General features: G+C 74.0%; 113 protein-coding genes and 1 pseudogene (2 of these 114 cut by a window edge). 65 read left to right on the forward strand and 49 right to left on the reverse strand.

What is annotated here, in order from left to right; translation table 11 throughout:
• On the forward strand, positions 1-441 hold the 3' portion of the coding sequence (locus SM452_RS18030) for a ferredoxin reductase (protein WP_262015500.1). It extends 279 nt beyond the left edge of the window; only the last 441 of its 720 coding nucleotides appear in the window; its start codon lies off the left edge, out of view; it ends in the stop codon at positions 439-441.
• A gap of 46 nt (positions 442-487) precedes the next feature.
• Positions 488-658 (forward strand): annotated as a pseudogene (locus SM452_RS18035) (DUF6510 family protein); the annotation flags it as partial.
• Here SM452_RS18035 and SM452_RS18040 read toward each other — a convergent pair.
• Together SM452_RS18040 and SM452_RS18045 are read right to left on the reverse strand one after the other, a co-directional pair.
• Positions 584-2,386 (reverse strand): glycosyltransferase family 2 protein, encoded by a 1,803-nt coding sequence (locus tag SM452_RS18040; protein WP_463840340.1) that lies wholly within the window; start codon positions 2,384-2,386, stop codon positions 584-586. The pseudogene SM452_RS18035 and the gene SM452_RS18040 sit on opposite strands and share 75 nt — an antisense overlap.
• A gap of 209 nt (positions 2,387-2,595) precedes the next feature.
• Positions 2,596-3,249, reverse strand: coding sequence for a C39 family peptidase (locus SM452_RS18045; RefSeq protein WP_463840341.1), 654 nt, complete (start codon positions 3,247-3,249; stop codon positions 2,596-2,598).
• A 731-nt stretch (positions 3,250-3,980) separates the two neighbouring features.
• Here SM452_RS18045 and SM452_RS18050 point away from each other — a divergent pair.
• Entirely contained in the window at positions 3,981-4,526 is a 546-nt protein-coding gene (locus SM452_RS18050; RefSeq protein ID WP_463840342.1) for a GNAT family N-acetyltransferase, read from the forward strand.
• Positions 4,527-4,536: 10 nt separating this feature from the next.
• On the opposite strand, the gene SM452_RS18055 is transcribed toward SM452_RS18050, so the two are convergent.
• Positions 4,537-5,982, reverse strand: a complete 1,446-nt coding sequence (locus tag SM452_RS18055) for a M20/M25/M40 family metallo-hydrolase (protein ID WP_463840343.1) — start codon at positions 5,980-5,982, stop codon at positions 4,537-4,539.
• Positions 5,983-6,081: 99 nt separating this feature from the next.
• Between SM452_RS18055 and SM452_RS18060 the strand changes: the two genes are divergently transcribed.
• Positions 6,082-7,380, forward strand: a complete 1,299-nt coding sequence (locus SM452_RS18060; protein ID WP_135239858.1) for an NAD(P)/FAD-dependent oxidoreductase — start codon at positions 6,082-6,084, stop codon at positions 7,378-7,380.
• Positions 7,381-7,425: 45 nt separating this feature from the next.
• Here the strand turns inward: SM452_RS18060 and SM452_RS18065 are convergent, their stop codons facing one another.
• The 3 genes from SM452_RS18065 to SM452_RS18075 form a co-directional block, all read right to left on the reverse strand.
• Complete coding sequence (locus tag SM452_RS18065) at positions 7,426-8,547, reverse strand: AI-2E family transporter (protein WP_463840344.1); 1,122 nt, start codon at positions 8,545-8,547, stop codon at positions 7,426-7,428.
• A 36-nt stretch (positions 8,548-8,583) separates the two neighbouring features.
• Positions 8,584-9,372: a spermidine synthase gene (locus SM452_RS18070; RefSeq protein WP_463840345.1), complete on the reverse strand. Its 789-nt coding sequence runs from the start codon at positions 9,370-9,372 to the stop codon at positions 8,584-8,586.
• 71 nt (positions 9,373-9,443) lie between these two features.
• Positions 9,444-10,415: a DUF2267 domain-containing protein gene (locus SM452_RS18075; RefSeq protein WP_355510570.1), complete on the reverse strand. Its 972-nt coding sequence runs from the start codon at positions 10,413-10,415 to the stop codon at positions 9,444-9,446.
• 184 nt (positions 10,416-10,599) lie between these two features.
• Between SM452_RS18075 and SM452_RS18080 the strand changes: the two genes are divergently transcribed.
• A complete protein-coding gene (locus SM452_RS18080) occupies positions 10,600-10,911 on the forward strand; it encodes a hypothetical protein (protein ID WP_355510567.1) in 312 nt (103 codons plus the stop codon).
• 94 nt (positions 10,912-11,005) lie between these two features.
• Here SM452_RS18080 and SM452_RS18085 read toward each other — a convergent pair whose 3' ends face one another.
• On the reverse strand, positions 11,006-11,353 hold the full coding sequence (locus SM452_RS18085; protein WP_262015513.1) for an STAS domain-containing protein: 348 nt from the start codon (positions 11,351-11,353) through the stop codon (positions 11,006-11,008).
• A gap of 43 nt (positions 11,354-11,396) precedes the next feature.
• Positions 11,397-11,741, reverse strand: coding sequence for an STAS domain-containing protein (locus SM452_RS18090; protein ID WP_194801685.1), 345 nt, complete (start codon positions 11,739-11,741; stop codon positions 11,397-11,399).
• Positions 11,742-11,996: 255 nt separating this feature from the next.
• Here SM452_RS18090 and SM452_RS18095 point away from each other — a divergent pair, with 255 nt between their 5' ends.
• The 5 genes from SM452_RS18095 (at position 11,997) to SM452_RS18115 (ending at position 16,347) form a co-directional block, all read left to right on the forward strand.
• Positions 11,997-13,757: a PP2C family protein-serine/threonine phosphatase gene (locus SM452_RS18095; protein ID WP_463840346.1), complete on the forward strand. Its 1,761-nt coding sequence runs from the start codon at positions 11,997-11,999 to the stop codon at positions 13,755-13,757.
• Entirely contained in the window at positions 13,754-14,800 is a 1,047-nt protein-coding gene (locus SM452_RS18100) for a cobalamin B12-binding domain-containing protein (protein ID WP_355510562.1), read from the forward strand. The genes SM452_RS18095 and SM452_RS18100 overlap by 4 nt, the downstream gene beginning before the upstream one ends.
• A gap of 76 nt (positions 14,801-14,876) precedes the next feature.
• Positions 14,877-15,224, forward strand: coding sequence for an STAS domain-containing protein (locus SM452_RS18105; protein ID WP_262015516.1), 348 nt, complete (start codon positions 14,877-14,879; stop codon positions 15,222-15,224).
• 72 nt (positions 15,225-15,296) lie between these two features.
• Positions 15,297-15,743 (forward strand): response regulator, encoded by a 447-nt coding sequence (locus SM452_RS18110; protein ID WP_262015517.1) that lies wholly within the window; start codon positions 15,297-15,299, stop codon positions 15,741-15,743.
• A gap of 118 nt (positions 15,744-15,861) precedes the next feature.
• On the forward strand, positions 15,862-16,347 hold the full coding sequence (locus SM452_RS18115; RefSeq protein WP_463840347.1) for an ATPase: 486 nt from the start codon (positions 15,862-15,864) through the stop codon (positions 16,345-16,347).
• 10 nt (positions 16,348-16,357) lie between these two features.
• On the opposite strand, the gene SM452_RS18120 is transcribed toward SM452_RS18115, so the two are convergent.
• Positions 16,358-17,191, reverse strand: coding sequence for a hypothetical protein (locus tag SM452_RS18120; RefSeq protein ID WP_463840348.1), 834 nt, complete (start codon positions 17,189-17,191; stop codon positions 16,358-16,360).
• A 363-nt stretch (positions 17,192-17,554) separates the two neighbouring features.
• Here SM452_RS18120 and SM452_RS18125 point away from each other — a divergent pair, with 363 nt between their 5' ends.
• A complete protein-coding gene (locus SM452_RS18125; RefSeq protein WP_262015519.1) occupies positions 17,555-18,493 on the forward strand; it encodes an endonuclease/exonuclease/phosphatase family protein in 939 nt (312 codons plus the stop codon).
• Between the two features lie 4 nt (positions 18,494-18,497).
• On the opposite strand, the gene SM452_RS18130 is transcribed toward SM452_RS18125, so the two are convergent.
• Together SM452_RS18130 and SM452_RS18135 are read right to left on the reverse strand one after the other, a co-directional pair.
• Complete coding sequence (locus SM452_RS18130; protein WP_013285994.1) at positions 18,498-18,926, reverse strand: OsmC family protein; 429 nt, start codon at positions 18,924-18,926, stop codon at positions 18,498-18,500.
• 80 nt (positions 18,927-19,006) lie between these two features.
• Positions 19,007-19,954 (reverse strand): serine/threonine-protein kinase, encoded by a 948-nt coding sequence (locus tag SM452_RS18135; protein ID WP_355510550.1) that lies wholly within the window; start codon positions 19,952-19,954, stop codon positions 19,007-19,009.
• Between the two features lie 138 nt (positions 19,955-20,092).
• Between SM452_RS18135 and SM452_RS18140 the strand changes: the two genes are divergently transcribed.
• Positions 20,093-20,308 carry a hypothetical protein gene (locus SM452_RS18140; protein ID WP_355510547.1) on the forward strand — a complete coding sequence of 72 codons (216 nt, stop codon included), beginning with the start codon at positions 20,093-20,095 and terminating at the stop codon, positions 20,306-20,308.
• Between the two features lie 27 nt (positions 20,309-20,335).
• Here the strand turns inward: SM452_RS18140 and SM452_RS18145 are convergent, their stop codons facing one another.
• Both SM452_RS18145 and SM452_RS18150 read right to left on the reverse strand, forming a co-directional pair.
• Positions 20,336-21,133: an alpha/beta fold hydrolase gene (locus SM452_RS18145; RefSeq protein WP_463840349.1), complete on the reverse strand. Its 798-nt coding sequence runs from the start codon at positions 21,131-21,133 to the stop codon at positions 20,336-20,338.
• A complete protein-coding gene (locus SM452_RS18150) occupies positions 21,130-22,023 on the reverse strand; it encodes an SDR family oxidoreductase (protein ID WP_463840350.1) in 894 nt (297 codons plus the stop codon). The genes SM452_RS18145 and SM452_RS18150 overlap by 4 nt, the downstream gene beginning before the upstream one ends.
• A gap of 136 nt (positions 22,024-22,159) precedes the next feature.
• Between SM452_RS18150 and SM452_RS18155 the strand changes: the two genes are divergently transcribed.
• From SM452_RS18155 to SM452_RS18175, 5 genes are all read left to right on the forward strand, one after another.
• Positions 22,160-22,906, forward strand: coding sequence for a response regulator transcription factor (locus tag SM452_RS18155; protein WP_402805650.1), 747 nt, complete (start codon positions 22,160-22,162; stop codon positions 22,904-22,906).
• On the forward strand, positions 22,884-24,416 hold the full coding sequence (locus SM452_RS18160) for a sensor histidine kinase (protein WP_463840351.1): 1,533 nt from the start codon (positions 22,884-22,886) through the stop codon (positions 24,414-24,416). Before SM452_RS18155 ends, SM452_RS18160 begins: the two co-directional genes overlap by 23 nt.
• A 45-nt stretch (positions 24,417-24,461) precedes the next feature.
• Complete coding sequence (locus tag SM452_RS18165; RefSeq protein ID WP_463840352.1) at positions 24,462-26,804, forward strand: mannosyltransferase YkcB-related protein; 2,343 nt, start codon at positions 24,462-24,464, stop codon at positions 26,802-26,804.
• A gap of 3 nt (positions 26,805-26,807) precedes the next feature.
• On the forward strand, positions 26,808-28,031 hold the full coding sequence (locus SM452_RS18170) for a dolichyl-phosphate beta-glucosyltransferase (protein WP_355510538.1): 1,224 nt from the start codon (positions 26,808-26,810) through the stop codon (positions 28,029-28,031).
• A gap of 99 nt (positions 28,032-28,130) precedes the next feature.
• Positions 28,131-28,856 (forward strand): helix-turn-helix transcriptional regulator, encoded by a 726-nt coding sequence (locus SM452_RS18175; protein ID WP_463840353.1) that lies wholly within the window; start codon positions 28,131-28,133, stop codon positions 28,854-28,856.
• Between the two features lie 35 nt (positions 28,857-28,891).
• On the opposite strand, the gene SM452_RS18180 is transcribed toward SM452_RS18175, so the two are convergent.
• Positions 28,892-29,293 (reverse strand): VOC family protein, encoded by a 402-nt coding sequence (locus tag SM452_RS18180; protein ID WP_262015527.1) that lies wholly within the window; start codon positions 29,291-29,293, stop codon positions 28,892-28,894.
• A gap of 182 nt (positions 29,294-29,475) precedes the next feature.
• On the opposite strand from SM452_RS18180, the gene SM452_RS18185 reads away from it, so the two are divergent.
• From SM452_RS18185 to SM452_RS18200, 4 genes are all read left to right on the forward strand, one after another.
• Entirely contained in the window at positions 29,476-29,634 is a 159-nt protein-coding gene (locus tag SM452_RS18185; protein WP_013286005.1) for a hypothetical protein, read from the forward strand.
• Positions 29,631-31,046: a methyltransferase domain-containing protein gene (locus SM452_RS18190; RefSeq protein ID WP_262015528.1), complete on the forward strand. Its 1,416-nt coding sequence runs from the start codon at positions 29,631-29,633 to the stop codon at positions 31,044-31,046. The genes SM452_RS18185 and SM452_RS18190 overlap by 4 nt, the downstream gene beginning before the upstream one ends.
• Positions 31,039-33,084 carry a sulfatase-like hydrolase/transferase gene (locus tag SM452_RS18195; protein WP_463840354.1) on the forward strand — a complete coding sequence of 682 codons (2,046 nt, stop codon included), beginning with the start codon at positions 31,039-31,041 and terminating at the stop codon, positions 33,082-33,084. Before SM452_RS18190 ends, SM452_RS18195 begins: the two co-directional genes overlap by 8 nt.
• 176 nt (positions 33,085-33,260) lie before the next feature.
• Positions 33,261-34,544, forward strand: coding sequence for a citrate synthase (locus tag SM452_RS18200; RefSeq protein ID WP_194801668.1), 1,284 nt, complete (start codon positions 33,261-33,263; stop codon positions 34,542-34,544).
• A 177-nt stretch (positions 34,545-34,721) separates the two neighbouring features.
• Here the strand turns inward: SM452_RS18200 and SM452_RS18205 are convergent, their stop codons facing one another.
• Positions 34,722-36,119, reverse strand: coding sequence for a glycosyltransferase family 4 protein (locus SM452_RS18205; RefSeq protein WP_463840355.1), 1,398 nt, complete (start codon positions 36,117-36,119; stop codon positions 34,722-34,724).
• 319 nt (positions 36,120-36,438) lie between these two features.
• On the opposite strand from SM452_RS18205, the gene glgX reads away from it, so the two are divergent.
• The 4 genes from glgX (at position 36,439) to SM452_RS18225 (ending at position 43,411) form a co-directional block, all read left to right on the forward strand.
• A complete protein-coding gene (glgX, locus tag SM452_RS18210) occupies positions 36,439-38,559 on the forward strand; it encodes a glycogen debranching protein GlgX (protein ID WP_355510521.1) in 2,121 nt (706 codons plus the stop codon).
• A 3-nt stretch (positions 38,560-38,562) separates the two neighbouring features.
• A complete protein-coding gene (gene treY / locus SM452_RS18215) occupies positions 38,563-40,863 on the forward strand; it encodes a malto-oligosyltrehalose synthase (RefSeq protein WP_402805672.1) in 2,301 nt (766 codons plus the stop codon).
• Complete coding sequence (gene treZ / locus SM452_RS18220; RefSeq protein WP_355510515.1) at positions 40,860-42,593, forward strand: malto-oligosyltrehalose trehalohydrolase; 1,734 nt, start codon at positions 40,860-40,862, stop codon at positions 42,591-42,593. Before treY ends, treZ begins: the two co-directional genes overlap by 4 nt.
• 170 nt (positions 42,594-42,763) lie before the next feature.
• Positions 42,764-43,411 carry a maleylpyruvate isomerase family mycothiol-dependent enzyme gene (locus SM452_RS18225; protein ID WP_355510512.1) on the forward strand — a complete coding sequence of 216 codons (648 nt, stop codon included), beginning with the start codon at positions 42,764-42,766 and terminating at the stop codon, positions 43,409-43,411.
• A 55-nt stretch (positions 43,412-43,466) separates the two neighbouring features.
• On the opposite strand, the gene map is transcribed toward SM452_RS18225, so the two are convergent.
• Positions 43,467-44,240: a type I methionyl aminopeptidase gene (gene map / locus SM452_RS18230; RefSeq protein ID WP_463840356.1), complete on the reverse strand. Its 774-nt coding sequence runs from the start codon at positions 44,238-44,240 to the stop codon at positions 43,467-43,469.
• A gap of 66 nt (positions 44,241-44,306) precedes the next feature.
• Between map and SM452_RS18235 the strand changes: the two genes are divergently transcribed.
• The 3 genes from SM452_RS18235 to bla all read left to right on the forward strand — a co-directional run bounded on the left by SM452_RS18235 (position 44,307) and on the right by bla (position 46,299).
• Positions 44,307-44,597, forward strand: coding sequence for a helix-turn-helix domain-containing protein (locus tag SM452_RS18235; RefSeq protein ID WP_262015545.1), 291 nt, complete (start codon positions 44,307-44,309; stop codon positions 44,595-44,597).
• 49 nt (positions 44,598-44,646) lie between these two features.
• On the forward strand, positions 44,647-45,255 hold the full coding sequence (locus SM452_RS18240) for a DUF6518 family protein (RefSeq protein WP_355510506.1): 609 nt from the start codon (positions 44,647-44,649) through the stop codon (positions 45,253-45,255).
• 99 nt (positions 45,256-45,354) lie between these two features.
• On the forward strand, positions 45,355-46,299 hold the full coding sequence (gene bla / locus SM452_RS18245; RefSeq protein ID WP_463840357.1) for a class A beta-lactamase: 945 nt from the start codon (positions 45,355-45,357) through the stop codon (positions 46,297-46,299).
• A gap of 13 nt (positions 46,300-46,312) precedes the next feature.
• Here bla and SM452_RS18250 read toward each other — a convergent pair whose 3' ends face one another.
• Entirely contained in the window at positions 46,313-47,791 is a 1,479-nt protein-coding gene (locus SM452_RS18250) for a glutamate--cysteine ligase family protein (protein ID WP_262015548.1), read from the reverse strand.
• Between the two features lie 187 nt (positions 47,792-47,978).
• On the opposite strand from SM452_RS18250, the gene SM452_RS18255 reads away from it, so the two are divergent.
• Positions 47,979-48,320: a DUF3817 domain-containing protein gene (locus tag SM452_RS18255; RefSeq protein ID WP_262015549.1), complete on the forward strand. Its 342-nt coding sequence runs from the start codon at positions 47,979-47,981 to the stop codon at positions 48,318-48,320.
• Here SM452_RS18255 and SM452_RS18260 read toward each other — a convergent pair.
• Together SM452_RS18260 and SM452_RS18265 are read right to left on the reverse strand one after the other, a co-directional pair.
• Positions 48,301-49,191: an alpha/beta fold hydrolase gene (locus SM452_RS18260; protein ID WP_463840391.1), complete on the reverse strand. Its 891-nt coding sequence runs from the start codon at positions 49,189-49,191 to the stop codon at positions 48,301-48,303. The genes SM452_RS18255 and SM452_RS18260 overlap by 20 nt on opposite strands.
• 36 nt (positions 49,192-49,227) lie before the next feature.
• Entirely contained in the window at positions 49,228-49,767 is a 540-nt protein-coding gene (locus SM452_RS18265; protein WP_410054955.1) for a hypothetical protein, read from the reverse strand.
• Between the two features lie 151 nt (positions 49,768-49,918).
• On the opposite strand from SM452_RS18265, the gene SM452_RS18270 reads away from it, so the two are divergent.
• The 3 genes from SM452_RS18270 to SM452_RS18280 are packed head-to-tail and all read left to right on the forward strand — an operon-like array spanning position 49,919 to position 53,883.
• The gene (locus SM452_RS18270) at positions 49,919-51,043 is read left to right on the forward strand and encodes a baeRF2 domain-containing protein (RefSeq protein WP_135239893.1); all 1,125 of its coding nucleotides are present in this window, start codon (positions 49,919-49,921) and stop codon (positions 51,041-51,043) included.
• Complete coding sequence (locus SM452_RS18275; RefSeq protein ID WP_355510493.1) at positions 51,036-52,784, forward strand: thiamine pyrophosphate-binding protein; 1,749 nt, start codon at positions 51,036-51,038, stop codon at positions 52,782-52,784. Before SM452_RS18270 ends, SM452_RS18275 begins: the two co-directional genes overlap by 8 nt.
• A gap of 52 nt (positions 52,785-52,836) precedes the next feature.
• A complete protein-coding gene (locus SM452_RS18280; protein ID WP_463840358.1) occupies positions 52,837-53,883 on the forward strand; it encodes an iron-containing redox enzyme family protein in 1,047 nt (348 codons plus the stop codon).
• Positions 53,884-54,027: 144 nt separating this feature from the next.
• Here the strand turns inward: SM452_RS18280 and SM452_RS18285 are convergent, their stop codons facing one another.
• Positions 54,028-54,252, reverse strand: coding sequence for a CDGSH iron-sulfur domain-containing protein (locus tag SM452_RS18285; RefSeq protein ID WP_357208728.1), 225 nt, complete (start codon positions 54,250-54,252; stop codon positions 54,028-54,030).
• A 170-nt stretch (positions 54,253-54,422) separates the two neighbouring features.
• Here SM452_RS18285 and SM452_RS18290 point away from each other — a divergent pair, with 170 nt between their 5' ends.
• Positions 54,423-55,832: a hypothetical protein gene (locus SM452_RS18290; protein ID WP_355510484.1), complete on the forward strand. Its 1,410-nt coding sequence runs from the start codon at positions 54,423-54,425 to the stop codon at positions 55,830-55,832.
• Positions 55,833-56,077: 245 nt separating this feature from the next.
• A complete protein-coding gene (locus SM452_RS18295; protein ID WP_262015554.1) occupies positions 56,078-57,211 on the forward strand; it encodes a SigB/SigF/SigG family RNA polymerase sigma factor in 1,134 nt (377 codons plus the stop codon).
• A 98-nt stretch (positions 57,212-57,309) separates the two neighbouring features.
• Here the strand turns inward: SM452_RS18295 and ctaD are convergent, their stop codons facing one another.
• From ctaD to SM452_RS18320, 5 genes are all read right to left on the reverse strand, one after another.
• The gene (ctaD, locus tag SM452_RS18300) at positions 57,310-59,313 is read right to left on the reverse strand and encodes an aa3-type cytochrome oxidase subunit I (protein WP_463840359.1); all 2,004 of its coding nucleotides are present in this window, start codon (positions 59,311-59,313) and stop codon (positions 57,310-57,312) included.
• A gap of 87 nt (positions 59,314-59,400) precedes the next feature.
• Positions 59,401-60,132 (reverse strand): ATP-binding protein, encoded by a 732-nt coding sequence (locus tag SM452_RS18305; RefSeq protein WP_262015556.1) that lies wholly within the window; start codon positions 60,130-60,132, stop codon positions 59,401-59,403.
• A 152-nt stretch (positions 60,133-60,284) separates the two neighbouring features.
• Positions 60,285-60,737: a DUF4383 domain-containing protein gene (locus SM452_RS18310; protein WP_355510590.1), complete on the reverse strand. Its 453-nt coding sequence runs from the start codon at positions 60,735-60,737 to the stop codon at positions 60,285-60,287.
• A gap of 120 nt (positions 60,738-60,857) precedes the next feature.
• Complete coding sequence (locus SM452_RS18315; protein ID WP_355510480.1) at positions 60,858-62,012, reverse strand: glycosyltransferase; 1,155 nt, start codon at positions 62,010-62,012, stop codon at positions 60,858-60,860.
• Between the two features lie 28 nt (positions 62,013-62,040).
• Positions 62,041-63,024, reverse strand: coding sequence for a glucosyl-3-phosphoglycerate synthase (locus SM452_RS18320; protein WP_262015590.1), 984 nt, complete (start codon positions 63,022-63,024; stop codon positions 62,041-62,043).
• Between the two features lie 248 nt (positions 63,025-63,272).
• Between SM452_RS18320 and SM452_RS18325 the strand changes: the two genes are divergently transcribed.
• From SM452_RS18325 to SM452_RS18350, 6 genes are all read left to right on the forward strand, one after another.
• The gene (locus SM452_RS18325; protein ID WP_463840360.1) at positions 63,273-64,295 is read left to right on the forward strand and encodes a Gfo/Idh/MocA family protein; all 1,023 of its coding nucleotides are present in this window, start codon (positions 63,273-63,275) and stop codon (positions 64,293-64,295) included.
• Entirely contained in the window at positions 64,288-65,376 is a 1,089-nt protein-coding gene (locus SM452_RS18330; protein ID WP_262015559.1) for a zinc-dependent alcohol dehydrogenase, read from the forward strand. Before SM452_RS18325 ends, SM452_RS18330 begins: the two co-directional genes overlap by 8 nt.
• 156 nt (positions 65,377-65,532) lie before the next feature.
• Positions 65,533-67,827 carry an accessory Sec system translocase SecA2 gene (gene secA2, locus SM452_RS18335; RefSeq protein ID WP_194801640.1) on the forward strand — a complete coding sequence of 765 codons (2,295 nt, stop codon included), beginning with the start codon at positions 65,533-65,535 and terminating at the stop codon, positions 67,825-67,827.
• Between the two features lie 188 nt (positions 67,828-68,015).
• Complete coding sequence (locus SM452_RS18340; protein ID WP_410054956.1) at positions 68,016-68,732, forward strand: GAF and ANTAR domain-containing protein; 717 nt, start codon at positions 68,016-68,018, stop codon at positions 68,730-68,732.
• 76 nt (positions 68,733-68,808) lie between these two features.
• Positions 68,809-69,312 (forward strand): DUF2231 domain-containing protein, encoded by a 504-nt coding sequence (locus tag SM452_RS18345; RefSeq protein WP_315985948.1) that lies wholly within the window; start codon positions 68,809-68,811, stop codon positions 69,310-69,312.
• A 51-nt stretch (positions 69,313-69,363) separates the two neighbouring features.
• Positions 69,364-70,116, forward strand: coding sequence for a class I SAM-dependent methyltransferase (locus SM452_RS18350; RefSeq protein ID WP_463840361.1), 753 nt, complete (start codon positions 69,364-69,366; stop codon positions 70,114-70,116).
• Here SM452_RS18350 and SM452_RS18355 read toward each other — a convergent pair.
• Both SM452_RS18355 and SM452_RS18360 read right to left on the reverse strand, forming a co-directional pair.
• On the reverse strand, positions 70,094-71,074 hold the full coding sequence (locus SM452_RS18355; RefSeq protein WP_463840362.1) for a DUF3500 domain-containing protein: 981 nt from the start codon (positions 71,072-71,074) through the stop codon (positions 70,094-70,096). The two genes, SM452_RS18350 and SM452_RS18355, sit on opposite strands and share 23 nt — an antisense overlap.
• A gap of 23 nt (positions 71,075-71,097) precedes the next feature.
• A complete protein-coding gene (locus tag SM452_RS18360) occupies positions 71,098-71,490 on the reverse strand; it encodes an ankyrin repeat domain-containing protein (RefSeq protein WP_013476997.1) in 393 nt (130 codons plus the stop codon).
• 70 nt (positions 71,491-71,560) lie between these two features.
• Between SM452_RS18360 and SM452_RS18365 the strand changes: the two genes are divergently transcribed.
• The 10 genes from SM452_RS18365 to SM452_RS18410 all read left to right on the forward strand — a co-directional run bounded on the left by SM452_RS18365 (position 71,561) and on the right by SM452_RS18410 (position 77,495).
• A complete protein-coding gene (locus tag SM452_RS18365; protein WP_064446127.1) occupies positions 71,561-71,938 on the forward strand; it encodes a cupin domain-containing protein in 378 nt (125 codons plus the stop codon).
• Between the two features lie 106 nt (positions 71,939-72,044).
• Positions 72,045-72,497 carry a cysteine dioxygenase gene (locus tag SM452_RS18370; protein ID WP_262015565.1) on the forward strand — a complete coding sequence of 151 codons (453 nt, stop codon included), beginning with the start codon at positions 72,045-72,047 and terminating at the stop codon, positions 72,495-72,497.
• 38 nt (positions 72,498-72,535) lie between these two features.
• On the forward strand, positions 72,536-73,027 hold the full coding sequence (locus SM452_RS18375; protein WP_355510587.1) for a rhodanese-like domain-containing protein: 492 nt from the start codon (positions 72,536-72,538) through the stop codon (positions 73,025-73,027).
• A gap of 52 nt (positions 73,028-73,079) precedes the next feature.
• Positions 73,080-73,652 (forward strand): winged helix-turn-helix domain-containing protein, encoded by a 573-nt coding sequence (locus SM452_RS18380; RefSeq protein ID WP_355510463.1) that lies wholly within the window; start codon positions 73,080-73,082, stop codon positions 73,650-73,652.
• 291 nt (positions 73,653-73,943) lie between these two features.
• Complete coding sequence (locus tag SM452_RS18385; RefSeq protein WP_262015568.1) at positions 73,944-74,555, forward strand: winged helix-turn-helix domain-containing protein; 612 nt, start codon at positions 73,944-73,946, stop codon at positions 74,553-74,555.
• Between the two features lie 99 nt (positions 74,556-74,654).
• Entirely contained in the window at positions 74,655-75,284 is a 630-nt protein-coding gene (locus SM452_RS18390) for a nucleoside/nucleotide kinase family protein (RefSeq protein ID WP_262015569.1), read from the forward strand.
• 182 nt (positions 75,285-75,466) lie between these two features.
• A complete protein-coding gene (locus SM452_RS18395) occupies positions 75,467-75,865 on the forward strand; it encodes a TraR/DksA family transcriptional regulator (RefSeq protein ID WP_194801628.1) in 399 nt (132 codons plus the stop codon).
• 48 nt (positions 75,866-75,913) lie between these two features.
• Positions 75,914-76,783: a DUF72 domain-containing protein gene (locus tag SM452_RS18400; RefSeq protein ID WP_463840363.1), complete on the forward strand. Its 870-nt coding sequence runs from the start codon at positions 75,914-75,916 to the stop codon at positions 76,781-76,783.
• Between the two features lie 95 nt (positions 76,784-76,878).
• Positions 76,879-77,061 carry a hypothetical protein gene (locus SM452_RS18405; protein ID WP_262015572.1) on the forward strand — a complete coding sequence of 61 codons (183 nt, stop codon included), beginning with the start codon at positions 76,879-76,881 and terminating at the stop codon, positions 77,059-77,061.
• Between the two features lie 5 nt (positions 77,062-77,066).
• Positions 77,067-77,495: a DUF2267 domain-containing protein gene (locus SM452_RS18410; RefSeq protein WP_194801626.1), complete on the forward strand. Its 429-nt coding sequence runs from the start codon at positions 77,067-77,069 to the stop codon at positions 77,493-77,495.
• Positions 77,496-77,572: 77 nt separating this feature from the next.
• Here SM452_RS18410 and SM452_RS18415 read toward each other — a convergent pair whose 3' ends face one another.
• On the reverse strand, positions 77,573-78,316 hold the full coding sequence (locus SM452_RS18415) for a PIG-L deacetylase family protein (RefSeq protein WP_355510456.1): 744 nt from the start codon (positions 78,314-78,316) through the stop codon (positions 77,573-77,575).
• 185 nt (positions 78,317-78,501) lie between these two features.
• Here SM452_RS18415 and SM452_RS18420 point away from each other — a divergent pair, with 185 nt between their 5' ends.
• Together SM452_RS18420 and SM452_RS18425 are read left to right on the forward strand one after the other, a co-directional pair.
• The gene (locus SM452_RS18420; protein WP_026268594.1) at positions 78,502-78,804 is read left to right on the forward strand and encodes a hypothetical protein; all 303 of its coding nucleotides are present in this window, start codon (positions 78,502-78,504) and stop codon (positions 78,802-78,804) included.
• A gap of 3 nt (positions 78,805-78,807) precedes the next feature.
• Positions 78,808-80,085: a cupin domain-containing protein gene (locus SM452_RS18425; protein ID WP_463840364.1), complete on the forward strand. Its 1,278-nt coding sequence runs from the start codon at positions 78,808-78,810 to the stop codon at positions 80,083-80,085.
• A gap of 95 nt (positions 80,086-80,180) precedes the next feature.
• Here the strand turns inward: SM452_RS18425 and SM452_RS18430 are convergent, their stop codons facing one another.
• The 5 genes from SM452_RS18430 to SM452_RS18450 all read right to left on the reverse strand — a co-directional run bounded on the left by SM452_RS18430 (position 80,181) and on the right by SM452_RS18450 (position 85,215).
• Positions 80,181-80,852, reverse strand: coding sequence for a hypothetical protein (locus SM452_RS18430; RefSeq protein WP_262015576.1), 672 nt, complete (start codon positions 80,850-80,852; stop codon positions 80,181-80,183).
• Positions 80,849-83,521 (reverse strand): FtsK/SpoIIIE domain-containing protein, encoded by a 2,673-nt coding sequence (locus tag SM452_RS18435; RefSeq protein ID WP_463840365.1) that lies wholly within the window; start codon positions 83,519-83,521, stop codon positions 80,849-80,851. Before SM452_RS18435 ends, SM452_RS18430 begins: the two co-directional genes overlap by 4 nt.
• A complete protein-coding gene (locus SM452_RS18440; protein ID WP_463840366.1) occupies positions 83,514-84,392 on the reverse strand; it encodes a hypothetical protein in 879 nt (292 codons plus the stop codon). Before SM452_RS18440 ends, SM452_RS18435 begins: the two co-directional genes overlap by 8 nt.
• 9 nt (positions 84,393-84,401) lie before the next feature.
• On the reverse strand, positions 84,402-84,662 hold the full coding sequence (locus tag SM452_RS18445) for a hypothetical protein (RefSeq protein WP_013286060.1): 261 nt from the start codon (positions 84,660-84,662) through the stop codon (positions 84,402-84,404).
• A 175-nt stretch (positions 84,663-84,837) separates the two neighbouring features.
• Complete coding sequence (locus tag SM452_RS18450) at positions 84,838-85,215, reverse strand: hypothetical protein (protein WP_194801619.1); 378 nt, start codon at positions 85,213-85,215, stop codon at positions 84,838-84,840.
• 111 nt (positions 85,216-85,326) lie between these two features.
• Here SM452_RS18450 and SM452_RS18455 point away from each other — a divergent pair, with 111 nt between their 5' ends.
• From SM452_RS18455 to SM452_RS18465, 3 genes are read left to right on the forward strand one after another with little or no spacing between them, the layout of a single operon-like run.
• On the forward strand, positions 85,327-87,876 hold the full coding sequence (locus SM452_RS18455) for an ATP-dependent Clp protease ATP-binding subunit (protein WP_262015579.1): 2,550 nt from the start codon (positions 85,327-85,329) through the stop codon (positions 87,874-87,876).
• 57 nt (positions 87,877-87,933) lie between these two features.
• Positions 87,934-88,104: a hypothetical protein gene (locus SM452_RS18460; protein WP_355510444.1), complete on the forward strand. Its 171-nt coding sequence runs from the start codon at positions 87,934-87,936 to the stop codon at positions 88,102-88,104.
• On the forward strand, positions 88,104-88,454 hold the full coding sequence (locus SM452_RS18465; RefSeq protein WP_135239924.1) for a DUF3140 domain-containing protein: 351 nt from the start codon (positions 88,104-88,106) through the stop codon (positions 88,452-88,454). The genes SM452_RS18460 and SM452_RS18465 overlap by 1 nt, the downstream gene beginning before the upstream one ends.
• A 49-nt stretch (positions 88,455-88,503) precedes the next feature.
• On the opposite strand, the gene SM452_RS18470 is transcribed toward SM452_RS18465, so the two are convergent.
• Genes SM452_RS18470 through SM452_RS18480 form a run of 3 tightly spaced genes read right to left on the reverse strand, consistent with a single transcriptional unit; the run spans position 88,504 to position 90,412 of the window.
• Positions 88,504-88,740, reverse strand: a complete 237-nt coding sequence (locus tag SM452_RS18470) for a hypothetical protein (protein WP_262015581.1) — start codon at positions 88,738-88,740, stop codon at positions 88,504-88,506.
• Positions 88,741-88,760: 20 nt separating this feature from the next.
• Positions 88,761-89,747: a LysR family transcriptional regulator gene (locus SM452_RS18475; RefSeq protein ID WP_013286066.1), complete on the reverse strand. Its 987-nt coding sequence runs from the start codon at positions 89,745-89,747 to the stop codon at positions 88,761-88,763.
• Positions 89,748-89,794: 47 nt separating this feature from the next.
• A complete protein-coding gene (locus SM452_RS18480; protein WP_262015582.1) occupies positions 89,795-90,412 on the reverse strand; it encodes a hemerythrin domain-containing protein in 618 nt (205 codons plus the stop codon).
• A gap of 128 nt (positions 90,413-90,540) precedes the next feature.
• Here SM452_RS18480 and SM452_RS18485 point away from each other — a divergent pair, with 128 nt between their 5' ends.
• Together SM452_RS18485 and SM452_RS18490 are read left to right on the forward strand one after the other, a co-directional pair.
• On the forward strand, positions 90,541-91,869 hold the full coding sequence (locus SM452_RS18485) for a M20/M25/M40 family metallo-hydrolase (RefSeq protein WP_355510439.1): 1,329 nt from the start codon (positions 90,541-90,543) through the stop codon (positions 91,867-91,869).
• 61 nt (positions 91,870-91,930) lie between these two features.
• Complete coding sequence (locus SM452_RS18490) at positions 91,931-92,584, forward strand: hypothetical protein (protein WP_013286069.1); 654 nt, start codon at positions 91,931-91,933, stop codon at positions 92,582-92,584.
• 52 nt (positions 92,585-92,636) lie between these two features.
• On the opposite strand, the gene SM452_RS18495 is transcribed toward SM452_RS18490, so the two are convergent.
• Together SM452_RS18495 and SM452_RS18500 are read right to left on the reverse strand one after the other, a co-directional pair.
• On the reverse strand, positions 92,637-92,828 hold the full coding sequence (locus SM452_RS18495; protein ID WP_030274256.1) for a DUF5703 family protein: 192 nt from the start codon (positions 92,826-92,828) through the stop codon (positions 92,637-92,639).
• 70 nt (positions 92,829-92,898) lie between these two features.
• Complete coding sequence (locus SM452_RS18500) at positions 92,899-93,867, reverse strand: aldo/keto reductase (protein ID WP_262015584.1); 969 nt, start codon at positions 93,865-93,867, stop codon at positions 92,899-92,901.
• Positions 93,868-94,031: 164 nt separating this feature from the next.
• Here SM452_RS18500 and SM452_RS18505 point away from each other — a divergent pair, with 164 nt between their 5' ends.
• Both SM452_RS18505 and SM452_RS18510 read left to right on the forward strand, forming a co-directional pair.
• The gene (locus SM452_RS18505; RefSeq protein ID WP_194801613.1) at positions 94,032-95,084 is read left to right on the forward strand and encodes an LLM class F420-dependent oxidoreductase; all 1,053 of its coding nucleotides are present in this window, start codon (positions 94,032-94,034) and stop codon (positions 95,082-95,084) included.
• Positions 95,081-95,917: an undecaprenyl-diphosphate phosphatase gene (locus tag SM452_RS18510; protein ID WP_262015585.1), complete on the forward strand. Its 837-nt coding sequence runs from the start codon at positions 95,081-95,083 to the stop codon at positions 95,915-95,917. The genes SM452_RS18505 and SM452_RS18510 overlap by 4 nt, the downstream gene beginning before the upstream one ends.
• A gap of 57 nt (positions 95,918-95,974) precedes the next feature.
• Here the strand turns inward: SM452_RS18510 and SM452_RS18515 are convergent, their stop codons facing one another.
• On the reverse strand, positions 95,975-96,562 hold the full coding sequence (locus SM452_RS18515; RefSeq protein WP_463840367.1) for a hypothetical protein: 588 nt from the start codon (positions 96,560-96,562) through the stop codon (positions 95,975-95,977).
• 842 nt (positions 96,563-97,404) lie between these two features.
• On the opposite strand from SM452_RS18515, the gene SM452_RS18520 reads away from it, so the two are divergent.
• From SM452_RS18520 to mshC, 4 genes are all read left to right on the forward strand, one after another.
• Entirely contained in the window at positions 97,405-98,118 is a 714-nt protein-coding gene (locus tag SM452_RS18520) for a histidine phosphatase family protein (RefSeq protein ID WP_262016185.1), read from the forward strand.
• Positions 98,119-98,205: 87 nt separating this feature from the next.
• Positions 98,206-98,787, forward strand: coding sequence for a DUF3090 domain-containing protein (locus SM452_RS18525; protein WP_355512606.1), 582 nt, complete (start codon positions 98,206-98,208; stop codon positions 98,785-98,787).
• A complete protein-coding gene (locus SM452_RS18530) occupies positions 98,784-99,602 on the forward strand; it encodes an SCO1664 family protein (RefSeq protein WP_463840368.1) in 819 nt (272 codons plus the stop codon). Before SM452_RS18525 ends, SM452_RS18530 begins: the two co-directional genes overlap by 4 nt.
• A 67-nt stretch (positions 99,603-99,669) precedes the next feature.
• Positions 99,670-100,908, forward strand: a complete 1,239-nt coding sequence (gene mshC / locus SM452_RS18535) for a cysteine--1-D-myo-inosityl 2-amino-2-deoxy-alpha-D-glucopyranoside ligase (RefSeq protein ID WP_463840369.1) — start codon at positions 99,670-99,672, stop codon at positions 100,906-100,908.
• A 408-nt stretch (positions 100,909-101,316) separates the two neighbouring features.
• On the opposite strand, the gene SM452_RS18540 is transcribed toward mshC, so the two are convergent.
• Positions 101,317-102,108 (reverse strand): GntR family transcriptional regulator, encoded by a 792-nt coding sequence (locus SM452_RS18540; RefSeq protein WP_463840370.1) that lies wholly within the window; start codon positions 102,106-102,108, stop codon positions 101,317-101,319.
• A 117-nt stretch (positions 102,109-102,225) separates the two neighbouring features.
• Positions 102,226-103,095 (reverse strand): PAC2 family protein, encoded by an 870-nt coding sequence (locus SM452_RS18545; RefSeq protein ID WP_013286081.1) that lies wholly within the window; start codon positions 103,093-103,095, stop codon positions 102,226-102,228.
• Positions 103,096-103,336: 241 nt separating this feature from the next.
• Here SM452_RS18545 and metH point away from each other — a divergent pair, with 241 nt between their 5' ends.
• Both metH and SM452_RS18555 read left to right on the forward strand, forming a co-directional pair.
• Positions 103,337-106,852, forward strand: coding sequence for a methionine synthase (gene metH / locus SM452_RS18550; RefSeq protein WP_463840371.1), 3,516 nt, complete (start codon positions 103,337-103,339; stop codon positions 106,850-106,852).
• 62 nt (positions 106,853-106,914) lie between these two features.
• A complete protein-coding gene (locus tag SM452_RS18555) occupies positions 106,915-107,655 on the forward strand; it encodes a hypothetical protein (RefSeq protein WP_463840372.1) in 741 nt (246 codons plus the stop codon).
• 256 nt (positions 107,656-107,911) lie between these two features.
• On the opposite strand, the gene SM452_RS18560 is transcribed toward SM452_RS18555, so the two are convergent.
• The 8 genes from SM452_RS18560 to SM452_RS18595 form a co-directional block, all read right to left on the reverse strand.
• Positions 107,912-108,313: a hypothetical protein gene (locus tag SM452_RS18560; protein WP_463840373.1), complete on the reverse strand. Its 402-nt coding sequence runs from the start codon at positions 108,311-108,313 to the stop codon at positions 107,912-107,914.
• Between the two features lie 79 nt (positions 108,314-108,392).
• The gene (locus SM452_RS18565) at positions 108,393-108,800 is read right to left on the reverse strand and encodes a hypothetical protein (protein WP_355512594.1); all 408 of its coding nucleotides are present in this window, start codon (positions 108,798-108,800) and stop codon (positions 108,393-108,395) included.
• A gap of 207 nt (positions 108,801-109,007) precedes the next feature.
• The gene (locus SM452_RS18570) at positions 109,008-109,409 is read right to left on the reverse strand and encodes a hypothetical protein (RefSeq protein WP_463840374.1); all 402 of its coding nucleotides are present in this window, start codon (positions 109,407-109,409) and stop codon (positions 109,008-109,010) included.
• Between the two features lie 160 nt (positions 109,410-109,569).
• Positions 109,570-110,271, reverse strand: coding sequence for a DUF6069 family protein (locus tag SM452_RS18575; protein ID WP_463840375.1), 702 nt, complete (start codon positions 110,269-110,271; stop codon positions 109,570-109,572).
• Complete coding sequence (locus SM452_RS18580) at positions 110,271-111,269, reverse strand: RNA polymerase subunit sigma-70 (protein WP_355512588.1); 999 nt, start codon at positions 111,267-111,269, stop codon at positions 110,271-110,273. Before SM452_RS18580 ends, SM452_RS18575 begins: the two co-directional genes overlap by 1 nt.
• A gap of 86 nt (positions 111,270-111,355) precedes the next feature.
• Positions 111,356-111,691, reverse strand: a complete 336-nt coding sequence (locus SM452_RS18585; RefSeq protein WP_116510707.1) for a YnfA family protein — start codon at positions 111,689-111,691, stop codon at positions 111,356-111,358.
• A gap of 3 nt (positions 111,692-111,694) precedes the next feature.
• A complete protein-coding gene (locus SM452_RS18590; protein WP_262016175.1) occupies positions 111,695-111,952 on the reverse strand; it encodes a MerR family DNA-binding transcriptional regulator in 258 nt (85 codons plus the stop codon).
• Positions 111,952-112,240 carry the 3' portion of a hypothetical protein gene (locus SM452_RS18595; protein ID WP_262016174.1) on the reverse strand. 41 nt of this gene lie beyond the right edge of the window, so the window shows 289 of its 330 coding nt (coding positions 42-330); its start codon lies off the right edge, out of view; it ends in the stop codon at positions 111,952-111,954. The genes SM452_RS18590 and SM452_RS18595 overlap by 1 nt, the downstream gene beginning before the upstream one ends.

Here is a 112,240-nt window from a genome sequence, read left to right on the forward strand (position 1 = left end):
CCGGTCGGCGGCTGGTTCGTCTGGCGTAGCGACGACACCGCGCCGGTGCTGCTGGTCGGCGGCGGATCCGGCGTGGTGCCGCTGATGGCGATGATCCGCGCGCGCCGCGCGGCGGGCAGCCGCACACCGTTCCGGCTCGTCTACTCGGTGCGCACCCCGGACGACGTCATCTACGCCGACGAGCTGCGCCGCCGCGCCCGCGACGACCAGGGCCTGGACGTCGCGTACGTCTACACCCGGTCCGCGCCCGAGGGCTGGCGCGGCGAGCCGCACCGGATCGGTCTGGCCGACGTGAACAGCCACGGCTGGCCGCCCGACCTGGAGCCGCTGTGCTACGTGTGCGGCCCCACCGGATTCGTGGAGACCGTGGCCGACCTGCTGGTGGGGCTGGGTCACCCGACCCGGCGCGTGCGGACCGAACGGTTCGGCCCGACCGGCTGAGACCCGAGGAGGGCGTATGACCGACTTGTCCTACGTGGATGGCAACATGCTCGACGGGCCGCTGCGCGAGTTGTTCGCGGTCGACCTGAGCGCCACCACCGGGCGCTGCGACACCTGCGGGACGACCGGCCCGATGGCCGGGCTACACGTCTACTCGCACGCCCCGGGCCTGGTCGGGCGCTGCCCTGCCTGCTCCGGGGTGATGGTGCGGCTGGTCCGCGCGCCGCAGCGGGCCTGGCTGGACCTGCGCGGCACCACCTACCTCCAGGTGCCCATGCCGGCCGAGCAGGGTTTCCGCGCCGCGCCCTGACGTCTGCGCCGTGGCGGGGCCGCGTCCTGACGTCTGCGCCGTTACCGGTCCGCGCCTGCCGCGCCGGCGCAGCCGCCCGACGAGCTGACCCACAGTCACCGGCACCACGGAGAGCACGAGCTGACCGTTGCGCGGGTCGACGGTCGCCGCCACCCCGTACAGCCGGGCGCCGTGCCGTAGCAGCCGGGGCCGCCGGGCGGCGAGCCGAGGCGCGCGCACCGCGGCCCCGCCGCGCCCGTGACCGCCGTCCACCTCGGTGCGTACCGGATGGCGCTGACCGCTGGCGGCGCTGGCGGCCAGGAGCCGGTCCAGCGCGAAGTCCGTGCGCAGGGTGCGGCCGGTCGGATCACCGGCGTCCATCCGGGTGGCGCCCACGACCGGACCGGCCAGCATCCGCACCGGCCCGGCCTCCGTGGCGAACCGGGGGTACGGGCTGCGCGTGGTCACCGTCAGCGTGTGCCCGTCGACCCAGCTCACGTCGACGGTGTCCAGCCGCGCCAGCCAGTGGGCGCGTACGTCGGTGACGTCGGTCCACCGGGCCGGTGCGCCCGGGTAGCCCGCGTGCCAGCGGTCACCGGCGAACACCGTCGCCGGCACGCCCCGGCCGTTGTCCTGCTCGATGACCGCCAGCAGGTCGTCCACCCCGCCCGCGGTCACCGCGCCCAGGCGCAGCCGGGCCTCGATGTCGAGCCGGTCCCGCAGGCGGTCGGTGACGTGCCGCCGTACCAGCCGCGCCACCGTGGCGTGCACCCGCTCCTGCGCGGCCCGGTCCAGGTGCCGGAAGTCGTCGCCGACCAGGTTCGCCAGTTCCAGCCCGGCGTGGCGGCGCAGCACCGCGTCCCGGCGCTCCCCGGCGGGGATCAGCTCGGCCACGTACGCGAACAGCCGCTCCACGCTGACCAGGCGCTGCTCCACCCGGCTGTGGTAGGTGATGTTGCGGGCGTCCAGCCGGCGTACCGCGTGGTAGTAGTCGTAGTCGGCGAGCACCGAGATCCGCCGGGCGTGGTAGCAGGCGGCGAGCGTGAACGGCTGGTCGCTGAGCACCGGCATGTCCTCCGGGAACCGCAGCCCGAGCCGGTCCACGAGGTCGCGCCGGAACAGCTTCGTGTTCGCCAGCGACCAGGGCAGCGCCGAGTCGAACAGGCTCACGTCGACCGCGTTGCCGCCGGCGAACACGTCGGAGAAGACGTGCCGGCCGTTGACGCCGACCACCTTGCCGAGCACCACGTCCGAGCCGTACCGGTCGGCGGCGGCGACCAGACGTTCCAGGGCCTCCGGGCCGAGCCGGTCGTCCGAGCCGAGGAAGAAGACGTACCGGCCGGTGGCCAGGTCCAGTCCCCGGTTGCAGGGCGTCGCCGGGCCACCGGAGTTGGCCTGGTGGACCACCCGTACCGTGCCGGGATGCTTGGCGGCGTACCGGTCCAGCAGGCGGCCGCTGCCGTCGGTGGACCCGTCGTCCACCGCCACGATCTCCATCCGGTCCGGGCCGATCGTCTGCCGCAGCACCGACTCGAGGCAGGACCGCAGGTACCGCAGCGTGTTGTAGACCGGCACGACCACGCTCACGTCGGGGCAGCTCGTCGCGGGTGGGCGGTGCGTGGTCGGTGGGCGGTGCGTCGCCTCCTCGGCTGCCACGGCTGCTCCTTCTGGGTCGCCCGGACGATCCGGCGCGACCCAGCGTGGTGGAGCGAGCCGTCCGGGTGACGACACCGGCGTGACGGCGAGGTGACCGGAAGGCAGCCGTTGGACACGTGCGGAAGGGCCCGACCCCGTGGTGGGGGTCGGGCCCTTCCGGTGTGCGTGCTGTCGCTATTGCTCTGCAGCCATATGTGCGGCGGTGTTGCTTAGCTGGTGCTGTAGCCGCGGGTGGCGATCCAGTCGGCGAGGTTGTCGATGCTCATGCGGTAGGTGGCGGTGTTCGGGTCGGCGCTGTCGGCGATGGTGACGGTCTTGCCGTCGTCGCGGTAGCCGATGACACTGATGTAGTGGCCGCCTTCGAAGGAGTGGGTGGTGCCGTCGGTGTCGGTGGCGGTGCCGGCGATGTTGGCCACCACGGCCCGGCCGGCGTCGACGGTCTTGACGACGTCGGCGCGAAGCTTGTCGGTCTGCTTGTCGTCGGCCTTGGGGGTGCTGATCTCGACGGACTTGTAGGCGTCCTTCGCGCCGGTCTCCTTGTTCAGCACGGGGGTGATGTCGTTGATGCTGTTGGTGCCGGCCTCGGTGGTGCCCATCTCCTTGGCCATGGCGTGCACGTCGATGTTCTTGCCCTGCACGGACAGGGCGTTGCGGGCGGCGGCGGGGCCGCAGAAGTAGAAGTTGGGCTGGGCTTCGTAGCGCACGTCGAGTTCCCGCTCGCCGTGGCCCTTGCGGTCCGCCACCACGCTGGTGCTGGTGGTGGGGGCGGCGTGGGCGGCGATCGCGGGGCCGGCGATGCCTCCGGCGGTGGCGGCGATACCGGCAGCGGTCAGAACGGTCTTGCGCAGCAGAGTGGTAGCCATGATGGTTGCCTCCCTGGTTGGGGGAAAACCGCGGCGATAGGGGATGCCGCGAGAAGGGGGAAGTCTTGGGGGGTGCCCGTCGGAAGAGGGCTGTAGCAGCGCGGGCGGCCGGGGGGCCTGCTCCGCGGCTCGGGGGTGTAACGACGTGCGGGCCGGGGTCATTCCCGGGGACGGCGGGGTGCCCGTCGCTCAGGGATGTAACGACGACCGGGCCGGGCCGATTCCCTGACCTGCCGTGGGTGCCGGGCGGGCCGATGTTCGGCGCTCGGTTCCGGTGCCGCGGGGCTCAGCCATGTACAACGCCCCGCGCCCGCCACCGATTCCACGCTGACGATGGCACCGACCACAGCCACGCCCCCGCCCCGAACCGGACACAGCTCACCAAACCCGTCACGTCGTCGCCCGGGCGGACTGCATCACCGCGCGATCTTGCATCTTGGTCCCCGCTGAAACCCATGCAAAGCGGGCATCTCGCGGGCATCAAGTGCAAGATCGCGTGAGTGTCGGATGCCGGCTGCGGGGCTGGGGAGCGTTCCTTCCGCACAATGAGATCGGCAGGCCACATGATGGGAGCCGGGAGAGATCTTGGTACGAAAGGGCCCTCATAGGGGCCGTTTCCTACCAAGATCTGCGAAGGGCTTGGGGTGCGCGGTGGGAGTGGGAGAGGGAGAGGGAGAGGGAGAGTGCACCCCGGGTGGGGTGGGGTGGACGCGGTGGCGCAGAGTGGCGCTGTGCGATATCTGCGCAGTGACGGACGCGTCGCCATCCGCCGTCCCCGCCCGGCCGACGAGGCGGAGTTCGTCGCCGCCGCCCGGCGCAGCCGCGACCTGCATCATCCGTGGCTCTCCGCGCCCGACGACGCGCAGCGCTACGCGGCGTACCTGCGCAAGATCCGGGGGCGGGACAGCTCCGGGTTCCTGCTCTGCGACCGGGCCACCGGGGAGATCGCCGGATACGCGAACATCAGCGGCATCGTGCTGGGCGCGCTGCGCGGCGGTTACCTCGGATACGCGGCGTTCCGCCCGTACGCGGGCACCGGGCACGCCTCGGCCGGGGTGCGGCTGGTGATCGAGTACGCGTTCGGGCCGCTCGGTCTGCACCGGCTGGAGGCGAACATCCAGCCCGGCAACGAGCCGTCGAAGCGGCTGGCGCGCCGGCTCGGCTTCCGGCTGGAGGGGTTCTCCCCGGACTACCTGTTCATCGACGGCGCGTGGCGCGACCACGAACGCTGGGCGATCACCGCCCCGGACCGGGTGGACCCGGCGCCGGGGCGGTGACCGGCCGGCCTCAGCTGCCGGGCTTCGGGAAGGCGACCGGGCTGCGGTGCCCGTCCCGGTCCACCGCCCGTACGCCGAAGAACACGTTGTCCTTGGACAGGTCGATGGTCACCTCGGTGACGTCGCCGACCGGCAGCACCTTCTGCCACTGGTCGGCGGTGGTCTCCCGCCACACCACCTCGTACCCGGCCAGGTCCGGCTCGGGCCCGCGCTGCCACCGCAGCGTGGTGTCGTTCGTCAGGTTCGTGGTCACCACTGTGACGCCCTTGGGTGTACCGGGCGCCTGGGCCAGCGACCACAGCGTCGCGGCGTTCACCCGGGCCACCCGGGTGGTGTAGCCGAAGTCGCAGAACTCGGGCAGGTCGCCGTACTGCAGCCCGTCGACGACCCGCACGTCCTGGTGCTGGTGCGCGAAGTCCTCGTTGGGCTCGGTGAACCGGCCGGCCGGCCACCCCTCGCGCAGGAACGAGATGTGGTCGCTGCCGCGCAGGTAGCGGTCCCGCCGGTAGATGACGCGTACGTCCATGCCGGTGGCGGAGTTCTCGGCCGCGTCGGTGACGAACCGGGCGAGCTGCCGCGACGGCGAGTCGTTCTCGCCGCCGACGGACTGCCGCACGCTCGCCTCGGCCGGGGTCTCGGCGGTCGGCACGCCCTCGGCGAACAACCGCACGGTACGCGGGTCGCGGGTGCCGTCGTCGGCGGTGCTGCTGCCGACGATGTCGTTGCTGAACATCGCCTGCACGTCGGCGCCGGCTGCCTTCAGCTGCGCGGCCAGGTACGCCGAGCCGTACAGTCCCTGCTCCTCGGCGGCGACGGCGGCGAGCACGATGGTCGCCTCGGTGCGGCGGGTCGACAGCACCCGGGCCAGCTCCATCACCACCGCCACGCCGGAGGCGTCGTCGTCGGCGCCGGGTGCGTCGCTGACCGCGTCCATCACGTCGGTGGCCCGGGAGTCGTAGTGGCCGGTGATGACGTACACCCGCTCGGGCGTGACGTCGCCGCGCACTGTCGCCACCACGTTGGTGATGGTGGTGGGGACGGGGATGCGGGAGGCGGGCTGCTGCACGTACGACTGCAGTTCGACGCTCATCCGGCCGCCGGACGCGGCCGCGTACCCGGAGAGCTGGGCGTGGATCCAGTCGCGGGCGGCGCCGATGCCGCGTACCGGATCGGTCTGGCTGGACAGGGTGTGGCGGGTGCCGAACGCGGCGAGCCGGCGCACGACGGCCTCGATCCGGCGACTGTCGATCTCGCGCAGCAGCGCGGTCAGCTCGCGGCCGGGCCGCTGCGCCCGGGCCGGACGGCCCGGGCCCGGGGGCGCGCCGGTCGCGGCGGCGGCCGGGGCGGCGGTGAGCGGGGTGGCGACGGCGGCGGCGGTGGCCGCGGCGGAGGCGGTGAGGAAGGTACGCCGGCTGGACCTCGTGGGCCGACCCTCGGCGGTCTCGTGGTTTCCCATCCCGGCATCCTCGCGCCGATCACGAGGAATGTCCATATAGCCGCCGATGGATGGATCATGGCACGTTTGTCGCAGGTCTGCCCGGGAACGGCAGCAGGCATGACGAAACCACGGGTGGTGATCGTGGGGGCCGGGTTCGCCGGGTACCACGCGGCCAAGACGTTGCGCCGGCTGGCCCGCGACCGGGCCGAGATCGTCCTGCTGAACACGACCGACTACTTCCTCTACCTGCCGCTGCTGCCCGAGGTGGCGGCCGGCGTGGTGGAGCCGACCCGGATCGCCGTGCCGCTCGCCGGCACGCTCGACGGCGTCCGCGTGGTGGTCGGCGAGGCGGACCGGGTCGACCTGCAGAACCGGTGGGTCGGCTACCGCTCGATCGAGGGCGACCACGGGCAGCTCGCGTACGACCGCCTCGTGCTCAGCGTCGGCAGCGTCAACAAGCTGCTGCCGATCCCCGGTGTCACCGAGTACGCCCACGGCTTCCGCGGCCTGCCCGAGGCGCTGTTCCTGCACGACCACGTGGTCCGGCAGGTCGAGCTGGCCGAGCTGACCGAGGACCCGGCCGAGCAGCGGGCCCGCGCCACGTTCGTGGTGGTCGGCGCCGGCTACACCGGCACCGAGGTGGCCGCGCACGGGCAGCTGTTCACCGACCGGCTGATGGCCCAGCGCCCGCACCTGAAGGTCCGGCCGCGCTGGATGCTGCTGGACGTGGCGCCCCGGGTGCTGCCCGAACTGGACCGGCGGATGTCGGTCACCGCCGACCGGGTGCTGCGCAAACGCGGCGTGGACGTGCGGATGGGCACCTCGGTCGCCGAGGCCACCCCGGACGGGGTGATGCTCACCGACGGCGAGTACGTCCCGACGTGCAGCCTCATCTGGTGCGTCGGCGTACGCCCCGACCCGTTCGTGGCCGAACTGGGGCTGCGCACCGAGAAGGGCCGGCTCGTGGTCGACGAGTTCCTCAACGTCCCCGGCTACCCGGAGGTGTTCGCCTGCGGCGACGCCGCCGCGGTGCCCGACCCGACCCGCCCGGGGCAGGTGTGCGCGATGACCGCGCAGCACGCCCAGCGGCAGGGCAAGCTGGCCGCGCACAACATCGCCGCGTCCTACGGGCAGGGCGTGCGCAAGTCGTACAAGCACCACGACCTGGGCTGGGTGGTCGACCTGGGCGGCAAGGACGCGGCGGCGAACCCGCTGAAGGTGCCGCTCGCAGGGCTGCCCGCGAAGGCCGTCACCCGTGGCTACCACCTGCTCGCCATGCCCGGTAACCGTCCCCGGGTCGCGGCGGACTGGGCGCTCGACGCGACGCTGCCCCGGCCCGCCGTGCAGCTCGGACTGGTCCCGGCGAACGCGGTGCCGCTGGAGAGCGAGTCACCGGAGCTGGCCCGCCGCCGCTGAACCGCGCCCTCACCCGCCGGCCGGCCCTCACCCGCCGGCCGGCCCTCACCCGCCGGCCGGCGGCCGTTCCGGCTCTCCCACGTCGGCCGGGCCCGTGTCGGGCGGACCCGCCGGATCGCCGTCGGCGGGCTGGGGCAGCGCCTGCCGCCCGGCCGGCGCGAACTCGCGCAGCAGCACCTGCACGATGCCGGCGGCCGGGATCGCCAGCAGCGCCCCCACCAGCCCGGCCAGCTCGACCGACAGCAGCACGCTGACCAGCACCGTCAACGGGTTCAGTCGCACCGCGCGGCCCATGATGACCGGTTGCAACAGGTGGTTCTCCACCTGCTGGTAGACCACGAAGAAGACAAGCACCACGAGGCCGGCGGTGGGGGAGTGCAGGAACGCCGCGCCGGCCGCGGCGAGCGCGCCGAGCGTGGCGCCGACGAGCGGGATCAGGTCGAACACGGCGACCGTCAGCGCGATCACCGCGGCGAACGGCACACCGAGCAGGAACAGGACGACGAACGTCAGACCGCCGCAGATCACGCTGATCAGCAGGTTGCCGCTCAGGTAGCCGGTGACGATCCGGGACGAGTCACGCCCGATGCGCCGCAACCGCGCCGCCGCGCCGTCGCCGGTGAGCCGCAGCGTGGCGGCCACGATCTTCGGCGCCTCCAGGACCATCAGGTACGCCAGCACCACCACGGTGACCAGCGCGGCGACCGCCTGGGCCACGCTGCGGACCACCCCTACGGTCGGGTCGCCGAGCCGGGCGCCGTACCGGCGCAGCTGCCCGGGTTCGGCGTACCGGAGCAGGTGGAAGCGGTCCAGCAGCCGCCCGAGCGGCCCCTGCCCGGCCTGCGCCTCGCGTACGAGGTCCGGCGCCCGGTCGGCGAACCGGCCCACCTCGTCCACCAGCGGCACCACGATCAGCGCGCCGACGGCGGCGAACAGCGCGAACGCGGCCAGGAACACCAGCAGCGTGGCGAGCGCACGCCGGTGTACCCGGCGTTCGAGACGGTCCACGAGCGGTTTGAGGGCGACCGCGAAGAACACCGCCACCAGCCCCCACACCAGCACCCGCCGGGTGGCCCAGACAAGCGCCAGTCCGACCACGGTGGCGAGGACCAGACCGATCACGATCAGCGTCCGGCGCGCGGTGGACCGGTCCGAGGCGGCGCTCATCCGGCGCGGCTACCCGCGTCGCCGGTGCGGAAACGCTCAGCCCAGGTCGGCGTCGGTGACCGGGAGGGCGCCGGCGGCGAACGCGTCGAGCGTCGCGGCGTGCAGCACGATCCCGGGCACCGGGTCGGCGGCGACGCGGGTGGCGAGCCGAACCACCGGCAGCCGCCCGGCGGCGGGCGAGGCGGCCAGCACCACGTTGCCGTACCGGCGCCCGCGCAGCATCCGCCGGTCGGCGACCAGGCACACGTCGGCGAAGACCGCGCGCAGCGTGGCCACCTGCGCCCGGGTGTGCGCCAGCGGCGGCAGGTCGGTCAGGTTGATCAGATAGAGGCCGTCCGGGCGCAGCACCCGGGCGGCCTGGGCCGCGAACTCGAGCGCCGCCACGTGCGGCGGCATCCGGGCCGCCCGGTACACGTCGGCCACCACCACGTCGTACGCCCCGGACGGCTCCTCGGCGACCGCCTCCCGGGCGTCGCCGAGCGCGACCACCACCTCCGGCGGCAGCCGCGGCAGCTTCCGCCGGACCAGCTCGACCACCCCCGGATCGCGCTCGATCACCCGCTGGGCGGAACCGGGCCGGGTGCTCGCGAGCCAGCGCGGCAGGGTGAGCGCGCCGCCGCCGAGGTGCAGGGCGGTCAGCGCCGTGCCGCGCGGTGCGGCGAGGTCGATCGCGGCGGCGATCCGCCGCACGTACTCGAAGTGCAGGTACCGGGCGTCGGCCACGTCCACGTACGACTGCTCGACCCCGTCGGCCAGCAGCGTGCGCCCGGACGGGCGGGCCGGGTCCACCACGATCTCCAGGGTCTCGGTGTCGTCGTGATCCACGGCGGGACACGGTACCGCGCGGTCGCGGGCGGCCCCGGCCCGCGTGGGACCGGGGCCGCTCCGCCGCCGGGTCAGCCGGCCGCCATCCCGGCGCCGGCCTCGTCGACCGCCGCGTCCACCCGGTGCGCGAGGTCCACGTCCGCCGCCGTCACGCCGTCGACCTGCTGGGTCCGAACCGTCAGCACGGCGTTGTCCGGGTCCGGACGCCCGATCTGCGGCGACCGTCCGACGTCGGACTTGAGCCGGTCCAGCCGGTCGAGGACCCGGTCCAGGTTGCCGCCGGGCAGCTCGATCGTGCGCACGAGCGAGCGCCTGTCGCTGGACCAGTAGGGCAGCGTCGCGAGCGCGTCGCGCAGCTCCGCCTCGGTCAGCGGCGCGGTGGCCGAGGACGCGCCCACCAGGCCGCCGCCGAAGTCGGTCGGCCCGAGCAGGTCACGCAACTCGTCGGGTACGCGCAGCGACTCGACCAGTTCCGCGTCGGCCTCGGCGAGCGCGGCGAGCGTCGCCTCGGCCTGGTAGCGGGCCTGCTCCGGGGTGAGGCGGCTGTACCGGCCGACCTCGGCCAGGAAGCCGGGCAGGTCGCGGCGGGGCTCCATGCCGTACACCGGCACCACGTCGTGCAGGGTCAGCGGCACCGCCTCCAGCAGCCGCTCCCGTGCCGCCTCGTCCAGTGCCTGGGCCAGGGCCAGCACGGTGCCCTCCGCCGCGACCTTGGCCGTGGTGAAGTCCACCCCGGCGCGCCGGCTCACGTCGTCGACGAGATCCCGGTAAGCCATCGAGACCCCGGGTGACGGCGTCGGGTCCGGCAGCGGGCGCTGCTGCTCCGCGACGGCGACCGGCGGCGGCGCGGGACCACCCCGGGTGGTGTCCGGCTTGTGCCGTCCGGCCGGCGGCGGGCCGGACCGGTCGTGCTGGTCCAGCGAGGTGACCTGCTTGGACGCGCTCAGGCTGGCGCCGGTCTGGCTCGGCCGCAGCCCTCGTTCGCGGGCCTCGCGGGCCAGGGCCCGGCGGCGCTGGTTGTCGCCCTCCATCTGCTTGCGCATCGTCGCACCTCGTTCCTGGGTCGGTTGCGCTTGCGCCGACCGCGTTCCCGGCGCTGCCGGGAAGGTAACGGCGGACCGCCGGGGCGGACGCTTCACTCGCTGCGGGTGAGGAGCGCTCACCCCGGCGGGCGGCAGGCTCGGACGGACCGGACAACTTCCGACGCACGCGGAAGGGCAGGTCGACATGAAACGGATCGTGGAGATCGTCCCCGCCCGTCCCGGCTGGTACGCCCGTTGGCGCATCGGCCCGGACGACACCCGCTCCTACCCGGTGACCCTGTGGGCGCTGCTGGAACACCACGACGGCAGCGGACGCGAGGTGGTCGGTGTCGACTGTGTCGGGCAGTGGCCCGGCGCGGACGACGACATGAGTGGGGACTTCGTCCGTTATCTGTTCCAGACGCCTGATTCCGGCGCGCCGGAGGACGTCGAGCCTCCGCTCGCGGGGCAGTCGCGCGACGAGACGCGGCACCGGCAGGCCGAGCCCGCCGCCTGAGCCATCCTCCCGGCCCCCGGCCCCTGGTCCCAGGGTCGGGGGCCACCCCTGTCCGCCCGTCGCTCAGCCGCTCGACGGGTCGAACCGGGCAGGGTCAGCCGACCTCGCGGACGCCGCCGGTCAGGTCGCGCGGCGGGGCGGCCAGCAGTTCGGCCAGGCCGGTGCGGTCCAGCAGGTGCCTGATCTGCGGGTTCAGGTTGAACAGGCGGATCGCCCCGGTGCCGGCCCGGTGGATCACCACGAGCGCGCTCAGGCCGGAGGAGTCGCAGAGGTTCACCCCGGCGAAGTCGATTTCCAGCTCCTGGTGACCGTCGCGGCGCAGGTCGGCCACGGCGTCGACGAGTTCCGGCGCGGTGTCGAAGTCCAGCTCTCCGGCCAGCCGCACCCGGGCGGAACCGGCGTCGAGCCGGTCCACCTCGATGGTCAACATCTGGGAGGGCACGTTCCCATGTTCCCAGCCGGGCCCGGCCGGGAAACCCCCGGGGTCACGCGGACGCGGCCGAACCCGGCGCGGCGAGGCCCGGCGCGTCGTCGACCGGCGAGCGGTCGAGCAGACCGGTGACGCCGGTCAGGTCGAGGATGGTCTCCAGGAACCGGGGGACCGACCGCAGCTCGATGGTGGTGCCCGCGTGCTGGCCCTCCCGCCAGGCGTGCACGATCACGGACAGGCCGGTGCTGTCCATGAACTGCAGGTCGCCGAAGTCGAACACGAGCGTCACCGGACGCGCGGCGAGCAGCCGGTCGATCTCGGCGCGCAGCGGGGTCGCCGTGGCGTACGCCAGGTCACCGCCGACGACCACCACCGGAACGGCCGGGTCGGAACGATCCACGGAGATGCTCAGCGGGCTCGCCTCGGGCCTTCTCCGTTGAGGAACCACGTCACGCCTTTCCGCGGGGCTGCCGGCCGGGACCGGGATGACAGGATCGTAACAACAGCGGCATCACCTCGCTGGACGCGCGAGCGGGCCTGGCAGCGCCGTGGGGTGGCGGTCCCGGCATACCGGCGTAGGGTGGGCGGGGAGACGTGACCACAGGCGCCGGGTCCGGCGCCCCCGGGTGTCGACGAGGAGAGTGGGGCTCAGCTGGTGACTGCTGCCGACGTCAGGGGTGCCGACCCGGGCGACGGACGGATCTCCACGCCGAGCGCCGCACGGGCTCCGGCGTGGTCCGCCGCCGCGCCCGCGCCGTCCGCCCTGCCGCCGCTGGCCGCCGACCGCGACCTCACCGTCCCGAACTGGTCCGAGGTGGTCGAGCACTTCCGTGAGGGCCTGGTCGTCTGCGACGCCGACGGTGTCGTCCAGCACGTGAGCCCGGTCGCGGAGCGCCTGATCCCCGAGGTGACGCCCGGCGAGCTGCTGGCCGCCGCCGGTCCGGCCCCGCTGCGTGGCGACGGGCCGGCCGAGTTCACCCACCACGGGCGGCGGCTGCGCGTACGCCCGGTCGCACTGTCCCACCGCCGGCGCTGCTGGTACGTCGACGACGTCACCGAGATCGTCAGCCGGGCCGACGCGCTGCTGGCCGAGCGGGCCCGCTCGGCGTTCCTCGCCGTGGTCGGCGAGAAGCTCGGCAACCCGCTGCACCCGGACCGGGCCGCCGCCGCGGTGGTGCGCCTGGCCGTGCCCACGGCGGCCGACGTGGCGGTCCTGGTCCTCGCCCCCCGCTCCGGCCGGGCCCGCTGGTGGCGGGCGGTACGCGCCGACGACCGGCCGCCGGTGGTGGACAGCGGGGTGCTGCCCGCCACGGCGCTTCCCGCGGCGATCGAGGCCGGCCTGGCCGGCACCGAGCCGCACGAGCTGGACTGGCTGGTCGAGCAGGCCGCCGACGCGGGTTGGCTGCCCGGCCTGGACACCTCCGGCGCCACCGCGCGGGTGGTGCCGCTGCCCGGCCGGGAGGCGCCCGCGGGCGCGCTGCTGGTGGCCCGGCGCGCCGACCGCTGGTACGACGAGGCCGACGTGGACCTGGTCCGCGCGTTCGCGGCCCGGGCCGGTGCGGCGCTGACCACCGCCATGCTCTACCGCGACCAGGCCGAGGTCGCCGACACGTTGCAGGCCAGCCTGCTGCCGGTCGAGCCGGCCGCCGCGACGGGCGTGCAGTGGGGCACCGCGTACCGGCCGGCGCAGGCCGGGCTGCGCATCGGCGGTGACTTCTACGGCTCGCACCGGCTCGCCGACGGCGGCTCGGTCTTCTTCCTCGGTGACGTGTCCGGCAAGGGCGTGGAGGCGGCCGTGTTCACCGGCCAGCTGCGCCAGTGCCTGCAGGCGCTGCACCGGGTCGAGACGCAGCCGGGGCGGCTGCTGAAGCTGCTCAACGACGCGTTGCTGGAGACCACGCAGGCGCACGGGCAGGGCCGGTTCGCCACCCTGGTGCTCGGCGTGGCCCGGCCGCACCGCGACGGCGGCCTGACGCTGACCCTGGCCGGCGGCGGGCACCTGCCGCCGCTGGTGCTGCGGGAGTCCGGCGAGGTCGAGGTGGTGCCGCTGCGCGGCATGCTGATCGGCGTGGTGCCCGATCCCCGCATCGGCGAGGTGACCGTGCAACTGGCGCCGGGGGAGACCTGCCTGTTCTACAGCGACGGGGTGACCGAGGCGCGCGGCGGCCGGCGCGGCGACGAGCAGTTCGGCCCCGAGCGGCTGCTCCACGCGGTGACCGGCTGCCACCGGATGCCCGCGCCGGCGCTCGCCGAGCGGGTCGAGCAGGTGACCTGCGACTGGCTCGCGCACGGCGACCACGACGACATCGCGGTGCTGGCGCTGCGCGCCACCGGGCCGGCCGGGCGGGTGCCGCGGCACCTGCACGCGGTGCCGGACCCGGCCGTGACCGAACCGACGAGGGAGTTGTCCGCGTGACCGTGCCGACCGTCGAGGCCGACCCGGGCCAGGCCTTCCCCCGCTACCTGGAGTGCCTGGCCGACGCCGACGAGTCCGCCGCCGTGGCGGTGGCCCGGGGGCTGCTGGAAGCGGGTGTGCCGGCCGAGCGGGTGCTGCTGGACCTGGTCGCACCGGCCCAGGCCGAGGTGGGTGAACGCTGGGCCCGCAACGAGTGGAGCGTCGCCCAGGAGCACGCCGCCACCCACATCAGCGAGCGGGTGGTGGCGGCGGTGGCCGCGTACGCCGATCCCCGCCCGACCCGCGGGCGGATCGTGATGGCCTGCATGGACGGCGAGTGGCACGCGCTGCCGGCCCGGCTGGTGGCCGAGGTGCTGCGGCTGCGCGGCTGGCAGGTGGTGTTCCTCGGCGCCAGCGTCCCGGCCGCGCATCTGGTGTCCTACCTGCACCGCTACGACGCGGAGGCGGTGGCGTTGGCCTGCGCGCTGCCGATGCGGCTGCCGCACGCGCACCGGATGGTGGAGGCGTGCCGCCGCTCCGACGTGCCGGTGGTGGTCGGTGGCCGGGGCTTCGGCGACGACGGCCGCTGGGCCCGCGTCCTCGGCGTGCCGTGGGCGCCCGACGCGCCGGCCGCGGCGGACCTGGTGGCCGACGAGCGGGTGTTGCGCGAGACGCCGCCCGCGCGGCTGGACCACCTGGCCGACGACGAGTACGCCAGCCTGGTCAAGCGGCGCGGCGAGCTGATCGACAGCGCCCTGGCCGATCTGCGGGAGCGGGTGCCGTCGACCGCGGACTACACGCCCACGCAGCTCGACTCCACGATCAGCGACCTCGGCTACATCGTGGACTTCCTGGCCGCCGCGCTCTACGTGGACGATGCGACGCTGTTCACCGGGTTCGTCGAGTGGCTGGTGGAGATCCTGGTCAGCCGCGGGGTGCCGGCGGGCGCGGTCGGGCTGACGCTGGAGCACTATGGACAGCAGCTGCGCGACTTCCCGCGCGCGGCCGCCTTCCTCGACCGGGGGAGGGTCCTGGTGGGCGGGTTGTCGGCGGCGGGCCGCTGAGGGGCGGCGGGGCGGCCGTCGCATATACTTGCACCACTGCAAGGATTCGCCTGCGGTGGGAGCGAGAGGGGCCACGGTGACGTTCACCGTCACGTACGCCCAGCGGGACGGGGGCGGCGCCCACCTCCGGCTGGCCGGCGAGCTCGACCTCGGCACGGCCGGAGAGCTGAACTCGGCGATCGACCGGCTGATCGCCGAGGGGCACCGTGAGCTGCTGCTCGATCTCACCGACCTGACGTTCTGCGACTCCACCGGCATCGCGGCGTTCGTCCGGGGGGACAACATCGTCGCCGCCGACGGCGGCTGGCTGCGGCTCACCGGGGCGACCGGGCGGGTCGCCCGGGTGCTCCAGGTGACCGGGCTGGCCGAGGTGCTCCACCACGACCGCGACACCGTCGACCCGACCGCGCCGGCCGCCTCCTGATCCGATACATTTCCCCGCCAGCAGCCGGCCGTGCGGCCGGGACGCCCTCCTCACCGAGAAACAGGTAACCCCATGGGTCAGACCAGTCCCAGCCCCGTTCGCATCCTGGTGGTGGACGACGACCCGGGTGACGTCCTGATGATCGAGGAAGCGCTCGCCGACTCCGACGTCGACAAGGTCATCGACGTGGTCGCCGACGGCCAGGAGGCGATGGAGTTCCTCCGCCGCGAGGGCCGGCACACCGAGGCGCAGCGCCCGGACGTGATCCTGCTCGACCTGAACATGCCCCGGATGGACGGGCGGCAGGTGCTCGGCGAGGTCAAGGGTGACGAGAGCCTGCGGACCATCCCGATCGTCGTGCTCACCACCTCCAACGCCGACACCGACGTGGTCAGCAGCTACACGCTGCAGGCCAACGCGTACGTGACGAAGCCGATCGACCTGGACGCCTTCAACGACGTGGTGCGCCGGATCGACGAGTTCTTCGGACGGGTGGTCGTGCTCCCGAAGCACCAGTAGGGGCGGGAAGTCCGGGCCCCCGCATCCTGCACATTTTGTGGGAACGGCCACGCCCGGGAGCGCCCGGACCGCAGGATCGGCTGGTGGGGACGCACACCGGCTGCCTGGGGGGCGACGCATGAGGTTCTCGGTGGTGGAGACCGGCTACGACAGGCGTCAGGTGGACGCCTGCATGGACGAGCTGAGCCTGCGGCTCGGGCGGCTGGCGGCGCGTGCGGAGGGCGCCGCCGGGGCCGGCCGGGAGTGGGACCAGATCCGGTCGGACGCCCTGCACCTGTGCGACTTCCTGCATCGCCGTACCGCCCCGGTCGAGGGCGGCACGTCCCGCCCGCCGGCGGCCGAACGCGAGGCCGCCGAGCTGCTGGCGCAGGCCCGCGCCGAACTGGAGGCCGCCCGCGAGGAGGCCCGCCGGTTGCGGGAGGAGGCGTACGCCGAGGCCGTGCGGGCCCGCCGCGAGTTCGAGGCGGCCCTGCTGGCCCGCCGGCGCCGGGAGTCCCGGGTCGACGAGATCCTGGCCGGCGCGCGGGGCGATCGGGTGGCGGTGGACACCCCCACCGCCGCGGCGGGCGTGCGCCCCGGTGGCGGCGGGCGCAGCGCCGCCTGACCCGCGCCGGTCAGACCAGCGCCGCCACCACGGTCGTGGCGCGCTTCTCGTGCCGGGCGTAGGCGTCGGGGTAGGCGGACACCTGCACCGCCTGGGCCGCGGCGGTGACGCTCATGTCCGCCCAGCCGGGCACCTCGCGCAGCGCGGCGTAGAAGGCCCGGGCCGCGTACGCGGGCCGCATGAGCTGGGCGACGGTGCCCCAGCCGCTGCTGGGCCGCTGCTGGAACAGCCCGACCGAGTCGTGGTCGGAGCCGCTGCCCTGGTGCGGATGGTCGAACGACTCGGGCAGCACGTCGCTGGCCAGGTTGTAGAGGTCGCTCTCCTGCATGGCGGTGGCGACGGCGACGACCATGGCCCGGCGGGGCATCTTCATCTCCCGCCCCACGTCGACGATGGCCTTGGCGTTGTCCATCTGCCGCTGGTCCAGGCCGGCGACCGGCCGGGGGCGCTTGGGCGGCGCAGGCTTGCGCGGCGGCTTCTTCGTCGCCGGGGTGGCGCTGGGCGTGGGGGCGGGCGGCGGCAGGGCCGCGGCGGCGGGCGGCGCGATCCGGGTGAAGTCGCGGGAGGCGCGCTGGTCGGCGGCGGCCCGGTCGACGACGGCCTCGCGTACGTCCAGGTGTGCCGGGCCGGTCTCGCCGACGCCTGCCACGCCGATCAGGCCGAGGCAGCAGGTGACGCCGGTGGCAACAGCGATCCGGCCGGGTACGGTCCGGGCCGGGCCGCGTCGCGGCGGTTCCGGGGCGCGGTGACGCCCCACTCTCCGTTCGGCTGATGCCGGGTCAATCGTTCGGCGAACCGGGCGGTTGGCGGGCAGCGGCTGATGATCGGAGTCGTCGGGATGCACCCGCCGAGGCTAGAAAGCTTCCGGGCCTTTGCCATCGGGGTGATTGGTGGCATGCGCCACAATCTGCCGGATTCGCGGGCCGCATTAGGGGTGCTGGATCATGAAGGCCGCTAACGTCGCGTACCCGAAAGAATGCCTATGTCGGTTTCGACGGCGCGAAACGGACGTCAGGCCGAGCCGGTGGTGGCGTACCCCCGGCTCCTCCGTTCGGCGGAGGGTGCCCTGGTCGGACGGCTTGCGCGCGGCGGCGGTCCACCGACCCGCCGGGATCGACGCCTCGCGATCGGACGCTCCGCACGTGCGCCTTGTGGATCATGGCGAGGCCGCCGCGCGGCGGCCCGGGCGCTCGATACGATTCCCACGGTGACGGAGCGGATGGTCGACGAGCGCCCGAGCGGCCCCCGCAGCCGGCGCGGCACGCTCGTCGTCGTCTGCGCCGTGCTGCTCGCGCTGCTGCTCGCCGGGCACCGGCTGGTGCCCAACGTGCACGGCCTGGGCAGCCTGGTGGACAGCGTCACCCCGCTGCTCGGGATCGCCGTACCGCTGCTCGCGCTGGCGGCGCTGCTGCGCCGCTCCCGGCCCGCGCTGCTGGCGGTGCTGCTGCCGGCCCTGATCTGGGCCGGGCTGTACGGACGCGCCTGGCTGCCCCCGGCCGCCGGCGCGGACGGCGCCACGGTCCGGGTGGTCAGCCAGAACCTGCGCGTGAGCAACCCCGACCCGGCCGCCACCGTCGGCGCGCTCACCGGCGACGCCCCGGACCTGATCGGCCTTCAGGAGGTCGCCGACGGCGGCCGGGTGGCGCCGGTGCTGGCCGAGCGCTACCCGCACCGGGCGGTCGTGTCGACAGTCGCGCTGTGGAGCCGGTGGCCGATCCGCGAGGCGCACGGCGTGGACACCGGGCTGGGCTGGGACCGCGCGCTGCGGGCCGTCGTGGCCGCGCCCCGGGGCGACCTGACCGTGTACGTGGTCCACCTCGGCTCCGCCCGGGCCGGGCACACCGCCACCCGGGACCAGACCGTCGCCGCGCTGGCCGACGCCGTGCGCGCCGACCCGGCCGACCGGCTGGTGGTGCTCGGCGACCTGAACACCGCCACCACCGACCGGGTCTTCGACCCGCTGACCCGGCTGCTCGGCGACGCGCAGGCCGAGGCCGGGCAGGGATTCGGCTTCACCTGGCCGGCGGAGCTACCCGTCACCCGCCCGGACCATGTCCTCTACCGGGGACTCACGCCGACCACCGCCGGAGTGCTGCGCACCCCGGACAGCGACCACCGCGCCGTGACCGCCGGCTTCCGCTGGTGAACGCTCAGTGCCGGCCGTTCTCCGCCGGGGTCACGGTGAGTCGGTGCCGGCTCGGGTCGCCGCTGGAGAACGGCCACAGCCGGTCCGCGTACGCGACCAGGTCGGCCAGCTGATCCCGGGTCAGTCCCGCCGAGGAGATCTCGGCGTGCACGTCGGCCCGGTAGCGGCCGTCGTCGTCGCGGCCCAGTTTCGCCTCGGCGGTCACCTGCACGGTGTGCGCCTCGTCGGTGATCTCCCCGGCCGCCTCCACCGCCGCGTGGTGCAGGCAGGAGGCGAACGCCGCGGCCAGGAGCTGCTCCGGCGTCAGGCCGGTGCAGTGCGGCGCCAGCGGGGACGCCAGGGCGGAGGAGAGCCCGCCGTCGTCGGTGCGTACGTGACCGCCCGCCGCGGTCGCCGTGGCCGTCTCGGCCAGCCAGGAACTCGGATCCGGCATCGCGTTCCTCCCGTCACTCACCGGACCGCGTTCCCGGACCCGCAGCGGCGAAACCGTGCCCGGGCGGGCAGTAGGAGCGCTCAGCCGACCCGGCCGCTGGTCGCGGCGTCGACGGCCATCGCCTCGGTGGCCTCGGCGGCGGCCCGGCTGGTCCACGGCGACACCTGCGGTTCGCGCTGCCGGGGCAGCGCCGCGGTCATCGGTACGTAGATCCGGGCGTCCACCGCCTCGGCCAGCAGCAGCGCGGCCATCGGGCTGGTCGGCCTGGCGGACGGGTCGGCGTCGAGGCAGCGCCGGCACAGCTCGGCCACCTCGCCCGGCAGGCCCGGCACCTCGGGCAGCGGGCGGGGCGGTCGGCGGCGGCGCGACCCGAGCAGCTGGGTGGTGCTGCCGGCGTCGTACGGCAACTCGCCGGTGAGGCAGTAGTACAGCAGCACGCCGAGCGCGTACATGTCGGCGGCCGGGGTGGCCGGCTGCCGGTCGAGCTGCTCCGGCGCCAGGTACGCCGGGGTGCCCACCACCACGCCGTCCGGAGTGTGGTCCGGTGCCCCGGCCGGGGTGGCGATGCCGAAGTCGAGCACCTTCACCCCGCACGGGGTGAGGATCACGTTCGCGGGCTTCACGTCCCGGTGCACGATGCCGTGCGCGTGCGCGGCGGCCAGCGCGGCGCACACCTCGGCGCAGACCCGTACCGCGATCCGCCAGTCCAGCGGCCCGCTGCGCAGGTGCGCGGCGAGCGTCTCGCCCTCGGCCAGCTCCATCACGATGTACGGCACCGGCCGCCCGTCCGGCAGCGTCGCGGTGCCGAAGTCGTGCACGCTGGCGACGTTCGGGTGCACCAGCCGCGCCGCCGAGCGCGCCTCGGCCCGGATCCGGTCCACCGAGCCGGCGTCGCCGTCGAGCGCGGGCGAGATGAGCTTCACCGCGACGGTCCGGTCCAGCACGCGGTCGTGCGCGCGCCACACCTCCGACATGCCGCCCAGGCCGGCCCGCTGTTCGAGCTCGTACCGCCCGCCCAGCGTCCGCATCGCCCACTCCTCGCCTCGTCCGGTGCCCTCCGGTCCCGCTACCCGGCCCCGGAGCTGTGCAAACCGCCGAGGGGCGGCGCCGCGGCGGGGTAGCTTCGCGGCGGGGGCGTCGAGGAACGGGGGGCAGCGGTGGCCGTGGTGCGCGTACGGTTCGTCGGCGGACCGGCCGACGAGCTGACCCGGGAGCTGCCGGCCGGGCCGGACGGCGCGCCGCCGTCCCGGTGGGTGCTGCGTCATCCGGAGGAACCGGCCGAGGGGACCGCCGACCACCTCTACGAGCGCGACGACCACGCGTCGCCCGGCGGCTGGACGATGCGGTACGTGCACACGTTCCCGTTCGGCGCGACCGAGTGAGGCCCCGGAGCGGCCGGGCGCGCCGCGTCAGGCCGGCCGGACGCCGGTGGTGCCGAGGATGACCGAGGCGACCAGTTCCGGATCGTCGTGCATCGGCACGTGCCCGCAGCCGGGCAGGTCCAGGTGCCGCGCGGCGGGCAGCCGGGTACGCGCCAGCGCCGCCTGCCGGTAGGGCAGGATCCGGTCCCGCGTACCCCAGGCCACGGTGACCGGCACTGTCGGCGCGCCCGCGTAGGCGTACCCCCGTCCGGCGCGGGCGACGGCGCGGAACGCCCGCGCCTGGCGCAGCGCGCGGGCGTCGGCGAGCGCGTCGTCGAGGGCCATCCGGTTCGGCCGGGCCAGGATCATGCCCATCGCCAGCATCCGCAGCGCGGGCGCGGCGAACAGGCGGCGCAGCACCGGTTCGGGCAGCCGGGCCGCGTTGCGGTGCAGGGACAGCACGGTCAGCGCCCAGCGCAGCTCACGCGCGGTGCAGAACCCGGCCGGCGACAGCGCGGTGGCCGACGAGACCGCGCCGAGCGCGGCCAGCTCCAGCGCGATCGCCCCGCCCAGGCTGTTGCCCGCGACGTGCGGGCGTTCCAGCCCGAACGCGGCGAACAGCTCGACCATGGCCGCGGCCAGGCCGGGCATGTCGGCGGGCAGCCCGGCGGCGGGCACCGGGGAGCGGCCGAAGCCCGGCAGGTCGACGGCTATCACGTCGTGCGCCTCGGCGAGGCGGTCCAGCACCGGCCGCCAGGCACCGCCGTGGTGGCCGATGCCGTGCAGCAGCACCAGCGTGGGCCCGGCGCCCCGCCGCTCGTACACGACGTCCACCGGCGCGGTCACGGCCGCCCCTGCGGCGTGCTGGCGCCGAAGCCCCGGCCCAGCGCCCGGGACTGCTCCTCGATCAGCGGGACGGTGGCCCGTGCGGTGCGGCCCACCAGCCGGTCGGCCAGCGGGCTGACCAGCACCGATCGCATCGCCTGGACGCCGGCCACGGCGCGTGGCACGTACACCCGGCGGCTGCGGCGCTCGATCGCCCGGACGAACGCCTCGGCGCACTCGGTCACCGTGGTGGTGCGCCGCAGCGGCCAGGGCAGCTTCGCCAGCGCGGTGGAGAAGGCCGGCAGGTCGGCGCGCGCCTCGCGGACCAGGTCGGTGTCCACCCACGACGGATGGGCGGTGCCGACCGCCACGCCCCGGTGCGCCAGTTCGAGGCGGATCGCGTTGCCGAACTGCTCGACGCCCGCCTTCGACGCGCAGTAGGCGGCCATGCCGGGCAGCGCGGCGAACGCCGCGGCCGAGGAGACGATCAGCAGGTAGCCGCCCCGGTCCACGAGCGCCGGCACGGTCGCCGCCGCCGTGCGCATCACCCCGATCAGGTTGACCTCGACGGTACGCACCAGCGCCTCGACGTCGCCGACGGCGATCGTGCCGCGGTTGGCGACCCCGGCGTTCGCGACCACCGCGTCGATCCCGCCCAGCGCCGTCCGCGTACCGTCCACCGCCGACGCGAGGGCGTCCTGGTCGGTGACGTCGGCGGCGAACCAGGCGTGCCCCGGCCCCAGCTCGGCGGCGAGCGCGGCGAGCCGGTCGGGTTCCAGCCCGACGAGGGACAACCGGGCGCCGCGGGCCGCGGCGAGGCGGGCGGTGTGCTCGCCGATGCCCCGGGCCGCGCCGGTCACCAGCACCACCTTGCCGGCCAGTCGGCCGGAAAAACGACCGTCGATGGACATGCCGGGAAGTTACCACCGGGTAGCCCGGGTGCGGAAGACCTCGCCGGGCCTGCCCGGAACGGCACCGTACGGCGCGCACAGCTGGTACACAGGATCGGGACAGCCCGGCGACAGCGGGTCCGCCCACGATGGGGGCATGGTCATGAACGCGCAGTCCGCGCAGGGCCGCATCGAGCTGCGCCGACCGGACGGCGAACCGGTGCGGGTGCTCGTCGTCGACGACGAGCCGACGCTCACCGACCTGCTCTCGATGGCCCTGCGGTACGAGGGCTGGCAGGTCGCCACCGCCGGCAGCGGCATGGCGGCGGTCACCACCGCCCGCCAGTTCCGCCCGGACGCCGTGGTGCTCGACGTGATGCTGCCCGACCTGGACGGATTCCAGGTGCTGCGCCGCCTGCGCGAGGAGTCCCCGAGCGTGCCGGTGCTGTTCCTCACCGCCCGCGACGCCGTGGAGGAACGCGTCGCCGGGCTCACCGTCGGCGGCGACGACTACGTCACCAAGCCGTTCAGCCTGGAGGAGGTGATCGCCCGGCTGCGCGCGCTGCTGCGCCGCTCCGGCTTCGCGGTCGCCGCCCGCCAGGAGGCGGTGCTCACCGTCGGCGACCTCACCCTCGACGAGGACAGCCACGAGGTACGCCGCGGCGACGACCTGATCACGCTCACCGCCACCGAGTTCGAGCTGCTGCGCTACCTCATGCGCAACCCGCGCCGCGTGCTCAGCAAGGCGCAGATCCTCGACCGGGTGTGGAACTACGACTTCGGCGGCCAGGCCAACGTGGTCGAGCTGTACATCTCGTACCTGCGCAAGAAGATCGACGCGGGCCGCGCGCCCATGATCCACACATTGCGCGGGGCGGGTTATGTCCTCAAACCCGCCGAGTGACAGCCGTGGCCGGCTGCGCCGCCGCCTGGCCGGCTGGTCGCTGCGCCGCCGGCTGGTGGTCTCCGTGGTGGCGCTGCTCGCGCTGGTCAGCCTCGGCATCGGCGGCCTGACCACAGTGGCGCTGCGGCACTTCCTGATCGACCAGATCGACAACCAGCTCAGCTTCGGCGACCGGCGGCCCGACGACCTCGAACGCTGGGCCCGCCGCGGCATGGACCCACCGCGCCCGGACCAGCGGCCCACCCCGCCGGACTCCGACGAGGTCGCGCCGGACCCCCCGGGCGGCTTCCCGCCAGGCTCCGTCGCGGTCCGGGTGCCCGCCGCCGCCGAACCCGTCGGCCGGGTCCGGTCCGAGAGCGGCGGCAGCGAGGAGGTGCCCGCCGCCGACCTGACCGCGCTGGCCCGCGTACCCGTCGGCGACCGACCGCGCACCGTCGTCGTCGGGGACCGGGGGGACTACCGCGCGGTCGCGCTGCCGTCGCCGCGCGGCGACGGCGACGTGCTGGTCCTCGCGATCCCGCTGGCCCAGGTGGACGACACAGTCATGTGGATGATCGTCGCGCAGGCCGGGGTGATCGGCGCCGGCCTGGTCATCGCCGGCGCCCTCGGTCTGCTCATCGTCCGCGTCACGCTGCGCCCGCTCAACCGCGTCGCCGCCACCGCCGCCCGGGTCACCGAACTGCCGCTCGACCGTGGCGAGGTCGCCCTGTCCGTGCGGGTACCGGCCGCCGACACCGACCCCCGCACCGAGGTCGGGCAGGTCGGCGGCGCGCTCAACCGGATGCTCGGCCACGTCGCCGCCGCGCTCGCCGCCCGGCAGGCCAGCGAGACCCGGGTACGCCAGTTCGTCGCCGACGCCAGCCACGAGCTGCGTACACCCCTGGCCGCCATCCGCGGGTACGCCGAGGTGGCCCGCCGGGGCCGCCAGGAGGTGCCGCCCGACGTGGCGCACGCGCTGCGCCGCGTCGAGTCGGAGAGCACCCGGATGACCAGCCTCGTCGACGACCTGCTGCTGCTGGCCCGGCTGGACTCCGGCCGTCCGCTGGCCGCCGAACCGGTCGACCTGACCGCCATGGCCGTGAACGCGGTCAGCGACGCGCACGTCGCCGGGCCCGACCACCGCTGGCAACTCGACCTGCCCGACGAGCCGCTCACCGTCACCGGCGACGCCCACCGGCTGCACCAGGTGCTGGCGAACCTGCTCGCGAACGCGCGGGTGCACACCCCGGCCGGCACCACCGTCACGGTCCGGCTCGCACCAGCGCCCGACGGCGTCGAACTCCGCGTCACCGACGACGGACCGGGCATCCCGGAGCAGTTGCAGCCGGAGGTCTTCGAGCGGTTCGCGCGCGGCGACACCTCCCGCTCCCGCGCGCAGGGCAGCACCGGCCTGGGACTGGCCATCGTCGCCGCCGTGGTGGAGGCGCACCACGGCCGGGTCGACGTGGTCAGCCGGCCCGGCCACACCGCGTTCACGGTCTGGCTGCCGGGATCCACAGCCGACGCATAGGCCGTTCACGGGAGCGGGCCAGCGGGCCCGCCGAGTCTTGCCGGCATGAACCGAACCGACAGCCTGCCGACCGTGCCCACGGCCGCGCCACCCGGCACCGAGCCGGCCCTCGCGCCCGTACCCCTGGAGACCCGCACCGGCCGCGACCCGTGCTGGGCCCGGCCGGCCCTGCTCGGCCTGCTGGTCGTGACCGCGCTGCTCTACTTGTGGGGTCTGGGTGCCTCCGGCTGGGCCAACGCGTTCTACTCGGCCGCCGTGCAGGCCGGGTCGCAGAGCTGGACGGCGTTCTTCTACGGCTCCTCGGACGCGGCCAACTCGATCACAGTGGACAAGACCCCCGCCTCGCTGTGGCTGATGGCGCTCTCGGTGCGCATCTTCGGCCTGAGCGGCTGGTCGATCCTCGTGCCGCAGGCGCTGCTCGGCGTCGCCTCGGTCGGCGTGCTGTACGCGACAGTCCGCCGCTGGTACGGCCCGGCCGCCGGACTGCTCGCCGGCGCGGTGCTCGCGCTCACCCCGGTGGCGACGCTGATGTTCCGGTTCAACAACCCGGACGCGCTGCTGGTGTTCCTGCTCGTCGTCGCCGCGTACGCCACGGTGCGTGCGGTCGAGACGGCGAGCACCCGGTGGATCGCGCTGACCGGCGTGCTCGTCGGCTTGGGCTTCCTCACCAAGATGCTCCAGGCGTTCCTGGTGATCCCGGTCTTCGCCGGGGTCTACCTGCTGGCCGCGCCGACCGGTCTCGGACGGCGGATCCGCCGGCTGCTGCTCGCCGGGCTCGCAGTGGTCGTCTCCGCCGGCTGGTGGGTGGCGATCGTCGAGCTGGTGCCGGCGAGCGCCCGCCCCTACATCGGCGGCTCGCAGAACAACAGCATCCTGGAGCTGACGCTCGGCTACAACGGCCTGGGCCGCATCACCGGCGACGAGGTGGGCAGCGTCGGTGGCGGCGGTGGCGGCCGCCCCGGTGGGGGAGGCGGCGGACCGTTCTCCGGCCAGACCGGGCTGCTACGGATGTTCGACACCGAGGTCGGCGGGCAGATCTCCTGGCTGCTGCCGACCGCGCTGATCCTGCTGGTGGCGGGGCTGTGGCTGGCCGGGCGGGCGCCGCGTACCGACCGCACCCGGGCCGGTCTGCTGCTCTGGGGCGGCTGGCTGCTGGTCACCGGACTGATCTTCAGCTTCATGTCCGGGATCTTCCACGCGTATTACACGGTCGCCCTGGCCCCGGCGGTCGGCGCGCTGGTCGGCATCGGCGTCACGCTGCTGTGGCGCGCCCGCTCGGCACCGGTCAGGTGGCGCCGGACCGCCGCCACGCTGGTCCTGGCCGGCGCGCTGGCGGTCACCGCCTGGTGGTCCTGGCACCTGCTCGGCCGCACCCCCGACTGGCACCCCTGGCTGCGCCCCACAGTCCTGGCCGTCGGCCTGACCACCGCAGCCCTCCTGGCCGTCTCGGCGTTCCTCACCCGCCCCCACCGAACCGCCCGGCCCTCCCCGGTGATCAAGGAGTTTGTGTCCGGAAGTGGCGTTCAGGGTGACACGAACTCCTTGATCAACCCCGAGGCGGGGGAGACGGCGGGGGAGAGGGCCGGGGTTGCCGGGCGGGTGGTGCGGTGGATGGTGCCGGTGGTGTCTGTCGCCGGGATCGCGGTGGCGCTGGCCGGGCCGGCCGCGTACGCGATGCAGACCGCTGCCACCCCGCACAGCGGCTCGATCCCGAGCGCCGGGCCGGCCGGCGCGGGTGGCTTCGGTGGCCCCGGCGGACCGGGCGGGCGGATGCCGGGCGGCGCGAACGGGCAGTTCCCCGGTGGTCCCGGCGGCGGGAACGGGCAGTTCCCGGGCTTCCCGGGTGGCCCGAACGGCACCGGCTCCAACGGCACCGGCCCGGACGGCGGCACCACGCCGGGTGGCATCCCGGGTCAGGGCGGCTTCCCCGGTCAGGGCGGCTTCCCGGGGCAGGGCGGCTTCCCCTGGCAGTACGGCGGGACCGGGCAGGAAGGGCGGGGGCAGCGCGGCGGTGGCATGGGCGGGCTGCTCGACGCCCGCGAGCCGAGCGCCGAGATGACCGCACTGCTCACCGCCGACGCCGACGACTACACCTGGGTCGCCGCGACTGTCGGCTCGAACAACGCCTCCGGCTACCAGCTGGCGACCGGCCGGCCGGTCATGCCGATCGGCGGGTTCAACGGCAGTGACCCGTCGCCGACGCTCGCCCAGTTCCAGCGGTACGTCGCCGACGGGCGGATCCACTACTTCCTCGGTGGCGGCGGGTTCCGGGCCGACGGCGGCAGCAACGCCTCGGCCGAGATCGCCGCGTGGGTCGCGGAGAACTTCACCGCGACCACCGTCGACGGCGTGACCGTGTACGACCTGAGCAGCGGAAAGCAGGGCTGAGCGATGACTGACACGTACGCGCCCCGGGCCGCCGTGCAGGCCCGGCCCGCCGCCGGCAGCGCGGTGCTCGACGTGGTGGTCCCGGTCTACAACGAGGAGGCCGACCTCGGGCCCTGCGTCCGGCGGCTGCACGCGCACCTGACCGCGCACTTCCCGTACCCGTTCCGGATCACGGTGGCCGACAACGCCAGCGTGGACGGCACCCCGGCGGTGGCCCGGGCGCTCGCCGGCGAGCTGCCCGAGGTGGGGGTGCTGCGCCTGGACGAGAAGGGCCGCGGGCGGGCGCTGCGGGCCGCGTGGTCGGCCTCACCGGCACCGGTGCTCGCGTACATGGACGTGGACCTGTCCACCGACCTGGCCGCGCTGCTGCCGCTTGTGGCGCCGCTCATCTCCGGGCACTCGGACCTGGCCATCGGCACCCGGCTGGCCCGCACCAGCCGGGTGGTCCGGGGCGCCAAGCGGGAGGTCATCTCGCGCGGCTACAACCTGCTGCTGCGCGGTGCGCTCGCGGCGCGTTTCTCCGACGCCCAGTGCGGGTTCAAGGCGATCCGCGCCGACGTGGCCGCCGAGCTGCTGCCGCTGGTGCGCGACACCGGCTGGTTCTTCGACACCGAGCTGCTGGTCCTGGCGCAGCGGGCCGGGCTGCGCATCCACGAGGTGCCGGTGGACTGGGTGGACGACCCGGACAGCCGGGTCGACATCGTCGCCACCGCGCTGGCCGACCTGCGCGGCATCGGGCGGCTGGGCCGGGCGCTGGTGACCGGGGCGCTGCCGCTGGCACAGTTGCGCGCCCAGCTCGGCCGGGGGCCGTTGCCGGCACCGCCGGCGCAGGTGCCGATCGGGCTGCCGCGCCAGCTCGCCCGGTTCGCCGCGGTGGGCGTGGCGAGCACGCTCGCGTACCTGCTGTTGTTCCTGCTGGCCCGCGGCCCGCTCGGGGCGCAACCGGCGAACCTGCTGGCGCTGCTGCTCACCGCGGTCGCGAACACGGCGGCCAACCGGCGGCTCACGTTCGGCGTCGCCGGGCGCCGGCACGCCGGACGGCACCACCTCCAGGGGCTGCTCGCGTTCGCGCTCGGCCTGGCCCTGACCAGCGGCTCCCTCGCCGCGCTGCACGCCACCACCACCCCGAACCGCGCCCTGGAGCTGACCGTCCTGGTGACGGCCAACCTGGCCGCCACGGCCCTGCGCTTCCTCCTGCTCCGCCTGGCCATGCACCACCGCCCCTGACCCGCACCCACTCGGTCGATCATGAGGTTGGCGGCGCGACACGCCGGGCCACGGCACCGTCAACTTCATGATCGACGGGGAGGGTGGCAGGGTTGGGGTGTGTACCGGGAGTGGGGAGCGCCGGGAATCGCGGGCGCGGTTCTGTGGCGCAGCGTCTCCGGCGGCAGTGAGACGCGGGTGCTGCCGGACGGGTGTCTCGACCTGCTCTGGTCCAGCCGGTCCGGGCTGCTGGTGGCGGGTCCGGACCGCACCGCGCACCTGTCACGGTCCGCGCCGGGGGACCGGTGGATCGGGCTGCGCCTGCCACCGGGGACCGGCCCGGCCGTGTTCGGGGTGCCGGCCGAGGAACTGCGGGACCGCCGCGTACCGCTGGCCGACCTGTGGGGCAGCGCCGCCGCCGTGGTGACCGAGCGGGTCGAGGCGGCGCTGGCCGCGCCGGGCGACGAGGCGGCCGGGGTGCTCACCCGGGTCGCCCGCGACCGGCTGCGCGCGGCCGGCGGCCCCGACCCGATCGGCGCGCATGTCGCCGCCCGCCTGGCCGCCGGGGCCACCGTCGCCGCGACCGCCGCCGAGGTCGGCCTCGGCCCGCGCGCCCTGCACCGCCGCAGCCGGGTCCTCTTCGGGTACGGCCCGAAGACGCTGGCCCGCATCCTGCGGATGCGCCGCGCGCTGGACCTGGCCCGCGCCGGTGCGCCGCTCGCCGAGGTGGCGGTGCGCAGCGGGTACGCCGACCAGGCCCACCTGACCCGCGAGGTGCGGGAGCTGGCCGGGGTGCCGCCGACCCGGCTGCTCGCCCCGGCCCGGAGCCGCGCGCAGGCGAGCTGACCGGCCCGGAAGCCGCGCACGGGGCCGGCTCGCGTCTACTCGGCAGTGGGCAGTGGGGCGAACAGATCCACGCCGTTGCCGTCCGGGTCGTGCAGGACCGCGTACCGCTGGCCCCAGAACGCGTCCCACGGCGGCATCTCGCCGTGGTGCCCGGCGCCGGTCAGCTCGGCGTACCAGCGGTCCACCTCGGCCGGGTCGGCGCACCGGAAGGCCAGGCTCATCCGGTTGTTGCCGCCGGCCGGGTCGAACTCGGGATGGAAACTGCGGATCACCTCGACCGTGTCCCAGGCCAGCCGTACCCCGTTCGGCAGGGTGACCTCGACGTGCCCTTCGGTCTCGGCGCCGGCCGGGATCGGCAGCCCCAGCCGCCGGTAGAAGTCGAGCGTGCGGGCCATGTCGGTGACCACGGCCCCGACCAGATCGAACTGCGGTGTCATGCCGGCCACGGTAGGCGCGACCGGGCCGGCCCGTCTTGAACGGATCGGACGGGGGACGAGTGGCCGGTGTGGCCGCGCACCCGGACACCGAGACGTTACGGTGTGGGACAAGTCCGGCTCCGAGCATCAAAGCTCGCATTCCGGGCATGCTCCGATGACCTGGCGACGGAAGGAAAGCAGCCGTGACGCATCTGGCCTACCTGGACGCGGGATCCGGCAGTCTCATCGTGCAGGCGGTGGTCGGCGGGGTGGCCGGGGTGGCGGTGGCCGCCAAGCTCTACTGGCGCCGCCTGGTGTCCCGGTTCCGGCGTCAGCCCTCCGACCAGGGTCCGGCGGCGTGACGATCCCCGACACCGGCGTCCGCGTCGAGCCCGGCTCCTTCCGCGACCCCGGCAACCGGGTGTTCCACCGGGGCGAGGAGGTGCTGCGCGGGCTCGACGAGCGCTCCGCCCGGGACTGGCGGGCGCTGTCCGTCACCGACTTCTTCCGGCAGGCCACCAGCACCGGGCAGATCGTCGGCACCGAGGAGCTGACCCCGACCCCTGTCGACGCGCCCTGGACCGCGGTGCTGCGGCACGAGCGGATCCCGTTCGTCTCGCACCCCTACGAGTGGTCGTACGCCATGCTGCGCGACGCGGCGCTGCTGCACCTGGACGTGCTGCGCGCCGCGCTGGAAGCAGGCTTCACCACCAAGGACGGCTCGGCGTACAACGTGCAGTGGCGTGGCGCCCGGCCGGTCTTCATCGACGTCGGATCGTTCGAGGCGCTGCGCGACGGCGAACCCTGGGCCGGCTACCGGCAGTTCTGCCAGACGCTGCTCTACCCGCTGCTCATCCAGGCCCACCTCGGGCTGGACTTCCAGCCGTTCCTGCGCGCCCGCGTCGACGGCGTCGAGCCGGACCAGATGCGCCGGCTGTTCGGCGGCACCCGGCGCTGGCGGGCCGGTGTGCCCACCCACGTGCACCTGCACGGCGCCATGCAGGCCCGCAACTCCGCCGCGAGCACCACAGACGTCCGCGCCCAGTTGCGCGCCGCCGGGTTCTCCCGCGAACTGGCGCTCGCCACGGTACGCGGACTGGCGAAGCTGGTCCGCCGCCTCGACCACCGGCCCGGCGACAGCCACTGGTCGGACTACCAGCGCACCTGCGCGTACTCGGTGCCGGACCGGCAGGCCAAGGAGGAGTTCGTCGACCGGGCGGTGGCCGCCGTCGGTGGCGGCTCGGCGCTGGACCTGGGCGCCAACGACGGCCGGTACGCCCGCATCGCCGCCCGGCACGCCGCGCACGTCGTCGCCGTCGAGCAGGACCCGGCGGTGGTCGACACGCTCTACCGCGCGCTGCGCGACGAGGGCGAGACACGGATCCTGCCGCTGGTGATGGACCTGGCCGACCCGTCCCCGGGTGGCGGCTGGCGCGGCGTCGAGCGGGCCGCGTTCGCCGACCGGGCCCGCGCGGACACCGTGCTCGCCCTGGCCGTGGTGCACCACCTCGCGATCGGGCGCAACGTGCCGCTGCCCGAGGTGCTCGACCAGCTCACCGCGCTCACCGCCACCGGCGGCAGCCTGGTGGTGGAGTTCGTCCACCCGGACGACCCGATGGCCCGCCGGCTGCTGGCGAACAAGCCCGACGGCCTGTTCCCGGACTACCGGCGCGACGTCTTCGAGGCGCTGCTCGCCCGCCGGGGCCGGGTGGTCGCCCGCACCGAGCTGCCGTCCGGCACCCGCACGCTCTACCAGGTGGTGGTGGGTGGCTGAGGACACCCTCGCGCCACCCCGGGACCACGCCGCCCTCCCGGTCCGGCGGGAACGCCGGCAGTGGTGGCGGACCGAGGCGGCCCGGCTGGCCGAGGTGGTGGCGCTGGTCGGGCTGGTGGTCACCCAGCCGCTGCGCGACGTGCTCGGCCGCAGCCCCGACTTCTTCCTGTTCCACCGCGCCTCCCGGGCCGACGTGCTGCTGCTGGTCGCCCTGATCGCGCTCGCCCCGACAGTGCCGTTCGCACTGCTCGGCGCGCTCGCGCTGCCCGCCGGACGCCTCACCCGGGCCGCCGTGCACACCGCGTTCGTGGGCCTGCTGCTCGCCGCGCTGGCGGTCCAGGTCGGCCGGCACGTCACGCCGCTTCGGGGCGTACCCCTGCTCGTCGTCGCCGGTGTGGCCGGAGCCGCCGGCGCGGCCGCGCACCGGCGGTGGCGGGCGCCCCGGCGGGTGCTACGGGTCGCCGCCGCCGGGCCGCTGGTGTTCGTCGGGCTGTTCCTGTTCGCCTCGCCCGCCTCGGCGGTGGTGCTGCCGCGCGGCGAGGGCGGCGCGGCCGGTGTGGCCGGCGCGGGCGCGCACCCGCCGGTGGTCATGATCGTGCTGGACGAGCTGCCGCTGGTCTCCCTGCTCGGCCCGGACGGCCGCATCGACGCCGAGCGCTACCCGAACTTCGCGGCGCTGGCCGGCGGGTCGACGTGGTACCGCAACGCCACCGGCGTCAGCGGCTGGACGCCCTACGCGCTTCCCGCGATGCTCACCGGGCGCTACCCGGAGCGGGGGGTGGCGCCGCACTACTCGCAGTACCCGGACAACCTGTTCACCGCACTCGGCGGCCTCTACCGGATCAAGGCCGAGGAGAGCATCACCCGGCTCTGCCCGCCGAGCCGCTGCGAACAGGCCACCACCCCGGAACAGGGGCTCGGCGTGCTGGTCCGGGAGAGCGGCAGGCTGCTCGGCCGGATCGCCGCGCCGGTGGACAGCCGGATCGACCCGGAGGACTCCTACCGCGAGCGGACCGCCGCCGAGGCCGGGCTGGACGCCGCCGAGCCGGTGCCGGACGACCCGAAGTTCCGCTGGGACACCCTGGATGACAACCAGCCGGCCCGGTTCACCTCGTTCCTGGCCGGGCTGCGCCCCGACACCCGGCCCACGCTGCACTTCCTGCACCTGCTGATGCCCCACTCGCCGTGGGCGTACCTGCCGTCCGGGGCGCACTACGCGGCCCCGGAGGACCTGCCGAACGACGGCGCCGGCTGGGTCGACCTGGCCCGCGCCCGGCACCTGGCGCAGCTCGGCTACACCGACCGGCTGATCGGCGAGACGCTGCGGACGCTGCGCACCACCGGCCTTCACGACAAGGCGCTGGTGGTCGTCACCGCCGACCACGGCGTCAGCTTCCGCCGCGACTGGCAGGGCCGGGGGATGGACGCCATCGACCACGCCGCGAACGAGGTGGCCTGGGTGCCGATGTTCGTCAAGGAACCCGGCCAGCGCGCCGGACGCGTGGACGACCGCAACTGGGAGCACGTCGACCTGCTGCCCACGATCGCCGACGAGACGCACATGCGGGTGCCCTGGCGGATGGACGGCCGGTCGGCGAAGGCCGCCCCGCGCGAGCGGGCCGACAAACGCTTCTACGACCGTCCCGGCCAGCCGGTCACCGTCACCGGCGGCGTGCCCGCCCCACTCCCACCGCTCCCGGTCGACCGGCTCGTCGGCACCCGCGTCGGTGACGTGCCGGTCGGCGGGACCGCCACGGTGGCGAACCGGGACGCGTTCGACGCGGTCGACCCGGCCGGCGGTCGGCTGCCCGCGATGGTCTGGGGCACCGTGCCGGACGGAGTACCCGACGGCACCCGGCTCGCCGTGGCGGTCAACGGCACCGTCGGCGCGGTGGTGCCCGTGGTGCCGCCGGACGCCGGTGGGCGGCGGTTCGCCGCGCTGCTCGCCGACGACCGTCTGTTCGCCGCCGGCGCCAATCGGCTCGACCTCTACCGGGTCGGCGACGACGGGACGCTGCGGCGGCTCACGCTGTCGTGACGGACCTCCCGAACGTGCCCATGGCCGCGCTCCCAACCGGTTTCCGGACCGGCTGGCCGGGAAACAGGTGACGCACACCTCACCCTCAAACCATGACGAGCGGTGTTCTCCGCGCCGTGATTACGGTAGAAGCGAAGGCAATTCAACGAAGATCTTGCCGGCGAAGCGAGGAACAGATGACGGAAGTCAAGCTCGACCACCCCGGTGGGCAGCTGTCGATGCCGGTGCAGTCCGCGGTTGAGGGCCCCGCCGGGATCGGGGTGAGCAAGCTGCTCAAGGAAACCGGGATGACCACGTACGACCCCGGTTTCGTGAACACCGCGTCCTGCTCGTCCGCCATCACCTACATCGACGGTGATGCCGGCATCCTGCGGTACCGGGGTTACCCGATCGACCAGCTGGCCGAGAAGTCCTCCTTCCTGGAGGTCTCCTACCTGCTGATCTACGGCGAGCTGCCGACCCAGACGCAGCTCACCGAGTTCAGCGAGCGGATCCGGCGGCACTCGCTGCTGCACGAGGAGATGCGCCGCTTCTTCGACGGCTTCCCCCGCGAAGCGCACCCGATGGCCGTGCTCTCCTCGGCCGTCAGCGCCATCTCGACCTTCTACCAGGACAGCCTGGACCCGTTCGACTCCGAGCACGTGGAGATGTCGACGGTGCGGCTGATGGCGAAGGTTCCCACCATCGCCTCGTACGCGTACAAGAAGTCGATCGGGCAGCCGCTGCTGTACCCGGACAACTCGCTGGGCTACGTCGAGAACTTCCTGCGGATGACGTTCGGCGTACCGGCCGAGCCGTACGAGGTCGACCCGGTCGTCGCCCGGGTGCTGGACATGCTGTTCATCCTGCACGCCGACCACGAGCAGAACTGCTCCACCTCGACCGTGCGGCTGGTCGGCTCCAGCAACGCCAACCTGTTCGCCTCGGTCTCGGCCGGCGTGAACGCGCTGTTCGGCCCGCTGCACGGCGGCGCCAACCAGGCCGTGCTGGAGATGCTCCAGAAGATCCAGGCCGACGGCGGGGACGTCCGCTCCTTCGTGCAGAAGGTGAAGGACAAGCAGGACGGCGTGAAGCTGATGGGCTTCGGGCACCGGGTCTACAAGAACTACGACCCGCGCGCCGCCATCGTGAAGAAGGCCGCCCAGGACGTGCTCGGCCGGATGGCCAAGCCGGACCCGCTGCTGGACCTCGCGGTGCAGCTCGAGGAGATCGCGCTCGCCGACGACTTCTTCGTGTCCCGGCGGCTCTACCCGAACGTGGACTTCTACACCGGCCTGATCTACAAGGCCATGGGCTTCCCGACGAAGATGTTCACTGTGCTGTTCGCGCTCGGCCGGCTGCCCGGCTGGATCGCGCAGTGGCGCGAGATGATCAACGACCCGGAGACCAAGATCGGTCGGCCGCGGCAGATCTACACCGGCGCCACCGAGCGGGACTACGTCCCCGCCGCCCAGCGCTGAGCGTGTAAGGAAGGGCCCCTTGTTAACGCCTCCGGTAGAGGAGGGGCCCCTATTAACACGCGGACCACGAAGGCCGCCGACCCGAGCAGGGTCGGCGGCCTTCGTCGTGTGCACTGGGGTGGAGGGCGTTAATAAGGGGCCCTTCCTCTACCGGAGGCGTTAATAGAGGGCCCTTCCTTATCGCAAGCCGGCGGCGGTGAGGAGGTTGCCCTCGGGGACGCGCGGGCCGGCGTGGCCGTGTGCCATGCGGTGCTGGGCGCGGGCGGCCGTGAACGCCGGGTCGCCGGCGATGGCGGCGGCGTACGCGGCGGCCGTACGGGACGCGATGGCCGCCCAGCCGTACTGCTCGTGCACCATCGTGCGGGCCCGCCGGGCGAGCGCACGCGCCCGGTCCCGGTCCGACAGCAGCGCGTGCACCGCCTCGGCGAGGCCGTCCGGGTCGTGCGGGGCGAACGTCATCCCCGTGACGCCCGGCTCGACGATCTCGGCCAGCCCACCGGTACGGGCCACGGCGAGCGGCGCGCCCGCGGCGGCCCCCTCCAGCGCCACCATGCCGAACGGCTCGTAGATGCTCGGCACCGCGAAGCAGTCCGAGGCGGCCATCACGGCGGGCAGGTCGGTGCCGCCGAGGAACCCGGGCATGCTCACCGTGGCGCCCAGCCCGAGGCGGCGCACCTCGGCCTCCAGGTCCGCCTTGTACGGCCCGTCGCCGACGATCACCGCGCGCAGCCCGGGGTGCCGGTCGCGCAGCCGGGGCAGCCCGGCCAGCAGGTGCTGCACGCCCTTCTCGTACACGAGGCGGCCGGCGAACGTGACCAGCGGGCCGTCCGCGGCGAACCGGGCGCGGGCGGCGGCGACCGCCGACGCGGGCACCCGCCAGCGGTGCGGCTCGACGCCGTTGGGGACCACGTCGACGCGGGCGGCGTCCACGCCGAACAGAGCGCCAACCTCGTCGCGCATGTAACCGGAGCAGACGATCACGCGCCCGGACTCGCCGGCGAGCCAGTGCTCGACGCCGTGGATGGTGCGGTTCATCTCCTCCGGCAGCCAGCCCTGGTGCCGGCCGGCCTCGGTGGCGTGGATGGTGCTGACCAGCGGCACGTCCAGGTGCTCGCGCAGCGTCATCGCGGTGTGTGCGACGAGCCAGTCGTGGGCGTGGATGACGTCGTACGAGCCGGAGGAGGCGGCGCGCAGCGCGGCCCGGGTGAGGGTGTGGTTGAACGCCATCGTCCAGGCGAGCAGCGAGCCGGTGGCGAGGGGGAAGGTGACCGGGTCCTCGGCGGCGCGGACGATGCGCACGCCGTCGGCGTACTCCTCCAGGGGAGCGCCCTCGGCGTGGCGGGTGACGACTGTGACCTCGTGCCCGGCGGCGGCCAGGGCGACGGACAGCGCGTGCACGTGGCGGCCGAGCCCGCCGATGAGCACCGGCGGGTACTCCCACGACAGCATCAGGATGCGCCGGGTCCGGGGCGCGGACCCGGCCGACGACGGGGGCGCCGGGCGGGAGGTGAGGGTGGGCCGGTGGAGCCGATCCGTCGCGGTGGCGGGCTGAGCGCCGACCCGCAGAGTGGTCACGTGGATCTCCGTCCATGCATGGTGAGGCACGCCGGCATCGGTGGCGGCGACGAGCGGTGGTGGTGAGGGGGTGGCCGAACGGCCGGGCGGGCCCGCGCGCGTGGGCCCGGATCCAGGAAAGTCCATCCGCCGCCGGTCCGCATCTCGAAAAGGGCGATCGTGACGGATGACACCCGAACGTCTATCCGTTCGCACGAGGGCGGATTCGGTTACGGTCCGAACGGGTGGATTGACGGCGGGTACGACTGGGCATCACCGGCGTGCGCATCGGCGGTTCCCCCTGCCCGGTGCGCTCACGATCATGGGCCGAAGGAGCGACATGCAGGTCTGGCCGGGCGAGAGCTACCCCCTCGGCGCCACGTACGACGGGATGGGCACCAACTTCGCGATCTTCTCCGAGGTGGCGGAGAAGATCGAGCTGTGCCTGTTCGACGAGTGGGACATCGGCACCGAGCGGCGGGTGGAGCTGCGCGAGGTCGACGCGTACGTCTGGCACGCCTACATCCCCGGCGTCGAGCCCGGCCAACGCTACGGCTACCGGGTGCACGGGCCGTGGAACCCGGCCGAGGGGCTGCGCTGCAACCCGCACAAGCTGCTGCTCGACCCGTACGCGAAGGCCGTCGACGGGGAGATCACCTGGGATCCGTCGGTCTACGACTACGAGGTCGGCGGCGACCCGGACCGGATGAACACCGCCGACTCGGCGCCGTACATGCCGAAGTCGGTGGTGGTGAACCCGTACTTCGACTGGGGCAACGACCGGCCGCCGCGCACCCCGTACCACCACTCGGTGATCTACGAGGCGCACGTGCGCGGCCTGACCATGCGCCACCCGGGCATCCCGGAGGAGCTGCGCGGCACGTACGCGGCGATCGCCTCGCCGGTGATGATCGAGCACTTCAAGCGGCTCGGCGTGACGGCCGTGGAGCTGATGCCGGTGCACGAGTTCGTGCACGACCACCGTCTGGCCGACCTGGGGCTGCGCAACTACTGGGGCTACAACACCATCGGCTTCTTCGCCCCGCACCACGGCTACTCCGCGCTGGGCCGCCTCGGCCAGCAGGTGCAGGAGTTCCGGGGCATGGTCAAGGCCCTGCACGCCGCCGGCATCGAGGTCATCCTCGACGTGGTCTACAACCACACCGCCGAGGGCAACCACCTCGGCCCCTCGCTGAGCTTCAAGGGCATCGACACCCCGAGCTACTACCGGCTCTCCGAGGACGACCGGCGTTACTTCGTCGACTACACCGGCACCGGCAACAGCCTCAACGTGCGCAGCCCGCACTCGCTGCAACTGATCATGGATTCGTTGCGCTACTGGGTCACCGAGATGCACGTCGACGGTTTCCGGTTCGACCTGGCCGCCACGCTCGCCCGCGAGTTCTACGAGGTGGACCGCCTGTCCACGTTCTTCGAGGTGGTGCAGCAGGACCCGGTGGTCGGCCGGGTGAAGCTCATCGCCGAACCGTGGGACGTCGGCCCCGGCGGCTACCAGGTCGGCAACTTCCCGCCGCAGTGGACCGAGTGGAACGGAAAATACCGCGACACCGTACGCGACTTCTGGCGCGGCGAGCCGGCCACCCTCGCCGAGTTCGCCTCGCGCATCTCCGGCTCCGCCGACCTCTACCAGGACGACGGCCGCCGCCCGTTCCACAGCATCAACTTCGTCACCTGCCACGACGGGTTCACGCTCACCGACCTGGTCTCCTACAACGACAAGCACAACGACGCGAACGGCGAGGACAACCGGGACGGGGAGAGCCACAACCGGTCCTGGAACTGCGGCGTCGAGGGCGAGACCGACGATCCCGGTGTACGCGCGCTGCGCGCCCGGCAGCGGCGCAACTTCCTGGCCACGCTGATGCTGTCCCAGGGCGTGCCGATGCTCGGCCACGGCGACGAGCTGGGCCGCACCCAGCGCGGCAACAACAACGCCTACTGCCAGGACAGCGAGATCGCCTGGGTGGACTGGGACCGGGCCGACGACGAGCTGCTGGACTTCGTCCGCCGGCTCACCGACTTCCGCAACCGGCATCAGGTGTTCCGCCGCCGCCGGTTCTTCACCGGCCTGCCGGTGGGCGGCCGCGCCGCCGGTTCCGGGCTGCCCGACCTGGCCTGGTACACCCCGGACGGCCGGGAGATGACCGGCGAGGACTGGGGCAACGACTTCGGCCGCTCGGTGGCCCTGTTCGTCAACGGCGACGGCATCGGCGAACGCGGCCAGTACGGCCAGCGCCACCGGGACGACTCGTTCCTGCTGCTGTTCAACGCGCACGACGCGCCGCTGGACTTCACGCTGCCCGGCGAGGAGTTCGGCACCCGGTGGGAGCTGGTGATCAGCACCGCGGAACCCGACCCGGAGAAGACGACACTGGTCGAGGCGGGCGGCACGGTCTGCGTACCGGACCGCTCGCTGCTGGTCCTGGAGAGGACGGCCTGACCCATGCCCGACACCCCCCGCTCGACGTACCGGGTCCAGGTGCGGCCCGGCTTCGACCTGGACGCCACGGCCGAGCTGGCGGGCTACCTCGCCGCGCTCGGCGTCACCCACCTCTACACCGCGCCCCTGCTCACCGCCACGCCCGGCTCCACGCACGGCTACGACGTGGTCGACCACCGTGCGGTCAACCCGCAGCTCGGCGGCGAGGCCGCCCGGGCGCGGCTGGTCCGGGCGCTGCGCGCGGCCCGGCTCGGCCTGGTCGTGGACATCGTGCCCAACCACGCCGGGGTCGCCCGGCCCGACGCCAACCCGGCCTGGTGGGACGTGCTGCGGCGGGGCCGCGACTCGGCGTACGCGCGCTGGTTCGACATCGACTGGGACCGTGGGCGGCTGCTGCTGCCGGTGCTCGCCGACACCGCCGACGCGCTCGACGACCTGAAGCTCGTCGACGGGGAACTGCGCTACCACGAGCACCGCTTCCCGGTCGCCGACGGCACCGGCGACGGCACGCCCCGCCAGGTGCACGACCGGCAGCACTACGAGCTGGTGAACTGGCGGCGCGGTGACGCCGAGCTGACGTACCGCCGGTTCTTCGCCGTCTCCGACCTGGCCGGCCTGCGGGTGGAGGACCCGGAGGTGTTCGACGCCACCCACGCGGAGGTCCTGCGCTGGGTCGACGCCGGCGAGGTCGACGGCATCCGCGTCGACCACCCGGACGGGCTGCGCGACCCGGCCGGCTACCTGGCCCGGTTGCGCGCCGCCGCGCCGGAGAGCTGGCTGGTGGTGGAGAAGATCCTGGAGTACGGCGAGGACCTGCCGGACTGGCCGGTCGACGGCACCACCGGCTACGACGCGCTGGCCGCCGTGTCCGGGCTGTTCGTCGACCCGGACGCCGAACCGGAGTTCACCACGCTCGACGGCCGGCTGACCGGGCGGCACACCTCCTGGCCGGACCTGACGCACGCCACCAAGCTGGAGGCCGCCACCCGGCTGCTCGCCGCCGAGCTGACCCGCCTGGCCGCGCTCGTGCCGGAGCTGCCGGGCGAGCAGGTCCGCGCCGCGCTGGCCGAGCTGGCCGCCTGCTTCCCGGTCTACCGCGGCTATCCGCCCTCCGGCGCCCGGCACCTGGCCGCCGCCCGCAGCGAAGCGGGCCGCCGCCGCCCCGACCTGACCGGCGTCCTCGACCAGGTCACCGCCCGGCTGCGTGACCCCGGCCACGAGCTGGCCGCCCGGTTCCCGCAGTTCACCGGCGCGGTGATGGCCAAGGGCGTGGAGGACACCGCGTACTACAGGTGGAGCCGGTTCGTCGCCCTCAACGAGGTCGGCGGCAGCCCGGCCCACTTCGGTGTGCCCCCGGCCGAGCTGCACCGCTTCGCCGCCAGCCGGCACGTGCGCTGGCCGGCGAGCATGACCGCGCTGTCCACCCACGACACCAAGCGCGGTGAGGACGTCCGCGCCCGCCTCGCGGTGCTGTCCGAGCTGCCCGGCCGCTGGGCCGAGCGGGTCGCCGACTGGATGTCGCGCGCGCCGCTGGCCGACCCCGCGCTGGCCCACCTGCTCTGGCAGACCGCCGTCGGGGCGTGGCCGATCGAACGGGAGAGACTGCACGGGTACGCCGAGAAGGCCGCCCGGGAGGCGTCGGTCACCACCAGCTGGGCCGACCCGGACCCGGCCTTCGAGCACGAGCTGCACGCCCTGGTCGACCGGATGTACGACGACCCGGAACTGCACGCCCAGATCACCGCGTTCGCCGCCGAGATCACCCCGCCCGGCTGGTCCAACGCCCTCGGGCAGAAGCTGGTGCAGCTCGCCATGCCCGGCGTGCCGGACGTCTACCAGGGCACCGAGCTGTGGGAGAACTCGCTCGTCGACCCGGACAACCGGCGGCCTGTCGACTTCGCCGTACGCCGGGACATGCTGGCCCGGCTCGACGCCGGCCGGCGGCCCGCGGTCGCAGGCGACGGCGCGGCCAAGCTGCTCGTGGTGTCCCGGACGCTGCGGCTGCGCCGCGACCGCCCGGACCTGTTCGGCGGCTACCGGCCGGTGCCGGCGCGCGGCCCGGCCGCCGCGCACGCGGTGGCCTTCGACCGGGGCGGCGCGGTCGCGGTGGCGACCCGGCTGCCGCTGCGGCTGGCCCGCTCCGGCGGCTGGCGGGACACGACCGTGTCACTTCCCGTTCACGAGTGCACCGACTTGTTCACCGGACGGGTCTACAGTGGTTCTGAGCTGCTCCTGGATGATCTGCTGAGCACCTATCCCGTCGCCCTCCTCGCACCCACCGACTCTGTGGAGGCCGCCGCATGACCGAGTTCACGGTGTGGGCGCCCGAGGCAGCGCGGGTGCGGCTGCGCCTGCCCGGCGTCGCCGACCACGCGATGCGTCAGGGGCCGGACGGCTGGTGGCGGGTCGAGGTGCCCGACGCCGGGCCGGGCACCGACTACGCGTTCCTGCTCGACGACGACGACCAGGCGCTGCCCGACCCCCGCTCGGCCTGGCAGCCGGCCGGGGTGCACGGGCCCAGCCGGCTCTACGACCACGCCGCGTTCGGCTGGACCGACGCCGCCTGGACCGGCCGGCAACTACCCGGCAGCGTGCTGTACGAGCTGCACATCGGCACGTTCACCCCCGAGGGCACGTTCGACGCCGCGATCGCCAGGCTCGACCACCTCGTCGACCTCGGCGTCGACATGGTCGAGCTGCTGCCCGTCAACGCGTTCAACGGCGAGTACAACTGGGGCTACGACGGTGTCTGCTGGTACGCCCCGCACGAGCCGTACGGCGGCCCGGACGGCTTGAAACGGTTCGTCGACGCCGCCCACGCCAAGGGCCTGGGGGTGATCCTCGACGTCGTCTACAACCATTTCGGGCCCTCCGGGGCCTACGCGCCGCGGTTCGCGCCGTACCTCACCGAGCAGAGCAACACCTGGGGCCGCACCGTCAACCTGGACGGCCCGCACTCCGACGGGGTACGCCGCTACATCGCCGACAGTGTGCTCGGCTGGCTGCGTGACTACCACGTCGACGGGTTGCGGCTGGACGCCGTGCACGCCATGCCGGACGGCCGGGCCGTGCACTGGCTGGAGGAGGTCGCCGCCGAGGTGGAGGCGCTGTCGACGCACGTGGGGCGGCCGCTGTCGCTGATCGCCGAGAGCGACCTCAACGATCCGCGCCTGATCACGCCCCGCGAGGCGGGCGGGTACGGCCTGCACGCCCAGTGGAACGACGACGCCCACCACGCGCTGCACACGCTGCTCACCGGTGAGCGGCAGGGCTACTACGGCGACTTCGGCTCCCTGGAGTGCCTCACCGACGTGCTGACCGGCGGGTTCTTCCACGCCGGCACCTGGTCCAGCTTCCGGGGCCGCAGCCACGGCCGCCCGGTCGACAGGCAGCGCACCCCCGGCCACCGCTTCGTGGCGTACCTGCAGAACCACGACCAGATCGGCAACCGGGCCACCGGCGACCGGATCTCCGCCACGCTGTCGCCCGGCCTGCTGCGGGTCGGCGCGACGCTGCTGATGACCGCGCCGTTCACGCCGATGCTGTTCATGGGGGAGGAGTGGGCGGCCTCCACGCCGTGGCAGTTCTTCACCAGCCACCCCGAGCCGGAACTCGCCGCGGCGGTCGCCACCGGCCGCCGCCGCGAGTTCGCCGATCACGGCTGGGCCACCGAGGACGTGCCCGACCCGCAGGACCCGCAGACGTTCCTGCGGTCCCGGCTGGACTGGGCCGAGCTGGACAAGCCGGAGCACCGCGAGACGTACGACCTCTACCGGCGGCTGATCGCGCTGCGCCGCTCCCGGGCCGACTTGTCGGACCCGCGGCTGGACCGGGTCGACGTACGCCACGGCGACCGCTTCCTGGTGATGCGGCGCGGCGAGACGCTCGTGGTGGCGAACCTGGCCGGCCGGGCGCAGCGGATCAACCTGCCCGGCGTGGTACGCCGCGTGCTCCTCACCACGTCAGAGGGCGTCACGGTGATGCGCGACGGCGTCGAGCTGCCGCCGGAGTCGGCCGCGATCGTGGCGCTCTGACGGCTCGCGCGGCCTCCGGCCGTCGGTGCCGATCTTGGAGTTGTGGCGCCTCGAAGGTCGCAGATGTCCGGTTCGCGAACCACCACAACTCCAAGATCGGCGGGCGGGGAGCGGTGAGTTCGCCGAGGGGGTGCGGTCCAACCTCTGACGACCGACTCTGGAGGTTCCCCATGTCCGACAACCTGGGCCGAAACGAGCTGTGGGCGCTCGCGCACGCCGAGCGCGCCGCCCTGGCCGACGATCTCGCCGGGCTGGACGCGGCGCAGTGGGCCCGGCCCTCGCTGTGCGGCCGGTGGACGGTGGAGGAGACGCTCGCGCACATGACGGCGGCGGCGAGCGTCGGCCGCGTCCGGTGGCTCGCCAGCGTGCTCGGCGCCCGGTTCGACTTCGATCTGCACAACGACCGCCGGTTGGCCGAGCACCGGGGCGCCGACCCGGGCGAGACGCTGGCCCGCTTCCGCCGGATCGTCGGCAGCACCACGTCGACGTTCGGGCCGACCGAGGCGTGGCTCGGTGAGGTGGTCGTGCACGCCCAGGACATCCGGCGTCCGCTCGGCCTGACACGTACGCCGTCGGTCGAGGCCGTCACGCCGGTCGCCCGGTTCTACGCCGGGCGGGACTTCACGGTGGCCGGGCGCAGTGCGATCGACGGCCTGCGGGTGGAGGCGACTGACGGGCCGTTCAGCGCCGGAGCCGGCCCGCTGGCCAGCGGCACCACGCTCGCGCTGATGATGGCGATGGCCGGGCGGGCCGCCTACTGCGACGACCTCACCGGCCCCGGCGTGCAGACGCTGCGGGAGCGCTGCACGGCCGCTTGAGGACGCGGCGTCGGCGGGAACGCGGGAAAGCTGCGGACGCCTGCCGCAGCGACGTTCACGGCTTCGGCAGCGTCAGGATCTCCGCGCCGTCGTCGGTGATGGCGATGGTGTGCTCGCTGTGTGCGGTGCGGCAGCCGGTCGCGCTGCGCAGCGTCCACCCGTCGGCGTCGGTGACCAGCGTGGCGGTGTCCGCCATGACCCACGGCTCCAGCGCCAGCAGCAGCCCGGGCCGCAGTGTGTAGCCGCGACCGGGCCGCCCGGTGTTCGACACGTGCGGGTCCTGGTGCATCGTCGACCCGACGCCGTGGCCGCCGAACTCGGTGTTGACCGTGTACCCGGCTTCGGTGAGGACCGAGCCGATGGCGTACGAGAGGTCGCCGACGCGGGCGCCGGGGCGGGCCGCGGCGATCCCGGCCTGCAACGCCCGTTCGGTCGCGTCGATGAGCGCGACGCTCTCCGCGGGCCGGGTGTCACCGACGACGAAGCTGATCGCGGAGTCGGCCACCACCCCGCCCAGGGAGACGGCCAGGTCGAGGCTCAGCAGGTCGCCGTCGGCGAGCATGTAGTCGTGCGGCAGCCCGTGCAGCACCGCGTCGTTGACCGAGGTGCAGATGTAGTGGCCGAACGGGCCGCGCCCGAACGACGGCTCGTAGTCGACGTAGCAGGACTGCGCCCCGGCCTCGGCGATCATGCGCTGGGCCTGCCTGTCGATGTCGAGCAGGTTGGTGCCGACGGTGGTGCTGCCGCGCAACGTCTGCAGGATGTGGGCGACCAGGGCGCCGGTGTCCCGCGCCCGCCGGACGTCGGTGCGGCTCAGGATCTCGATCATGCAGGCGCCTTCCTCACAGAACCAATAAGTATCCCGGCCATGTTATCCCGGTATTAGAATCCTGGCATGGTCCGGTTGCCCCTCACCCCCGCCGAGGTCGAGCGCGGGCAGCGCCTCGGTGCGCTCCTGCGCCGCGCACGCGGTGAGCGCTCGATGCTGCTCACCGCGCTCGACGCCGGTGTCTCCCCGGAGACGCTCCGGAAGATCGAGTCCGGCCGGGTCGCCACGCCGGCGTTCCCCACCATCGCGGCCATCGCCGACGTCCTCGGCCTCTCCCTCGACGAGGTGTGGGCCGAGATCAACCACTCCGACGCCGCGGTGCGTCTCGCGCCGTCGGAGCGGCGCCTGGCCTCGTAGCGCCGCCCTGTCGGCGAGGAGAGCATACCGAGTATGTATCCTCCCTCGCATGCCACCCTCGCGTCGCGCCGTCGCCCTCGTCGTTCCCGTCGCCGGCTTCCTGCTCGGCTTCCTGGACTTCGTCTGGATCAAGTGGGTGCCGTTCCCCTTCGCCGAACTCGGCAACTCCACCGCCACCTGGGCGGTGGCCGCGTTCGCGCTGGGCTGGTGGATCCGGTCGGGCGCGGTGCGCGCCGCCGTGGCCGCCAGCGTCCTGCTGATCGTCGCGGTGCCCAGCTACTACCTGGCGGCGACGCTGCTCCAGGGCGACGACCTCGCCGTGATCTGGTCGCCCACCTCGATCGCCTGGATGGCGTTCGGCGTGGTGGCGGGCGTGGTGTTCGGCGTCGCCGGCATCTGGGCCCGGACCGAGGGATGGCGGCGGATCGTGGGGACCGCCCTGCCGGTGGCCGTCTTCGTCGAGGAGGCGCTGCGGTTCGCGCTGAAGTCGCGGTCCGGTTATCCCGGAGCGTGGTGGAACGTGGCGATCGACCTCGCGCTCGCCGCGCTGCTCGTGGTGCTGATCGGCCGGTCCGCCCGGGTGCGGCTGCTGGCCGCCGCGGTGGCGCTGCCGCTGGCCGCGGCGGGCGCTGTCACGTTCGCCGCCGTCGCGGGCTGACCCGCCGCGCCGGCCGAGAGACGGCGGTCTGCCGGCCCGACCGGGATCGGCGACAATGACCCGAGAACGGCGTGGTCCGGACGATGGGGGAGGAAACGGATGATCCGACGGCAGGTGCTCGCGGCGGCGATGCTCACGGCGACGGCTCTTATCGCCGGCTGCACGAAGGACCGGCCCGAAGCCGCGCCGCCCACCAGCGCCCCGGCCGCGTCCACCGCCACGGCCACGGCCACGCCGAGCGAGACACCGAGCGCCGAGGCGGTGCCCGCGCCGGCCGAGCTGGCGGCACTGGAGCGGCGCTTCGGCGCCCGGGTCGGCGTCTTCGCCCTCGACACCGGCACCGGCCGTACCCTCGCGCACCGGGCCGACGAGAGGTTCGCGTACGCCTCGACCTGCAAGGCGCTCGCGGCGGGTGCGATGCTGGCCGCCACGACCGACACCGACCGGGACCGGGTGGTCCGCTACCGGCGCGCGGACCTCGTGGCGCACTCCCCGGTGACCGAACGGCACGTGGAGACCGGGATGACGCTGCGGGACGTCGCCGAGGCGGCGGTGCGGTACAGCGACAACACCGCCGGCAACCTGCTGTTCGACGCGCTCGGCGGTCCGGCGGGCTTCGCGCAGGCGCTCCGGGAGGTGGGCGACTCGGTCACCCGGCCCGCCCGTACCGAGCCGGAACTCAACGCGGCCACGCCCGGCGACGAGCGCGACACCAGCACGCCCCGCGCGCTGGCCGGCTCGCTGCGGGCGTACACGCTGGGGGAGGCCCTGCGGCCCGCGGACCGCGACCTGCTGCTGGGCTGGATGCGGGCCAGCACCACCGGCAGCGGGCTGGTCCGGGCCGGCGTGCCGGCCGGCTGGCAGGTGGCGGACAAGTCCGGCACCGGCGGGTACGGCACCCGCAACGACATCGCCGTGGTGTGGCCGCCGGACCGGGCGCCGATCGTGCTGGCGGTCATGACCAGTCGCGACGGCCGCGACGCGAAGCCCGACGACGCCCTGGTCGCCCAGGCCGCGCGGGCGACAGTGACCGCGTTGCGCTGACGGGCTGCCCGGCTCAGGGGATGGGCCACTCGTGCACGGGCCGGTTGCTGTGCATCAGGTCGACGTAGTGCCGGACCACCTCGCGCAGGGCCGCCGGCCGGTCCATGTGGTCGGCCGACTCCAGCCGGTGCAGCGTCTCCACCTGCCAGGTCGCGCCGTTGCGGCCGGTCAGGCAGCGTTGCTCGACGATGCCGAGCAGCCGGTCCCGCTCGGCCGGGTCGAGGCCCCACCGGTCCAGCCCGTGGTGGGCCATCGGCAGCAGGCGGCGCAGCACCAGCTCGGTCACCGGCAGGTAGCCGAGCCCCGGCCAGTACACCTGGGCATCGATGCCGTGCCGGGCGCAGGCGTTGAAGTTCTCCTCGGCCGCGCTGAACGACATCTGCGACCACAGCGGACGGTCCGACTCGGCGAGCGCCCGGACCAGGCCGAAGTAGAACGCGCCGTTCGCCACCGTGTCCAGCACCGTCGGCCCGGCCGGCAGCACCCGGTTCTCCACCCGCAGGTGCGGCCGGCCCTTGAGCACGTCGTAGACCGGCCGGTTCCACCGGTAGATGGTGCCGTTGTGCAACCGCAGCTCGGCCAGCTTCGGCACGCCGCCGCTGTGCAGCGTGGCCGCCGGGTCCTCCGGGTCGCACACCGGCAGCAGCGCCGGGAAGTAGCGCACGTTCTCCTCGAACAGGTCGAACACCGAGGTGATCCAGCGCTCGCCGAACCACACCCGCGGGCGTACGCCCTGGGCCTTGATCTCCTCCGCGCGGGTGTCGGTGGCCTGCTGGAACAGCGGCACCCGGGTCTCGCGCCACAGCTCCCGGCCGAAGAACAGCGGGGAGTTCGCGCCGAGCGCCACCTGGATGCCGGCGACCGCCTGCGCGGCGTTCCAGTAGTCGGCGAATTGCGCCGGGCTGACCTGGAGGTGGAACTGGGTGCTGGTGCACGCCGCCTCGGGGGTGATCGTGTCGGCGGTGGTGGCCAGCCGCTCCACCCCGCTGATCGCGATCGGCAGGTCCTCGCCGCGCGCGGCGAAGATCTGCTCGTTGAGCAGCGCGTACCGGGGATTCGCCGACAGCGTCTCGGCGGTCAGGTGCTCCGGGCGCAGCGTCGGCAGGATGCCGACCATCACCATGTGCGCGCCGACCGTCCGGGCCTTCTCCTCGGCGGCGTTCAGGCTGGCCCGGACGTGCTCCTCGAACGCGGCGGTGCCGGTGCCGGCCAGCCGCCGCGGCTCGACGTTGATCTCCACGTTGAACTGGCCCAGCTCGGTCTGGAACGCCGGGTCGGCGATCGCCTCCAGCACGTCGGCGTTGCGCATGGCCGGGTCGAAGCCGTCGTCGACCAGGTTCAGCTCGATCTCCAGGCCGGTCATCGGCCGCTCCACGTCGAACCGGGACTCCCGCAGCATCTCGGCGAACACGTCCAGGCACCGCCGGACCTTCTCGCGATAGCGGGCCCGGTCCTCCCGGCTGAAGGTACGCACGCCGACGTCCTCGCCCATGGTCACCACCCTGTCACCGTTGGTTCTCCCCAACCTCGCACGGAGTGGCGGGTCAGGAAAGGCCCGGAGGCCCTTTTCTGTACCCCGTGGCGGCCCCGGTGATCCCCGTCGCCGGGCTGCGGGTTCCGTCCGGGCCGCCCGGCCCGGGCGGCTAGCATGGCCGCCGACGGCAAAGGGGAGTGGCGGAATGCGCGACGGGTGGATCCGGGCGTTCGTGGTGGCGGCGTTCGCCGAGGGCTGCTCATGGGCGGCGCTGCTGGCCGGTATGGCGGTCAAGTACGGCCCGCCCGGCAACGAGATCGGCGTGAAGATCTTCGGCCCGATCCACGGCGCGCTGTTCGTGGTCTACGGCCTGCTGACGCTCGTGGTGGCCCGGCGGCGCCGCTGGACGCTCGTGCAGACCGGGCTGGCCCTGGCCAGCGCGGTGCCCCCGTTCGCCACAGTGCTGTTCGAGCGCTGGGCGAACCGCCGGGGCCTGCTCGACGCCCCGGCTCCGGTGGAGCAGTCGCTCACCCCCGCCGGTCGCTGACCGCGGCGGCCTCCTCCGCGAGGAAACCGGCCAGCACGTCGGTCAGCTCCCGCGGCGCCTCCTCGGCCATGTGGTGCCCGGACGGGATCGACGCGGTCCGCACGTCGTCGGCCCAGTCGCGCCAGATCGCGGCCGGGTCGCCGTAGAGGTCGACCATGTCGTCGCGCTCGGACCAGGCGAACAGCACCGGGCAGCCGATCCGGCGCCCGGCGGCCCGGTCGGCGTCGTCCGCCGCCCGGTCCGGCCCGAGCCCGGCCCGGTAGTCCTCGCACATGGCGTGCACCGTCGCCGGATCACCGATGGCCCGCCGGTAGTCGGCGTACGCCTGCTCGCCCATCTCCTCCGGTGACCCGCCGTACCAGGCGTCCGGGTCGGCGTTTATGACCCGCTCGGCCGGCTTGGCGAGCTGGCCGAGGAAGAACCAGTGCCACCAGCGGGCGGCGAACCGGGCGTCGCAGCGGGCCAGCGCCTCACCGATCGGCACCCCGTCCAGCACGCCGAGGCGGCTCACCCGGTCCGGATGGTCCAGGGCGGTCCGCATGGCCACGTACGCGCCGCGGTCATGACCGATCACGGCGGCCCGGCGGTGGCCGAGCGCGTCGAGCAGGCCCACCACGTCGGCGGCCATCGCCCGCTTGGAGTAGGCGGTGTGCTCCGGGTCGCTCGGCGGCTTCGACGAGCCGCCGTAGCCGCGCAGGTCCGGGCAGATCACCGTGTGCCGCGCGGCCAGCCGCGGCGCCACCCGGTGCCAGGTCGCATGGGTACGCGGGTGCCCGTGCAGCAGCACCACCGGTGGCCCGGAGCCGCCGTGGCGTACGCGCAGGCGCACCGCGCCGACGTCGATCTCGGTGAGCGTGAAACCGGGGAACATGGCCGCAGCGGTGCCCACCACCGGTGACGGGGAAACCTAGGTGAGCGCCGAGCAGGCGGCCACGCCGAACAGCAGCACGGCGCCCAGCATCGCCTGGAGCAGCAGCGCCGGACCCAGGTGCGACCAGAGCGTGGCCGTACGCGGGGTGAGCAGCTGCCCGGTGGTCAGGTTGACGATCCGCTCGATCCGCGGCGGCAGGTCCTCGTCGCGTTGCGCACGCAGCGTGAGCTGGACGTGGTCGCCGGGGTGCAGCGCGCTCTGCGGCAGGTGGCCGTGCAACTCGACCTCGACCAGCCGGCCGGTGGCGTCGCGGACCCGGACCGGGGTGACCAGGAACTCCGGCCCCTTCTTCAGCTCCTTGAAGCTGCGCCGAGCCCCGCCGCCGCCACTGCTGAGCAACGCGCGCACCACCTTCAGCAGCAGCCCCACCACCCCCGCGGCGGTGAGCACCGCGACCAGCGCGGGCTGCCCGACCCGGACCTCCCGGGCGTAACCCTCCATCAACCGGACCAGACGCCCGGTGACGACACGCTCCGTCGGGTGGACGACGCGTCGGGTGTACAACTCCGTATCCATGTTCACCACCGAGAGTCCCGTTCCGTGCACAGATGGTATCGGCCCTTCGGGTTGAACGACGTGAATGAACGGTGGTCACGCCCGGGCGGCCGGCAGGTGAACTCCGCCGGGGCGCGGGTATGCGTGCGGCCGAGCCGGAAAGGGGTCGAGCATGCAGCTGTCCTTCCTGCGCCCGCTCTACGACCGTCCCGGGCCGTGGTGCTCGGTGTACATGGACGCCTCCCGCGACACCCAGGACGCGCGAGCGCAGGTCGACCTGCGCTGGCGGGCCCTCAAGGGCGACCTGCTGGGGCAGGGCGCCGACCCGGTCACCGTCGAGGCGGTGGAGGAGGTCGTCCGCCGGCACCAGCCGATGCCCGGCGACTACGGCATCGCCGTGTTCGCCAGCCGGGGCCGCGTGGTGCTCACCGAGTACCTGTCCGCACCGCCGCTGCGCGACCTGGCGAGCTGGTCGGCGCTGCCGCACACCATGCCGCTCGTGGCCCAGCGGGGCGAACAGGTGGCCTGGGTGCGGGTGCTGGCCGACCGTACCGGCGCGGACGCCATGGCGGTCAGCGCCGGCGGGGTGCCTCGGCGGGCCCAGGTGCAGGGCGGGCAGAGCCGCCAGCTGCGCCGGGTGCAGCCGGGTGGCTGGTCGCAGTCCCGCTACCAGCGCGCCGCCATGGAGGCGTGGCACCAGAACGCCGGTGACGCCGCCGCGGCCACCGCCGACCTGGCCGAGCGCGTCGGCGCGGACGTCGTCGTGGTGGCCGGGGACGTCCGGGCCACCGGCATGATCGCCGCCCAGCTCCCCGCCCGCTGGCAGGACGTGCTGGTCCGCACCGACGCGGGCGCCCGCGACGTGGGCGCCGACGACACGCTGATGGACGACATCACCGTGCAGACCGTCGCCGAGGTCGCCGACCGGCGGATCGCCGCCGCGCTGGACCGCTTCGGCGTCCAGGAGGACGTCGGCGCCGGTCTCGACGCCGTGGTCTCCGCGCTGCAACGCAACCAGGTCGACACCATGCTCATCGTGGACGACCCGTCGGCCGACGGCGAGTTGTGGGTGGGCCCCGAGCCGACCGAGATCGCCACCGACCCGGGGCAGCTGGCCGGCATGTCGGTGGCCGACCCCCAGCGGGTACGCGCCGACGCGGCGCTGCTGCGCGCGCTGATCGGCACCGACGCGGACCTGACGGTGCTCGCGCCCGAGGAGGCACCGGAGCTGACCGACGGGGTCGGCGCGGTGCTGCGCTACGTCGACGCGAGCACGCCGGGGCGGGGTAATGGCTGAGCGCATCGTCGCCGACCTGGTGGTCGAACGCCTGCGGGCCTGGCGCGTGCCGCGGGTGTTCGGCTGTCCGGGCGCGGCGATCGCCCCGCTGGTGGGCGCGCTCGACGACGCGGGCGGGGACCCGGCCTTCGTCCCCGCCCGGCACGAGGAGACCGCCTCGTACATGGCCACCGGGCACGCGAAGTTCACCGGCGGCGTGGGGGTGTGCCTGGCGACCCAGGGCCCGAGCGCGGTGCACCTGCTCAACGGGCTCTACGACGCCAAGCTCGACAGCAAGCCGGTGGTCGCGATCATCGGCGAGGACGTCACCGGCCCGCTCGGCGGCGCGCACGAGGAGATCGGGCTGAGCCGGCTCTTCGGCGACGTGTGCAACCAGTTCGTCCGCTACGGCCGCAGCCCGGAACAGGTGCCGGCGCTGCTGGACCAGGCGTTCCGTACCGCCGCGGCGACCCGCAGCCCGACCTGCGTGGTGCTGCCGCGCGCGTTGCAGGTCACCGCCGTACCGGACCTGCTGCCGCAGACCGCCGGGGTGGTCACCGCGACGCCCGGCGAGCCGCTGGCCCGGGTGCTGCCGCACGACGCCGACCTGGACGCCGCCGCCTCGCTGCTCGGCAACGGGCGGCGGGTGGCGATGCTCGTCGGCCAGGGCGCGCACGGCGCGGCCGAGGAGATCGTCGCGCTCGCCGACCGGCTCGGCGCGGGCGTGGCCACCTCGCTGCTGGGCAAGCCGGTGCTCGACGAGCGGCTGCCGTTCCACACCGGCGTGCTCGGCGAGGTCGGCACCACCGCCGCCGCGCAGCTCATGGGCTCCTGCGACACGCTGCTGATGATCGGCACGAACGATCCGTGGACCGACTGGTTCCCACTGCCGGGCCAGGTACGCACCATCCAGATCGACATCGACGGCCGGCGCGTCGGCACCCGCTACCCGGTGGACGTGCCGCTGGTCGGTGACGCCGCCGAGACGTTGCGGGCGCTGCTGACCCGGGTGCCGGAGAATCCCCACCGCGAGTGGCGCGGTTTGGTGGAGAAGATGGTGGACCGGTGGCGTGAGGCCGCCGCCGAGCGCGCCGCCACGCCCGCCGACCCGGTCGACCCGCGGCTCGTGCTCCGCGAACTGTCCACCCGGCTGCCCCGGCACGCCTCCGTCGCCGTCGACGTCGGCTCGGTCGTCTACTGGTACGCCCGGCACCTGGAGCTGCCGCCGGGGGTGCAGGCGCGGCTGTGCGGCACGCTCGGCTCGATGGGCTGCGCGCTGCCGTACGCGGTAGCGGCCAAGCTGGCCCGCCCGGACGAGCCGGTGCTCGCGCTGCTCGGCGACGGCGCGATGCAGCTCAACGGCCTGGCCGAGTTGATCACTGTGGCGCACCACTGGACGCGTTGGCGCGATCCGCGGCTGATCGTGCTGGTGCTGAACAACAGGGACCAGTCCGGCGTCGGCGGCGGCCGGTCACCGGGGGAGCGGGGGCCCGAGGTGCCGTACGCCGGGTGGGCCCGCCTGCTCGGGCTGCACGGCGTCCGGGTGGACCGGCCGGACCTGGTCGGACCCGCCTGGGACGAGGTGCTGGCGGCCGACCGGCCCGCCGTCCTGGAGGCGGTGGTGGACCCGGCCGTGCCGCTGGACGCGCCCGAACCGGCGCTGGCCGACCTGCGCGGCCTGGTGGCCGACGGGGACGCGGCCCGCCGGGTGCGGGAGCGGGTGATCCAGACCGAGGCCATCGCGGCCGACGAAGTCGTTTAGCGGCATCGGGGCGGGGCACTGCGACCGGGCGCAACCGTCCCGGGAGGTCACCATGTCCGTCGCCGCCGACAGCCGTTACGGCCCCGCTCCGCTGCCCGCGGCGCGCGGGCCGGTCTCCGCCGCGCTGCGGGCCGCGCTGAGCGGCGCTCCGCGCGAGCTGCCGGCCGGGCTGGGCGCGGGGTTCGGCGCGGTGGCCGCGCCGCTGACCGACGACGACCTTCAGCTCACCCTGTTCCTCTGCTACGAGCTGCACTACCGGGGCTGGTCCGGCGTGGACGAGGCGTGGGAGTGGGAGCCGTCGCTGCTGGCGCTGCGCGCCCGCGCCGAGCGGCCGTTCGAGGCGGCGCTGCGCGAGCTGGCCGGCCCGCCGCCGGCGGTGCTGCCGGGCGGCGTGCCGGGTGCGCTGGCCGACCTGGTGGCCGCCGACGACGGCCCGCCACTGGCCGCCACGCTGCAGCGCCGCGCCGACCTCGACCGGTTCCGCGAGTTCGTCGTCCACCGCTCGATCTACCACCTGCGCGAGGCCGACCCGCACAGCTGGGCGCTGCCCCGGCTCGGCGGCCCGGCGAAGGCGGCGCTGGTGGAGATCCAGACCGACGAGTACGGCAACGGCCGGCTGGACCTGATGCACGCCGAGTTGTTCCGCACCACGATGGACCGGCTCGGCCTGGACACCGGCTACGCCGCCCACCTGGACCGGGTGCCCGCGGTGACACTGGCGACCAACAACCTGATGTCGCTGTTCGGCCTGCACCGGCGGCTGCGCGGGGCGCTGCTCGGGCACCTGGCCGCGTACGAGATGACCTCGTCGCTGCCGAACCGCCGTTACGGCAACGGACTGCGCCGGCTCGGCTTCGACGCGGTCGCCACGCGTTTCTACGACGAGCACGTCGAGGCCGACGCCGTGCACGAGCAGATCGCCGCGTACGACATGTGCGGCGGGCTGGTCCGGGCCGAGCCGGCGCTCGCGTCCGACGTGCTGTTCGGCGCCGCCGCCGCGCTGGCGCTGGACGCCCTGTTCGCCGCGCACCTGCTCACCGCCTGGTCCGCCGACGAGTCGTCCCTGCGCCCGCGAGCCGAGACCCTGGCCGCAGCCTGACCCGCCCCCCGCCCTCGCCCGCCCTCGCCCCGCCCCGCCCTCGCCCCCGCGATCTTGCAGTTCGGGCCCTCAGGATGCCCGGTTCGCTACGTTTGCCGGGTACCAAAGTGCAAGATCGCGGGGAAGGGGCGCGGGGGTTCGGGGTCAGGGTGCGCGGTCGCTGCCGGCCCGGAAACCGGCCACCTTGTGCGTGCCGTCGCAGAACGGCTTGATCGCGCTCTTGCCGCACCGGCACAGCGCCACCGTGCCCCGGCGCGTCTCGATCGGCGTGCCCTCGGGCGTGACGAGCGCGAAGTCGCCGCGTACCAGCAGTGGTCCGTCCCGGTACGGGGTGATGGTCGCCGCCGGGGTGCTCTCGTCGTCGGGCATGCGCCGTGCAGTGCCCGTCCCGGTCCGGCCCAAACCCGCCCGCGACGGCGGGCACGCGGCGCGACGGCGTACCTGGGTGTCGCGGGCGGTGCCGGTACCGGGCGGGCCTTGGTCCTGACCCGTGGGGAGATGCCCCGTTTAGACCCCAGAGGGACGGGAAGCCGGGCCGCGTGGTGAGCGAACGAGTCGAACGGGTCAGCGGCGCGGGCCTGCCCGCGGAGCGGGTGGTGGCGGCCGGCAGCGCCGCCCGGATCCTGGTCGCCGCGACCGCCCGGGCGCTGCGCGGAGACGACTGCGGCGACCTCGGCCACCCGGGCGCGCTGTCCCGCCTCACCGGCGCGCCCGAGCCGGTACGCCGCGCCGCCGCCGTCCGGGCTGCCGGGCGGGCGGCGCTCACCGCCGGCCAGATCGCCGCCGTGGACGCCGAGCGGGTCGCCGGATGGTTCGCCGATCAGTACCCGGACCGGCGCTTCCCCGGCGTGGTGCTCGGCTCGCCGCACGGCGCCGCCGCCCACCTCGCGGCGGCGCTCGGCGTGCCCTGGCTCCCGGCCGGGTTCGAACTGGCCGGGCAGTGGACCCGGGGAGCGGTGGACCGCCCCGACGCCGCGTACGCGCACGGCGCCACGCTGGCCGCCCGGCTGCTCGACGGCAACCCGCGCGTGCACGTCCGCCAGGTGCACTGCCCGGCCAGCCGGGGCGCGGCGGCCGGCGCGGCGGTGACGTTCGCGGTGCGCTGGCGCACCCTGCCGGAGGCGTACGCGCGCTTCCTGGCCGACCGCCTGGAACCGGCCGCGCCGGTGCTGCTGCTGCACGACGCCCGCACCTGGCCGGTCCGCGACGGCGGCGACGGGCACAGCTTCCAGGCCGGCTGCCCGGCCGGCGGCCTGGACCCGGTCGACTTCCACCCGGACGCCCGCGCGCTCGGTCAGGTGCTGCGCGCCGCCGGCGGCGACGAGACGCGCTGGGCGGCGCCGGAGGTCACGGTGGCGGGCGCGTTCGCCGAACACGGCGTGGAGTCCGGTTTCGAGCACGACGCCCGCTGTCTCGGCGACCGGCACGGGCATCCGCTGTACCGGGTGGTCGTGCCGCAGCCGGACGCGCTGAGCGCGGTGACCGCCGACCTGTACCGGCGCTGGCTGCGGCGGGCCGGCAAGACCGGCAACCGGCTGGTGGTGGAGTGCGGCCGGCTCCTCGACCCGGCGCAGGTGCTGCGGGCGGGCCTGGTGCCGTACTGGTGCGAGAACGCCACCGCACGCCGGGTCGCCGGCGTCGAGTGGTGGCTGGCCGGCAGCGAGCCGTTCAGCTCGGTGGACGTGCTGCCCGAGCCGCCCGGCCTGCGCTCGCCCGCGTCCGCGGGGCTGCCCCAGTGGCTGGCGGTGGCCGGCTTCGGGCGCAAGCGACGGGCCCTGGACCGGGGTGCCGCGCGCGGCTACCCGGTCGCCTCGGTACCCACCCGACGTGCCACGGAGGTGTTGCGCAACCAGCCCTGCGACCTGCCCGCGCCACCGCCGCTGCGGATGGCCGAGGCCCTCACCGCGCTGCGTGACGCGGGCGCACACCAGGGCCTGCTGGTCTCCTGAACCGCCGCCTGGACCGGCCTGCCGGCCCAACCTGGCGAAACTTCCTCGCGATCCTGCGGTCCGTGATTGAGTACCTACGGAGCGGGAAGACCGCTCGCCGCGAAACGGCCCACGACGCCGTGCGACGGGCAGCCACCGCTTTCGACGTATCCGTCACGTAACCCAACTTCCTCACCCGGTGCGTGGTCCGACCACGCGCACGACCGGTTCCGACCGGGCGGGGGCTCTTCGGCGAGGGGGCGCGGATGTTCGGACAGACCACCACACCCACACCACCGACCACCGACCGGGGTCTGGAGGACCTGGACGCGGCGGCGCTCGCGTACGCGGCCCGGATCGAGGGCCTGCCACCGGAGCGGCGGCAGGAGGCGCGGGACGACCTGGTCCGGTTCGCGCTGCCGTTCGCCGGCCGGCTCGCCCGCCGCTACCGCGGGCGTGGTGAGCCGCTGGAGGACCTGGAGCAGGTGGCCCGTCTCGGCCTGGTCAACGCCGTCGACAGGTACGACCCGGAACGCGGTTCGTTCACCGCGTACGCGGCCATCACCATCGTCGGCGAGATCAAACGGCACTTCCGCGACCGCACCTGGGGTGTGCACGTGCCGCGCCGGCTGCGGGACCTGATCCTCGAGGTGGGACAGGCGACGGCGACGCTCACCAGCGAGCTGTCCCGCGCGCCCACGGTGGCTGAGCTGTCCGCCCGGCTGGAGACGCCGGAGGAGGAGATCCTCGCCGCGCTGGAGTCGGCCGCCGGGTACAGCCCGGCGTCGCTGAACGCGCCGGTGGGCGGGGAGAGCTCGGCCGAGTTCGGCGACCTGGTCGGTGAGTCCGACCACGCGCTGGAGTCCGTCGACGACCGGGTCACCGTCAGCGGCCTGCTGCACCGGCTGCCCTGGCGGGAGCGCCGCATCCTGGCGATGCGCTTCTACGGCAACCAGACCCAGGCGGAGATCGCCGCCCGGTTCGGCATCTCGCAGATGCACGTGTCCCGGCTGCTGTCGCGGGCGCTGACCTGGCTGCGTCAGGCGATGCTCGCCGACGCGCCGCCGCCCTGGCAGAACGGCGCGGCCGAGGCCGAACCGGCCAAGGCGCGGATCTCGGTGAAGCAGAACGGCGACCGGGTGGTCGTCGAGGTCGGCGGCGAGGTGGACCGGGCGGGCGCGGACCAGTTGCGCCGGGCGGTGCTCCAGGCGGTCACCGGGCAGCCCCGTGAGGTGGTGGTCGACCTGGTCGGGGCCGGTGGCTTCGACGCCGGCGGGATCGCCGCGCTGATGGCCGGCCGGGAGGCCGCCGCGCGTACCGGGGTGCCGCTGCGGCTGACCCGGGTGCAGCCGGCGGTACGCCGCTCGCTGGCCGCGGCCGGACTGCCGGCCGCCGACTGACGCACGCGCCACCGCGCCGGCTCCCCACCACGGGGAGCCGGCGCGAGGCGTACGACGAGAGGGCCGGCGCCCGGCGGCGCCGGCCCGCGTCCGGTGTCTCAGTTCTCCGGGGTGTCCCCGTGCCCGCGCGGGTGCCGCCACCTGTCGTTGGGTTGGTCGCCGCGCTCGGCGTTGAGCGCGCTGCCCTCCGGCTCGTCGGTCTCCTCGAAGCTGGGCCGGCGCACCTCCTCCGGCTCCGGCACCTCCACCGGGCGGGCGCCGGACTGCGGCGCGGGCTGGTAGTCCACCGCCTCGCGCGCGCCGTACGCGCCGCCGGCCGACGGCGACTCCGGCACGTGCCGCTCGTGGTGCAACTCCTCGCTGAAGCTCTGCGGCGGCTTCGTGGTGCGCTGCGGCAGGTCGCGGCCCAGGTCGGACACGAGCGGGCCGTACTTCAGGTCGAACGCGGGCCGCTCGGAGCGGATGCGCGGCATCCGGTCGAAGTTGCGCAGCGGCGGCGGGCAGGTGGTGGCCCACTCCAGCGAGTTGCCGAAGCCCCAGGGGTCGTCCACGGTGACCATCGCGCCGTACCGCCACGACTTCCAGATGTTCCAGATCACGAACAGCGTGGACGCGCCGAGGACGAACGAGCCGATGCTGGAGATCGTGTTCAGCGTGGTGAAGCCGTCGCCGGGCAGGTAGTCGGCGTACCGGCGGGGCATCCCCTCGTTGCCCAGCCAGTGCTGCACCAGGAAGGTGGCGTGGAAGCCGATGAACATGGTCCAGAAGTGCATCTTGCCGAGCCGCTCGTCGAGCAGCCGCCCGGTCATCTTCGGGAACCAGAAGTAGAGCCCGCCGAACGCGGCGAACACGATCGTCCCGAACATCACGTAGTGGAAGTGCGCCACCACGAAGTAGGTGTCGGTGACGTGCCAGTCCACCGGCGGGCTGGCCAGCAGCACCCCGGTCAGGCCGCCGAGCAGGAACGTCACCAGGAAGCCGACGGCGAACAGCATCGGCGTCTCGAACGTGATCTGTCCCTTCCACATGGTGCCGATCCAGTTGAAGAACTTCACCCCGGTCGGCACCGCGATCAGGAAGCTCAGGATGCTGAAGAACGGCAGCAGCACCTGCCCGGTGGCGAACATGTGGTGCGCCCAGACCGTCATCGACAGCACCGTGATGGCGATGGTGGCGAGCACCAGGCCGGTGTAGCCGAAGATCGGCTTGCGGGAGAACACCGGGATGATCTCGGTGATGATGCCGAAGAACGGCAGCGCGATGATGTACACCTCGGGGTGGCCGAAGAACCAGAACAGGTGCTGCCAGAGCATCGGCCCGCCGGTCGTCGAGTCGTACACGTGCGAGTGCAGCAGCCGGTCCGAGGCCAGCGCCATCAGCGCGGCCGCCAGCAGCGGGAACACGAAGATCACCAGGACGCTGGTGAGCAGCGCGTTCCAGGTGAAGATCGGCATCCGGAACATGGTCATGCCCGGCGCGCGCAGCGTCACGATCGTGGTGATCAGGTTGACCGCGCCGAGGATCGTGCCCAGGCCGGACACGGCCAGGCCGACCACCCACAGGTTCCCGCCGACGCCGGGGGAGTGCTGCGAGGTGCTCAGCGGCGTGTACGCGGTCCAGCCGAAGTCCGCCGCGCCGGCCGGGGTGGCGAACCCGCCCACGACCATCAGCGCGCCCAGGAAGTAGAGCCAGTACGCGAACGCGTTCAGCCGGGGGAACGCCACGTCGGCGGCGCCGATCTGCAGCGGCACCAGGTAGTTGGCGAACCCGAAGAACAGCGGGGTGGCGAACAGCAGCAGCATCACCGTGCCGTGCATGGTGAACATCTGGTTGTACTGCTCCGGAGAGACGATCTGCATCCCCGGCCGGGCCAGCTCCGCCCGGATGATCAACGCCAGGATCCCGCCGACGATGAAGTACCCGAACGACGTGATCAGATAGAGCAGGCCGATCTGCTTGGCGTCGGTGGTGCGCAGCAACCGCCACAGCGCGTTGCCCTTCACCGCCTCCCGTACGGGCCCGGGGAATCCCCCGAACCGGGCCGGCGCGAGGATCGCGGGCCCCCGGTCTCGTGCCGGTTCCGTGACTACCCGCTTGGGCATGGCATCTCACCCCGTGTGACGACAGACAGGACGGGCGGGCGTACCCGGCCCTCTGCCCATGTAACCAGGCGAGAGCGGAGAATTCGGTCAATTAGCCGGGAGCAAGGCCCAGACGACCTTGCCGGCCCCGACCGGGGTGCTGCCCCAGCGCTGGGTGAGCTCCCGCACCAGCATCAGCCCGCGACCACCCTCGGCACGCGGGTCGCGGCTGCTCGCGGCGCGCGCGTCGGCCGGGCTGCCGTCCATCACCGCCACCCGCAGGTACGGCCGGCGCAGCGTCAGCGTCACCTGCATCGGGGTGCCGGCGTGCCGCACCACGTTGCCGACCAGCTCGCTGAGCACCAGCGACGCCGGGCCGGCCAGCTCCGGCACGTTCCACCTGCCACACGCCTCGGTGACCAGCTCCCGGGCCCGCCGGCAGGCGCCGGCGACCGGCTCCAGCCGGGCCCGCAGCCGGGGCGACGCCGCCGCACCGGCCAGCGCCGTGGCCTCGGCGCAGTCCCGGCGCACCGGCACCACCCGGCAGGCGGTGGTCTCGTTCAGCCACGCCGCCGTCTCGGCGCAGGGAGCGGCGAGCACCATCGGCACCGCCGGCCAGTCGGCGGCCCGGCGGGCGGCGGCGGCGAACACGGACAGCGCCAGCGGCTCGCCGACCTCGATCTCCTCCAGGTCGACCACCAGGGCGTCCGGCTGCGCGGCGAGGCAGCTGTCGAGCACCTCGTGCACCGCGCGCATCGTCCCCAGGTCGAGCGCTCCGGCCAGCCGTACGACAGTGACCGGCGACTCGTCGCGGACCTCGCACCTGATCCGGGTCACCATCGCCGCCTCGTTTCCTTCTCGTCGGGGAGGGCCGCCCTCGTCGGGGGAGGGCCGCCCGGCCGGGGCGGTCGCCGCCTCCCACAGCCGGAGGACTACGGACGTACCCGGGCCCCGGACCGGCGAAACCGGGCATCGGGGCCGCCGGGCGCAGGTCAGCGGCGCTCCCCGCGCCGCGACGCGAGCAGCCCCAGCGCCAGCATGGCGGCGCCCAGCAGCAGGTGCAGCCACGAGTCGGCCCGGTTGACCGCGAGCGCGTTCGCCGCGTCGCGCCGGTCGACCGCCAGCCCGTAGAGCCACAGCACCAGGTAGACCGCGCCGGCGCCGGCCAGGAACGCGCGGGCCCCGGCGACGGTACGGGCCAGCACCAGCCCGGCCACGCCGAGCACCAGGTGCACCAGGTTGTGCACCACCGAGACCTGGAACACACCGAACAGCCGGGCGCCCGAACCCGGCCCGGCGAAGCGCAGATCCGCGAAGTGGCTGGTGACGCCCGGCACGAAACCCAGCGCGCCGAGCAGCAGCAGGAGCACGGCGAACCCCGAGGCGACCCGGCGTACCGGAGCCCGCCCGTCGGCCGGGTTGCGCCGCGCCCGGGAGTGCGCCATCGAGTTCGTCACGCCGGCCTCCTCGCCACCGCGGGAAGCGCCGGTTTCCCTCGGCCGGCGGGCGCAAACGCCGGCCCGGCCGCGCGGGGCGGCCGGGCCGGTGGACGTGCTCGCGGGGGATCAGGCGGGCTGCAGCGGCTTCGTCACGCCCGCCCGGACCCGGTCGTACAGCTCCACGTACCGCTGTGCCATCCGGGCCGGGGTGAACCGCTGGGCCGCTTCGCGCCGGCACGCGGCCGGCTCCAGCCCGGCGGCGGCGAGCACCAGGTCACCCAGCTCCCGCTCGTCGCCGGTGAGCAGGCCGGTGCGGCCGTGCTCGATCAGCTCCGGCAGGCAGCCGCGGGAGGTGGCCACCACCGGCGTGCCGAGCGACAGCGACTCGACCACCGCCGTACCGCCCGGCTCCTCCCAGCGCAGCGGGAACAGCGACGCCCGCGCCGAGGCGACCAGGTCGTCGCGCTCCCGCCCGGCCACCGTGCCGACCCAGCGCACCCGGTCGCCGTCGACGTACGGGGCCACCTGGTCGTAGAAGAAGCGCACGTCCGGGTTCTGCCGGGCCTCGTCGCCGGCCGCGGCCAGATCCTCCGGCCGGTGGTACGGGCCGACCGGACCGGCCAGCACCAGCCGGAACCCGGCCTCCTGCGCCAGCCGGGCGCCCAGGTCCTGCCCCTTGCCCGGGTTGATCCGGCCGAGGATCACCACGTGGTCGCCCTTCGCCACCGGCGTGTGCCGGTCCGCGTCCACGGCGAGCGGGGTGGACAGGTGCACGTGTCCCACCGAGTGCGCGCGCAGCGCCTCCGGGGCGCGGGCCAGCTGCGACGCGGACACCCCGTTGACCCGTACCCGGTCGCCGCCGTCGAGGTTGCCGTACAGCTCCGGGTGCTTGGCGAGGTCCCAGTGCAGGGTGTGCAGCACCGGCGGGGCGTCCGGGCCCATCGCGGCGAGCGTGGCCAGGCCGACCGCCTCCACGTGGTCGTGCACCAGGTCGATGTCGTCGCGGGCGTGCAGCGCCCGCACCACCCCGGACAGGTGCGCCTGGGAGACGCCGCAAACCTGGTTGTACGGCCGCTGCAAGGCGTGGAACTGGCCGTCCGGGAAGACCGCGATCCGCTCGTCCACCGGCAGCGTGCTGCTCTCCACCGAGGCGAGCACCACCCGTACGCCCAGCCGGCGCAGCTCCGGCACCAGCGTGGCGATCACGTTCTCGATCCCGCCGTAGCCCGGCGGCGGCACGGACAGCCACGGCCCGGCGTTCATCAGCACGGTGAGCGTCATGCGCTGTCCTCTCCGGTGTTCTTGCTGTTCATGCGGCCGCCACCCGGCGGCGGGGAAGGCGGTTGCGCATCTGCGCCAGCGGCGGGCGTTCCTGCACCGACACGTCGTTCACGACGATCTCGCGGTCCAGGTTGGGCAGCGCCTCGGAGCCGCCCCGGCGGAACTGGGTCAGCAGCGCGGTCGGCGCCACCCCCGGCGCCGCCCACCCGCGCCGTTGCAGCCGCGACCAGGCGGTCAGCATGATCTGCGCGGACATCCGGCCCAGCGCGGCGGTGTCCTGGTGCCGGTGCTTGCGCTCACCCAGGTCGACCTGGGCCAGCGCGTCCAGCCCGACCAGTTCCAGCAGGTCGATCAGCATGGCCGTCTCGACGCCGTACCCGGTGACGAACGGCACCCGCTCCAGCACCTCACGGCGGCCGGCGTACTCGCCCGCGAGCGGCTGCACGAAACCGGCCAGCTCCGGCCAGAACAGGTTCAGCAGCGGCCGGGCCATCAGCTCCGTCACCCGTCCGCCACCGTCGGGCTCCACACTTGTCGCACCGACCAGCGGCCGGTGGTAGAAGCCCTTCACGAACTCCACGCTCGGGTCCGTCAGCAGCGGCCCGAGCAGCCCGGTCACGAAGTGCGGCCGGAATTCGCGCAGGTCGGCGTCGACGAACGCGACAAGGTCCCCCTCGGCGGCGGCCAGCCCGGCCCAGAGCGCGTCGCCCTTGCCGGTCAGCCGGGGCAGCCCGCGCGTCATCGCGTCCTGGCTGACCACCTCGGCGCCGGCCGCGCGCGCCACCTGGGCCGTCCGGTCGGTGGAGCGGGAGTCCACCACGATCAGCTCGTCGACGAGCGGCACGCGGTCCATCAGGTGTTCCCGGACGGTCGACACGATCGCGCCGACTGTCGCCTCCTCGTTGCGGGCCGGCAGCACCACGCTGACCCGGCTCGCGCCCTTGGCCCGGACCAGCCGTTGCGCCGGCCAGTCGGCGGCGGTGCTGGTGCGGTACGTGGCCCACGCCTCCACCACAGGTGAGACGGTCGAATCTGATTCCCGCACGGGCACCCCCCATTAGTGGTGGAATCGCGAACCATGGTTTTCCCAATCCCGCATCCGCGCTAACCGGATCTTGCCTAACAACCTGATCACCAGGTGCGTACCGGGCGGTTCCGGGCAGATGAACGTTGCGTTGCGCCCCCCGGTGGCGTTTCGCGCGCCGCCGCCGGGGGGAGTGGTGACCGAAGTCTTCCAGTCATGGCGAGAGGGTTGGTCGGATGCGTACCTGCCGGGTGGGACTAGTCGGAGCCGGTGGGGTGGCGCAACGCCACGCCCGGGTGCTCACGGGCTTCGAGGACGTGGAGCTGCTCGGTGTGACCGACGTCGCGCCCGAGGCTGCGAGGGCGCTCGCCGGCACGTACGGCGGCCGGGTGTTCCGCGACGTGGACGAGCTGCTCGCGGCCGGCCCGGACGCGGTGTACGTGTGCGTGCCGCCGTTCGCGCACGGCCCGGTCGAGGAGGCGGTGGTCGCCGCCGGGGTGCCGATGTTCGTGGAGAAGCCGGTGGCGCTGGACCTGGAGACCGCCGAGCGGGTCGCGGCGCTGGTGGAGCAGCGCGGCCTGCTCACCGGCGTCGGGCACCACTGGCGTTACCTGCACGTGGTGGAGGAGGCACGGCGGCTGCTCGCCGGCCGTCCGGTCCGGATGGTCAACGGCGCCTGGCTGGACAAGGTGCCGCCGGTGGCGTGGTGGGCGCGGCGGGACCGCTCCGGCGGCCCGGTGGTCGAGCAGGCCGCGCACGTGCTGGACCTGGTCCGGCTGCTGGCCGGCGAGGCGGTCGAGGTGACCGCGTACGGCGACGGCACCCCGCCGCCGGTCGACGGCGCCGACATCGACTCGGTGACCGCCGCCACGCTGCGGTTCGGCTCCGGCGCGGTCGGCACGCTCGCGGCGTCCTGCGTGCTCGGCTGGAAGCACCGGGCCGGCGTGGAGATCCTCGCCGACGGGCTGGCGCTGTGGCTGGCCGAGGACGGCCTGACCGTGCGTGACGCCGACGGCGAGCGGCACGTTCCCGCCGACCCGGACGGCGCGCGGGTCGCCGTCGACAGGGCGTTCGTCGATGCCGTGTGCGGCCTCGGCGACGACGTGCGGGTGCCGTACGCCGAGGCGCTGCGCACCCACCGGCTCGCGCTCGCGGTGGCCGAGTCGGCGCGTACCGGCCGGCCGGTGGCGCTGCCGACCGGCCCGGCGGCCCGGCTCACCGCCGCGGTCGCGGACGCGGGGGTGAGCGTCGATGCGTGACCGGGTGGTGGTGGTCGGCGGACCCGGCCGGGTGGAGCTGGCCGAACTGGACGCGCCGGAGCTGCGCGAGGGCACGTTCCGGGTGGAGACGCTCTACAGCGGCGTGTCCGCCGGCACCGAACTGAGCTTCGTCAAGGGCACCAACCCCTATCTGCACGTCACCTGGGACGCCGCGCTCGGGCTGTTCCGCCCGGGCGGGGCGAGCACGCCGTATCCGGTGACCCGGCTCGGCTACATGCAGGTCGGGCGCGTGGTGGAGAGCCGTACCCCGGCCGTCGCGGTGGGCGAGGTCGGCGCCATGACGTACGGCCACCGCAGCGGCTGGGTGGCCGACCCGCTCACCGAACGGTTCGTGCCGCTGCCCGACGACCTCGATCCGCTGCTCGGCGTGTATGTCGCGCACATGGGCCCGATCTGCGCCAACGGGCTGCTGCACGCCGCCGCCGACCTGTGCGGCACCGATGTGCGCACGCTCGGTGACGGTGTACGCGGACGCCGGGTGGCGGTGGTCGGCGGCGGCGTGGTGGCACTGCTGACCGCGCTGTTCGCCCGCCGGCACGGTGCCGCCTCGGTGGTGGTGGTCGACCCGACGCCGGCCCGGCGGCAGGTCGCCGAGGCGCTCGGCCTGGACACGCTCGACCCGGACGCGGACGACCCGGCGGTGGTGCTCAAGACGCGGTGGAACCACGCCGCCGGGGACCGGGGTGCCGACGTGGTCTTCCAGTGCCGCGGCCAGGACTGGGCGTTGCAGCTCGCGCTGCGCCTGCTGCGACCCCAGGGCACGGTGATCGACCTGGCGTTCTACCAGGCCGGCGCGGACGCGGTCCGGCTCGGCGAGGAGTTCCACCACAACGGGCTGTCGCTGCGCTGCGCGCAGATCGGCCGGGTGCCGCGCGGCCTGGTCCCCACCTGGGACCGGGAGCGGCTGTCGGCGGAGACGGTGGAGCTGCTGCGCCAGTACGGGGACGTGATCCGCAAGCACCTGATCTCCGCAGTGGTCCCCCTGGACGAGGCCCCCACCCTGCTGACCGACCTGGCCGAACGCCGCCGCAGCGAACTCCAGGTGGTCCTCACCCCCTGATCCCCTTCCCAGGGCGTCGATCATGAGGTTGGCGGCGACAAAACGGACACGACATGCCGTCAACCCCATGATCGACGGAAGCGGGCGGACGGTAGGCGGGAGGCGCGCGGTGGGCGGGGGTCACAATCGGCTCCGGTTCGCGTACCGTTGCCGCTCATGGGTGTGTCGCAACGGTTGAAGACCAGGTTCCGCCGGTTCCTCCAGCGCCCGGGGACGACAGTCGACCTGGCACCGCTGGAGAAGCTGCTGCCGGCGATCGAGGCGCGCGAGGCGGACCTGGAGCAGCTCTCCGACGCCGAGCTGACCGAGGCCGCCGGCCGGGCCACGGGGTACGAGGAGATCTGCGCGATCGGCCGCGAGGCGGCCCGGCGCGGGCTCGACCAGCGCCCCTACGACGTGCAGCTGCTCGGCGCGATGGCGCTGCTGTCCGGCAAGGTCGCCGAGATGGCCACCGGTGAGGGCAAGACGCTCACCGCCACCGTCGCCGCGTACGGCCACGTGCGGCTGGGCAACGGCCCGGTGCACGTGCTCACCGTCAACGACTACCTGGCCCGCCGCGACGCCGAGTGGATGACACCCGTCTACGACCTGCTCGGCCTGACCGTCGGCTGGGTCAACGAGGCGTCCACGCCCGACGAGCGGCGCGCCGCGTACGGCTGCGACGTCACCTACGTGTCGGTCAGCGAGGCCGGCTTCGACTTCCTGCGCGACCAGCTCGTCACCGACCTGGCCGACCGGGTGCAGCCGGCGCTGAAGACCGCGATCGTGGACGAGGCCGACTCGATCCTGATCGACGAGGCCCGGGTGCCGATGGTGCTGGCCGGCGCGGTCGGCGGCGAGCAGGATCCGGTGCACGCGGCCGCCGCGCTGGTACGCGGGCTGCGCAAGGGCAAGCACTACACGATCGCCGAGGACGGCCGCAGCGTCGCCTTCACCTCGGTCGGCCTGGCCACCGTCGAGGCCAAGCTCGGCGGCATCGACCTGTACGACGAGGAGCACGTCGGGCAGCTCTCCGCGGTGAACGTGGCGCTGCACGCGCACGCCCTGCTGCACCGCGACGTGGACTACATCGTCCGGGACGACTCGGTCGAGCTGATCGACGAGATGCGCGGCCGGGTCGCGCAGCGCCGCCGCTGGCCGGACGGGCTGCAGGCCGCGGTCGAGGCGAAGGAGGGCCTGGACGCCACCGCCGAGGGCGAGGTGCTGGGCACGATCACCGTGCAGGCGTACATCGCGCTCTACCCGACGGTCTGCGGCATGACGGCGACCGCGGTGCTCGTCGGCGACCAGCTCCGCGAGTTCTTCGGCCTCGAGGTCGCGGTGATCCCGCCGAACACCCCCTGCGTCCGCGAGGACGAGCCGGACCGGATCTACGCCACCCGCGCCGAGAAGGAGGAGGCGCTGGTCGACGAGATCACGCGCTGCCACGAGGCGGGGCGGCCGGTGCTGGTCGGCACGCTCGACGTCAAGGAGTCCGAGGGGCTGGCCGCCGCGCTCAACGCCGCCGGCGTGTCGTGCGTGGTGCTCAACGCCAAGAACGACGACGAGGAGGCCGGCATCATCGCGGAGGCCGGCGCGTACGGCGCGGTGACGGTCTCCACCCAGATGGCCGGCCGGGGCGTCGACATCCGGCTGGGCGGCAGCGACCAGGCCGACCGGGACCGGGTGGCGGAGCTGGGCGGCCTGTACGTGATCGGCAGCGGCCGGCACGACAGCCGCCGGGTCGACGACCAGCTCCGCGGCCGGGCCGGCCGGCAGGGCGACCCGGGCGGGTCGGTGTTCTTCGTCAGCCTGGAGGACGACCTGGTGGTCCGGCACGCCGGCGACACCGTGCCGGCCTCGCCGCGGATGAACGCCGACGGCCTGGTCACCGACCCGCAGGTCGACTACGCGGTGGAGCACGCCCAGCGGGTCGCCGAGGGCGTCAACCACGAGATCCACCGCAACACGTGGCGCTACAGCCAGGTGATCGAGCAGCAGCGCAAGGCGCTGGCCGAGCGCCGGGAGCGCCTGCTGACCAGCGACATCGCCGCGCTGATGCTGCTGGAGCGGGTGCCGGAGAAGGCCGGCGACATGGACGAGGACCTGCTCGCCGACGTGGCCCGCAAGATCGCCCTCTACCACCTGGACCGGCTCTGGGCCGACCACCTGGCCGAGCTGTCCGAGGTACGCGAGGGCGTGCACCTGCGGGCGCTGGGCCGGCTCGACCCGCTCGACGAGTTCCACCGCAGCGCGGTGCCGGCGTTCAACGCGCTGGTGCCCGAGATCGAGACGCGGACCGTGGCCACGTTCGAGGAGACCGAGTTCGACGAGGGCTGGGAGCCGGACTCGTCGAAGCTGGTGCGGCCGACCGCCACCTGGACGTACCTGGTGCACGACAACCCGTTCGGCTCGGAGCTGGACCGGCTGATCGCCTCGGTGGGCCGGCGGCTCATCTCCGGGTCGCGCTGACCCGCGCCGAAAGGCCCCTGCCGGTGCGACCGGGAGGGGCCTTTTTGCGCGGTTTCGCCTGCGGTCTGCGAGGGTAGTAGGCCGGGGCCCACAGGAGGGACGGACATGGGACAGGCAACGGTGCCGGACGGGGAGAACGCGGGGACGGTGGAGGCCCCGGCCCGGTGAACCTCGACACGCGCCAACCCATGATCGACAACCTCGGTGTGCTGGAGACGGCCGCGCTGCTGCGCGAGCTGACCGCCGGCCTGATCGGTGCGGCCGGATTCGACGAGGCGCTCGCCCGCCTGGTCCGGATCGCCCGCGACGCGGTGCCGGGCGTGGACTGCTGCGGCTTCACCGCGCTGCGCGCCGGTGAGCCCGCCGGGGTGGCCGCCTCCGACCCGGACCGGGCCGAGCTGGACGACCTGCGGCACGGTCCGGACACGCCGGCGATGACGGCGATCCACCGCCGGGAAATGATCATCGCGGACGGGTTGCCCGACGAGACGCGCTGGCCGGCCTGGAGCGAGCGGGCCCGCGCGCTGGGCGTGCACGGGGTGATCTCCGCCCCGGTCGACGTGGACGAGCAGGTCATCGGCGCGATCAACCTGTACGCCGAGGCGCCCGACGCGCTCACCCCCCGCCACCAGCTCACCGCGATGCTGCTCGCCGAGCACGCCGGTCTGCTGCTGGCCGCCGCCCGCGACCGCGAGCGGGCCGCCTCCCGGGCCGGTGAGATCGACGACTCGCTGCTGGCCGAGGGCGTGGTCGGGCAGGCCGTCGGCGTGATCATGACGCAGCGCGGCTGTCCCGCCCCGGAGGCTCTGCGGGTGCTGCGCAGCGCCGCCTCCTCGTTGGACATCCCGCTGCGCGAGGTGGCCGAGCGGCTCGTGCTGACCGTCTCCCGGCCCCGGGACAACTGAGCGACAGTCGTTTCACCCCGCGGCACCTCGGGTAGCACTCTGGACTGGTGAGCTGCGCCGACCTGGGGAGGAAGCGATGCAGAGCCGACTGCGGGTGCAGGGGCATCCCATTCAACCGATGCTTGTCACGTTCCCGTTCGGCCTGTTCGTCTGCGCCGCGGTCTTCGACCTGGCCGACGTGGCCGGCGGCCCGGCGTTCCTCGGCGAGGTGGGCTACTGGACCGCCGTGGCCGCGCTCGTCGCCGCCGGGCTCACCACCGTCGCCGGCCTGGTCGACCTGTGGGACGTCCGCGCCGGGCGCACCAGCCGGACCGTGCTGACGTTCAACCTCGTCAACGCCGTCATGGCGGGGCTGTTCCTGCTGTCCTGCCTGATCCGGGCGAACGCGCCGCAGCGGGGTGCGAACGGCGCCCTGCTCGCCGCCGAACTCGTCGCGCTCGCCGTCGGCGCGGTCGGGGTGGCCCTGGGCGCGCGGCTGATGCAGCAGTTCGACCGGGCCGCCGAGCCGAGCGGCTTCGAGACGTTCGGCGACGTGCCCGCCGGGTCCACAGTCGAGATCGCCCGCCCGCGCCCGTACTGACCCTGCGGAAATGCGTTGCCGCGGCCACCGCCGGGCGGCAGGCTCGCGGGCATGGTCGGCACGTTCGAGGAACTGGTAACCGAAGCCGAGGCGGCGCCGGTCGAGGGCTGGGGCTTCGACTGGCTGCGCGGCCGCGCCACCGAGGAGCGCCCGCCCTGGGGGTACGCGCGCCTGGTCGGCGAACGGATGGCCGCCGTGAAGGCGGCGCTGGACATCGACACCGGCGGGGGAGAGGTGCTTGCCGAGGTGCCCGCGCCGCCGCCGCTGCTGGTCGCCACCGAGGCGTGGCCGCCGAACGTGCCGGTGGCCCGGCGTCACCTGCGCCCGCTCGGCGCGTCCGTGGTGCGGGTGGGCGACCGACCGCCGCTGCCGTTCCGGGACGCCGCCTTCGATCTGGTCGTGAGCCGTCATCCGGTGCACACCTGGTGGGGTGAGGTGGCCCGGGTGCTGCGCCCCGGCGGCGCCTACCTGTCCCAGCAGATCGGCCCCGGCACGATGCGGGAGCTCAGCGAGGCGATCCTCGGGCCGCTGCCGCCGCCGGAGCACCGCCACCCGGAGAAGGCGGTCGCCGACGCGCGGGCCGCCGGGCTCACCGTCGTCGACCTGCGTGAGGCCACGCTGCGTGCCGTCTTCCACGACATCGGCGCGGTGGTCTGGTTCCTGCGCAAGGTGGTCTGGACGGTGCCCGGCTTCACCGTCGGCCGCTACACCGACGAGCTGCGCCGCCTGGACGAGCGGATCCGCGCCGAGGGACCGTTCGTCGCGTACGCCCGCCGTTTCCTCATCGAGGCGCGCCGGGAGTGAGCGGGCCGGGCCGGTGTGCGGCGGCGTGGTGCGCGGCCAGCACGTCGGCGCCGAAGTCACCGGCCGGGCGGCGCAGCACGGTGTGCGCGTGGTTGCCGTCGTCCGTGGTGTTGTCGTACTCGATCAGCAGGTCGTCGCCCTGCACCCGGTAGTAGTGCCGCCGGCCCGGCTCGACCGGGCCGGCCCAGGCGAAGTGCAGCTCGCCGCCGTCGAGCCGGTCGGCCTCCCGGGCCGCCAGCTCCGGCGGGAGCCGGTCCAGGTAGAGCGCGACCAGCCGGTCGAGCAGCGCCCGGCCGGTGGGCCGCAGCCGCCCCCGGGGTACGCCGAGCGGGTCGAGCCGTCCCGGCGCGGTGGCCCGGGTGGCGCTGAGGATGTCGGCGGGCGCCTCCCCGGCGATGATCGCGGCGGAGCGGCCGGCCGGGCCGAGCGCGTCGAGCAGCTCGCGGGCCAGGTCCTCCTCGGGGCCCAGGGGCCGGGAGACCGGGCGGCCGGCGTGCCGGACGGTGGCCGGGTTGGCGCCGAGGAAGACCGGCGCGGGGGAGACCCGGTCGTCGGTGACGGTCATGCTCACCGACAGGTGGTGTCCCTCGAACCGCCAGGCCCAGTCGTCGTCGCGGGCCGGGTCGCCGAAGACGGCCACCCAGTAGTCGCCGCTGTGCCGGCCGCGCCGCCAGTCCTCCGCCCGGTCCAGCACCTCTTCGAGAGCCATCACGGTCATGGCCTGCGCGTACGCGGCCGGGCTGAGCGCGGTGGCGAGCAGCCGGTGCGCGGCCTTGCGGGCGTCGACGTCCAGGCCGGCGAGCGCGACGCCGGGCCGGGGCCGCGGCCGGTACTCCAGCCACCGCCGGGCCGGCTCGTCGTCGAAGGCGTGCCGGGCGGCGTCGCGGGCCGGCTCGTCCAGCGCGGCCAGGAACGCCGCGGCGGCCGTGCGCATCTGCTCGGGTACGGGATCCTCCACCGTCCCTGTATACCGTCCGCCGCTCATGCGCGGCCGAGCAGCGCCAGCATGTCGGGCAGCTCGAAGAACCGGGCGGTCTCGACCGCGGACGGTCCGCCGTGGTCCGGGTCGGCGCCGGCGTCGAGCAGCGCGCGGACCGCCGCCTCCTGGCGCCGGAACACCGCCGCGGCGAGCGCGGTCTGCCCCCTGTCGTTCACCCGGGCCGGGTCGGCGCCCCGGGCCAGCAACGCGGCCACCGTGTCCGGGTGGGCGTGGTACGCGGCGAGGATCAGCAGCGTGTCGCCCTTGGCGTTGGTGAGGTTGACCGGCAGCCCGGCGTCCACGTTGGCCGCCAGTTCCTCGGTGGCCCCGGCCCGCGCCAGGTCGAACATCCGGTGGGCGAAGGCGATGGTCTCGTCGTCGAGTTCGTCGGGCATCCGCCCAGGCTATGGCGTCGCGGCCCGGCGCGCCTGGTAGCTTGCGCAGCCGGGCACGGGAGGCGCGCACATGGACGATCGGGTGTACGTGGGCAACGCGGCGGTGGACGGCGCGACCGACGCGGGCTGGCTGCTGGGCCACTTCAAGCCGGCCGGGGACGTGCGGCACAGCACCGACGTGGAGGTGAAGTGGGGCGTGCACCCGGCGGGGGAGAGCCGGTCCCGGTGGGCCACCGGCGAGCGGCGTACCGCCCTGCTGGTGCTGATCAGCGGCGCGTTCCGGATCGAGCTGCCGGACCGGACGGTGGTGCTGCGCGCGCCCGGCGACTACGTGGTGTGGGGCCGGGGCGTGGACCACTCCTGGTACGCCGAGCGGGAGTCCACGGTGCTCACCGTCCGCTGGCCGTCGGTGCCGGGTTACAAGGTGGACCCGCCGGTCCTCCGCTGAGCCGCGCCCCGGCGTCCCAGCATCTGGTATTACCTACTAAACCGATAGGCTTTACCGTCTAAGCTGTGCGGGTACATCCGCTCCGCACCGTGAGGACGCACCGCCGATGACCAGCACCGTTCCCGCCGACCTGCTCGCCGTCGCCGCCCGCTGGGCCGACCCGGACGGCTGGCCGGTGCCGCTGCGCTTCGAGGCGTCCGAGCGGTGGTACGCCCGGCTGGACGCCGGCGACGCGCACGAGGTGTGGGCGCTGAGCTGGCTGCCGGGACAGGGCACCGGCCTGCACGACCACGGCGGCTCGTCCGGTGCGTTCCGGGTCGTGGCCGGCGTGCTCACCGAGGAGACGGTGAGCGGCGGGCGGCTGCGCCCGCACCGGCTCGCCGCCGGAGCCGGCCGGCGCTTCGGCGCCCGGCACGTGCACCAGGTCACCAACCACGGCGACGAGCCCGCCGTCAGCGTGCACGTGTACCGGCCGGCGCTGACCCGGATGACCCGCTACCACCTCGTCGCCGGCCGGCTCCGGGTCGCCGAGGTGGCCCGAGCCGGTGTGGCCTGGTGAGCCGCACCCGCAACCCCGACGAACGGAAGGACGCCACGATGGCGCAGACCCCCACCCGCACCGAGCGCTGTCCGGTCCCGCCGCCCGGCTCGCGGGGCATCGACGAGATCCTCGCGGCCACCCGCGCCCGCCTGCGCCGCCTCGACCCGGAACAGGCCCACCTGGCGTGCCGGGGCGGCGCGCTGCTCGTAGACATCCGTCCGGCCGCCCAACGCGCCGCGCAGGGCACAGTGCCCGGCTCCCTCGTTGTCGAACGCAACGTGCTGGAGTGGCGCTTCGACCCGCGCTGCGCGGCAAGGCTGCCGGTGGCGACGGGCTACGACGTCCCGGTGATCGTGCTCTGCCAGGAGGGCTACACCTCGTCGCTGGCCGCCGCCGCGCTCCAGGACATCGGCCTGCACCGGGCCACCGACGTCGCCGGCGGCTTCGCCGCCTGGCAGATCGCCGGCCTGCCCACCCTCGGTCCCACCCCGCCGACCCGACCCTCGTCCGCCGCGCCCCCGGTCACCGCCGGCGGGGCGCTCCGCTGACCGTCCCGCCGCACCCGCCGGGGCGGGGCGACCGCCCGCACAGGAGGCTCCCATGTCCGTCGTCGCCCTCACCACCCGTCCGGCCCGCTCGGGCCGCCCCGACCGGGCCGTGCCGGCGCGGCCGCGTACCGCACCGACGCTCACCATCACGCTCGACCTGGGCGCCGGTCCGCTGACGCCGGGCCTCGCGCGCCTGGTCGACCTGCTCGACGAACTCGCCGCGTCCGGCGAAGGACTGGCCGCCTCCGGCGAGGGGCCGCCCGCCCGTACCGTGCTCGACCTGCGCCGCGGCGACGCCGCCGCCCCGGCGGCGCCCGTCCCCGGCGGCGTGCGCATCCTCACCGGCACCCGGCGCGTCCGCCACGGCGGCGCCGAGATCACGCTGACCCGCATCGAGTACGACCTGCTGCTGTTCCTGGCCGAACATCCCCGCCGCGTGTTCACCCGCCTGCAACTTCTCGCGAACGTCTGGGGCTACGAGCACGCCGTGGCGCGTACCGTCGACGTGCACGTGCGCCGGCTGCGGGCCAAGTTCGGGCCGGACACACCGCTGGTGACCACCGTGTACGGCGTGGGCTACCGCCTCGCCGACGACGCCGCGATCGTCGTGGACCGCGACGCCTGACCCCGGCCCGGCCGGCACGCGGCGCACCCCGTTCCGGGTGCGCCGCGTTCACGTTCGCCGCTGATCCGCCATTGTGAACGCCCGGGTAGACCCCCCGTACCACCGCGAATCGGTGCTCTGCTGTAATCAACGGGCCTCGCACGCAGAGCGAGCGCACGGCTGCGATGTGTTCGTCAAATGTCACATTCATGCAACGCGGCCGCCCCTTGACCCTCGCAGAGACGCCGGGAAGCATCGATGAAGCGGCGTCCCGGGCCGTGGGGAGATACCCGGACCAGCCCAAGGAGGACCATGTCGGTCAGCCCCGCCTCGTCGCGCGCCGGATGGCATACGTCCCAACCCGCGGTCCCCGGTCGCCCCCCAGGCGGCCAGCGTCGTCCCGCGAACACGGCCGCCGCGCCCATGCTCACCGTCACCCTCACCATCCCCCTGGCCTGCGAGGAGTCGCTCACCCCGGCCGCCCGCCGGCTGCTCGACGCCGCCCGCGAGATGCTCGAACGCGGCGACGCGGTGGTCAGCGCGGGCACGGTCCCGGCCGAGCGCCGGCCCGACACCGTGCCGGGCGGCCGCGCCCCGGCCCGCCCGCTCGCCCCGACCATCCCCACCCTGCACATCCTCGCGTCGTCCCGGTCGGTGCTGCGCGACGGCGAGCCGCTGCCGCTGACCCGCCTGGAGTTCGACCTGCTGCTGCACCTGGTCGCCCACCCGCGCCGGGTGTTCACCCGGCTGCAACTGCTCAACGCGGTCTGGGGGTACGAGCACGCCGGCGTCCGCACCGTCGACGTGCACGTACGCCGGCTGCGCGGCAAGGTCGGCGTGGACGTCCCGCTCGTCACCACCGTCTACGGCGTCGGCTACCGGCTCGCCGACGACGCCCGCGTCACCATCGACCGCACCGGCTGACCGTCCGGGACCACCACCCGCCGATCGGCGCCGGACGGAGCCCCGACCGCCCGAACCGATCATGTGGTGACCCGCCCGCCCGCGCGGCACGATGGTCCGATGCGCGTGCGCCCGATCAGCCCCGACCGGCTCGTCACCGAGCTGGCCGAGCGTCTCGCCCGCACCGGGACGCCCGGCCGGCTGCGGGTCGCCGTGGACGGCCCGCCCGCCGCCGGGCCGGACACGCTCGCCGAGGCACTGGTCGACCCGCTGCGCGCCGCCGGCCGGCCGGTGCTGCACGTCCGCGCCGACGACTTCCTCCGTCCCGCCTCGGTACGCCTGGAGCACGGCCGCACCAACCCCGACGCGTACTACGAGGGCTGGCTCGACGAACCCGGGCTGCGCCGCGAGGTGCTCGACCCGGCCGGCCCGGACGGCTCCGGCCGGCTGCTGCCGTCACTGTGGGACGCCGGCGCCGACCGGGCCAGCCGCGCCTCGTACGTCGATCTGCCGCCCGGCGGGGTGGTGGTGGTCAGCGGCGCGCTGCTGCTCGGCGGCACGCTGCCGTTCGACGTCACCGTCCACCTCGTGCTCTCCCCGGCGGCGCTCGCGCGGCGCACCGACCCGGCGCTGCGCTGGACCCTGCCCGCGTTCGCCCGCTACGCCGGCGAGGTCGACCCGGCGTCCTTCGCCGACGTGGTGGTCCGGGCCGACGATCCGCGCCGTCCGGCCCTCGTCGAGGCCGCCTGAACTGCGGTTACGGACTCACCGGAAACACTCAGGAAACAGCCGGTTTGACCCGCCGAGGGCTGGGGTAATCGCCCGGCTCACAGAGCACGGGTGATCTCGTCGCCCGCGCATCCACAGTCGGACCGGGTCCGGGGCGCTGGCCGCCCCGGTCCGGTATGAGGGTGTAGGAAAGGCAGGCAGCGATGCTCGTCCACGACACGACAGCCACCGGCCGCTCCCAGGCGGAGGTCGACCAGATCCGGCAGTCCCTGCGGTCGCGGTACGACGAGCTGACCGCCGAGTACGAGAACACCGTGGCGCAGAGCCAGGTGCTGCGGCTGGTGGAGGTCGGCGACACCGCCGGCGACGACCAGGCCGACAGCGGCACCAAGACCGCCGAGCGGGACACCGCGCAGTCGCTGCTGCGCACCATCCTGGACCGGCGCGCTCAGTTCGAGCACGCGCTGACCCGCCTCGACGAGGGAACCTACGGCTTCTGCGAGGGCTGCACCGCCCCGATCCCGGTGGAGCGGCTGGAGATCTTCCCGTCCGCGACCTCCTGTGTGGCCTGCAAGCAGACCCGGGAGCGGCGGGCGGCCTGAACGCCGTTCCGGTTGCCGGTCGGTCCTCCATCGCGGTGAACTCCCACCATGGGTGAGATCAAGGTGGGCACCGCCTCGTGGACCGACCGGACGCTGCTCGACTCCGGCTGGTACCCGGCGAGCGCCGACACCCCGGAGAAGCGGCTGTCCTACTACGCCCGGCAGTTTCCGCTGGTCGAGGTGGACGCCACCTACTACTCGCCGCCGGCCGAGCGGACCGCCCGGCTGTGGGCCGAACGCACCCCGCCCGGGTTCACGTTCAACGTCAAGGCGTTCAGCCTGCTGACCGGCCACCCCACCCGCGTCTCCGCGCTCTACAAGGACCTGCGCCCGGACACCGACAAGCGCAACGTCTACCCGGACGACCTGCCCGTGCAGGCGTACGAGGAGGTGTGGACCCGGTTCCTGTCCGCCCTCGACCCGCTCGTCGAGGCCGGCAAGCTGGGCGCGCTGCTGTTCCAGTTCCCGCCCTGGTTCACCATCAAGCGCGCAAACAAGCAGTACCTGCTGGAGGTGGCCCGGCGGTGCGCGCCGCTGCGCCCGGTGGTCGAGTTCCGGCACGCCTCCTGGTTCGACGGCGACAACGCCGAGGAGACGCTCGGCTTCCTGCGCGAGCACGACCTGCCGTTCGTCTGCGTGGACATGCCGCAGGGACACAAGTCGTCAGTCCCGCCGGTGCTGGCGGCCACCGCCGACCTCGCGGTGGTCCGGTTCCACGGCCACAGCGACAAGTGGACCAGCAAGGACATCCACGAGAAGTTCGGCTACGACTACTCGAAGCGGGAACTGCGCGACTGGGCGCCGAAGCTGCGCGAGCTGGCCGGACAGGCCGAACAGACGCACGTGCTGATGAACAACTGCTACCGGGACTACGCGCAGCGCAACGCCACCACACTCGCCGGCCTGCTGGACGCCTGAGCGACTCACCCGGTCCGGGTGAGGCCCGCTCACCCGGCCCCGCCGCAGCATGGTCGGTGGGCGCCGGCTCGGGCGCCGCGACGAGGAGGTGGGTCATGACGGTACGGGTGGTGGCGGACCGGCGCCGCGGTGGCGTACTGCACGTGGTCGGCAGCTCCGAGGCGCCACGGCGGGCCGAACGGCCCGGCCGGTTCAGTCCGACCCGGTTGTGGCGGGGCCCCAGCGGCCCGCCGCGCCGCGCCGACGACCGACGCTGGGAGACCGAGGTACGGGGGTGAGCCCGATGGCCGAACAGCTGTTGTCCGCGTTCGAGTCCTCGCTGGACAAGACGAACGTGATCCTCAAGGAGATCGAGTCCGCGTACGGCTGGCCGAAGGAACAGCGCAACCAGTCCTACGCCGCGCTGCGTACCGTGCTGCACCTGTTGCGGGACCGGTTGCCGGTGCAGGAGAGCGCCGAGTTCGCCCAGCAGTTGCCGGTGCTGGTGCGCGGGATCTACTTCGACGGCTGGCAACCGGAGAACGTGCCGATCAAGCTCAACCGCGACGACTTCCTGTACGAGGTGCGCCAGGGCTTCCCGTACGACGTCGAGGGCGGCGCGCAGCGGGTGGTGCAGGTCGTGCTGGACACGCTGCGGCGGCACGTCACCCAGGGCGAGTGGGAGGACGTGAAGGCCACCATGCCGGGTGACCTGCGTCAGATGATTCCCTGATCCGGCACCGGACCGGCCCGTCCCGCCCCCTCGGCGGGACGGGCCGCCGGCGTGCCGGCCAGGAACATCGCCGTGCCCTACTGAAGGTTGATCTGGAAGACCTCGAAGGTGGCGCCGAACCGCGCGCCGAGCCGGCTGCCGGCCGGCCGGGCCATGCCCTCCAGGAACTCCTCGGCGTCGAAACCGCCGTCGCCGAGCCCGCTCAGGTACGCACCGTGCGCCCGCAGCGACGCCACACCCCTGTCGAACGTGTCGGTCACGTCCACCCCGTGCCGGGCCATCGGCGACCCGGCCGCCCACACCTCGCGGACCCGCGACCACGGCTGCGTGCCGTCGGTGAGCTGCTCCGGGAAGATCCACCGGTTGCCGGCGTCGCGGACCGCGTCCAGCGTGGCCCGGCCGCAGGCGATGTGGTCGGCCTGGTTCAGCGCGTACGCGCCGTCCCACGTCTCCCGGAAGTTGTTCGTCAGCACCACGTCCGGCCGGTGCCGGCGCACCACGGCGGCGATGGCCCGGCGCAGCGGCACGCCGTACTCCACCAGCCCGTCGGGCAGGCCGAGGAACTCGACCTCCGACACCCCGACCACGGCGGCGGAGGCCCGTTGCTCCTCCTCGCGCACCACCCGGGCGCGTTCCGGCGTCATCCCGTCGATGCCCGCCTCGCCGCTGGTGAGCAGGCAGTACACGACCTCCTTGCCCTGCCCGGTCCAGCGCGCCACCGCGGCGGCGGCGCCGAACTCCAGGTCGTCGGGGTGGGCCACCACTGCCAGCGCCCGCTGCCAGTCCTCGGTCAGCGGGGTGAGTGGCTCCGGCTGCGTCACGTGCGTCTCCTCGCGTCGTCCTCCCGCCATCCTGGCACTCGCCCACTCCCGTCGCTTGCCCCGCGAACCGTCCGTACGGCGGCGTCCGGGCGTCTACCGTGTGGTTAGAGAAGATCGGGCGTGGGGTACCACCCGCTGCACACGGACCCCGGCACCACGCGGGGCGGCACACCGAGGGAGCACCCATGGCATTGAACGACGACGACATCCAGAGCAGCGGCGGCAGCGGCCTGGAGGGCCCGGCCGACGGCGGTGCCACCCCGGGTCAGCACGACGGTGGCGCGGACGGCGGCGCGGAGGGCCCCGCTGACGGTGGCGCGACTCCGGGTCAGCACGACGGTGGCGCGGACGGCGGCGCGGAGGGCCCCGCTGACGGTGGCGCGACTCCGGGTCAGCACGACGGTGGCGCGGACGGCAGCGCCGAGGGCCCGGCCGACGGCGGCGCGACCCCGGGTCAGCACGACGGCGGCGCCGACGGCAGCGCCTGACACATGAGCACCACGCACGTCGACCCGCCGGGTGGCCACGGCCGCCCGGCGGTTCCGTTCTCCGCGATCGAGGCGCTGGCCCGGTGCGTGGCGGTGGAGCCGGCCAAGTTCGCCGCCGACCACTGGGGGCGCAGCCCGCTGCTGTCCCGCGCCGCCGAGCTGCCGAACGCCGACGGCTTCACCGACCTGCTCAGCACCGCCGACGCCGACGAGCTGCTCAGCCGCCGCGGCCTGCGTACCCCGTTCCTGCGGGTGGCGAAAGACGGCCGGCTCGTGCCGGCGGCGCGGTTCACCGGCGGCGGTGGCGCGGGCGCCGAGATCGGCGACCAGGTCCTGGACGAGAAGGTGCTGGCGCTGTACGCCGACGGGGCGACGCTGGTGCTGCAGGGCCTGCACCGCACCTGGCCGGCGATCGTCGACTTCGCCCGCGACCTGGGCACCGCGCTGGCCCAGCCGTTGCAGGTGAACGCCTACCTGACCCCGGCCGGCAGCCAGGGCTTCGCCACCCACTACGACACCCACGACGTGTTCGTGCTCCAGGTGGACGGACGCAAGCACTGGCGGATCCACCCGCCGGTGCTGGCCGACCCGCTGGAACGCCAGCCGTGGGGCGGCCGGGCCGACGAGGTCTCCGCGACCGCCGAGGGCCGCCCCGAACTGGACGTGGTGCTGGAACCGGGCGACGCGCTCTACCTGCCGCGCGGCTGGCTGCACAGCGCCCAGGCGCAGGAGTCCAGCTCGCTGCACCTGACCGTGGGCATCCGGGCGCTGACCCGGTACGCGGTGGTCGAGGAGCTGCTCGCGCTCGCCGCCGAGGACGCGCGGCTGCGCGCGAGCCTGCCGTTCGGGCTCGACCTGGCCGACCCGGACGCGATCGAGCCGGAACTGACCGAGACGGTCGAGGCGCTGCGCGACTGGCTGCTGCGGGCCGACCCGGCGGCGGTGGCCGGCCGGCTGCGTGCCCGGGTGTGGCCGGCCGCCCGCCCGGCGCCGATCCGGCCGCTGGCCCAGGCGCAGGCGCTGGCCCGGCTCACAGCGGACAGCGAGGTGGCGGTACGCGGCGGGCTGCGCTGGCAGCTCACCCCGGCCGCCGACGGACGGGTCACGCTGCGGGTGCCGGACCGCACGCTCACGCTCCCCGGCCCCTGCGAGGCGGCGCTGCGCGCGCTGCTCACCGGCGAGGTGACAAGGGTCGGCGACCTGCCCGGCCTCGACGACGACGCCGACCGACTGACGCTGACCCGCCGCCTCCTCAAGGAGGCCGTCCTGACCCCCGCCTGATCCCGGCGATCATGAGGTTGACCGGCGGCGCGACGGCGTGTCGCGCCGCCAACCTCATGATCGACGGCGTGAGAGCCGGCGCGGGAGGGCGACGGTCAGCGGGTGTAGGTCACCGTCAGCAGGAGCAGCGTCGTCACCAGGCCGGAAGCGGCCACCAGGATCATCGGGCGCGGGGTCAGCACCGCGTGGCGGCGGTCGGCCAGCAGCCGCGCAGGCGCCAGCCCGATCACCGGGCCGAGCAGCGTCACCACCAGCGCCAGCACCGGCAGGCCCACCGCCAGATCGCCGCTGGAACCGGCCGCGAGGGCCCGCGCGCCCACCCCCAGCGCGTACGCCACCAGCGCCCCGCCGATCCCGCACGCGACCAGCAGCGGGTTCACCGAACCGGGCAGCTCGCCCGGAGCGCCGGTGCGGTCCAGCAGCTCCCGGACCGCCCGCAGCAGCGGCACCGGGTCACCGGCCGCGCCGCGTACCGGGCCGGGCGGGTCGCCCAGCCGCCGCGCGCTCCCGCCGAGCCGGGCCCGCAACTGCGTCCACAGGTGCGTGACCTCGCCGTCGACGCGTTCCACGAGCAGGGACGCCTCGGCCACCTCCGCTTCGGCCTGCCGCACCTGCTCGGCGGCCTCCGCGACCGCCCGGTCGGCGGCCGCCACCTGCTGGTCGTACCAGGTGTGCGCCTCGGCCCGCTGGGCGGCCACCCGGGCGGTCAGCTCGGCGAGCCGGCGGATCTGCGCGCTGTACGTCTCACTGGCAACCGGTTCGTTCATCGGGACGGACCATAAGGGATGATCACCTGTGCGGTGCGGTGCACCGCCCGGTCGAAGTAGAGACCGCGCCACGGCCGGGGATACCAGTCCGGCCCGCCGCTGCCCGGATACAGCGAGGAGCCCAGCTCACCGCCCTGCACGTCCAGCGCCACCCAGGCGCCGATCTGATCCGTGCGCGCGCCCGCGCCGCCCAGGTCCACACGCATCCGGGCCACGCCACGCCACCACGCCAGCACGTGCGTACGCCGTTCCGGCCCGTCGTGCAGGATCCGGCGCAGCTGCTCCAGCCCGGTGCGCGTACCGGCCTTGCCGGCCAGCGCCGCCGCCGCCGCGTCCACCGCGTACAGCAGCAGGAAGTGCGGGGTACGCGCCGCACCCGGCGCACCGAGTCCGTCACCCACCTCGGCCATCAGCTCCGGCACCGTCTCCTCGTCGTACCAGGAGACGTCGCCTTCCAGGTCCTCGTACAGGGCGCGGGCGGCCGGGTCGGCGTCCGGGTCCAGGCAGGCGATGGAGAACCGGGCGGTGCCGGGCCGGTACTGCCGGGCCAGCGACCGGGCGGCGGCGTCGAGCACCGCGCACGCCTCGTCCACCCGGGTGCCCAGCACCGCCAGGTTGCGGCCCGGCGCGCGGGGCAGCCGCAGCGCCGCCGAGCGGGACTGCACGTCGATGATCTCGCCGAGCAGCGCCACCGGGCTGCGCGGCACGCCCTGCTCCGGCGCGGTGAGCGCCCGGAAGTCCGGCGCGTCGGCCACCTTCGGGATCGCGTCGCCGTCGAACAGCCGGGCCGGCGCGGCGTCCTGCGGGCGCATCCGCCACAGCCGGTGCTGAAGCTCGCTCCACGTCTCCCAGTCGCTCGCCGACGGGATCCGGGCCACCTCGTTCCCCTCGGCCAGGCCCGACTCGGCGTTGACGACCGCGTGGTGGCGGGGCAGCGACTGCGCCGCGTCGTTGCGTTCGGCCAGGATGCGCAGCGCCTTCGGCAGCGCGATCCGCAGCGTGAACTGGGCGACCAGCGCGGGCCGCCCCCACAGCGCCTCGATGCCGCGCACGTCCTGCGAGGCGAGCACCAGGTGGATGCCCTGCGACCGGCCCCGCCGGGCCAGGTCCTCCAGCAGGTCGGCGGCCTCCCGGGCGACCACGTCCCGCCCGGCGAGCAGCGCCTGGAACTCGTCGACCACCGCCACGATGCGCGGCCAGTGCCCGTCCGGGTCCACCGCGCGCAGCTCGGCCAGCTTGGTGACCTCGTGCTTCTTCGCCGCGTCGGCGCGGCGGCGCAGCTCCTCGGCGAGGAAGCGCAGCAGCGCCAGGCCGAACTCCCGGTCGGTGTTGACGTTGATGCCGACCAGCCGCATGTGCGGCAGCCAGCTCGGGTCGCGCCGGCCCTGCGCGAACCGGGCGAAGGACACGCCCTCCTTGAAGTCCAGCAGGTAGAACTCCAGCTCGGCGGGGGAGTAGCGGGCGGCGAGCGCGCCGATCCAGGCGAAGATCAGGTTCGTCTTGCCGGTGCCGGACGGGCCGCCGATCAGCGCGTGCGGCGGGTAGTCGCCCAGCGTGAGCAGCACCTGCCGCCCGTGCGGGCCCTCGCCGATCGGGGCGCTGAGGCCGTGCGCGGAGTCCTCCCGCCAGTACTCGTCCGGCGGCGGGAGCAGGTCGGTGAACGGCGTCGGCGGCGGGCCGGCGGCCACCCGGGACGCGACGGTGCGGCAGGTCTCGGTGGCCAGGGCGGGCGGGGGCGGCGCGTCCAGCACCACCGGCAGCCCGGCCACCCGGGCGTCGTCCGGCTCCACGGTGATCCGGGTGACGGTCGGGTCGCCTGGTAGCTCGATGCCGCGGACCACCAGGTGCACGCCGCAGGCCGCGCCGGTCCGTACCACCCGGTCGAGCTGGCCGCGTTCGTGCCGGGACAGCTCGTCGCCGCCGAGCAGCACCGCCACCCGCCACGGCTCCGGGCGGCGCCCGGTGGCGGCGGCCAGCTCGCGCAGCGAGCCGTACTCACCGGCGAGCACCGTGGCGTTGATCCGGCGGATCTGCTCCACCAGGTCGTCGAGCAGCCGGCCCAGCCCGCCCGGCCCGACGAACGTGAGCAGCCCGGCCGTGCCCAGCGGCGCGAACCCGGCCAGCCCGCCGCCCAGGTGGTCCGGGTCGTACCCGTAGAGCCGCACCGCGCCCGGGTCGGCCTGCCCGACCGAGCGCAGCAGCAGCGCCGGCACCACGGCGGCCAGTCCGTCCCGGTCGCGGCCGGCCAGGTGCGCGTGCCCGGCGTCGAGCAGCGGGACGAGCGCGGGCACCGGTTCGGCGCCGTCGAGGCGTACCGTGCCGACCCGCAACGCGCCGGGCGGCTCGGACCGGCCGGCGGGCGTGGCCCGCCAGCGGTCCCACGGCGCGGACGCCGCGCCGGGCGCCTCCCGCTGCGCCGCGGCGGCGGCCCGCCGGGCCAGCTCGGCGAGGCGGGCGGTGTGCCGGGCGTCGATCTCGGCCAGGCGCCGGTCGCGGGCGGCGCCCACCCGGGCGGGCACCGCGGCGGCGGCCTTGCGGGTACGGGCCAGCCGGTCCCGCCCGGCGGCCAGGTCGGCCTCGGCGGTGGCGAGCCGGGTACGGGTGGCGCCGAGGGCCTCGGAGAGCATCCCCCGGACCCGCGTCACCAGTCGAGCGCGGACGTCAGCCACGGGACGGCTCCCGATCGTCGGTGTCCTTGGGCAGGTCCCGGCCGAGCCGGTCGAGCAGTACGCCGGTGAGCACACCGGCGGTGACCGCAGGGTCGGCCGCGTGCGGCTGTTCCGCGTCGTCGTCGCGGCGCGGCGGGGGCATCCGGCACACCCGGGTCAGCAGCGTGTCGAGCACCGGCCGCGGCAGCCCGGGCAGCAGGTCGCGGACCCGGGAGTCCAGCGCGCCGCGCAGCCGGGGCAGGTCGTCCGCGCGGGGCGGATGGCCGAGCAGCTCACCGGCCAGTTCGCGCAGCAGCGGCGGGGTGATCGCGGCCAGCCCCAGCCCCGCGTCGGCGTGTGCCCGGCGCAACTCGCGGTGCAGCCGGTCCCGGTCACCGGAGCGGACCCCGGCGGTCACCCGGCGCAGCAGCTCGTGGGAGTCCACGACGCGCTCGTCCGGCTCGTCCGGTGCACCCTCCCGGCCGCCGGTCAGCTCCGCCACCCGCACCGCCCACCAGCGCCGTACCGCCGGCTGCTCGCCCGGCTCGGCGGCCGGGCCGGGCGCGGGCGGCTCCTCGCCGCGCGGCGAGTCGTGCTTCGGCGGCCGCTCGCCCGGTGGCGCCGGCCGCGCGCCGTCGGGGGCCAGCCCGATCGCGGCCAGGTACGCGGTGAGCTGCTCCTGCGCCACGCGCAGCGCGTAACCGGCCGTCTCGGCGTGCTCGGTGGCCGAGGACAGCTCCGGCACCCCCATCGGGTCGGACGACTCCTGGCGTACCCAGCGCAGCCGCTCCTGCGCCTGGCCGAGCTTCTCCAACGCGGCGGCGAGCTGCGCCAGCGGCAGTTCCTCGGCGGCGGCGCGCACCTGCGCGCCGATGTCCTCGACGATGGACACGGCCGGGCCTCAGAGCGTCGCGACGTAGAGCTGTGCCTGCTCGACCGCGACCAGTGTCGCGGCCAGACACTCCTCCAGCTCCTGGCCGGCCTGTGTCAGCGAGGCCTGCGCCGCCTCGACCGTCTCGTGGCCGCTGCCCTCCAGCGCGCCGGCCAGGGTCTGCTGCGCCTCGGCCAGCTTCTCGCCGGCGGCCTGCACCGCTGTCTGGCCGTCACCGATCTGCTGGAGAGCGACATCGATGGCGGCCTTCAGCTCGGCGACGCTCGCCACGGGGACCTCCTGGGGGCGAAAGAGATCTCCATTACAACCCATCGGAACGGGTGGACGAACATCCACCCTCGCGTGGTTGCGGCCCTCGTGTCCGGTTCCCGCGCTGACGTGCGCGAAGACCCCGGCCGGCGGTCCTGCCGGCGGACACCGCGGTCCCGCTCGCGGGACCGGCGGGCTAGCGGCCGAGCCAGCGCGGTCCGCGTACCTCGGCGCCGAGCGCGGTGACCCGCTCGCGCAGTTCGCGGTCGGCGGTGACCACCACCCGCCGCCGGTCCGGCGCGGCGGCCACCAGCTCGACCATCGTGTCGTCGCCGGAGCCGGGCGCGGAGACCACGTCCACGCCGGGCGCGGGCGGCACGTGCCGGGCCGCGCCCTCCACCACCAGCACCACCTGCACCGGTGGCGGCAGCTCCGGCGGCACGCCCGCGTCCCCGACGGACGCCAGCGCGTCGCGCAGCCGGACCGCCGCGCCGGCCCGGTCCCGCCACCAGCCGTCCGGGCGCGAGCCCACCACGTTCGCGCCGTCCACGATCAGCAGCGGTCTGCTCTCCATGCCCCCAGCCTGCCATCCGGTCGCGTTTGTCGCGCCGACCGCCGGGTAGCCACCGCCGACCGTGCCGCGCGTGCCGGGTGCCGGTCGTGCCGACTGACTGCGGAGGACGAGATGATGGGACCGGGTGACTTCGGCAACGACCCCTGGGACGAGTTCCTGGCCCGATACTTCGGCCGGGGCGAGGGGGGACGGCGGCCGGCGCACCGGGTCGACATCACGCGCCTGATGACCGCCGACGCGCGGGAGATGCTCGCCGACGCGGCCCGCCGCGCGGCCCAGAAACACAGCAACGACCTGGACACCGACCACCTGCTCTGGGCGGCGTTGCAGCGCGAGCCGCTGCGCGACCTGGTCCGCCGGGCCGGCGCCGACCCGGACGCGCTGCTGGGCGCGCTGGGCGGCCGCGGCGAGGGCGCGCCGCGCGGCGAGGTGCCGCCGAACCTGTCGCTGACCCCGGCGGCGAAGCGGGCGCTGCTCGACGCGCACCAGTTGTCCCGGGCGATGGGCGCCAACTACATCGGTCCCGAGCACATCCTGATGGCGTTGCCGCTGAACCCCGAGTCGCCGGCCGGCCGGATGCTCGCCGCCGGCCGGATCCAGCCCGAGTCGTTGCAGGCGGCCAGCGCCGAGCGCGGCGCGACGAACGCACCGCGACCGGACCGCGGCACCCCGACCCTCGACCAGTACGGCCAGGACCTCACCGAGCTGGCCCGGATGGACCAGATCGACCCGGTGATCGGCCGGGCCGACGAGATCGAGCAGGCGGTGGAGATCCTGTCCCGGCGGACCAAGAACAACCCGGTGCTGATCGGCGAGGCCGGTGTCGGCAAGACCGCGATCGTGGAGGGTCTGGCGGAGCGGATCTGCGACGGCGACGTGCCGCAGACGCTGATCGGCAAGCGGGTGATCCAGCTCGACCTGTCCGGCCTGGTCGCCGGCACCCGCTACCGGGGCGACTTCGAGGAGCGCCTGAAGAAGGTGATCGACGAGATCCGCGCCCACCGCGAGGAGCTGATCATCTTCCTCGACGAGATCCACACGCTGGTCGGCGCGGGCGGCGCCGGCAGCGAGGGCGGGATGGACGCCTCGAACATGCTCAAGCCGGCCCTGGCGCGCGGCGAGCTGCGGGTGATCGGCGCGACCACGCTGGACGAGTACCGGCGCAGCATCGAGAAGGACGCCGCGCTGGCCCGCCGGTTCCAGCCGGTGCTGGTGCCCGAGCCGACAGTCGACGACACCATCGCGATCCTGCGCGGCCTGCGCGACAGGTACGAGGCGCACCACCAGGTCCGGTTCACCGACGAGGCGCTGGTCGCCGCCGGTGAGCTGTCCGACCGGTACGTCACCGACCGGTTCCTGCCGGACAAGGCGATCGACCTGATCGACCAGGCCGGCGCCCGGGTGCGGCTGCGCACCCGTACCCCGGCCGAGGACGTGCGCGAGCTGGAGCAGCAGCTCGACGAGACGCGCCGGGACAAGGAGCAGGCGGTCTCCGACGAGCAGTACGAGCGGGCCTCCGCGCTGCGCGACCGGCTCGCCGAACTGGAGGACCAGGTCCGCCGCGCCCGCGGCGACGAGGGCCCCAACCACGTGCCCGAGGTGGGCCCGACGGAGATCGCCGAGGTGGTCTCCCGGGCCACCGGCATCCCGGTCACCCAGCTCACCGAGGAGGAACGCGACCGGCTGCTGCGCCTGGAGGGGCACCTGCACGAGAAGATCATCGGCCAGGACGACGCGGTCAGCGCCGTCTCCGAGGCGGTACGCCGCTCCCGTACCGGCCTGGCCGACCCGGACCGGCCGATGGGCAGTTTCCTGTTCCTCGGCCCGACCGGCGTGGGCAAGACCGAGCTGGCCCGGGCGCTGGCCGAGGCGCTGTTCGGCGAGGCGGACCGGATGGTCCGGGTGGACATGAGCGAGTTCCAGGAACGGCACACGGTCAGCCGGCTGGTCGGCGCCCCGCCCGGATACGTCGGCTACGAGGAGGCCGGCCAGCTCACCGAGGCGGTGCGGCGCCGCCCGTACGCGGTGGTGCTGCTCGACGAGATCGAGAAGGCGCACCCGGACGTGTTCAACATCCTGCTCCAGGTGCTCGACGACGGGCGGCTCACCGACAGTCAGGGCCGCACCGTGAACTTCAAGAACACCGTCCTGATCATGACCAGCAACCTCGGCTCGGAGCTGATCACCGGCACCCAGCGCACCGTCGGCTTCGCCACCGGCGCACCCGGCGAGCAGGAGAGCGACGAGCTGCGGGAACGGCTGATGCGCCGGCTCCAGGAGAACTTCCGCCCGGAGTTCCTCAACCGCATCGACGAGGTGATCATCTTCCAGCGGCTGGAGGCCGAGCAGCTGCGCCAGATCACCGGGCTGCTGCTGGAGGAGACCCGCCGCCGCATGCACGCCCAGGACATCCAGGTCGACTTCAGCACCGCCGGCGTCGACTGGCTCGCCGAGCACGGCTACCAGCCCGAGTTCGGGGCCCGTCCGCTGCGCCGGGTGATCCAGCGCGAGGTCGACAACCGGCTGTCCCGGATGCTGCTGGAGAACGAGATCTCGCCCGGGCAGAAGGTCACCGTCGACACCCGCGACGACCAGCTCGTCTTCGACGTCACCGCCGGTGAGCGGGGCTACACGCCGGCCACCACGTCCCATCCCCGATGACCGGCCGTGGCCCGTCCCGGCCGGGACGGGCCGCCACCGAAGGACCGGAGGGCGGACATGACCGAACCCGAGGAGATCCCCGACGACGACGTCGGGGCCGGTGAGCCGATCGAGGCGACCCCGACGGCGAACCCGTCCCGGGTGCGGGTGCCGCCGGAGGGCCTGAAGCAGCACACACCGAACGAGGGCGAGCCGGCATCCGGGCCGCCGCCGGGAGAGGAGGCGTGATGGTACGCGAGGCGCGACTCGACCCCGAGGTCGAGGTGATCTGGGACGACTTCCACGCCGAGGTGAACGTGTCCTCCGAGACGCTGCGGCAGTGGCTGCTGACCCGCGGCTCGGGGGAGGAGGCGTTCGGTCCGGGCCCGGACCTGGACCTGCCCGAGCCGGGCCGGCAGATCCTCGCCGTGCTGCGCAAGCGCAAGGTGGACCTCACGCCGGAGGACATCGAGGTGATGCGGGAGGCGATCACCCGGATCCGGGAGCTGACCGCGCAGCGGCCACGCCGGGGCAACGCCGACGACGAGTGGCGCCACGCCCTGCTCGACCTCGGTCACGACGTACTCGTCGAACGCTGAGCCGAAAGCCGGTGGCGCCCGGGCGGACGACCCGCCCGGGCGCCGCCGGCTACTCCGGCTCCAGGCTGGGCAGCCGCAGCCCGGCCGCGTCCGCAGCGGCCTGCCGGTCGGCGCGGGCGCGTTCCTCGCGGCTGAGCAGGTTGGCGTACTCGGTCACGTCGGCCGGCCCCGGCACCTCCGGCAACCGGCGCAGGAACGCCTCCACCTCGGCTGCGGCGGTGGTGTGCGCGGTCGCCGCCTGGCGCAGCAGCTCCCGCTGGTCGGCGGCCGGATACAGATCAGTCATGTCGCCGGTGTTACCCGGGTTCAGGCGATTCGCACCCCACCCGAGCCGTTGGGCTGCACGCCGAACTCCGGATGCGCCAGCAGCCAGCCCAGGTACTCCGGATGGTTCGCCAGCGCGTCGGTGTACGCCGCGACCGCCGCCGCCAGCACCGGCTCGGCCACCGCCGCGGCCGGCACGTCCGGATGCCAGCCCAGCAGCAGCCGCCAGCGCAGCGGCGTACCGGCGAGCCGGCGGGTCACCAGACCGGCCACCGGACGGAACGTGGCCTGGCACAACGCCACCGCCTCACCCGCGTCCACCAGGTCCAGCGCGGCCCGCACGTCCGCCTCGTACACCTTCTTCGGGGTGAAGCCGGAGCGGGCGCAGGCGGCGGCGAAGCAGTCGCCGAAGCAGCCGTCGCCCGGCGCGGCCACCCACCGCTCACGCCGCAGGTCGACCAGGTCGACGTCGGCGCGGCCGGCCAGCGGGTGGGTCTGCGGCAGCAGCACGCAGATCGGCTCCACCGCAACCTCCCGCCAGCTCAGCCCGAACCCGGCCGACGGCGTCGAGTCGCCGCACACGCCGGTCAGCGCGAAGTCGAGCCGGCCACCCGCGACCATCTGCGCCAGCTCGTCCACCGACCAGGAGCCGTACGTGGTGATCTGCGCGTCCGGCCGCTCGGCGGCGAGCCGGTGCACCAGCCGCCCGAGGATCGGGCTGTTCACCCCGCCGAAGCGGTACCGGCGCAGCGGATCGCCCGCGCCGGCCATCCGGGCCGCCTCGTCCCGCAGGCCCTTCATCGCCGGCAGCAGCACCCGCGCCCGGTCCAGCACCAGCTCGCCCAGCGCGGTGGGGCGGGCGCCGCGGCGGTCCCGTTCGAACAGCGGCCCGCCCAGCGCCCGTTCGATCCGCTGAAGCTGGGCGGTCAGCGCCGGCTGGGCCAGGCCGAGCGCCGAGGCGGCCTTGGTGACGCTCCCCGTCTCCGCGATCGCGCAGACCACACGCAGGTGTCGCAGCTCCAGATCCATACCGTGACGGTAGGACCACGAACCGATACACGGAAGGGGCGATCGGCTCACCCCTCGCGGCGGTGCTCCAGGTCGCTCAGCCGGGTACGCCGTCCGGTGACCGCGTCGCGCACCTTGTCCAGCACCCCGACGGCCGGTTCGACGATCTTGTTCCAGGGCGGGGTGGCGGGCGTGCCGGGGTGCGGCCGGGTCGGCGCCGCCTCCTCCGCGATCTCCCACCGGTTGCCCAGCCGGATCAGCTCGGCGTCGCTCGCCACCTCGCGCAGCGGCGTGACCAGCGCCGCGACGCGGCTGACGTGCCGGCGTACCCGCTCGGCCACGTCCGCGACCGCCGGGTCGTCCGCCCCGGACAGCTCCTTGAGCGCGGTCAGCAGCCCGGCATCCGCCTCGATCTCCCGCTCCACCAGCTCGGCGGCGTCCGGCATCGCGGCGCGGGCAGCCGGGAACAGGTACTGCTCCTCGGCGGACAGGTGGCGGGACACCGCGGCGGTCAGCACGTCGAGCACCTCACGCCGGCCGGTGGCGTCCAGCGCCGGATCCGTGACCCGGTCGGCCAGCCCCAGCAGCGCCCGGTGCTCGGTGTCCACGAGGTCGGCGACGCTGCGCCCACCCGGCCGGTACGCGTCGTCGGCGGCCGGCGGCAGCGGCGGCAGGGGGACGGTCATGGTGCCCTCCTCATGACGGCCGGAGTCGATGTCCGGGCGGTCCGGCGGTACCCGGCCCGGCGATCCGCGAAACCGCCGCCGGGCCACCGGCGGCCCGCGACCACCTCACCTGCTGGTATAAGGAAGCGATGACGAGCGACGCCGCCCCCGCCCGACCCGACGCCACCGACGAGGTCGTCGACCTCTGCCGCGACCTGCTGCGCATCGACACCACGAACACCGGCGACAACGACACCAGCGCAGGCGAGCGGCGCGCCGCCGAGTACGTCGCGGAGAAACTCGCCGAGGTCGGCGTCGACGCCGAGATCCACGAATCCGCGCCCGGCCGGGCCAACCTGGTCGCCCGGATCCCCGGCACCGAGCCCGGCCGCGACGCGCTGCTCGTGCACGGCCACCTCGACGTGGTGCCCGCCGACCCGGACGAGTGGTCGGTGCACCCGTTCTCCGGCGAGATCCGCGACGGCTACCTGTGGGGCCGCGGCGCGATCGACATGAAGGACTTCGACGCGATGGTGCTCGCCGTGGTCCGTGACTGGCAGCGCACCGGCGTCCGCCCCCGGCGCGACGTCGTGCTCGCCTTCACCGCCGACGAGGAGGCCGGCAGCGACTACGGTGCCCACTTCCTCACCCAGCACCACCGCGACCTGTTCGACGGCTGCACCGAGGCGATCGGCGAGGTCGGCGGCTTCTCCTACTCGGTCGACGAGCAGCGCCGCCTCTACCTGATCGAGACCGCCGAGAAGGGCATCGACTGGCTGCGCCTGCACGCCAAGGGCCGGCCCGGCCACGGCTCGATGGTGCACGACGACAACGCGGTCACCGCGCTCGCCGAGGCGGTCGCCCGGATCGGCCGGCACCGCTTCCCGGTGGTGATGACCGACACCGTACGGGCGTTCCTCGCCGAGGTCTCCGACGTGCTCGGCATCGAGATCGACCCGGACGACCCGGAGACCGCGATCGCCAAGCTCGGCCCGATCGCCAACATCATCGGCGCGACCGTCCGCAACACCGCCAACCCGACCCGCCTGGCCGCCGGCTACAAGGACAACGTCATCCCCGGCCGGGCCACCGCCACCATCGACTGCCGCAGCCTGCCCGGGCAGAGCGAGGAACTGGAACGGCAGCTGCGCGAGCTGGTCGGGCCGGACATCGCCATCGAGTACGTCCAGCGCCAGCCGGCCCTGGAGACCACGTTCGACGGTGACCTGGTGGCGCACATGTCGGAGGCGCTGCGCGCCGAGGACCCGGGCGCGCACCCGGTGCCGTACATGCTCTCCGGCGGCACCGACGCCAAGGCGTTCTCCCAGCTCGGCATCCGCTGCTTCGGTTTCGCGCCGCTGCGGCTGCCCGCCGACCTCAATTTCTCCGGCCTGTTCCACGGCATCGACGAGCGGGTTCCGCTGGACGGACTACAGTTCGGCGTGCGGGTTCTGGACCGCTTCCTCCGTACCTGCTGACCGCGCCCGCCGCGGCGCCGCCGGCGCGGAACCTCCCCCCATCGCGAAGGGACTGCCACACATGACCGACCAGCACGGTGAGCTGGACGCCGCCCTCGAGCGGGTGATCGACGCCGCCCGCGCCCACCTGGCCGCCGTCCGGGCCGCCCAGGGCCGGATCGACGACGACGCCGTCTGGCAGGCGTACGTCGCGTTGAACAACGCCTCGTTCGCCTACGACGAGCAGCTGCTCGACGCGTTCGGCGAGGTGACGCCCTGGGACGTGGAGTCGATCGACCCGGACGAGGCCGACGAGCGCTTCGGCGCCGTCGAGGGCGGCGAGCCCACCGACCCGCACCCGCGGGTCATCTCGGTGCGGCAGCGGCGCGACTATCGGGTGCCCAGCGTCGCCGCGCTGCTGCGCGCGGCCGAGGCGGCCCGCCGGGAGGGCACCCCGGAGGAGGACGAGCCGGCGCCGGTCGAGGGCGTCGGCGAGGCGGTGCTGGAGCTGCTGCAGAGCGGCGACGGCTCGCTGTCCGCGCTCGACGTGCCGGAGCTGGAGCCGCTGGACGGTGTGGTGATGGTCAGCGAGGTCGGCACCCCTGTCGACCTGGAGTCGTTCGACGACGACGACCCGGTCGGCCCGTTCCAGCCGGCCGCCGACGACCGGCTGGTCGGCCGGCTCGACGAGCACCCGTTCATGGAGCTCGACGAGGAGCACGACCACGCGCACTAGGCCGTGCGCGTCCCCGGGGCCGCGTCGCGCGGCCCCGGGGACGGGCCCGTCGTCAGTACGACAGGCCCGGCTGCGACTGGTTGACCAGGCGGCGCCGCAGCACCACCTGCCGCGTGCCGTCCCGGTAGAGCCGCACCCGGGCCAGCTCCCAGCCGGAGAACTCGGCCTGGATCGCCAGCTGCGCCGCGGCGGTCAGCCGATCGACGTTCGAGGGCAACCGCAGCGGCGCGTATTCGTAGTCCATGCCCCTATGCTGCCCAGGTCGCGGGCCCTCCGCCACCCCCTGCGGGTGACCCGGATCGCCCTCGTACGGCTCAGCCGTCGCGCTCCGGGTAACCCACCGGCACCGCCGACACGTCGTCCAGCGCCGTGACGATCTCCTCCGGCAGCGTCACCCGCTCCACCTGCAACGCGCCGAGCAGCTGCCCGACGGTCCGGGCGCCCAGGATCGGCGCGGTCACGCCCGGCCGGTCCCGCACCCAGGCCAGCGCCACCTCCAGCGGCGACACGCCCAGCCCGCCGGCCGCGATGGCGACCGCCTCCACGATGCTGGAGCAGCGCGGCTCCAGGTACGTCGCGACGAACCGCTCGAAGTGCGGCGACACCGCCCGCGAGTCGGCCGGGCGGCCGTTGCGGTACTTGCCGGTCAGCACACCCCGGCCCAGCGGCGACCAGGGCAGCACACCCAGCCCCATCCCGGCGCAGGCGGGCAGCACCTCCCGCTCCACACCGCGCTCCAGCAGCGAGTACTCCACCTGCGCGGCGACCACCGGCGCCCGCCCCGGCCAGGCGGCCTGCCAGGCGGCGGCCCGGGCGGTCTGCCAGCCGGAGAAGTTCGACACACCCACGTAGCGGGCCTTCCCGCTGGACACCGCGTGGTCCAGGGCCGAGAGCGTCTCCTCCAGCGGGGTGTCCGGGTCGTACCCGTGCACCTGCCACAGGTCGACGTGGTCGGTGCCCAGCCGGCGCAGCGAGGCGTCGAGCGTGCGCAGCAGGTGCCCCCGCGAGCCGTCCCGGCGGCGGCTGCCCGGCCGCAGGCCCGCCTTGGTGGCGATCAGCAGCTCGTCGCGGTCCACCAGGGTGCCCAGCAGGGAGCCGATCACCGACTCGGCGTCGCCGTCGGCGTACACGTCGGCGGTGTCGACGAGGTTGCCGCCCGCGTCGAGGTAACTCTTCAGCTGGGCGGCCGCGTCGTCGGCGTCGGTGTCCCGTCCCCAGGTCATGGTGCCGAGCGCGAGCCGCGATACCGCCAGCCCGCTTCGGCCGAGCGGTCGCTGTTGCATGCGTGAACCTTATTTCGAACCCGGCGTCACGGATATCCTCGCCGCAGTCAACTTCCCGCGCGACCTCCGCCCGGTGTGACATGTTCGGGGCGAGCCGGACGTCGAGGGCGCCACGCTCATTGCGTAACCTGATGCGACCTGTGGTGCGGACGGTGGGAGGATCAGTGCGACTCGGGCTCAACCTCGGATACCAGACGGCGTGGAGCACGCCCTTCGACCACCTGGCGCTGGCCCAGGAGGCGGACCGGCTCGGCTACTCGGTGGTCTGGGCCGCGGAGGCGTACGGCTCGGACTCGCCGAGCATGCTGGCCTGGATCGCCGGTCAGACGGAGCGCATCGACGTGGGCTCCGCGGTCATGCAGATCCCGGCCCGTACCCCCGCCATGACCGCGATGACCGCCGCGACCATCGACACGCTCTCCGGCGGCCGGTTCCGGCTCGGCCTGGGCGTGTCCGGCCCGCAGGTCTCCGAGGGCTGGCACGGCGTGCGGTTCGCCAAGCCGCTGGCCCGCACCCGGGAGTACGTCGACATCGTCAAGCTGGCGGTGGCCCGCAAGGAGGTCGCGTACGACGGCGAGCACTACACGCTGCCGCTGCCCGACGGCCCCGGCAAGGCGCTGCGGCTGGGCTTCCACCCGCCGCGCGAGCACATCCCGATCTACCTGGCCGCCGTCGGCCCGAAGAACCTGGAGCTGGCCGGCGAGATCGCCGACGGCTGGCTGGCCGTCTTCTACTCCCCGGAGTTCGCCGAGGAGCACCTCGCCTCGGTGCGCGCCGGGCGCGCCGCGGCGGGCAAGGAACTGGCCGGCTTCGACGTGGTGCCGTCCGTGCCGGTCGTGGTCGGCGACGACATCGCCACCTGCGCCGAGCTGGTGCGCTGGTACGCCGCGCTGTACGTCGGCGGCATGGGCAGCCGCAAGCAGAACTTCTACAACCAGCTCGCCACCCGGATGGGCTACGGCGACGCGGCCCGCGAGGTCCAGGACCTCTACCTGGCCAAGCGGCAGCGCGACGCGGCCGCCGCCGTACCGATGGAGTTCATCGACCGCACGTCGCTGCTCGGCCCGAAGGAGCGCATCGCCGAGCGGATGCGGGAGTACGCCGCCGCGGGCGTGACCACCCTGTCGGTGTCGCTGTTCGTGGCCGACCGGGACAGCGGGGTGCAGACCCTGCGTACCGTCGCCGAGGCGCTGGAGCTGTCCGGAGTCGGCGAGTGACCTGGATCGAGGCCATCGTCCTGGGCCTGGTCCAGGGGCTGACCGAGTTCCTTCCGGTGTCCTCGTCCGGGCACCTGCGGATCACCTCGGAGCTGTTCTTCGGCCGGGACGCGGGCGCGTCGTTCACCGCGGTGACCCAGCTCGGCACCGAGGCCGCCGTCCTGATCTACTTCGCCAAGGACATCTGGCGGATCGTCCGCACCTGGTTCGTCGGCCTGGTCGACCGATCGGTGCGGTCCAGCCTCGACTACCGGATGGGCTGGTACGTCATCGTCGGCACCATCCCGATCGGCATCTTCGGGCTGCTGTTCAAGGACCAGATCCGCACCGCCGGCCGGAACCTCTGGCTGATCTCCTGCACGCTGATCATCGGCGCGATGCTGCTGGCCTTCGCCGAGTACTGGGGCCGGCAGACCCGTACGCTGGAGAACTTCCGGATGCGCGACGGCGTGGTGATGGGCTTCGCCCAGGCCGCGGCGCTGGTGCCCGGCGTGTCCCGGTCGGGCGGCACCCTGACCGCGGGCCTGCTGCTCAACCTGACCCGGGAGACCGCGGCCCGCTACTCGTTCCTGCTGGCCATCCCGGCCGTGGTGATCTCCGGCGTGTTCAGCCTGCCGGACGTGTTCGAGCCGTCCGCGCCGGGCACCGCCGCGCCGAGCGTGGCGCAGATGGTGATCGCGACGCTCATCGCGTTCGCCGTCGGGTACGCGGCCATCGCCTGGCTGCTGCGCTACGTCGCCCACCACACGCTGTACGTGTTCGTGCTGTACCGGGTGGCGCTGGGCAGCCTGCTGATCTGCCTGCTGGCGACCGGCACGATCAGCGCCACCTGACGCTGTCGTGCGAAAGGCCGGCACCCCGCTGTTCGGGGTGCCGGCCTTCTGCTTGTCTCAGCTGTTCCAGTGCTGGGCGACGAGGTCGGCGGCCTGCTGTTCCCACTGGGCGTAGTGGTCGGGGTAGGCGGAGACCTGGACGGTCTGGGCGGCCTCGGTCAGGGGCATGTCGCGCCAGCCGTCGACCTGCTTGAGGCCCTTCAGGAACGCGGTGGTGGAGTACTCGGGGTCGGTGATCTGCTCGACCGTGCCCCAACCACTGGAGGGGCGCTGCTGGAACAGGCCCTGCGAGTCGTGGTCGTTGCGGTCGCCGAGGTGGCCGAGGTTCTCCAGCTTCGACTCCTGCAGGGCGGTGGCGATGGAGACGACGGCGGCGCGTTCGTCCATGCCGGCCTTCTTCGTCGCGGCGATGATGGCCTTGACGTTGGCGGTCTGCTCGTCGTCGAGGTCGATGTGGGACTGGGTGCCCTGGACGCCGTGCGGGATGAGCGCGGCGCTGTCCAGCTTCGCGGCGGCCTGGGTGGTGGTCACGGCCGTGTCGCGCACCGGGGTGCCGGTGTCGTGGTTGAGGGGGCCGGCGGCGAGGCCACCGGCGACGGTCAGACCGGCGATACCGAGGATGCTCTTACGCAGGATCGTGTTCATGGTGGGCTCCGTTCGGGGGTCGACGCCCGCGCCGAGGGGGGTTCGGTGCGGGTGCGAGCACCGTCAGGCGCTCAAGAAGTCTTCGGGGGATCTCCGGCGGCCTGCTGACGCGGCCCGCGGACGCCCGGGGGTGGCGTACGGGGCTCACTGGTCGCGCCGGAGACATGCACAACGACCGCCGGCCCGGGATCTTCCCGGACGCTGCCGCCCGCGTGCTGCGGGGGCGCTGCTGCGGTCGTTCACCAGGTATAACGCCCAGCCACCATCCCCGATTCCGCCGCCCGGGTGTCCCCGACCACCCCGAAACCGGACACTCGACGCACCGCTCACACCGCCTCCCGGACCACCCACGCCCCCGACCGTGCCCACAAGCGTCGATCATGAAGTTGACGGCACCTCGCGTCCGGTTTGTGACCGTCAACTTCATGATCATTCGGAAGGTCGAGCCGCCGACGGCGGTCTCAAAGGGCTTGCGAGAGATCTTGGTACGGAACGGCCCCTGTAAGGGCGGGAACGTACCAAGATCTCCATCCGCGGCGGCAGAGAGCCAGCGCAGGCGAGCGGGCCCCGGCGCACGGACACCACGGGAGATCTTGGAAGGAAACGGCCCTCGTGGGGGCCCCTTCCTTCCAAGATCTCCGCCTGCCGCCGAACGCGTCCCCTGGGTGGTACGGGTCGCCGCTGCCTCGGGCTGCTGGGTGTTGACGATGAGGTTGGCCGGGGTTGGTCCGGCCCAACTTCATGATCGGCGCCGACGGGTGGAGGTTCGGGGACCGGCGTGCGGGGGCGGGAGGCGGTGGGGGTCGTGGCGGGACGATCATCCGAGGGGCGTACCGCCTAGGGTGGTCTGCGTGGCGACCCTTCTGCTTCTGCGACACGGCCGGACCACCGCGAACGCCGACGGCGGCCTGGCCGGGCGGCAACCGGTCGAGCTGGACGACACCGGCCGGGCGCAGGCCACGGCGGTCGGCGCGCGTCTCGCCGGGCTGCCGCTCGCGGCGGTGGTGACCAGCCCGCTCATCCGCTGTCGGCAGACCCTCGACCTGGCCCTTCCCGGCACCGAGCCGGTCGTCGACGACGGGCTGATCGAGTGCGGGTACGGCGACTGGGAGGGGCAGTCGCTGAAGAAGCTGGCGAAGGAGCCGCTCTGGCCGGTGGTGCAGCAGCACCCGAGCGCCGCCGCGTTCCCGCAGGGCGAGTCGATGGCGGCGATGTCCGCGCGCGCCGTGGCGGCGGTCCGGGCCTGGGACGCGCGGGTCACCGCCGAGCACGGGCCGGAGGCCGTCTGGCTGGCGTGCAGCCACGGCGACGTGATCAAGGCGATCGTGGCGGACGCGCTCGGCGTACACCTTGATCTCTTCCAGCGGATCGTGGCCGACCCGGCGTCGGTGACGGCGATCCGCTACACCCCGTTGCGGCCGTTCCTGGTCCGGCTCAACGACACCGGCGGTGACCTGTCGGCGCTGGTCCCGCCGCCGCGCAAGCGGCGCCGGCGCCCGGCGCGGCCGGCCGAGTCCGATGCGGCGGTCGGCGGAGGCGCGGGCGCGGCCGGGTGAGACCGGCGTACGCGGCGCGTTCGCTCTGGGCGGATTCGGCGTCGGTGGGCTGCGCGGTGCTTCCGGACGCCGGATAGGGTCGTGGGTATGACGCACCAGGTGCACGCCTTCGAGCCGCCGGAGCGGTTCGTCGCCGGTACGGTCGGCCCGCCGGGGGAGCGCACGTTCTTCCTCCAGGCGCGTGGCGGCGGCCGGCTGGTCAGCGTGTCGCTGGAGAAGGTCCAGGTGTCGTTGCTCGCCGAGAAGCTGGAAGAGCTGCTCGCCGAGGCGCAGCGCCGCTTCGGCGTGAAGCTGCCGGAGCCGGTCACCACCGTGACCGGCGACAACGAGCCGCTCGACACGCCCGTGGACGAGGAGTTCCGGGTCGGCACGCTGGGCCTGGCCTTCGACGTGGACACCGCCACCGTGGTGATCGAGGCGATCGCCGTCGGTGAGGCGGAGGTCGAGGTCGAGCTGGGCGACGCGGACGACGGCGCCGACGAGGACCCGGACGAGCCGGACGACGACCTCGACCGCCTCCGGGTGCGGCTGACCCCGGAGGCGACCCGCGAGTTCATCGAACGGGCCAAGCGCGTCGTGAACGCCGGCCGGCCCCCCTGCCCGCTGTGCGGCCAGCCGCTCGACCCGGCCGGTCACCTCTGCCCCCGGCACAACGGCTATCACCGGTGACCTCGTCGGAACTGCAGCCCCGACAGGACGGCGCCGAGGCGCTGCGGCTGCTCGCCGACGGTGAGCTGACCCTCCAGGGGCGGCTCGTCGACGCCTCCAACGCGACGCTGCGCGGGGTCATCGCCCTCGGCGACGTGACCGCGCACTGCGTCTACAAGCCGGTACGCGGCGAGCGCCCGCTCTGGGACTTCCCGGACGGCACGCTCGCCGGCCGGGAGGTGTCCGCCTACCTGGTGTCCCGGGCCACCGGCTGGGACCTGGTGCCCCCGACCGTGCTGCGCGACGGGCCGTTCGGTCCCGGTTCGTGCCAGCTCTGGATCGACGAGCCGGACGACGCCGAGCCGCTCGTCGGGTTCGTGCCGGCGCGGGAGATCCCGCCGCGCTGGTTCCCGGTCGCCGCGGCCCGCGACGACGACGGGGCGGCGTACGCGCTGGCGCACGCCGACGACCCCCGCCTGGCCCGGCTCGTCGTGCTCGACGCGATCATCAACAACGCCGACCGCAAGGGCGGGCACGTGCTCGTCGGCCCGGACGACCGGATCTACGGCGTCGACCACGGCGTGAGCTTCCACGTCGAGGAGAAGCTGCGTACGGTGCTGTGGGGCTGGGCCGGCCGCGAGCTGCCGCCGGACGCGGTGGAGATGCTGGACGGCCTGGCCGGGCAGCTGCGCGGGTCGCTCGGCGAGGAGCTGGCCGAGCACCTGACCATCGGTGAGCTGGCCGCGCTGGCGGAACGGGTCGAGCGGCTGGGCGAGAGCAGCCGGTTCCCGCTGCCGCCGCAGGAGTGGCCGGCGATGCCCTGGCCGCCGATGTGAGCCGTTGTCGCGTTGATCACCCGTAGGGCGGCACCCGAGCGTCTGACGGATCGTTAGGCTGGCGGTCATGGAGTCTTGGGCGGGACATGACGTGCCACGGCTGCCCGGCGAGGGCGTGTCGCTGAGGTTGTACGACTCGGCGCGGCAGGGCGCCCATCCCAGCCGGCGCGAGGGCGCGGCCTCGATGTACGTCTGCGGCATCACCCCGTACGACGCGACGCACCTCGGACACGCCGCCACCATGATCACGTTCGACCTGGTGCAGCGGATGTGGCGTGACGCCGGCCTGGACGTGCGGTACGTGCAGAACGTCACCGACATCGACGACCCGCTGCTGGAGCGCGCCGAGCGCGACGGCGAGGACTGGAAGGTCCTGGCCATGCGGGAGACCGCGCTGTTCCGCGAGGACATGGAGGCGCTGCGGATGATCCCGCCGGCGCACTACGTCGGCGCCGTCGAGTCGATCCCGGACATCGCCGAGAAGGTGCTGGTGCTGCTCAAGGACGGTGCGGCGTACCGGCTCGACGACGGCACCGGCGACGTCTACTTCGACATCTCCGCCGCGCCTCGCTTCGGCTACGAGTCCAACCTGTCCCGTGAGCAGATGATCGAACTGTTCGCCGAGCGCGGCGGCGACCCCGAACGCGCCGGCAAGCGCGACCCGCTCGACCCGCTGCTGTGGCGCGGCGCCCGCGAGGGCGAGCCGTCCTGGCCCGGTGGCGAACTGGGCGCGGGCCGTCCCGGCTGGCACATCGAGTGCACTGTCATCGCGCTGAACCTGCTCGGCGACCGGATCGACGTGCAGGGCGGCGGCAACGACCTGATCTTCCCGCACCACGAGTGCTCCGCCGCGCACGCCGAGCGGCTGACCGGCGAGGCGCCGTTCGCCGACCACTACGTGCACGCCGGCATGATCGGCCTGGACGGCGAGAAGATGTCGAAGTCCCAGGGCAACCTGGTCTTCGTGTCCCGGCTGCGGGCCGACAAGGTCGACCCGATGGCGGTCCGGCTGGCGCTGATGAGCGGGCACTACCGCAGCGACCGCTCCTGGACCGACGAGCTGCTCACCGAGGCGCAGGAGCGGCTGGGCCGCTGGCGGCGGGCCGCCGCCGCGCCGGCCGGGCCGTCGGGGGCGGCGTTGCTGGCCGAGGTACGCGAGCGCCTGGCCGACGACCTGGACACGCCGGGTGCCCTGGCGGCGGCCGACCGCTGGGCCGAAGCCACCCTGAACGACGTGACCGAGGACGAGACCGCTCCGGCCCTCTTCCGAGACACGGTGGACGCCCTCCTCGGCATCGCCCTCTAGCCACCCTTCCGCAGCGCCGTCCCGCCCTCACGCGCGTCGATCTTGCACTTACGGCCCGCATTCCGCCCTATATGCCCGGTTCGCGGGGGCCACAACCGCAAGATCGCGCCGTCCGGTGGCGGGTGGAACGTAATGGGTGTGTCGGAGGCGAATTGACACCCATGGCGTTCCACCCGGTGTGGTCCGGCCCGGGGAGCCCTGTCCGGGCGTGGCTTCCGGGAGTCTGTACCCGTGCGAGCCGACCCTGCGGCCCGCCTCGACATCTTGCGCCGGCCCACCTCGGCGATCTTGCACTTACGGCCCTCGGAGTGTCGTGAATGCCCCGTCTGTCGGGGCAGAGAGTGCAAGATCGCCGAGGCGGGCCGAGGCGGGCCGAGGCGGGCCGGGCCGGGGCCGGGGTGCGGGCGGTCAGCCCAGGACCAGGCCGGGGTCGGGGTCCTGGTCGGGGGTGGGGGCGGGGATCTTGTACTCCTCGGTGAGCGTGGTCATCGGGCCGGGCCAGGTGGCCTGCGCGACCTCGATCGGCTTGTGCTGCTCGTCGTACGCGACGTGCAGCAGGTGCAGCACCGGCGTGTCCGGGCGGATCTGGAGGATCTCCGCCTCCTCCCGGCTGGGCTGACGCGCGCTGATCGTGTCGGTGGCGGTGGCGTACCGCCGGCCGGTGACCTCCTCGGCCTCCTGGTAGAGCGGCCGGCCGAACGCCTCGGCCCGCTCCAGTGACGTGCCGGCGGTGTCGGCGGGCAGGAACCACGACGCGCCGACCTCGACCGGGGAGTCGTCGGTGCGTACCAGGTGCCGCCGGCAGAGCAGTTCGGTGCCGTCGGCGACGCCGAACGCGTCGGCCACCTCGGCCGGGGTGGGGGAGCGGCCGACCGAGACGAGCTGCTGGCGGTACCGGGCGGCCAGGTCGGTGTGGTAGCCGCGGAAGCCGCCGTACCGGCCCCGGGACAGGCGGTTGAGGCGGCGCCGGGTGCCCCGGACGTACGTACCGGAGCCGGGTTTGGTGATCAGGATGCCCTCGACCCGCAGCTGGTCGACGGCGCGCTGCACGGTCTGCTTCGCGACGCCGAACATCTCGGCGATGGCCGGGATGGACGGCAGCCGCTCGCCCGGACCCCAGTCGCCGCGGCGCACCTGGGCCTTGAGCTGCGCGGCGATCTGCCGGTGCGGGAACTCGGCCGCGCCCGGATTGATCTGCATGCAGGCCTCCTCAGAACAGCTAGGTTCCTAGGATGCCCTAGAGGGTGTGACGGCGCCACCCCGGACACGAAGAAGCCGGGCCCCGATCCGAGGCCCGGCTTCAGCGAAGCGGGAGAACTACCAGGAACCCGCTGTCGGTCCGGCGGAACCGCCGCGACGACGCAGGTACTTCTCGAACTCCTGGGCGATCTCGTCCCCGGTCAACGGGGTGATGCCGGCGTCACCGACCCGTTCCTCCAGCTCACGCACGTACTCGCCGAGTTCCGCGTCCTGCTCGGCGGCGCTGCGCACCCGCTGCTCCCACTCGGCTGCCTCCTCGGCCAGGTCGGCCATCGGCACCGGCAGGTCGAGCACCTCCTCGACCCGGTGCAGCAGCGCGAGGGTGGCCTTCGGGCAGGGCGGGTTGTTGGCGTAGTGCGGCACGTGCACCCAGAACGACACCGCGTCGACCTCGGCCCGGGTGCAGGCGTCGTGCAGCACGCCGACGATGCCGGTCGGCCCGTCGTACCGGGTGGGGGTGAGCTGGTAGCGCTTGGCCGCGTCGGCGTCCGACGCGCTGCCGCTGATCGGCAGCGGCCGGGTGTACGGCACGTCGGCCAGCAACGCGCCGAGCAGCACCACCCGCTCGACCTCCAGGCTGTGGCAGATCTCCAGCACCTGCTCGCAGAACGTCCGCCAGCGCATGCTCGGCTCGATGCCGCGGATCAGCACCACGTCCCGCTCGGTGCCCTCCGGACTGGCCACCATGAACCGCGTGGTGGGCCACTCGACGCGCCGGGTCTCCCCGTCGGCCATGGTGATCGTCGGCCGGCTCACCTGGAAGTCGTAGAAGTCCTCCGGGTCCAGCTCGGTCACCTCCCGGGCCTGCCAGACCTGCTCCAGGTGTTCCACGGCGGCGGTGGAGGCGTCGGCGGCGTCGTTCCAGCCCTCGAAGGCCGCGATGGCGACCGGCGAGCGCAGCACCGGCAGCCCGTCGAACTCGGTCACGCCGTCACCTCACCCTGCTCGTCGGGCGCGGCGCCGCCCCGTCGCACTGTCGCACCCCTGTTGTCCTTCACGTCCGTCAGCCTACGTGCCCCCGCGAGGGCCGGCCCGTCGGCCGCGCCGGTCGCCGGGCCCGACCACCCGGGCGAACCGGCGGAAAGGGGTACGACGGCCCGGTGGGCAGAATGTGGGATGGCCCGGTTCGGGTGACTCTGCCGCACTCGGGCGCACTACCCTGGAGCATGTGTCTATCTCGTTGCGTGACCTGCTGGCGGATCGGATCCTGATCGCGGACGGCGCGATGGGGACGATGCTCCAGGCTGCCGATCTCACCCTCGACGACTTCGACGGCCTCGAAGGCTGCAACGAGATCCTCAACATGACCCGGCCGGACGTGGTCCGCGGCGTGCACGACGCCTACCTGGCCGCCGGCGCGGACTGCGTGGAGACCAACACGTTCGGCGCCAACCTGCCCAACCTCGCCGAGTACGGCATCCCCGGCCGCATCCGGGAACTGTCCGAGGCGGGCGCGCGGATCGCGCGGGAGGCAGCCGACGCGTACGCGACGCCGGAGCACCCCCGGTTCGTGCTCGGTTCGATGGGCCCGGGCACCAAGCTGCCGACCCTCGGGCACGCGAGCTACGCCTCGCTGCGTGACGCGTACCAGGAGAACGCCGCCGGCCTGATCGCCGGCGGCGCGGACGCGCTGATCATCGAGACCTGCCAGGACCTCCTCCAGGTCAAGGCGGCGGTGGTCGGGTCGAAGCGGGCGCGCGCCGAGGCCGGCCGGGACGTCCCGATCATCTGCCAGGTCGCCGTGGAGACGACCGGCACCATGCTGCTGGGCAGTGAGATCGGCGCCGCGCTGACCGCGATCGAGCCGCTCGGCGTCGACCTGATCGGGCTGAACTGCTCCACCGGCCCGACGGAGATGGGCGAGCACCTGCGCTACCTGGCGCAGCACGCGCGTATCCCGATCTCGGTGATGCCGAACGCGGGCCTGCCGGTGCTGACCGCCGACGGGGCGTACTTCCCGCTCAGCCCGGACGAGCTGGCCGACGCGCTGGAGCAGTTCGTCACCGACTACGGCGTGGTCCTGATCGGCGGCTGCTGCGGCACCACCCCGGAGCACATCCGTGTGCTGGTGGAGCGGCTGGGCGGACGGGCGCCGGTGGCGCGGGAGCCGAAGCCGGAGGCCGGGGTCTCCTCGATCTACCACCACGTGCCGTTCGCCCAGGACGCCAGCATCCTGATGGTGGGGGAGCGGACCAACGCAAACGGCTCGAAGGCGTTCCGCGAGTCCATGCTCGCCGGTGACTGGCAGGCCTGCGTGGAGGTCGCGCGCAGCCAGGCCCGCGACGGCTCGCACCTGCTCGACCTCTGCGTCGACTACGTCGGCCGCGACGGTACGCAGGACATGCGGGAGCTGGCCGGCCGGTTCGCCACCGCCTCGACGCTGCCGATCGTGCTGGACTCCACCGAACCGGCCGTGATCGAGGCCGGGCTGGAGATGCTCGGCGGCCGGTGCGTGGTCAACTCGGTCAACTTCGAGGACGGCGACGGCCCCGAGTCCCGCTACGCGCGCATCATGCCGGTGGTCCGGGAGCACGGCGCCGCCGTCGTGGCGCTGCTCATCGACGAGGAGGGCCAGGCCCGCACCCGCGAGTGGAAGGTACGGGTGGCCTGCCGGCTGATCGACGACCTGACCGGCCGGTGGGGGATGCGCCGGGAGGACATCCTCATCGACGCGCTGACGTTCCCGATCGCCACCGGGCAGGAGGAGACCCGCCGCGACGGCATCGAGACGATCGAGGCGATCCGGGAGATCGCCGCGCGCTACCCGGGCGTCAACTTCACCGCGGGCATCTCGAACGTCTCGTTCGGCCTCAACCCGGCGGCCCGGCAGGTGCTCAACTCGGTGTTCCTGCACGAGTGCGCCCAGGCCGGGCTGACCTCGGCGATCGTGCACGCCAGCAAGATCCTGCCGATGTCGCGGATCCCGGACGAGCAGCGCGAGGTGGCGCTCGACCTGGTCTACGACCGGCGTCGCGAGGGCTACGACCCGGTGCAGCGGTTCATCGAGGCCTTCGAGGGCGTGGACGCCGCCTCGGCGCGTGCCACCCGGGCCGAGGAACTGGCCGCGCTGCCGCTGGACGAGCGGCTCAAGCGACGGATCATCGACGGCGAGCGCAACGGCCTGGAGGCCGACCTGGACACCGCGATGGCGCAGGGCCGTACGCCGCTGTCCATCATCAACGACCTGCTGCTGGACGGCATGAAGGTGGTCGGTGAGCTGTTCGGCTCCGGCCAGATGCAGTTGCCGTTCGTACTCCAGTCCGCCGAGGTGATGAAAACCGCGGTGGCCTACCTGGAGCCGCACATGGAGAAGACCGATGACGACGGCAAGGGCCGCATCGTGCTCGCCACGGTCAAGGGGGACGTGCACGACATCGGCAAGAACCTGGTCGACATCATCCTGTCCAACAACGGCTACGACGTGGTGAACATCGGCATCAAGCAGCCGATCAACGCGATCCTCGACGCGGCCGAGGAGCACCGGGCCGACGCGATCGGCATGTCCGGCCTGCTCGTCAAGAGCACAGTCATCATGAAGGAGAACCTGGCCGAGATGGCCTCCCGCGGCGTGGCCGAGCGTTGGCCGGTGCTGCTCGGCGGCGCGGCGCTGACCCGCGCGTACGTCGAGGACGACCTGCGGTCGATCTACCCGGGCCAGGTGCACTACGCCCGCGACGCGTTCGAAGGGCTGTCCCTGATGGACCGCGTGATGGCGGCCAAGCGCGGCGGCGCGCCCGTGGTCGACCCGGAGCGGGAGGCGGCACTGGCGGCCCGCCGGGAGCGCCGCGAGCGGCAGCGGACGCAGGTCCGCGAGGCACTGCCCGAACTGGACGACGCGTCGGTGCGCTCCGATGTGGCGGCCGACGTGGCGGTGCCGAAGCCGCCGTTCTTCGGCACCCGCGTCGTCAAGGGCGTACCGCTGGCCGACTACGCGGCGCTGCTCGACGAGCGGGCCACGTTCCTGGGCCAGTGGGGGCTGCGCGGCGCACGCGGCGGCAAGGGCCCGTCCTACGAGGAACTGGTCGAGACCGAGGGCCGGCCCCGGCTGCGGTACTGGCTGGACCGCCTGATCTCCGACCAGGTGCTGGAGGCGGCCGTGGTGTACGGCTACTTCCCCGCGTACTCCGAGGGCAACGACCTGGTGGTGCTGGACGAGAACGGGCACAGCGAGCGGGCCCGGTTTTCCTTTCCCCGGCAGCGCCAGGAGCGGCGGCTGTGCCTGGCCGACTTCTTCCGGCCCAAGGGCGGCCAGCTCGACGTGGTGGCGTTGCAGCTGGTCACCGTCGGGCAGCCGATCAGCGAGTACACGGCGAAGATGTTCGCCGGCAACGAGTACCGCGACTACCTGGAGGTGCACGGCCTGTCCGTGCAGCTCACCGAGGCCCTCGCGGAGTACTGGCACCGGCGGATCCGGGCCGAGCTGGTGCTGCCCGGCGGCGGCACCGTGGCCGACGACGACCCGGCCGACCTGGCCGGTCTGCTGCGCACCGACTACCGGGGCTGCCGGTACGCGTTCGGCTATCCGGCCTGCCCGGACCTGGAGGACCGGGCGAAGATCGTGGAGCTGCTGGGCGCGGAGCGGATCGGGGTGCAGTTGTCCGAGGAGTTCCAGTTGGTGCCGGAACAGGCCACCGACGCGATCGTCGTGCACCACCCGGAGGCGAACTACTTCAACGCCAAGTGACGCAGTTGTGTGGGCGGCTACGAGCTCCCCGCGGCTTGTGATGATGCCTCACAATCCAGGCCATGGTGTGGTGGCGACGGGTGGAGTGCCCGGTACGGCCGATCGAACAGGACTGGATCGAACAGTCGATGGACTGGTTCGTGGCGCAGTTCGGCACCGACCGGCTGCACGGCGAGGTTGTGATGCCGACCGACCACTATTTCCCCGGCGTCTACCGGGGCACCCGCGACGACATCCGATCAGTGCTGAATCGGCTCTGCGCTCACATGGGCATCGACCCCGCCCGAGTGGAACTCGAGCACGACGCGGCCGACGACAACCCGGAGTTGTCCGCGCACGTCCCGATCCACGCGCAGTCGAAGGGCGCGGCCGGGCATCACCGCATCCGCGATGGCCGTTCCGTCATCGGGATCCGCGACGATCAGGCGGCTCGTCCGATGGCGCTGGTGGCGACCATCGCTCACGAGTTGGGCCATGTCTTGCTGCTGGGCGACGGCCGGATCTCGGCGCAGCAGCGGGATCAGGAAGCACTCACGGACCTGTTGACCGTGTTCTTCGGCCTTGGCATCTTCAGCGCCAACGCCGCGTTCGAGTACTCGCGAGAAGCCCGGGGTGACTATGTCTACGCCCGTACCAACCAGCTCGGCTACCTGACCGAGCCCATGTACGGCTATGCGTTGGCCCGGTACGGGTGGCTGCGCGGCGAGGCGGACCCGGGATGGGCGAGGTACGTCGACACCAATCCGCGCAGCTTTCTCAAACGCGGCCTGCGCTACCTCGCCCACGTGGACCGAACCGGGTAACGGCGGGGTCCTCATTTTCCGCTGACCGCGCGTCGTCCGGCCCTGGAGCGGCCTTGAACGGGCCGTACGCGTCGAGCGGCCACGTTCGCGGCACCCTGCTGGTCCGCCACCGGGCCGCATCGTCGGAGACACCAACTCCGGCCACAAGGGTGTCGTGGCAGTCTTCTCCCTCGCGTCCTGACCGCTACGTACGGGTCCGGGCTCCGTCAACGAGTGGTTGGCGGAGCTTCGACCTGTGAGGACCACAACGCGGCCGTCACGTGTCGTAGAGCCCATCCCACGGCTCGTGGAATCCGAGGCGATCCGGATACAGCTCGACCCAGTCGACGTGGCTGCCGTCGCCCGCCCGGTCGCCGAACTCGTCGACCAGACCGAAGACGACGCCGTCCTGACGGGTCTGGAACAGTCGTACGGCGATGTCGCCGTACGACTTGCCGGGCAGGCTCGCGAGCAGCCCGTCGAGTGCCTCACTAAGCGCGGCTCGATGCGGAACCCGCGTGATGGTCGAGTCCCGGTACGTCCCGTCGTGGTCGAAGCGGTGCACGTACGCGTGGTGGTCCCACGCCGAGGCGAGGAACAACCCGTCGTCGTAGCGGCCGATCTTGTCCGTCCGGTGGCTGGGCTCGTGTGCGATGGGAATCAGCCGGGGTACGGGCACCCGGTCAACGTAGCGTACGAGCGCGGGGCGTCCGCCGGAATGGCGGACGCCCCGAAGCGTCGACGTGCCGGTCAGCCGATCAGCGCCTCTTGTAGGTCAGTACGATCTGGCATTTGGCGGTACAGAGGGATATCACGACCCAGGTGATCCCGCCTACCGGCCCCTCCTGCGTGAAATTGAAGTCCGTGCGATTTTCGCCGTAGCCCGATGCGGTCCGGGTCTGAGTGGAGAGGTAAAGGGCCATGTCGAGGTTTTCCCCCTGGTAGAAATCGAACATGACTGTCGTGCTGCCGGGAGTGTGGTCCGAGACATAGCCCTGCAAACCGACTGAGCGGTTGTACCAGGTAATGCCGCCTTCGGTCAGGCCCCCAGAGAGGCTGGCGCTGAAGGGCGTCACAGGATAGGCGTATGCAGGTGAGGGCGCCCAGCCGACGGCTGACACGAGGGCGGCGATGATGAGTGGGAGAATGAGCCGTCGACTTTTCATGATGTCCTCCTTCAACATGGGGTGCCCCGGTGTGCACAGCGGGCGCAGGGCGCAGGCGCATTCAACCAGAGCAATAGATGCCGGTGTGGCCCTCCGCACCGATCGGACGACTCGTCCATCTGCGGCACCCGCCTGTCGGTCGGTAGCCACTGACGAGCGCGGGGCGCCCGCCGGGATGGCGGACGCCCCGAAGCGTCGACGCGTCGGTCAGCCGATCAGCGTGACCGAGTAGTCGTACGTCGTCCCGGTCACCGAGTACGTGGCGGTCTGCCCGTTCTCGCAGTACGACACGAAGCTGCTCGGAGTCCGCTGCGCTCCGGCCACCGCGTTGACCACTGGCCGGACATCGGACCCGACCGGCAGCGCGGTGGTGGTGAGATCGATCGTCCGCGACTGGTTGATCGGGTAGGTGTCGGTGTTCGCCGTCTCCAGGCCGTTGCTCGCCTGAACGCTGAAGGACATCACGAAGGCGGCGTTGTTCACCACGGCGATGCGCTGAACGCAGGGTTCTGCCTGCGCGCTGGCCGTCGAGGCCCCAGCCAGTGCCGATCCACCGGCGGCGAGCGTCCCTACGAGTGCGGCTCCGACGAGCCTGGCGCGGAAGGTCATGGTGTCACCTCTCGGTCGTACGTGGCGCCGGGCGCCGACTGGCGGCGCCCGGCGTTCGGTCCATATCGGAGTTCCCGAACGTTTCCGATCGAACCCTGTGAATCGGGAATGTTCTGTGGCCCGGCCCACGCCGCCCACCGTCGCGACGGCCGGGCAGCCGTCAGGCGCGTCCCGGAGGGCGTGCGCGCAGGCCCCACGTCAGGGCGGGGATCATCACCGCCGCCGCGACCAGGTGCAGCCCGACCAGCCCGATCGTCGTGGCGGCGTCGCCTCCGGCGATCAACGGCGGGACCATCGACAGCGCGGTCAGCGCCACCGCTGTCCACATGAACCGCCGCGCGGGACGCGCGCTGAACCGCAGCAGCGCGGCGGCGATGACGACGCCGACGAGCGAGAAGAATCCGGTCACCACGGCGAACCCGCCCAACGGTATCGTCTCGCCGCCGCCGTCGGGGATCTCGAAGTCCACACCGCCGGCCCGGGCGAGCGCCGCCGCGAGCGTGGTGATCACCGCCGCCGCGAGCGTGGCGACCAGACCGGTGACGGCGAGCCGCCGGAAGCCGTGCGCACGGCGAGAGACGACGCCGGTGTCGGTGCTGCTGATCATGTCGTTCCTCCGAACGTCTTCATGAGGGGTGAGGATCCGTACCGTCGCGGTGCGACGGCCGGGGTTGCGCAGCGCGCGTACGCCGGTGCCGCGCAGCCAGAAGCCGGCGTCGCGGCCGAGGACCGGCCCGGGGGTGCCGTCGCGCAGCTCCAGCTGCACCCGGCCGCGCGTCACCACGCCGTACGCGTGATGCCACTGGGCCGCGATCACCGGAACGCGCGCGCCGCCGGGCAGCGCGAGCGTCCGCGCGGGCACTACGGCGTACGGTCGGCGGGCAGGCGCTCGGGCAGCCCGAGCCGCGGGAACTGGTCGGCGTGGAACGTGACGATCTCGGTGATCGCCCCGCCGGTGACGCGCAGGGCGTCGACGGTGAGCGGCAGGTACGCGCCGTCGCTGTCCTGCCAGAGGTAGAACGCGACGGCGGGCTGCCGGTTCACCGCGGTGGGCACTGCTCGCAGGCTGCCCAGGCTCTCGAAGCCGTCCGCGATCCAGTCGCTCACCACCGCGTCGCGGCCGATCTGCAGCCCCGGGGTGGGCGGCATCGAGCAGCGCACGTCGTCGCGCAGCATGGCGGCGAGCGCGCCGACGTCCTTGGCGACGGCGGCGTCGGTGAAGCGGCGTACCAGCTCGCGGGTCCGGGTGTCCGTCTCGTCGCCGGTCCAGTCCTGCCGCTGGGCGGGCAGGTGTTCCCGCATGCCGGCGCGGGCGCGCTGCAACGCGCTGTTCACCGAGTTGACCGAGTCGCCGAGCAGCTCCGCGACCTCCTTGGCGGGCCAGCCGAGCACGTCCCGCAGGATCAGCACGGCGCGTGGGCGCGGCGCGAGGTGCTGCACCGCGACCAGGTACGCCAGCTCGATCGTCTCCCGCGCGACAGCTACCGTCTCCGGCTCGTCCGCGCCGGCGGCGGGCAACTCGTCGAGCAGCCGGTCCGGGTACGGCTGGAGCCACCGCACCTCACCGCCGGTCGCCGGCTCGGGCCGGCACTTGGCGAGCAGGTCCAGGCAGGCGTTGGTGGCGATCCGGTACAGCCAGGCCCGGAACGTCGACCGGCCCGCGAACGTCTCCCGCCGCCGCCAGGCCCGCAGGAACGTCTCCTGGACGGTGTCCTCGGCGTCCTCGAACGAGCCGAGCATCCGGTAGCAGTGCACGTGCAGCTCCCGCCGGTGCCGCTGCGCCAGCCCGGTGAACGCCGGTTCGTCGACCTCGGCCAGATCCCGTACGCCCGGTTCCGCCGGTTGCGTCTCCGCACCCATCACGTCATCCTCCCGCTTCGTCGTGTGCCGTCGTCTGTGAGACGGGGACGGGCGGGAAAACTCATCACCCGCGCTCGGCGCCGCCGTCAGCCCGTGCGCGGGGCGTACATGATGACCGCGACGCCGACCAGGCAGATGGCCGCGCCGACGAGGTCGTAGCGGTCGGGCCGGAACTTGTCGACGACCATGCCCCAGGCGAGCGACCCGGCGACGAAGACGCCGCCGTAGGCGGCGAGGATGCGGCCGAAGTTCGCGTCCGGCTGAAACGTGGCCACGAACCCGTAGGCGCCGAGCGCGATCACCCCGGCGGCGATCCAGAGCAGCCCGCGGTTCTCCCGCCAGCCCTGCCACACCAGCCAGGCGCCGCCGATCTCGGCGAGCGCGGCGAGCAGGAAAAGCAGGATGGACCGCACGACCGTCATGCGTCAGACCGTAGCGACACCGGGCCGGGGACCGGCCGGGCGGCCCGGTCGGCGGGCCCGGCGAACGGCAGGGGGCAGCAGGCGTTGCGCGGCCTTCACCACCCGCAGCAGGGTGACCGTCTCGGCCGGGTAGAGGCGATGCCCGCCCGGCGACCGCCGGGGCGCGGGCAGCAGCCCGCGCCGTTCGTGGTAGCGCAGCGTCTGCACGTTGACCCCGGCTGCGTCGGCGAGCCGGCCGCTGCGCAGCTCCGGCTCGCCCATCACCGGCCCCGCGCGGCCGTGGCCCGCAGGGCCAGGGCATCGAGTACGGCGACACGGGTCGCCGGAACGCGGATGTCGAGCGTCAGCGTGTCGCCGTCCGGGCGGGCGAGATCGAAGGTGAAGAAGGAGCAGCAGGCGGACTCGCGGGCGATCAGGTCCCGGGCGAGCGCTTCGGCGCCGCCGTCGAGGTGCAGCCGCAGATGCCCGGCGGCCGGCCGGTCGGCGCCGCGCAGCGCGTCGTGGAACAGCCCGTCGAACTCGGCCAGCCGCAGCGGCCGTTCGGTGGTC

It is taken from the genome of Micromonospora sp. SYSU B005, from assembly GCF_055362685.1.

Coding starts and splice junctions, on each gene's coding strand:
- SM452_RS18150 (WP_463840350.1), bottom strand. CDS start 22,023: ATGTCCATCGACGGTCGTTTTTCCGGCCGACTGGCCGGCAAGGTGGTG.
- SM452_RS18360 (WP_013476997.1), bottom strand. CDS start 71,490: ATGCCCGACGAACTCGACGACGAGACCATCGCCTTCGCCCACCGGATG.
- SM452_RS18170 (WP_355510538.1), top strand. CDS start 26,808: ATGACTGACACGTACGCGCCCCGGGCCGCCGTGCAGGCCCGGCCCGCC.
- SM452_RS18590 (WP_262016175.1), bottom strand. CDS start 111,952: ATGGGCGAGCCGGAGCTGCGCAGCGGCCGGCTCGCCGACGCAGCCGGG.
- SM452_RS18420 (WP_026268594.1), top strand. CDS start 78,502: ATGGCATTGAACGACGACGACATCCAGAGCAGCGGCGGCAGCGGCCTG.
- treY (WP_402805672.1), top strand. CDS start 38,563: ATGCCCGACACCCCCCGCTCGACGTACCGGGTCCAGGTGCGGCCCGGC.
- SM452_RS18490 (WP_013286069.1), top strand. CDS start 91,931: ATGACCGACCAGCACGGTGAGCTGGACGCCGCCCTCGAGCGGGTGATC.
- SM452_RS18565 (WP_355512594.1), bottom strand. CDS start 108,800: ATGAAAAGTCGACGGCTCATTCTCCCACTCATCATCGCCGCCCTCGTG.
- SM452_RS18080 (WP_355510567.1), top strand. CDS start 10,600: ATGAAACGGATCGTGGAGATCGTCCCCGCCCGTCCCGGCTGGTACGCC.
- SM452_RS18400 (WP_463840363.1), top strand. CDS start 75,914: ATGGGTGAGATCAAGGTGGGCACCGCCTCGTGGACCGACCGGACGCTG.
- SM452_RS18455 (WP_262015579.1), top strand. CDS start 85,327: ATGATGGGACCGGGTGACTTCGGCAACGACCCCTGGGACGAGTTCCTG.
- SM452_RS18480 (WP_262015582.1), bottom strand. CDS start 90,412: ATGACCGTCCCCCTGCCGCCGCTGCCGCCGGCCGCCGACGACGCGTAC.
- ctaD (WP_463840359.1), bottom strand. CDS start 59,313: ATGCCCAAGCGGGTAGTCACGGAACCGGCACGAGACCGGGGGCCCGCG.
- SM452_RS18235 (WP_262015545.1), top strand. CDS start 44,307: ATGGTCCGGTTGCCCCTCACCCCCGCCGAGGTCGAGCGCGGGCAGCGC.
- SM452_RS18350 (WP_463840361.1), top strand. CDS start 69,364: ATGGTCGGCACGTTCGAGGAACTGGTAACCGAAGCCGAGGCGGCGCCG.
- SM452_RS18055 (WP_463840343.1), bottom strand. CDS start 5,982: ATGGGAAACCACGAGACCGCCGAGGGTCGGCCCACGAGGTCCAGCCGG.
- glgX (WP_355510521.1), top strand. CDS start 36,439: ATGCAGGTCTGGCCGGGCGAGAGCTACCCCCTCGGCGCCACGTACGAC.
- SM452_RS18345 (WP_315985948.1), top strand. CDS start 68,809: ATGCAGAGCCGACTGCGGGTGCAGGGGCATCCCATTCAACCGATGCTT.
- SM452_RS18485 (WP_355510439.1), top strand. CDS start 90,541: ATGACGAGCGACGCCGCCCCCGCCCGACCCGACGCCACCGACGAGGTC.
- SM452_RS18570 (WP_463840374.1), bottom strand. CDS start 109,409: ATGACCTTCCGCGCCAGGCTCGTCGGAGCCGCACTCGTAGGGACGCTC.
- SM452_RS18315 (WP_355510480.1), bottom strand. CDS start 62,012: ATGACGCTCACCGTGCTGATGAACGCCGGGCCGTGGCTGTCCGTGCCG.
- SM452_RS18130 (WP_013285994.1), bottom strand. CDS start 18,926: ATGCCGGATCCGAGTTCCTGGCTGGCCGAGACGGCCACGGCGACCGCG.
- SM452_RS18225 (WP_355510512.1), top strand. CDS start 42,764: ATGTCCGACAACCTGGGCCGAAACGAGCTGTGGGCGCTCGCGCACGCC.
- SM452_RS18110 (WP_262015517.1), top strand. CDS start 15,297: ATGGGTCAGACCAGTCCCAGCCCCGTTCGCATCCTGGTGGTGGACGAC.
- SM452_RS18305 (WP_262015556.1), bottom strand. CDS start 60,132: ATGGTGACCCGGATCAGGTGCGAGGTCCGCGACGAGTCGCCGGTCACT.
- SM452_RS18200 (WP_194801668.1), top strand. CDS start 33,261: ATGACGGAAGTCAAGCTCGACCACCCCGGTGGGCAGCTGTCGATGCCG.
- SM452_RS18365 (WP_064446127.1), top strand. CDS start 71,561: ATGGACGATCGGGTGTACGTGGGCAACGCGGCGGTGGACGGCGCGACC.
- SM452_RS18310 (WP_355510590.1), bottom strand. CDS start 60,737: ATGGCGCACTCCCGGGCGCGGCGCAACCCGGCCGACGGGCGGGCTCCG.
- SM452_RS18390 (WP_262015569.1), top strand. CDS start 74,655: ATGCGCGTGCGCCCGATCAGCCCCGACCGGCTCGTCACCGAGCTGGCC.
- SM452_RS18135 (WP_355510550.1), bottom strand. CDS start 19,954: ATGCGGACGCTGGGCGGGCGGTACGAGCTCGAACAGCGGGCCGGCCTG.
- mshC (WP_463840369.1), top strand. CDS start 99,670: ATGGAGTCTTGGGCGGGACATGACGTGCCACGGCTGCCCGGCGAGGGC.
- SM452_RS18475 (WP_013286066.1), bottom strand. CDS start 89,747: ATGGATCTGGAGCTGCGACACCTGCGTGTGGTCTGCGCGATCGCGGAG.
- SM452_RS18240 (WP_355510506.1), top strand. CDS start 44,647: ATGCCACCCTCGCGTCGCGCCGTCGCCCTCGTCGTTCCCGTCGCCGGC.
- SM452_RS18275 (WP_355510493.1), top strand. CDS start 51,036: ATGGCTGAGCGCATCGTCGCCGACCTGGTGGTCGAACGCCTGCGGGCC.
- SM452_RS18115 (WP_463840347.1), top strand. CDS start 15,862: ATGAGGTTCTCGGTGGTGGAGACCGGCTACGACAGGCGTCAGGTGGAC.
- SM452_RS18260 (WP_463840391.1), bottom strand. CDS start 49,191: ATGTTCCCCGGTTTCACGCTCACCGAGATCGACGTCGGCGCGGTGCGC.
- SM452_RS18385 (WP_262015568.1), top strand. CDS start 73,944: ATGTCGGTCAGCCCCGCCTCGTCGCGCGCCGGATGGCATACGTCCCAA.
- SM452_RS18370 (WP_262015565.1), top strand. CDS start 72,045: ATGACCAGCACCGTTCCCGCCGACCTGCTCGCCGTCGCCGCCCGCTGG.
- SM452_RS18585 (WP_116510707.1), bottom strand. CDS start 111,691: ATGACGGTCGTGCGGTCCATCCTGCTTTTCCTGCTCGCCGCGCTCGCC.
- SM452_RS18280 (WP_463840358.1), top strand. CDS start 52,837: ATGTCCGTCGCCGCCGACAGCCGTTACGGCCCCGCTCCGCTGCCCGCG.
- SM452_RS18580 (WP_355512588.1), bottom strand. CDS start 111,269: ATGGGTGCGGAGACGCAACCGGCGGAACCGGGCGTACGGGATCTGGCC.
- SM452_RS18155 (WP_402805650.1), top strand. CDS start 22,160: ATGGTCATGAACGCGCAGTCCGCGCAGGGCCGCATCGAGCTGCGCCGA.
- SM452_RS18250 (WP_262015548.1), bottom strand. CDS start 47,791: ATGGGCGAGGACGTCGGCGTGCGTACCTTCAGCCGGGAGGACCGGGCC.
- SM452_RS18525 (WP_355512606.1), top strand. CDS start 98,206: ATGACGCACCAGGTGCACGCCTTCGAGCCGCCGGAGCGGTTCGTCGCC.
- SM452_RS18330 (WP_262015559.1), top strand. CDS start 64,288: ATGCGTGACCGGGTGGTGGTGGTCGGCGGACCCGGCCGGGTGGAGCTG.
- SM452_RS18165 (WP_463840352.1), top strand. CDS start 24,462: ATGAACCGAACCGACAGCCTGCCGACCGTGCCCACGGCCGCGCCACCC.
- SM452_RS18495 (WP_030274256.1), bottom strand. CDS start 92,828: ATGGACTACGAATACGCGCCGCTGCGGTTGCCCTCGAACGTCGATCGG.
- SM452_RS18470 (WP_262015581.1), bottom strand. CDS start 88,740: ATGACTGATCTGTATCCGGCCGCCGACCAGCGGGAGCTGCTGCGCCAG.
- SM452_RS18425 (WP_463840364.1), top strand. CDS start 78,808: ATGAGCACCACGCACGTCGACCCGCCGGGTGGCCACGGCCGCCCGGCG.
- SM452_RS18180 (WP_262015527.1), bottom strand. CDS start 29,293: ATGACACCGCAGTTCGATCTGGTCGGGGCCGTGGTCACCGACATGGCC.
- SM452_RS18325 (WP_463840360.1), top strand. CDS start 63,273: ATGCGTACCTGCCGGGTGGGACTAGTCGGAGCCGGTGGGGTGGCGCAA.
- SM452_RS18265 (WP_410054955.1), bottom strand. CDS start 49,767: ATGGATACGGAGTTGTACACCCGACGCGTCGTCCACCCGACGGAGCGT.
- SM452_RS18295 (WP_262015554.1), top strand. CDS start 56,078: ATGTTCGGACAGACCACCACACCCACACCACCGACCACCGACCGGGGT.
- SM452_RS18555 (WP_463840372.1), top strand. CDS start 106,915: ATGGTGTGGTGGCGACGGGTGGAGTGCCCGGTACGGCCGATCGAACAG.
- SM452_RS18340 (WP_410054956.1), top strand. CDS start 68,016: ATGATCGACAACCTCGGTGTGCTGGAGACGGCCGCGCTGCTGCGCGAG.
- SM452_RS18375 (WP_355510587.1), top strand. CDS start 72,536: ATGGCGCAGACCCCCACCCGCACCGAGCGCTGTCCGGTCCCGCCGCCC.
- SM452_RS18410 (WP_194801626.1), top strand. CDS start 77,067: ATGGCCGAACAGCTGTTGTCCGCGTTCGAGTCCTCGCTGGACAAGACG.
- treZ (WP_355510515.1), top strand. CDS start 40,860: ATGACCGAGTTCACGGTGTGGGCGCCCGAGGCAGCGCGGGTGCGGCTG.
- SM452_RS18160 (WP_463840351.1), top strand. CDS start 22,884: ATGTCCTCAAACCCGCCGAGTGACAGCCGTGGCCGGCTGCGCCGCCGC.
- SM452_RS18465 (WP_135239924.1), top strand. CDS start 88,104: ATGGTACGCGAGGCGCGACTCGACCCCGAGGTCGAGGTGATCTGGGAC.
- SM452_RS18395 (WP_194801628.1), top strand. CDS start 75,467: ATGCTCGTCCACGACACGACAGCCACCGGCCGCTCCCAGGCGGAGGTC.
- SM452_RS18450 (WP_194801619.1), bottom strand. CDS start 85,215: ATGGAGAGCAGACCGCTGCTGATCGTGGACGGCGCGAACGTGGTGGGC.
- secA2 (WP_194801640.1), top strand. CDS start 65,533: ATGGGTGTGTCGCAACGGTTGAAGACCAGGTTCCGCCGGTTCCTCCAG.
- SM452_RS18075 (WP_355510570.1), bottom strand. CDS start 10,415: ATGCGCAAGCAGATGGAGGGCGACAACCAGCGCCGCCGGGCCCTGGCC.
- SM452_RS18380 (WP_355510463.1), top strand. CDS start 73,080: ATGTCCGTCGTCGCCCTCACCACCCGTCCGGCCCGCTCGGGCCGCCCC.
- SM452_RS18285 (WP_357208728.1), bottom strand. CDS start 54,252: ATGCCCGACGACGAGAGCACCCCGGCGGCGACCATCACCCCGTACCGG.
- SM452_RS18460 (WP_355510444.1), top strand. CDS start 87,934: ATGACCGAACCCGAGGAGATCCCCGACGACGACGTCGGGGCCGGTGAG.
- SM452_RS18515 (WP_463840367.1), bottom strand. CDS start 96,562: ATGAACACGATCCTGCGTAAGAGCATCCTCGGTATCGCCGGTCTGACC.
- map (WP_463840356.1), bottom strand. CDS start 44,240: ATGATCGAGATCCTGAGCCGCACCGACGTCCGGCGGGCGCGGGACACC.
- SM452_RS18045 (WP_463840341.1), bottom strand. CDS start 3,249: ATGGCTACCACTCTGCTGCGCAAGACCGTTCTGACCGCTGCCGGTATC.
- SM452_RS18060 (WP_135239858.1), top strand. CDS start 6,082: ATGACGAAACCACGGGTGGTGATCGTGGGGGCCGGGTTCGCCGGGTAC.
- SM452_RS18500 (WP_262015584.1), bottom strand. CDS start 93,867: ATGCAACAGCGACCGCTCGGCCGAAGCGGGCTGGCGGTATCGCGGCTC.
- SM452_RS18065 (WP_463840344.1), bottom strand. CDS start 8,547: ATGAGCGCCGCCTCGGACCGGTCCACCGCGCGCCGGACGCTGATCGTG.
- SM452_RS18540 (WP_463840370.1), bottom strand. CDS start 102,108: ATGCAGATCAATCCGGGCGCGGCCGAGTTCCCGCACCGGCAGATCGCC.
- SM452_RS18430 (WP_262015576.1), bottom strand. CDS start 80,852: ATGAACGAACCGGTTGCCAGTGAGACGTACAGCGCGCAGATCCGCCGG.
- SM452_RS18255 (WP_262015549.1), top strand. CDS start 47,979: ATGCGCGACGGGTGGATCCGGGCGTTCGTGGTGGCGGCGTTCGCCGAG.
- bla (WP_463840357.1), top strand. CDS start 45,355: ATGATCCGACGGCAGGTGCTCGCGGCGGCGATGCTCACGGCGACGGCT.
- SM452_RS18270 (WP_135239893.1), top strand. CDS start 49,919: ATGCAGCTGTCCTTCCTGCGCCCGCTCTACGACCGTCCCGGGCCGTGG.
- SM452_RS18405 (WP_262015572.1), top strand. CDS start 76,879: ATGACGGTACGGGTGGTGGCGGACCGGCGCCGCGGTGGCGTACTGCAC.